This window comes from Deltaproteobacteria bacterium (assembly GCA_016177765.1).
In the GTDB taxonomy this organism is placed as follows: domain Bacteria; phylum UBA10199; class UBA10199; order JACPAL01; family JACOUP01; genus JACOUP01.
The window spans coordinates 916612-1030444 of the sequence record JACOUP010000008.1 but is presented as its reverse complement, the minus strand read 5'-3'; the positions used below and the strand labels follow the sequence as shown (position 1 = coordinate 1030444).

General features: G+C 53.2%; 112 protein-coding genes, 2 tRNA genes, 1 other RNA gene and 1 riboswitch (2 of these 116 running past the window's edge). Of the genes, 29 read left to right on the top strand and 86 right to left on the bottom strand.

The window, feature by feature from the left end; translation table 11 throughout:
* The 13 genes from sdhA to HYS22_07425 all read right to left on the bottom strand — a co-directional run.
* Window positions 1–933, bottom strand: the 5' portion of a protein-coding gene (gene sdhA / locus HYS22_07485) for a succinate dehydrogenase flavoprotein subunit (protein ID MBI1909994.1). The gene continues 816 nt to the left of window position 1, outside the view; the window shows 933 of its 1749 coding nt (coding positions 1–933); the start codon lies at window positions 931–933; its stop codon lies beyond the left edge, outside the window.
* A complete protein-coding gene (locus tag HYS22_07480) occupies window positions 934–1536 on the bottom strand; it encodes a succinate dehydrogenase (GenBank protein ID MBI1909993.1) in 603 nt (200 codons plus the stop codon). It lies immediately after the preceding gene.
* A gap of 71 nt (window positions 1537–1607) precedes the next feature.
* Window positions 1608–2552 carry a malate dehydrogenase gene (mdh, locus tag HYS22_07475; protein ID MBI1909992.1) on the bottom strand — a complete coding sequence of 315 codons (945 nt, stop codon included), beginning with the start codon at window positions 2550–2552 and terminating at the stop codon, window positions 1608–1610.
* A gap of 11 nt (window positions 2553–2563) precedes the next feature.
* Complete coding sequence (gene icd, locus HYS22_07470) at window positions 2564–3856, bottom strand: NADP-dependent isocitrate dehydrogenase (protein MBI1909991.1); 1293 nt, start codon at window positions 3854–3856, stop codon at window positions 2564–2566.
* 105 nt (window positions 3857–3961) lie between these two features.
* The gene (locus tag HYS22_07465) at window positions 3962–5101 is read right to left on the bottom strand and encodes a citrate synthase (protein MBI1909990.1); all 1140 of its coding nucleotides are present in this window, start codon (window positions 5099–5101) and stop codon (window positions 3962–3964) included.
* 39 nt (window positions 5102–5140) lie between these two features.
* Complete coding sequence (locus HYS22_07460; protein MBI1909989.1) at window positions 5141–6868, bottom strand: hypothetical protein; 1728 nt, start codon at window positions 6866–6868, stop codon at window positions 5141–5143.
* Between the two features lie 45 nt (window positions 6869–6913).
* Window positions 6914–7852, bottom strand: a complete 939-nt coding sequence (locus HYS22_07455; GenBank protein ID MBI1909988.1) for a diacylglycerol kinase family lipid kinase — start codon at window positions 7850–7852, stop codon at window positions 6914–6916.
* Window positions 7836–8882, bottom strand: a complete 1047-nt coding sequence (locus HYS22_07450) for a (Fe-S)-binding protein (GenBank protein ID MBI1909987.1) — start codon at window positions 8880–8882, stop codon at window positions 7836–7838. Before HYS22_07450 ends, HYS22_07455 begins: the two co-directional genes overlap by 17 nt.
* A complete protein-coding gene (locus HYS22_07445; GenBank protein MBI1909986.1) occupies window positions 8879–9244 on the bottom strand; it encodes an FAD-binding oxidoreductase in 366 nt (121 codons plus the stop codon). The genes HYS22_07450 and HYS22_07445 overlap by 4 nt, the downstream gene beginning before the upstream one ends.
* Window positions 9241–10848, bottom strand: a complete 1608-nt coding sequence (locus HYS22_07440; GenBank protein ID MBI1909985.1) for an FAD-binding oxidoreductase — start codon at window positions 10846–10848, stop codon at window positions 9241–9243. The genes HYS22_07445 and HYS22_07440 overlap by 4 nt, the downstream gene beginning before the upstream one ends.
* A gap of 3 nt (window positions 10849–10851) precedes the next feature.
* Window positions 10852–11277 carry a 4Fe-4S dicluster domain-containing protein gene (locus HYS22_07435; GenBank protein ID MBI1909984.1) on the bottom strand — a complete coding sequence of 142 codons (426 nt, stop codon included), beginning with the start codon at window positions 11275–11277 and terminating at the stop codon, window positions 10852–10854.
* Window positions 11274–12563, bottom strand: a complete 1290-nt coding sequence (glpB, locus tag HYS22_07430; GenBank protein ID MBI1909983.1) for an anaerobic glycerol-3-phosphate dehydrogenase subunit B — start codon at window positions 12561–12563, stop codon at window positions 11274–11276. Before glpB ends, HYS22_07435 begins: the two co-directional genes overlap by 4 nt.
* The gene (locus tag HYS22_07425; GenBank protein ID MBI1909982.1) at window positions 12560–14215 is read right to left on the bottom strand and encodes a glycerol-3-phosphate dehydrogenase/oxidase; all 1656 of its coding nucleotides are present in this window, start codon (window positions 14213–14215) and stop codon (window positions 12560–12562) included. The genes glpB and HYS22_07425 overlap by 4 nt, the downstream gene beginning before the upstream one ends.
* Window positions 14216–14304: 89 nt before the next feature.
* Here HYS22_07425 and HYS22_07420 point away from each other — a divergent pair, with 89 nt between their 5' ends.
* Window positions 14305–15339: a deoxyhypusine synthase family protein gene (locus tag HYS22_07420; protein ID MBI1909981.1), complete on the top strand. Its 1035-nt coding sequence runs from the start codon at window positions 14305–14307 to the stop codon at window positions 15337–15339.
* Between the two features lie 9 nt (window positions 15340–15348).
* Window positions 15349–15720 carry a fluoride efflux transporter CrcB gene (gene crcB / locus HYS22_07415; GenBank protein ID MBI1909980.1) on the top strand — a complete coding sequence of 124 codons (372 nt, stop codon included), beginning with the start codon at window positions 15349–15351 and terminating at the stop codon, window positions 15718–15720.
* A 17-nt stretch (window positions 15721–15737) separates the two neighbouring features.
* Here the strand turns inward: crcB and HYS22_07410 are convergent, their stop codons facing one another.
* Together HYS22_07410 and HYS22_07405 are read right to left on the bottom strand one after the other, a co-directional pair.
* Window positions 15738–16736: a hypothetical protein gene (locus tag HYS22_07410; protein MBI1909979.1), complete on the bottom strand. Its 999-nt coding sequence runs from the start codon at window positions 16734–16736 to the stop codon at window positions 15738–15740.
* A gap of 285 nt (window positions 16737–17021) precedes the next feature.
* Complete coding sequence (locus HYS22_07405; GenBank protein ID MBI1909978.1) at window positions 17022–17237, bottom strand: hypothetical protein; 216 nt, start codon at window positions 17235–17237, stop codon at window positions 17022–17024.
* Window positions 17238–17734: 497 nt separating this feature from the next.
* On the opposite strand from HYS22_07405, the gene HYS22_07400 reads away from it, so the two are divergent.
* On the top strand, window positions 17735–18613 hold the full coding sequence (locus HYS22_07400) for a hypothetical protein (protein MBI1909977.1): 879 nt from the start codon (window positions 17735–17737) through the stop codon (window positions 18611–18613).
* A 456-nt stretch (window positions 18614–19069) separates the two neighbouring features.
* Here HYS22_07400 and HYS22_07395 read toward each other — a convergent pair whose 3' ends face one another.
* The 5 genes from HYS22_07395 to HYS22_07375 all read right to left on the bottom strand — a co-directional run bounded on the left by HYS22_07395 (window position 19070) and on the right by HYS22_07375 (window position 26592).
* Window positions 19070–20725, bottom strand: a complete 1656-nt coding sequence (locus HYS22_07395; GenBank protein MBI1909976.1) for an AAA family ATPase — start codon at window positions 20723–20725, stop codon at window positions 19070–19072.
* Window positions 20726–20959: 234 nt separating this feature from the next.
* A complete protein-coding gene (locus tag HYS22_07390; protein MBI1909975.1) occupies window positions 20960–22024 on the bottom strand; it encodes a DUF1016 domain-containing protein in 1065 nt (354 codons plus the stop codon).
* Window positions 22025–22259: 235 nt separating this feature from the next.
* Window positions 22260–23423: a Fic family protein gene (locus tag HYS22_07385; protein ID MBI1909974.1), complete on the bottom strand. Its 1164-nt coding sequence runs from the start codon at window positions 23421–23423 to the stop codon at window positions 22260–22262.
* A 128-nt stretch (window positions 23424–23551) separates the two neighbouring features.
* Window positions 23552–25330: an aspartate--tRNA ligase gene (gene aspS, locus HYS22_07380; protein ID MBI1909973.1), complete on the bottom strand. Its 1779-nt coding sequence runs from the start codon at window positions 25328–25330 to the stop codon at window positions 23552–23554.
* The gene (locus tag HYS22_07375; GenBank protein MBI1909972.1) at window positions 25327–26592 is read right to left on the bottom strand and encodes a histidine--tRNA ligase; all 1266 of its coding nucleotides are present in this window, start codon (window positions 26590–26592) and stop codon (window positions 25327–25329) included. Before HYS22_07375 ends, aspS begins: the two co-directional genes overlap by 4 nt.
* A gap of 128 nt (window positions 26593–26720) precedes the next feature.
* Between HYS22_07375 and HYS22_07370 the strand changes: the two genes are divergently transcribed.
* Complete coding sequence (locus tag HYS22_07370; protein MBI1909971.1) at window positions 26721–27767, top strand: hypothetical protein; 1047 nt, start codon at window positions 26721–26723, stop codon at window positions 27765–27767.
* Window positions 27768–27780: 13 nt separating this feature from the next.
* Window positions 27781–28491: a hypothetical protein gene (locus HYS22_07365; protein ID MBI1909970.1), complete on the top strand. Its 711-nt coding sequence runs from the start codon at window positions 27781–27783 to the stop codon at window positions 28489–28491.
* 50 nt (window positions 28492–28541) lie between these two features.
* Here the strand turns inward: HYS22_07365 and HYS22_07360 are convergent, their stop codons facing one another.
* The 8 genes from HYS22_07360 to HYS22_07325 all read right to left on the bottom strand — a co-directional run bounded on the left by HYS22_07360 (window position 28542) and on the right by HYS22_07325 (window position 34431).
* The gene (locus HYS22_07360) at window positions 28542–29552 is read right to left on the bottom strand and encodes a tetratricopeptide repeat protein (GenBank protein MBI1909969.1); all 1011 of its coding nucleotides are present in this window, start codon (window positions 29550–29552) and stop codon (window positions 28542–28544) included.
* Window positions 29549–29998 (bottom strand): type II 3-dehydroquinate dehydratase, encoded by a 450-nt coding sequence (gene aroQ / locus HYS22_07355; GenBank protein ID MBI1909968.1) that lies wholly within the window; start codon window positions 29996–29998, stop codon window positions 29549–29551. The genes HYS22_07360 and aroQ overlap by 4 nt, the downstream gene beginning before the upstream one ends.
* Window positions 29999–30526, bottom strand: a complete 528-nt coding sequence (locus HYS22_07350; protein ID MBI1909967.1) for a tetratricopeptide repeat protein — start codon at window positions 30524–30526, stop codon at window positions 29999–30001. It lies immediately after the preceding gene.
* Window positions 30523–31578: a 3-dehydroquinate synthase gene (gene aroB / locus HYS22_07345; GenBank protein ID MBI1909966.1), complete on the bottom strand. Its 1056-nt coding sequence runs from the start codon at window positions 31576–31578 to the stop codon at window positions 30523–30525. Before aroB ends, HYS22_07350 begins: the two co-directional genes overlap by 4 nt.
* Entirely contained in the window at window positions 31575–32102 is a 528-nt protein-coding gene (locus tag HYS22_07340) for a shikimate kinase (protein MBI1909965.1), read from the bottom strand. Before HYS22_07340 ends, aroB begins: the two co-directional genes overlap by 4 nt.
* Window positions 32102–33277 carry a chorismate synthase gene (gene aroC, locus HYS22_07335; protein MBI1909964.1) on the bottom strand — a complete coding sequence of 392 codons (1176 nt, stop codon included), beginning with the start codon at window positions 33275–33277 and terminating at the stop codon, window positions 32102–32104. The genes HYS22_07340 and aroC overlap by 1 nt, the downstream gene beginning before the upstream one ends.
* 27 nt (window positions 33278–33304) lie before the next feature.
* Window positions 33305–33511 carry a helix-turn-helix transcriptional regulator gene (locus tag HYS22_07330; protein ID MBI1909963.1) on the bottom strand — a complete coding sequence of 69 codons (207 nt, stop codon included), beginning with the start codon at window positions 33509–33511 and terminating at the stop codon, window positions 33305–33307.
* A gap of 125 nt (window positions 33512–33636) precedes the next feature.
* A complete protein-coding gene (locus tag HYS22_07325) occupies window positions 33637–34431 on the bottom strand; it encodes a prepilin peptidase (GenBank protein ID MBI1909962.1) in 795 nt (264 codons plus the stop codon).
* Between the two features lie 85 nt (window positions 34432–34516).
* On the opposite strand from HYS22_07325, the gene HYS22_07320 reads away from it, so the two are divergent.
* From HYS22_07320 to HYS22_07295, 6 genes are read left to right on the top strand one after another with little or no spacing between them, the layout of a single operon-like run.
* Entirely contained in the window at window positions 34517–34828 is a 312-nt protein-coding gene (locus HYS22_07320) for a zf-TFIIB domain-containing protein (GenBank protein MBI1909961.1), read from the top strand.
* A complete protein-coding gene (gene gatC / locus HYS22_07315) occupies window positions 34825–35124 on the top strand; it encodes an Asp-tRNA(Asn)/Glu-tRNA(Gln) amidotransferase subunit GatC (protein MBI1909960.1) in 300 nt (99 codons plus the stop codon). The genes HYS22_07320 and gatC overlap by 4 nt, the downstream gene beginning before the upstream one ends.
* Window positions 35125–35132: 8 nt before the next feature.
* Window positions 35133–36638: an Asp-tRNA(Asn)/Glu-tRNA(Gln) amidotransferase subunit GatA gene (gatA, locus tag HYS22_07310; GenBank protein ID MBI1909959.1), complete on the top strand. Its 1506-nt coding sequence runs from the start codon at window positions 35133–35135 to the stop codon at window positions 36636–36638.
* Window positions 36635–38077, top strand: coding sequence for an Asp-tRNA(Asn)/Glu-tRNA(Gln) amidotransferase subunit GatB (gatB, locus tag HYS22_07305; protein ID MBI1909958.1), 1443 nt, complete (start codon window positions 36635–36637; stop codon window positions 38075–38077). The genes gatA and gatB overlap by 4 nt, the downstream gene beginning before the upstream one ends.
* Complete coding sequence (gene mtnA / locus HYS22_07300; protein MBI1909957.1) at window positions 38074–39108, top strand: S-methyl-5-thioribose-1-phosphate isomerase; 1035 nt, start codon at window positions 38074–38076, stop codon at window positions 39106–39108. The genes gatB and mtnA overlap by 4 nt, the downstream gene beginning before the upstream one ends.
* The gene (locus HYS22_07295; GenBank protein MBI1909956.1) at window positions 39080–39997 is read left to right on the top strand and encodes a branched-chain amino acid transaminase; all 918 of its coding nucleotides are present in this window, start codon (window positions 39080–39082) and stop codon (window positions 39995–39997) included. Before mtnA ends, HYS22_07295 begins: the two co-directional genes overlap by 29 nt.
* Here the strand turns inward: HYS22_07295 and HYS22_07290 are convergent.
* From HYS22_07290 to uvrC, 3 genes are all read right to left on the bottom strand, one after another.
* Entirely contained in the window at window positions 39994–40260 is a 267-nt protein-coding gene (locus tag HYS22_07290) for a hypothetical protein (protein MBI1909955.1), read from the bottom strand. The genes HYS22_07295 and HYS22_07290 overlap by 4 nt on opposite strands.
* A gap of 179 nt (window positions 40261–40439) precedes the next feature.
* The gene (locus HYS22_07285) at window positions 40440–41150 is read right to left on the bottom strand and encodes a 1-acyl-sn-glycerol-3-phosphate acyltransferase (GenBank protein ID MBI1909954.1); all 711 of its coding nucleotides are present in this window, start codon (window positions 41148–41150) and stop codon (window positions 40440–40442) included.
* Entirely contained in the window at window positions 41147–42733 is a 1587-nt protein-coding gene (gene uvrC / locus HYS22_07280; protein ID MBI1909953.1) for an excinuclease ABC subunit C, read from the bottom strand. The genes HYS22_07285 and uvrC overlap by 4 nt, the downstream gene beginning before the upstream one ends.
* A 176-nt stretch (window positions 42734–42909) precedes the next feature.
* Here uvrC and HYS22_07275 point away from each other — a divergent pair, with 176 nt between their 5' ends.
* The gene (locus tag HYS22_07275) at window positions 42910–44112 is read left to right on the top strand and encodes a hypothetical protein (GenBank protein MBI1909952.1); all 1203 of its coding nucleotides are present in this window, start codon (window positions 42910–42912) and stop codon (window positions 44110–44112) included.
* 3 nt (window positions 44113–44115) lie between these two features.
* Here HYS22_07275 and uvrB read toward each other — a convergent pair whose 3' ends face one another.
* The 5 genes from uvrB to HYS22_07250 all read right to left on the bottom strand — a co-directional run bounded on the left by uvrB (window position 44116) and on the right by HYS22_07250 (window position 49316).
* Window positions 44116–46134, bottom strand: a complete 2019-nt coding sequence (gene uvrB / locus HYS22_07270; protein MBI1909951.1) for an excinuclease ABC subunit UvrB — start codon at window positions 46132–46134, stop codon at window positions 44116–44118.
* 2 nt (window positions 46135–46136) lie between these two features.
* Window positions 46137–47579: a cysteine--tRNA ligase gene (locus tag HYS22_07265; protein ID MBI1909950.1), complete on the bottom strand. Its 1443-nt coding sequence runs from the start codon at window positions 47577–47579 to the stop codon at window positions 46137–46139.
* A 2-nt stretch (window positions 47580–47581) separates the two neighbouring features.
* A complete protein-coding gene (locus HYS22_07260) occupies window positions 47582–48055 on the bottom strand; it encodes a 2-C-methyl-D-erythritol 2,4-cyclodiphosphate synthase (GenBank protein MBI1909949.1) in 474 nt (157 codons plus the stop codon).
* A complete protein-coding gene (gene ispD, locus HYS22_07255) occupies window positions 48033–48743 on the bottom strand; it encodes a 2-C-methyl-D-erythritol 4-phosphate cytidylyltransferase (GenBank protein MBI1909948.1) in 711 nt (236 codons plus the stop codon). Before ispD ends, HYS22_07260 begins: the two co-directional genes overlap by 23 nt.
* A gap of 90 nt (window positions 48744–48833) precedes the next feature.
* Entirely contained in the window at window positions 48834–49316 is a 483-nt protein-coding gene (locus HYS22_07250) for a CarD family transcriptional regulator (protein ID MBI1909947.1), read from the bottom strand.
* Between the two features lie 184 nt (window positions 49317–49500).
* Here HYS22_07250 and HYS22_07245 point away from each other — a divergent pair.
* Window positions 49501–49573: transfer RNA gene (locus HYS22_07245), tRNA-Phe, on the top strand.
* Between the two features lie 191 nt (window positions 49574–49764).
* On the opposite strand, the gene HYS22_07240 is transcribed toward HYS22_07245, so the two are convergent.
* Entirely contained in the window at window positions 49765–50094 is a 330-nt protein-coding gene (locus HYS22_07240) for a hypothetical protein (GenBank protein ID MBI1909946.1), read from the bottom strand.
* 1 nt (window position 50095) lies between these two features.
* Window positions 50096–50425, bottom strand: coding sequence for a hypothetical protein (locus HYS22_07235; protein MBI1909945.1), 330 nt, complete (start codon window positions 50423–50425; stop codon window positions 50096–50098).
* A gap of 245 nt (window positions 50426–50670) precedes the next feature.
* On the opposite strand from HYS22_07235, the gene HYS22_07230 reads away from it, so the two are divergent.
* The 6 genes from HYS22_07230 to fsa all read left to right on the top strand — a co-directional run bounded on the left by HYS22_07230 (window position 50671) and on the right by fsa (window position 55428).
* Window positions 50671–51291 (top strand): RlmE family RNA methyltransferase, encoded by a 621-nt coding sequence (locus HYS22_07230; GenBank protein MBI1909944.1) that lies wholly within the window; start codon window positions 50671–50673, stop codon window positions 51289–51291.
* A gap of 193 nt (window positions 51292–51484) precedes the next feature.
* A complete protein-coding gene (locus HYS22_07225) occupies window positions 51485–52357 on the top strand; it encodes a 4-hydroxy-tetrahydrodipicolinate synthase (GenBank protein ID MBI1909943.1) in 873 nt (290 codons plus the stop codon).
* A complete protein-coding gene (locus HYS22_07220; GenBank protein ID MBI1909942.1) occupies window positions 52354–53109 on the top strand; it encodes a 4-hydroxy-tetrahydrodipicolinate reductase in 756 nt (251 codons plus the stop codon). The genes HYS22_07225 and HYS22_07220 overlap by 4 nt, the downstream gene beginning before the upstream one ends.
* A complete protein-coding gene (locus HYS22_07215; protein ID MBI1909941.1) occupies window positions 53106–54272 on the top strand; it encodes an LL-diaminopimelate aminotransferase in 1167 nt (388 codons plus the stop codon). Before HYS22_07220 ends, HYS22_07215 begins: the two co-directional genes overlap by 4 nt.
* Window positions 54269–54787 carry a 2-amino-4-hydroxy-6-hydroxymethyldihydropteridine diphosphokinase gene (folK, locus tag HYS22_07210; GenBank protein MBI1909940.1) on the top strand — a complete coding sequence of 173 codons (519 nt, stop codon included), beginning with the start codon at window positions 54269–54271 and terminating at the stop codon, window positions 54785–54787. Before HYS22_07215 ends, folK begins: the two co-directional genes overlap by 4 nt.
* Window positions 54784–55428, top strand: a complete 645-nt coding sequence (fsa, locus tag HYS22_07205) for a fructose-6-phosphate aldolase (protein ID MBI1909939.1) — start codon at window positions 54784–54786, stop codon at window positions 55426–55428. Before folK ends, fsa begins: the two co-directional genes overlap by 4 nt.
* Before the next feature lie 10 nt (window positions 55429–55438).
* Here fsa and HYS22_07200 read toward each other — a convergent pair whose 3' ends face one another.
* Genes HYS22_07200 through dnaX form a run of 9 tightly spaced genes read right to left on the bottom strand, consistent with a single transcriptional unit; the run spans window position 55439 to window position 64511 of the window.
* The gene (locus tag HYS22_07200) at window positions 55439–56023 is read right to left on the bottom strand and encodes a gliding-motility protein MglA (GenBank protein ID MBI1909938.1); all 585 of its coding nucleotides are present in this window, start codon (window positions 56021–56023) and stop codon (window positions 55439–55441) included.
* A gap of 44 nt (window positions 56024–56067) precedes the next feature.
* The gene (gene lipA, locus HYS22_07195) at window positions 56068–56994 is read right to left on the bottom strand and encodes a lipoyl synthase (protein ID MBI1909937.1); all 927 of its coding nucleotides are present in this window, start codon (window positions 56992–56994) and stop codon (window positions 56068–56070) included.
* Complete coding sequence (gene lipB / locus HYS22_07190; protein ID MBI1909936.1) at window positions 56933–57646, bottom strand: lipoyl(octanoyl) transferase LipB; 714 nt, start codon at window positions 57644–57646, stop codon at window positions 56933–56935. Before lipB ends, lipA begins: the two co-directional genes overlap by 62 nt.
* Complete coding sequence (gene lpdA, locus HYS22_07185) at window positions 57630–59033, bottom strand: dihydrolipoyl dehydrogenase (protein ID MBI1909935.1); 1404 nt, start codon at window positions 59031–59033, stop codon at window positions 57630–57632. Before lpdA ends, lipB begins: the two co-directional genes overlap by 17 nt.
* The gene (locus HYS22_07180; protein ID MBI1909934.1) at window positions 59017–60285 is read right to left on the bottom strand and encodes a 2-oxo acid dehydrogenase subunit E2; all 1269 of its coding nucleotides are present in this window, start codon (window positions 60283–60285) and stop codon (window positions 59017–59019) included. Before HYS22_07180 ends, lpdA begins: the two co-directional genes overlap by 17 nt.
* A 26-nt stretch (window positions 60286–60311) precedes the next feature.
* The gene (locus HYS22_07175) at window positions 60312–61298 is read right to left on the bottom strand and encodes a pyruvate dehydrogenase complex E1 component subunit beta (protein ID MBI1909933.1); all 987 of its coding nucleotides are present in this window, start codon (window positions 61296–61298) and stop codon (window positions 60312–60314) included.
* The gene (pdhA, locus tag HYS22_07170) at window positions 61291–62259 is read right to left on the bottom strand and encodes a pyruvate dehydrogenase (acetyl-transferring) E1 component subunit alpha (GenBank protein ID MBI1909932.1); all 969 of its coding nucleotides are present in this window, start codon (window positions 62257–62259) and stop codon (window positions 61291–61293) included. Before pdhA ends, HYS22_07175 begins: the two co-directional genes overlap by 8 nt.
* A 46-nt stretch (window positions 62260–62305) precedes the next feature.
* A complete protein-coding gene (gene recR / locus HYS22_07165) occupies window positions 62306–62941 on the bottom strand; it encodes a recombination protein RecR (protein ID MBI1909931.1) in 636 nt (211 codons plus the stop codon).
* Complete coding sequence (gene dnaX, locus HYS22_07160) at window positions 62931–64511, bottom strand: DNA polymerase III subunit gamma/tau (protein ID MBI1909930.1); 1581 nt, start codon at window positions 64509–64511, stop codon at window positions 62931–62933. The genes recR and dnaX overlap by 11 nt, the downstream gene beginning before the upstream one ends.
* Before the next feature lie 77 nt (window positions 64512–64588).
* Here dnaX and HYS22_07155 point away from each other — a divergent pair, with 77 nt between their 5' ends.
* Window positions 64589–65380, top strand: a complete 792-nt coding sequence (locus HYS22_07155; protein ID MBI1909929.1) for a 3'-5' exonuclease — start codon at window positions 64589–64591, stop codon at window positions 65378–65380.
* Here the strand turns inward: HYS22_07155 and HYS22_07150 are convergent.
* The 10 genes from HYS22_07150 to nuoL form a co-directional block, all read right to left on the bottom strand.
* Window positions 65377–66117 (bottom strand): phosphopantothenate/pantothenate synthetase, encoded by a 741-nt coding sequence (locus tag HYS22_07150; GenBank protein MBI1909928.1) that lies wholly within the window; start codon window positions 66115–66117, stop codon window positions 65377–65379. The two genes, HYS22_07155 and HYS22_07150, sit on opposite strands and share 4 nt — an antisense overlap.
* Window positions 66114–66947, bottom strand: a complete 834-nt coding sequence (locus HYS22_07145; GenBank protein ID MBI1909927.1) for a hypothetical protein — start codon at window positions 66945–66947, stop codon at window positions 66114–66116. Before HYS22_07145 ends, HYS22_07150 begins: the two co-directional genes overlap by 4 nt.
* Window positions 66944–67786 (bottom strand): 3-methyl-2-oxobutanoate hydroxymethyltransferase, encoded by an 843-nt coding sequence (gene panB / locus HYS22_07140; GenBank protein ID MBI1909926.1) that lies wholly within the window; start codon window positions 67784–67786, stop codon window positions 66944–66946. Before panB ends, HYS22_07145 begins: the two co-directional genes overlap by 4 nt.
* A 27-nt stretch (window positions 67787–67813) precedes the next feature.
* The gene (locus tag HYS22_07135; protein MBI1909925.1) at window positions 67814–68461 is read right to left on the bottom strand and encodes a deoxynucleoside kinase; all 648 of its coding nucleotides are present in this window, start codon (window positions 68459–68461) and stop codon (window positions 67814–67816) included.
* 12 nt (window positions 68462–68473) lie between these two features.
* Entirely contained in the window at window positions 68474–69259 is a 786-nt protein-coding gene (rsmA, locus tag HYS22_07130; GenBank protein ID MBI1909924.1) for a ribosomal RNA small subunit methyltransferase A, read from the bottom strand.
* 32 nt (window positions 69260–69291) lie between these two features.
* A complete protein-coding gene (tsaD, locus tag HYS22_07125; protein MBI1909923.1) occupies window positions 69292–70311 on the bottom strand; it encodes a tRNA (adenosine(37)-N6)-threonylcarbamoyltransferase complex transferase subunit TsaD in 1020 nt (339 codons plus the stop codon).
* Between the two features lie 150 nt (window positions 70312–70461).
* Complete coding sequence (locus HYS22_07120) at window positions 70462–70830, bottom strand: NADH-quinone oxidoreductase subunit A (protein MBI1909922.1); 369 nt, start codon at window positions 70828–70830, stop codon at window positions 70462–70464.
* 3 nt (window positions 70831–70833) lie between these two features.
* Window positions 70834–72315 carry an NADH-quinone oxidoreductase subunit N gene (locus HYS22_07115; GenBank protein ID MBI1909921.1) on the bottom strand — a complete coding sequence of 494 codons (1482 nt, stop codon included), beginning with the start codon at window positions 72313–72315 and terminating at the stop codon, window positions 70834–70836.
* Between the two features lie 2 nt (window positions 72316–72317).
* The gene (locus HYS22_07110; protein MBI1909920.1) at window positions 72318–73829 is read right to left on the bottom strand and encodes an NADH-quinone oxidoreductase subunit M; all 1512 of its coding nucleotides are present in this window, start codon (window positions 73827–73829) and stop codon (window positions 72318–72320) included.
* A 22-nt stretch (window positions 73830–73851) separates the two neighbouring features.
* Window positions 73852–75909, bottom strand: a complete 2058-nt coding sequence (gene nuoL / locus HYS22_07105; GenBank protein ID MBI1909919.1) for an NADH-quinone oxidoreductase subunit L — start codon at window positions 75907–75909, stop codon at window positions 73852–73854.
* A gap of 144 nt (window positions 75910–76053) precedes the next feature.
* Here nuoL and HYS22_07100 point away from each other — a divergent pair, with 144 nt between their 5' ends.
* Complete coding sequence (locus HYS22_07100) at window positions 76054–78135, top strand: hypothetical protein (GenBank protein MBI1909918.1); 2082 nt, start codon at window positions 76054–76056, stop codon at window positions 78133–78135.
* 37 nt (window positions 78136–78172) lie between these two features.
* Here the strand turns inward: HYS22_07100 and HYS22_07095 are convergent, their stop codons facing one another.
* The 22 genes from HYS22_07095 to HYS22_06990 all read right to left on the bottom strand — a co-directional run bounded on the left by HYS22_07095 (window position 78173) and on the right by HYS22_06990 (window position 94560).
* Window positions 78173–78541, bottom strand: a complete 369-nt coding sequence (locus tag HYS22_07095) for a tetratricopeptide repeat protein (protein MBI1909917.1) — start codon at window positions 78539–78541, stop codon at window positions 78173–78175.
* Between the two features lie 82 nt (window positions 78542–78623).
* Complete coding sequence (locus HYS22_07090) at window positions 78624–79469, bottom strand: hypothetical protein (protein MBI1909916.1); 846 nt, start codon at window positions 79467–79469, stop codon at window positions 78624–78626.
* A 48-nt stretch (window positions 79470–79517) separates the two neighbouring features.
* Window positions 79518–80369, bottom strand: coding sequence for a hypothetical protein (locus tag HYS22_07085; GenBank protein MBI1909915.1), 852 nt, complete (start codon window positions 80367–80369; stop codon window positions 79518–79520).
* A 14-nt stretch (window positions 80370–80383) separates the two neighbouring features.
* Window positions 80384–80689, bottom strand: coding sequence for an NADH-quinone oxidoreductase subunit NuoK (gene nuoK / locus HYS22_07080; GenBank protein MBI1909914.1), 306 nt, complete (start codon window positions 80687–80689; stop codon window positions 80384–80386).
* Window positions 80690–81184: an NADH-quinone oxidoreductase subunit J gene (locus HYS22_07075; GenBank protein MBI1909913.1), complete on the bottom strand. Its 495-nt coding sequence runs from the start codon at window positions 81182–81184 to the stop codon at window positions 80690–80692.
* A complete protein-coding gene (locus HYS22_07070) occupies window positions 81181–81675 on the bottom strand; it encodes an NADH-quinone oxidoreductase subunit I (GenBank protein MBI1909912.1) in 495 nt (164 codons plus the stop codon). The genes HYS22_07075 and HYS22_07070 overlap by 4 nt, the downstream gene beginning before the upstream one ends.
* A complete protein-coding gene (gene nuoH / locus HYS22_07065) occupies window positions 81672–82880 on the bottom strand; it encodes an NADH-quinone oxidoreductase subunit NuoH (GenBank protein ID MBI1909911.1) in 1209 nt (402 codons plus the stop codon). Before nuoH ends, HYS22_07070 begins: the two co-directional genes overlap by 4 nt.
* A complete protein-coding gene (locus HYS22_07060; protein ID MBI1909910.1) occupies window positions 82880–83998 on the bottom strand; it encodes an NADH-quinone oxidoreductase subunit D in 1119 nt (372 codons plus the stop codon). Before HYS22_07060 ends, nuoH begins: the two co-directional genes overlap by 1 nt.
* A complete protein-coding gene (locus tag HYS22_07055; GenBank protein MBI1909909.1) occupies window positions 83995–84456 on the bottom strand; it encodes an NADH-quinone oxidoreductase subunit C in 462 nt (153 codons plus the stop codon). The genes HYS22_07060 and HYS22_07055 overlap by 4 nt, the downstream gene beginning before the upstream one ends.
* A gap of 67 nt (window positions 84457–84523) precedes the next feature.
* Complete coding sequence (locus tag HYS22_07050; protein MBI1909908.1) at window positions 84524–85021, bottom strand: NADH-quinone oxidoreductase subunit B; 498 nt, start codon at window positions 85019–85021, stop codon at window positions 84524–84526.
* Complete coding sequence (locus tag HYS22_07045; protein MBI1909907.1) at window positions 85021–85431, bottom strand: NADH-quinone oxidoreductase subunit A; 411 nt, start codon at window positions 85429–85431, stop codon at window positions 85021–85023. Before HYS22_07045 ends, HYS22_07050 begins: the two co-directional genes overlap by 1 nt.
* A gap of 40 nt (window positions 85432–85471) precedes the next feature.
* Complete coding sequence (locus tag HYS22_07040) at window positions 85472–85927, bottom strand: DUF1285 domain-containing protein (GenBank protein ID MBI1909906.1); 456 nt, start codon at window positions 85925–85927, stop codon at window positions 85472–85474.
* The gene (locus tag HYS22_07035; GenBank protein MBI1909905.1) at window positions 85914–86900 is read right to left on the bottom strand and encodes a D-2-hydroxyacid dehydrogenase; all 987 of its coding nucleotides are present in this window, start codon (window positions 86898–86900) and stop codon (window positions 85914–85916) included. Before HYS22_07035 ends, HYS22_07040 begins: the two co-directional genes overlap by 14 nt.
* Window positions 86897–87487, bottom strand: coding sequence for a MarC family protein (locus tag HYS22_07030; GenBank protein ID MBI1909904.1), 591 nt, complete (start codon window positions 87485–87487; stop codon window positions 86897–86899). The genes HYS22_07035 and HYS22_07030 overlap by 4 nt, the downstream gene beginning before the upstream one ends.
* Before the next feature lie 65 nt (window positions 87488–87552).
* Entirely contained in the window at window positions 87553–88125 is a 573-nt protein-coding gene (locus HYS22_07025) for a NifU N-terminal domain-containing protein (protein MBI1909903.1), read from the bottom strand.
* Window positions 88126–88164: 39 nt separating this feature from the next.
* Window positions 88165–89151, bottom strand: a complete 987-nt coding sequence (locus tag HYS22_07020; GenBank protein MBI1909902.1) for a hypothetical protein — start codon at window positions 89149–89151, stop codon at window positions 88165–88167.
* A 36-nt stretch (window positions 89152–89187) separates the two neighbouring features.
* Window positions 89188–91506 (bottom strand): hypothetical protein, encoded by a 2319-nt coding sequence (locus tag HYS22_07015; GenBank protein MBI1909901.1) that lies wholly within the window; start codon window positions 91504–91506, stop codon window positions 89188–89190.
* Window positions 91507–91538: 32 nt separating this feature from the next.
* Window positions 91539–92699, bottom strand: a complete 1161-nt coding sequence (locus HYS22_07010; protein MBI1909900.1) for a thiolase family protein — start codon at window positions 92697–92699, stop codon at window positions 91539–91541.
* Between the two features lie 24 nt (window positions 92700–92723).
* Window positions 92724–93061: RNase P RNA component class A (gene rnpB / locus HYS22_07005), an RNA gene on the bottom strand.
* 15 nt (window positions 93062–93076) lie between these two features.
* Window positions 93077–93493, bottom strand: coding sequence for a ribonuclease HI family protein (locus HYS22_07000; protein ID MBI1909899.1), 417 nt, complete (start codon window positions 93491–93493; stop codon window positions 93077–93079).
* Window positions 93483–93794, bottom strand: coding sequence for a hypothetical protein (locus HYS22_06995; GenBank protein ID MBI1909898.1), 312 nt, complete (start codon window positions 93792–93794; stop codon window positions 93483–93485). Before HYS22_06995 ends, HYS22_07000 begins: the two co-directional genes overlap by 11 nt.
* A gap of 34 nt (window positions 93795–93828) precedes the next feature.
* Window positions 93829–94560, bottom strand: coding sequence for a hypothetical protein (locus tag HYS22_06990; protein ID MBI1909897.1), 732 nt, complete (start codon window positions 94558–94560; stop codon window positions 93829–93831).
* 60 nt (window positions 94561–94620) lie between these two features.
* On the opposite strand from HYS22_06990, the gene HYS22_06985 reads away from it, so the two are divergent.
* Window positions 94621–94692: transfer RNA gene (locus HYS22_06985), tRNA-Ile, on the top strand.
* Window positions 94693–94694: 2 nt separating this feature from the next.
* Here the strand turns inward: HYS22_06985 and rpoD are convergent.
* From rpoD to HYS22_06965, 4 genes are read right to left on the bottom strand one after another with little or no spacing between them, the layout of a single operon-like run.
* A complete protein-coding gene (gene rpoD, locus HYS22_06980; protein ID MBI1909896.1) occupies window positions 94695–96515 on the bottom strand; it encodes an RNA polymerase sigma factor RpoD in 1821 nt (606 codons plus the stop codon).
* Window positions 96509–98347, bottom strand: a complete 1839-nt coding sequence (locus HYS22_06975; GenBank protein ID MBI1909895.1) for a DNA primase — start codon at window positions 98345–98347, stop codon at window positions 96509–96511. Before HYS22_06975 ends, rpoD begins: the two co-directional genes overlap by 7 nt.
* 28 nt (window positions 98348–98375) lie before the next feature.
* Complete coding sequence (locus tag HYS22_06970; GenBank protein ID MBI1909894.1) at window positions 98376–98822, bottom strand: GatB/YqeY domain-containing protein; 447 nt, start codon at window positions 98820–98822, stop codon at window positions 98376–98378.
* 1 nt (window position 98823) lies between these two features.
* The gene (locus HYS22_06965; GenBank protein MBI1909893.1) at window positions 98824–99024 is read right to left on the bottom strand and encodes a 30S ribosomal protein S21; all 201 of its coding nucleotides are present in this window, start codon (window positions 99022–99024) and stop codon (window positions 98824–98826) included.
* 122 nt (window positions 99025–99146) lie between these two features.
* A riboswitch (cobalamin riboswitch) is annotated at window positions 99147–99345 on the top strand.
* A gap of 36 nt (window positions 99346–99381) precedes the next feature.
* On the opposite strand from HYS22_06965, the gene HYS22_06960 reads away from it, so the two are divergent.
* From HYS22_06960 to HYS22_06935, 6 genes are all read left to right on the top strand, one after another.
* Complete coding sequence (locus HYS22_06960) at window positions 99382–100695, top strand: hypothetical protein (GenBank protein ID MBI1909892.1); 1314 nt, start codon at window positions 99382–99384, stop codon at window positions 100693–100695.
* A gap of 29 nt (window positions 100696–100724) precedes the next feature.
* The gene (locus tag HYS22_06955) at window positions 100725–102695 is read left to right on the top strand and encodes a TonB-dependent receptor (protein ID MBI1909891.1); all 1971 of its coding nucleotides are present in this window, start codon (window positions 100725–100727) and stop codon (window positions 102693–102695) included.
* A gap of 77 nt (window positions 102696–102772) precedes the next feature.
* A complete protein-coding gene (locus tag HYS22_06950; protein ID MBI1909890.1) occupies window positions 102773–103933 on the top strand; it encodes a hypothetical protein in 1161 nt (386 codons plus the stop codon).
* On the top strand, window positions 103930–104991 hold the full coding sequence (locus HYS22_06945; protein ID MBI1909889.1) for an Ig-like domain-containing protein: 1062 nt from the start codon (window positions 103930–103932) through the stop codon (window positions 104989–104991). Before HYS22_06950 ends, HYS22_06945 begins: the two co-directional genes overlap by 4 nt.
* Window positions 104992–105046: 55 nt before the next feature.
* Window positions 105047–105574, top strand: coding sequence for a hypothetical protein (locus tag HYS22_06940; GenBank protein MBI1909888.1), 528 nt, complete (start codon window positions 105047–105049; stop codon window positions 105572–105574).
* Between the two features lie 9 nt (window positions 105575–105583).
* Window positions 105584–106087: an energy transducer TonB gene (locus HYS22_06935; GenBank protein ID MBI1909887.1), complete on the top strand. Its 504-nt coding sequence runs from the start codon at window positions 105584–105586 to the stop codon at window positions 106085–106087.
* A gap of 22 nt (window positions 106088–106109) precedes the next feature.
* Here the strand turns inward: HYS22_06935 and HYS22_06930 are convergent, their stop codons facing one another.
* Both HYS22_06930 and HYS22_06925 read right to left on the bottom strand, forming a co-directional pair.
* Window positions 106110–106598, bottom strand: coding sequence for a tetratricopeptide repeat protein (locus HYS22_06930; GenBank protein MBI1909886.1), 489 nt, complete (start codon window positions 106596–106598; stop codon window positions 106110–106112).
* 35 nt (window positions 106599–106633) lie between these two features.
* A complete protein-coding gene (locus HYS22_06925; GenBank protein ID MBI1909885.1) occupies window positions 106634–108907 on the bottom strand; it encodes a PBP1A family penicillin-binding protein in 2274 nt (757 codons plus the stop codon).
* A 211-nt stretch (window positions 108908–109118) separates the two neighbouring features.
* On the opposite strand from HYS22_06925, the gene HYS22_06920 reads away from it, so the two are divergent.
* On the top strand, window positions 109119–110741 hold the full coding sequence (locus HYS22_06920) for a hypothetical protein (GenBank protein ID MBI1909884.1): 1623 nt from the start codon (window positions 109119–109121) through the stop codon (window positions 110739–110741).
* 14 nt (window positions 110742–110755) lie between these two features.
* Here HYS22_06920 and HYS22_06915 read toward each other — a convergent pair whose 3' ends face one another.
* A protein-coding gene (locus tag HYS22_06915) for a hypothetical protein (protein ID MBI1909883.1) crosses the window boundary here: on the bottom strand, window positions 110756–113833 show its 3' portion. Its footprint extends 3003 nt past the window's final position; 3078 of the gene's 6081 nt are visible here — the last part of the coding sequence; its start codon lies off the right edge, out of view — the gene reads right to left on this strand; its stop codon occupies window positions 110756–110758.

Sequence of the window (113833 nt, the reverse complement as noted above, 5' to 3'; positions counted from 1 at the left end):
CGGCTGGCCATCGATCCCGAGCTTGAGTTCGTAGACCACCTTAAAGATCGCCCGGGTCGCCACATCGCGCGGGACAAGGTTGCCATACTTCGGATACCATTCTTCCAAAAAGTACCATGGTTCGGGTGAACCACCCTTTCCTTCCTTGTAAACCCAGACCCGTCCCCCCTCACCGCGGACCGATTCAGAAATCAAACGAAGTTTGTCTTCGCCCGGAACGGCGGTCGGGTGAACCTGGATAAACTCCCCATTGCCGTAAAAGGCCCCCTGCTGGTACGCCATCGAGGTTGCCGTCCCGGTGCAAACCATCGAATTGGTGCTCTTCCCGTAGATGAGACCGACCCCGCCGGTCGCCAGAATAACCGCATCCGCCCTGAAACTCTCTGTTGCCATCGTGGCGATGTTGATCGCCGTGATCCCGCGACAGGCCGGCTCGTTATCCAAAACGAGGGAAAGCATCTCCCACCCTTCGTACTTTCGGACCTTTCCCTCCGATTCAAAACGGCGGACCTGTTCATCCAGGGCATACATCATCTGTTGGCCTGTCGTCGCCCCGGCAAAGGCGGTCCGGTTGTAGAGAGTCCCGCCAAACCGGCGGAAGTCGATCAGCCCCTCCGGCGTCCGGTTGAACATAACCCCCATCCGGTCCAACATAAAAACAATCCCGGGACCCGCTTCACACATGTTTTTGACAGGAGTCTGGTTGGCCAGAAAGTCGCCGCCATAGATCGTGTCATCAAAATGCTGCGCCGGGGAATCCCCTTCCCCCTTCGTATTCACGGCGGCATTGATCCCCCCTTGGGCGCAAACCGAATGGGAACGACGAACCGGGACAATGGAAAAGAGATCGACCGTCGCCCCGGCCTCACAGGCCTTGATCGTTGCCGAGAGACCGGCCAAACCGCCGCCGACAATAATTATTTTTGGTGCCATTTAAACGAACCTCAATAAAATTGCGAATCCTAACGCCGTCATCAGGACAAAACCAAACATCGAGACAGCGGAAGAAACCTTCTGAGCCTTCGGGCCGACGGTAATCCCCCAGGTCACGAGGAAACTCCAGACCCCGTTGCAAAAATGAAAGGTGACCGACGTGATCCCGATCGCATAAAACCAGAACCAGAACGGCTGGTGAAGCGTGTCGCTCATCTTCTGAAAGGTCATCTCCTCGTGGGCGAGCCAGGTGGCAATCCGGGTGGTGTAACTGTGGGTCGCAATGAAAACAACGGCGATCACCCCGGTTGCCCGCTGCAGAAAGAACATCCAGTTACGGAAATAGTTGTAGGAAGTGACATTGTTTCGCCCTCGGTAAACAATCGCCAGCCCCAGGACAATGTGCAAAAAAATCGGGAGGTAAATCGTGGAAAGTTCAATCAGCTCCACCATCGGCAGACTGGTCAGAAATTCCGAATGTTCATTGTACGCCTGCGCGGAAATAAAGACGTAAGAATTGGAAAAGAAATGTTGGAGCAAAAAAGCGCCGATCGGAAAAATCCCGAGGAGCGAGTGAATCCTTTTGACGACAAAATCAGACATAAAAGTTGACCCTTCGACTTGGCTCAGGATGTCCATGATTCACGGACATGGTGAGCTTAGTCGAACCATCCCTACAGTTTCACCTCAGCGACCAATTTCTTAACATGCTCCACACTTTCCGCAAACAATTTTTTCTCTGCTTCATTCATCTTTACTTCCAAAATTTTCTCGATACCTCCGGCACCGATCACCACCGGCACCCCCATGAAATACCCCTTCACCCCATACTCTCCTTCAAGCAGGGCGGCGCAAGCCAAAACCCTTTTTTGATCCTTCAGGTAAGATTCCGCCATTGCAATCGCCGCGGCGGCTGGTGAAAAGAAGGCACTCCCAGTTTTGAGGAGATTCACAATCTCCCCACCCGCCATTCGTGTCCGTTGGACAATCGCCTCAATTTTTTCTTTTGAAAGCAGGTCGGTCAAAGGGATACCCCCCACCGAACAGTAACGGGGCATCGGAACCATGTCATCCCCATGCCCCCCCAGGACCAGGGCAGTCACATCCTGCACGGAGACCCCCAGTTCCATCGCCACAAAGGCACGAAAACGGGAAGAATCCAAGACCCCCGCCATGCCGATGACCCTGTTCTTGGGGAAACCGGTGATCTTGTGGGTTGCATAGACCATCACATCAAGCGGGTTGGAGACCACAATCACAAAGGGTGGTTCACCCGACGCATTAGGGCAATATTTTTTTACGTTCTGGGCGACGTCACGGATAATCTCGACATTTTTAGCAAGGAGATCGTCACGGGACATCCCCGGTTTTCTCGGCATCCCTGAAGTCACGATCACCAGATCGGCCCCGGCGGTATCGGCAAAATTGTTGGTCCCCTTGACGATGAGATCGGAATTGTGGAGTGGCCGGGATTCCATCAGGTCCAACGCCTTCCCTTGAGGCATCCCAGGGACGACATCGTAGAGAACAATATCCCCCAGTTCCTTTTGGAGGGCCAGTTCCGCCAAGATCCCGCCGATTTGACCGGCCCCGATCAATGCTATTTTTTTGCGCGCCATAGATCCTCTCCTTACATATTTTTAATAATCTCTTTTCCGAACTCCGAGCACTTCAACTCCTTCGCCCCTTCCATCAGCCGGGCAAAATCATAGGTCACCGTCTTGTTCGCAATCGTCTTTTCCAACCCCTGAACAATCAGGGCCGCCGCCTCTTTCCACCCCAGATAGTCGAGCATCATCACGCCGGAGAGGATCACCGAACCGGGATTCACCTTGTCCTGCCCGGCGTACTTCGGCGCCGTCCCGTGGGTCGCCTCAAAGATCGCCCGACCGGTCATAAAGTTGATGTTGCCGCCCGGGGCGATCCCGATCCCTCCAACCTGGGCCGCCAAGGCATCCGAAATATAATCCCCATTCAGATTAAGCGTCGCAATCACGTCGTATTCGGCCGCCCGGGTGAGGATCTGCTGGAGAAAATTGTCCGCGATGGCGTCCTTAATAAGGAGTTTTGGAAATCCCCCTGTATCCCCCTTTGACAAAGGGGGACTGGGGGATTTTTGTTGTTCCTCCCAGGTAACGACCCGATCCCTAAACTCCCTCACCGCCAGTTCATACCCCCACTTCTGAAACGCCCCCTCGGTAAACTTCATGATGTTTCCCTTGTGGACGAGGGTTAAGCTTTTCCGTTTTCGTTCCAGGGCGTAACGGATCGCCGCCCGAACCAGCCGTTCGGTCCCTTCCCGGGAGACCGGCTTGATGCCAATCCCCGAGGTCTCCGGGAACCGGATCTTCGTGACTCCCATCTGGCCCTGCAAGAACCCGATCACTTTTTTGGCCTCGGGAGACTCCGCCTCCCATTCGATCCCGGCGTAGATATCTTCGGTATTTTCCCGAAAAATCACCATATCGATCAGCTCCGGCTGTTTGACCGGAGAGGGGGTCCCTTTGAAATACCGGACCGGGCGGAGACAGACGTAGAGATCCAACTGCTGACGGAGCGTCACATTGAGGCTCCGAATCCCCTTCCCGACCGGCGTGGTGAGCGGACCCTTGATCGCCACCAAATACTCCCTGATTTTTTCGATGGTTTCATCCGGCAAGAGGTTCGGGGGACAATCAGGGCCGTAAACCTTTTTCGCCTTTTCACCGGCAAACAGTTCAAACCAGGCGATTTTTCTTTTCCCCCCGTACGCCCTGGCGACCGCCGCATCAAAAACGGCGACGGAGGCGCGCCAGATATCAGGGCCGGTCCCATCCCCTTCGATAAAAGGGATGATCGGTTCGGAGGGAACCTCCAGACGACCGTCGGAACGGAGGGTTATTGCATTTCCTTCTGTGGGCCGTGTCAGTCGAAAGGATCCCATGAGGTCGAGCCCTTTTACGGGGGGTGACACCTCGTGTCAAGGGGTGGTTCACCCAAGGGTGATTCACCCAATGGGTGCTTCAACTGTTTAAGATCAGGCCAGGAACTATCTATTGTCAATCGGAACGTACTTCAAATTCCGGGGACCGGTGTACTTGGCAAGCGGACGGATCAGCCGGTTGTTCCGGTATTGTTCCAGAATATGGGCGGTCCAGCCGGAGGCGCGGGACATCCCGAAGATCGCGGTGAAGAGATCGACCGGGATCCCCATGGTTTGATAGAGCGAGGCGGAGTAAAAATCGACGTTGGCATTAAGCCCCTTCAGTTCACCCATGATCTTCTGGATCTCCACGCTGATCTCATACCACTTGGTATGACCGGAGGCCTTGCCCAGCGCCTCGGACATCTTCATCAGATGGACCGCCCGGGGATCGATCGTCTTGTAGACCCGGTGGCCAAAACCAAAAATCCGCCGTTTTTCCGCCAACTCCTCCTCAATAAAACCTTTGGCGTTAGAAACAGACCCGATCTGACGAAGCATCTTGATCACCTCTTCATTCGCCCCGCCATGCAATGGTCCCTTTAAGGTGGCAATCGCCGCGGTGGTTGCTGAATAGATATCGGTCAGCGTGCCGGCCGCGACACGGGCGGCAAAGGTGGAGGCGTTAAAACTGTGTTCCGCATGGAGGACCAACGCCACATCCATCGCCTTGGCCGCCTCCGGCAGAGGCTCCTTGCCGAAAAGCTGGTAGAGAAACCGGGTCGCCAGATTCTGCCCCTTCTTCGGAGGAACAAAATGCTCCCCCTTGCGGAACCGGTCAAAGGCGGCGATCAGTGTCGGGATCTTGGCGACAATCCTGAGCGCTTTATTTTCGTTGGCCGCCGGGGATCGTTCCCCCGCCTCCGGGTCAAAGTGGGCCAGCATCGAAACAAAGGTCCGGAGCATCCCCATCGCGGAGAGACGTGGCGCGATTTTTTCTAGAAAACCAATAATCTCGTGCGGGATCTCGGAATTTTCCTCCAGATCCAGCATCAATCTCTGCAACTCTTGCCGTGTCGGGAGACGGAGGTGCCAGAGGAGAAAGGCGACTTCTTCAAAGGTCGATTTTTCCGCCAGCTCATGGATGTTGTAACCGGCGTAGATCAGCTCCCCTTTTTCGCCGTCGATGTCGCAGATCTGGCTGGGGGCGGCGATGATCCCTTCAAGACCCAGTTTGATGTCAGGAGATTCCGGAGTTTTAAGCATAACCGTTTTTTCAAGAAACAGGCGGGACTCTAGAGTTTGTTAACGGAGGATGTCAACGAAAACTTCTGGGCGTAAAACTTCTGGGCGTAAAACTTCTGGGCGGCGTTCTGCGCCACGCGACAGTTCAACATCGAAAATCGGCCGTTCCAAAAGGAGGGCGGGACGAACCGCCTGACTGACCCCGGCCCGGGCCGATTGAACCTCAAACCCGGAGGCGACCAAAACCTGTGCAACGTCGGTCGCCAGCGCATAACCGGCAGGATCGGCAACCCCTTCAAACGCCCCGGCCAACCGGGCGCCGGCCAGTTGATACCGTTCCAAAAGACCGCCTCTCTCAAGAGTGGCCAACAACCCCGCCCGTGACGAGGGACCGGCAACGCCAAATAAACCCTCCAGCCACTGCCTCTGCGCCGGATCCGGAAGGGAGTCGACAAACCCTCTCCATCGTTCTGGTGCATAGACAAGATCTGATTCATCCGGACCGATGGAAGCAGAAGCGCTTGCCCCCGGACCGTTGACTGGCGGAGTCCCTCTCCCTCCGGAAGAAACTGGGGCGGCCGGCGTCCCTGAACCACTCCCCCGACCGGGATCAGGTAATCTTCCCCTGGCCTCCAGGGCCCTGGCCAAGACGGCTCTGAGCTGGTCCAGTTCATCACCACTCCCCCTCATCCCTCCCACAGCCAATATCAGGATCCTGAGATAGACAATCCAGCCGTCCAGATGATCCTGATAGGCCCGATAGGCCCGTTGAATCTCATCAAAGTCGACCACTCCTTGACTATTGGCAATCCTCCGCTCATCCGCAGTCACCGCCGTCTCAAAATCCTGGACAAGCTGTCTTAAGGCAGAGAGCCTTTCCCCCTCAAGAACCAACCTCTCCGTCCCCTCCAGGACGGTGAGACTGAGGCGTTCCTGCAGATAGGCCAGCCAACGACGGTTGGCATAGATCGTCTCCTCAACCCCCCGTGGTCCACCAATCCTTGAGGGATTGGCCCGGTATTCCCCGGGACAGGAAACAGCAACACTGTAGACCAGGCGGGCCAGGAGGATGGAAGAATCTCCCCTTCTTTGTTCCCCCCTGAGACTACGGAGGAACAGCCTTAGGTTTTTCAAATAGGGCAGGTCATTGCCAGCCTCCGCCACGGCGTCGTACGCCGTCAGCTGGGCGGTCACAACCCGTAACCTTTCCTCGGTCTCGGCCAGACGGCCGCGGAGATAATGAAACTCCGGCGAGGTTGAAGGAAAGGTCACCGAGCGGGCCCGGAGCTCAAAGGCGTACTGATCCAACGCCACACGAAGGGCATCGGTACTCTCCGAGAGATCAAAACGGAGGATCCCGATCCCGGGACGCCGCGCAGTCTCACGGGCGACAGTCTCGTGGCTCATTAGTTCCAGGACGATCAACCCCTTGGCACTCCGGAGGAGGGGGGAAGAGACCGGCTCATCCGCTTCCGTAAGGTTGTCCAAGACCCCTCGGAAAACCTCAACATCCAGCTCAAATTTTCTTCCCTCGGAGAGATCCGGTGAGGGACTGGGTTCTGCCGCCGTGGTGGTTTGGACCGGAGCTGTTCCGACCACTGTTTGTGATCTCGCGGCCCTCACGAGGCGGTAGAGCCATCCCAAACCCCAAGGGGGTCTCTTATAAGGAGGGATATAGGCATCCTCTATTGAAGCCCCTTGGGCGCTGGTATCATCTTCCGGTCTTGTCGGTGGACGGTTTTGGGCCAAGGCGGCAGAAACGACAAGGCTGATCGGGGGGAGGGCCATACCGCCGCCATCATCGGCCAGCCCACGACTGGGTTGCTAGTATTTTTAAGCCTTGACCGCCAGCCCCTTCGGGACGATTTCGAAGGCGGCCGGGAGGAGGCCCGGTTGCTCCCCGTCGACATCGAGCAGGACCTTCTCCTCGGAGGCGACATGGACCTTTTTCGCCTTGCGGTAGATGATTTTTGAGGAGCGGGAACGGTCAATCGTTCCGGCATACAACCGGGGCAGGGCCAGGACAAAATCCAGGAGGTGAAAATCGGCCACGATCAGGATGTCCAGGAGGCCGTCATCAATTTCGGCCTTGGGGGCGACCTTCAGCCCGCCGCCAAACGACTGACCGTTCGCCACGATCACCGCGCAGGCTCTGCGTGGCTCCAGTTTCTCCCCATCAATGGTGATGGTAACCTTCTTGTTTCGATAGAGTAAAAAACTCTCCAGACTGCTTCCGAGGTAGGCGATCGTCCCCCCCAAAAAACCGGGGAACTGCCCCAACCGCTGGAGGACATCCCCCACAATCCCGCAATCGGCGATATTGACAAAATACCGCTCTCGCCGCCTCCCATCCGGCGCCAGATAGGCGATCTTTCCCAGATCAATCATCCGCGTCTCCTTTCCATAAAGGAGTCGCAACTGTTCCTCCCACTTTTGGGATCTCCCCAGTGCGCGGATCAGGTCACTCCCTCGGCCGAGGGAGAGGATGCCGAGACAGGCCCCGGTTTTTATCAGGGTTCCCTGATGGAAAAAACCGTTGACCACTTCATGGATCGTCCCATCTCCACCGACCGCCACTACCATTTCAAAATTATTGCGCAACGCCTCGGTCGCTAGCTCTGTGGCATGCCCGGTTGCCTCCGTGAAGACCTCCTCAAAACCGTCAAATCCACCCGTCCGCAGGGTCTCCCGGATGCGAGGCCATCTCCGGTCCGCCTTGCCGCCGCCGGCCTTCGGGTTGATGATAAAAAATGTCTTAAGGTTTTTGGACAAGGTTTCCTTCGATCACCCGGATTAAATTTTTAACATGGATTTCTTTGGAATGACAACCCTTCAACTGAAGTTCGCAGGTCGGTGAATCGGTCACCAGCGTGCGGGCACCGGCGGCGGCGGATTCCGTCAGAATAGCCTCCGCCATCGCCCGTGAAACCTTGGGCGATGTGACCGGAAACAGTCCCCCGGCACCACAGCAGTGTTTCCCGTTCAAAAAACAGCCGTCGTGAAGGAAAATTTTTTTATCCTCTACCACGGAGAATCCTTCCGGTAAAAGCGGCGCCAGGAACTCGGACCGGTGCAAGATTTTCTTCTTGATCGGAAAACCGGCCTCCCGGTAGAGGGTCGTCAGGGTGGTAAAGCAAACCGGATCGGCGGTCACGATGGTATCATACTCGGCCAAGGCGTGGCTCATGATCTCGGCAATCTCCCGAAAACCATCCCTGTCCCCCGCCGCATACAACGGGTAACCACAGCACTGAATCTCCCCCGGATAAAGGGGAACGGGAAAATGATTCAATCGTCCGACCACGTTCAAAAAACTTTTGATGTTTTCCGGAAAAAACTCTGTCTCGGTGCAACCGGGGAAATAAACAACCGGGTCTCCCTTTTCAGCCATCTCCTCCTGTCCGAAAGTTCTCTGCAACTTTGTCAGAAGATCGATCCCATAGGGATTGCTCCGTTTCCTGAAGTGGAGAGAGGTCTCTTTCGCCCCCGCCGGGACGATCCCCGCGGCAAAGGCCCTTTCACGAAAGTGGTTCAGGGCCGCCGGCACCGGGTTGCCCAAGGCGCACGCCTCGGTACAGGCACCGCAATGGGTGCACTGATAAGCAAGCGCCGCTGTCTTTTGATCAAAAGGGATCTCCCCCTTGCGGGTGAGATTCATGACGCTCATCAACCCCCATGGCGTCACCGTCTCGTTTCCTTCAACGGCCGCCACCGGGCAGGCGTAATGACAGAGTTTGGGGCAATAGGTACAGTTCTCGAGGGCCTTTGTGATCGCCGGAGGGGTGAGGGTCTGTTCCGTCATCGCGGGAAAACCTTTAAAGTGGCCTCAACAATCCGTCCCCATTGACCGTGGGAACCGATAAAAATGTTCTTAAAAAGCGGTCCCGCCGCCGAAGCGGGACTCCTTTTCGTCTCATACCGGACCCCTTCTTGAGCGGTCAGCACGGCCACAGCGGTGCAAAGGTGCCAGAGCGACCCATACCGTTTTTCATCACGGTTCGGCAGATTTTTCTCCAGCGCCTCCTGAACGGTCACCTCATTGGCAGGAGCCGAGAAATAACCGGAGGTGTACCCCTTTTTGTTCAACGCCTTTTCGAGGGCGCGAAAAGAAAAACCGGTCTTGACCGTCACCAACCCGGAGAGGGTATCCAAGGTTTCAATCACCCAAGCCCCAGCTTTCCGGGATTCAGGATCCCCTGAGGGTCCAGTTTCTTTTTAATCTTCCGAAAAAGATTCATCAGAGACCCCAGTTCCTCTTCCATATATTTTGCCTTAAGAAGGCCGATCCCGTGGTGGTGGCTGATCGTCCCCCCCTGGGCCAGCGTTGTCTTCATGGCCCGATCCCAAACTTCATCGTAGAGGGCAACCTCTTCTTCCCGCCCGGCCGCGCCGACAATGGTAAAATAGATCGAGGCCCCATCATGATAGGCGTGAGAGAAATGCGCCAGCACAAGCACTTTTTCCCCCAATGCCTCCCGCACCGACTCATAAAGTGGCAAGAGACGATCCCAGGTCGCCGCAACCTCAATGGTGTCGGCAAACGCCCCGTCCTGAAAGATCCCGATCTGCTTAAAGGAAACACTGTAACGGTGTTTTCGCCAGTGTTCCCCCGGCCGACGCCCCAGATCCACCCCTCCCGACCGTTTCAGAAGCGGCAGGGCCTTTTTTTCTTCCTTCTCGGCTATTCCTCTTTCCCCCTCAAAACCGGTGATGAGCAAGACCTGCTCCGGGATCAGGGACAAAAATTTCTGGAAGAGCGCCGGGTGTTTTAAAATCTGGCTGATCCCTTTTTTCTTGAGTCCGCCTTCCAGAGTAGAAATAATCCTGGAAAGTGTTTCTTTTAAAACCCCCCGGTTTTTCCCCTCCGAGTCGTACCCCCATTTCAAGAGAAGGCTATCCAAAGGGTCATACAGACGGAGGACGGAGGGACGGAGCCCCATCTGCATCAGGCCACGCATCCCTTCGAGGGCGCTCGCCACATTCTTGAACCGGAAACCGCGGTACAGGGCGATCTCTGGCAACGGATGGATCTTGAGGAGCGCCTTCGTCACGATCCCCAACGTCCCTTCGGCACCGAGAAAGAGCGGTGTGAGATCCGAAGAAGGGGGTAAATCTAGCAACCGCGACGGGTCCTGTCTCGGGTTCCGCCCAGCCGTGCTCACCCGTTCCGCTCGGCCGGGCGCCCGACCCTCACCACCCGTCGTAATAATTTGCCCATCCGCCAAGACGACCTCAAGCCCACAAACCATATCTTCAATTTTCCCGTACTTGGAGGAGAACTGCCCGGCCGACCGGCAGGCGATGAAACCACCGAGGGTGGAGATCCCGATCGAGGCGGGAAAATGACCGAGCGAGTACCCCCGCTCGTTCAGTCCCCTTTCGAGATGTTCCCCCAAGATTCCACTCTCCGCCAGACAGAGATTATTTTCGGTGTCGACTGCCAGCAGGTGGTTCAACCGCTTGAGATCCACAACAATCCCCCCCTTGACCGGAACGGCACCACCCGAAACACCCGAACCGCCGCCGAACGGAACGATCGGGGTGCCTGAGGCGCCTGCCAGTTTGACGATTTCTGACACCTCGGTAGCAGAAGCCGGCCAGACAACAGAGTCCGGTTGGTTTTCCCCCTTGCCGGCGCGCCAGAGGAGGAGCCCGCGCGCCATCATGTCCCGGCTATAGAGCCGTTTATTGGCAGGGTCGGTCGCCAGATACGAAGGGGTAACAATTTTTTCGAGCGACCGGAGCAATGCGGTTGAAGAAGCCATCATTTTTTAAGTCAGCAGCGCCTGCTTCTTGCTTTCGATAAAATTAAAAATCTCTTTGAGCGGGACCTTCGTCGGGCAAACCTCCTCGCAATGGCGACAGTCTTGGCAGACCGCCTTGTTGAATGTCATAAAGGCAAAGTCCGGCATCCCGCGCGAAAGGGCCATCGCCAAATACGAGGGAGTCGTTGACTCAAGAGTCGTTGACTCAAGAGTCAGCGGACAACCGCTGTCGCAAAGGCCGCAACCGAGGCAGTGGGAGAAACGGTTGAGTTTTTCCTTATCCTCTCTGGAAAGGGTCACGATCCCATCGGCCTGATAGTTTTTTAAAAATTGCTCCAGCCGCGGCGATTTCCGAAAGGTCAGCCGCTTCCCGATCCTTTGGAGGAGCTGAAAACCGATCTTGAAAAAGGCGTAGAGGGTCTTGAGGCTCATTGGTAAGCTCTCCTACCAGCCGCCATCCCGGTCGCAATCGCGACACCGGCGCTCGTCCCGCCGGTGGTGGTGTCGTACCCGCCGAGGAGGGAACCGGCCGCATAAAGGTTGTCAACCCCCCCCTGGGGTCGAAAGTCGCTGTCGCAACGGAGCCCGACGGAAAAAACCGGTTGCGGGTCCAAAAATTTTTCATTCGTCAGACGCCCGATAAAGGTCTTTCGAACCGGTTCCCCCTTGCAAAAAAGAGGGAGGTCAAAAATCGTTTCGCGAAACTCCTCTTCCCGCTCAATCCCCCCTCCGATAAATTTTCCGGTGGCGAGGACAAACCGGTCCCCGTCAACTTTGATCTCAGGGCCCTGCTCCGGCTGTACCTTCAAGAATCGAATTTTCTGCTTCTCCTCCAAAAATCCGGTCACCCTTCCTGACTGAATCGTCGCACCAAGACTCGCAACCATTTCATTCAATGCGAGTCCAAGGCGAAACCCGGGGACTGAAACCGGAACCGCCGCCAGTTCAAAACAGGGAAGGCCGATCTCCTGCTCCATCTCGCGAAGTAGTTCAGCGCTTCTTTTCAAACCGATGAACGGCGGCAAGGCGAGATGCGTGAAACCCTTTCCTTTACAGAGCTTGGCCAAAGAGGCGGCGACCAGCCGATGGTTCTCTTCCATAAAACGAGCGATCTCAAAAGACCCGAGGTTCCTCCCCTCCACCCCGGGGAGTTCAACCCTCCCGGCCGACACCTCCTTTATATAGGGAACTTTCTGAAACCGGAGGGAGGCCTGCAACCCCTTTTGAACGAGGGACGGCGAAAAGGGACTCCCTTGAAAACCGGCAATCATCAGGTGCGCCTCACGAAGAGAGAGGAGATCCCCCGCCGCCATCGTCTTCTGGCAATAGTTGGTGGTTTTCAATGTCCCGAGCGGGGTCAGCAACAGTTGCGTCCGGCCCCCATCCCCCACCATCTCCAGCGGAAGTTCTTTTTGAAATAACCGGACCTCTTCCAGTAGCCGCTGGCTCCCTTCGTCAAACTCTCCGAACAATCGGTACGGATGCTCTCCATCATGGTGAAAGATTTTCTTGAGAATCTCAGCGGTCGTTTCCATTTCGTCCCACCGGCCGTCCGGTTGGGAAAGAAACGGGGCGGCCAAATCCCACGCCCCGGAGGAAAGAGAGGTCGCCCCGGGCCTTCCGGGGATCAGAACAACCTCTGCCCCCGATTTTCTCGCGGCAACCACTGCCGCCGCCCCAGCCAACCCTGAACCGATGATGACAACCCGTTGACTCATTGATCGCCACCCCACTCGGACACCCGAAGCACCCCCTTATAAATCGTCTGATTGATCTCTTCCTGCGCCAACTGCGTCCCTTTTAAAATCACACGACGTCCCCTCCAACCCTGTTCCAGGGTCTCTTTTAACTCATCCACCACCTGGGTCATGGTCAGTGATCTCTCCTCCCTCAGGCAGGAAACTGCCGGTACGAGACAGAGCGCCCCCTGGCAGGGCCCCTGGCCGAGACGGGTCCGACGGCAAATGTCGGAGAGTGTGAACGCCCACTCCTCTTGAACAACATGCCTGACCTCCATTTTCATGACCGGCTCGCAGGGACATAAAATCTGGGCCCCTTCAGGGTCTGGCTTTGCCTTTTCCAAAATCTCTTCTGCCTTTTGACCCTGACGGTAAACCAACCGACGGGCGGCATAAGGATCGAGCTTGAATTTTTGGGCCAGCGCGTGCGGGTCTGGCAGTGATTCACCGCCGGGCAACGGGACCAGATGAGTCTGGCAGACCGCAATTACCTTTAATTTTTTGCAGACGAGATCGGTCGCCTCCTCCGCCATCTCCCGGTAAGAGGAAAGTTTTCCCCCCGCCATCGAAAGAAAACCGGAAACCCTTTCATTTTTTTCATGATCAAAAACCTCATGCTCGCGGGAGAGATTGTCTTCGTAGCGGTCGTCTTGATACAAGGTGGGGCGCACGCCGCGCCAGGTGGAAAGGATCCTCGCCTTGCGGATCTCCGGATAAACCGTTTCAATCGCCTGAAGAAGGTATTCGATCTCATCTTCCGTCACCGGGATATTATCCAGATCCCCGTAATAGTCGTCGTCGGTCGTTCCCAGGAGGGTCGTGTTCTCATGCGGGTTGATAAAAATCTGCCGGCCATCGATGCACTTGGCGACAATCGCCATGTTGGTCAGCCGTCGGTCAAAAATCAGATGGATCCCCTTGGCGGGACGAAGTTTGACCGACACTCCCGCCATGCCAGCCAGCCTTGGGGCCCAGGGACCGGTCGCATTGAAAACAATCTTGCCGTAATATTCTTTTTCTTCCCCCGTCACGAACTGTTTGGCCAAAACGCCAACGATACTCTTTCCCTCCTTGAGGAGCGACAAAACCTCCGTGTGGTTGAAGACCACCGCCCCGTTTTCCTTGGCAGCGAGCGCGTTGGCGACGCAAAGCCGGTGGGTGTCGATGCCCCATTCATCAAAGGTGATCGCCCCGATCACGTCGGGATCGAGCGACGGTTCCAGTTGTTTCACCTCTTCGGTAGAAAGGCGTGTGTGGATCTTCCCTCCCTTGAGCGGGGAGTAGTGATCGTAGAGCTCAAAAAAAGTCTCGACCAGTTCCAACCGGATCTTCGCCACCAGAGAAGGGTCGTCCTTTTTTAAAACCGGGACCAGAAAAGGGATCCGAAAGACCAGATGAGGGGCGATTTTCAAAATGTGGCCGGCATCATGACAAGCCATCTTGGTGATGCCGACTTCGTGCATCAGGTAGCGCGGGCCGCCATGAATCATCCCGGAGGAGGCGCCGGTGGTCCCGGAGGCAAAATCATTTTTTTCGAGAAGCAGAACCTTAAGCCCGCGAAGCGCTGCGTCCCGTGCAATTCCGGTCCCGTTACAACCGCCACCGATCACAATCAGATCAAAAGAATCCATCCACCGACGACCCTAACGGATTTGATCAAACGCGTCAACATAGGCGTGGTTACGGATAATCTTGACTAAAATCTGATTTTCCATTAAAAATGAACTGCGTGGAGCGTGCCCGGGTCCTAGACAAACAAAGTTTCCCCCTTCCCGATTCTCGGGACTACCAGGCGGTCAGGGCGTTCATCAAAAATCATTTCCGCCATTTCAATGCGGCGGTTGTCGTTGATGCGGCCGAGGCCTACGAAGACTTTTGCAAAAAAGGGGGGAAGATGTTCATGACGCTCGCTGGCGCCATGAGCACCGGTGAGATCGGCGTGACATTGGCCGAGATGATCCGCCGGGACAAGGTCCAGGCGATCTGCTGTACCGGCGCCAATCTGGAAGAGGATATTTTCAACCTCGTCGCGCACGAACATTACGAACGGGTCCCGCACTACCGCCACCTCACCGCCGAGGAGGAAGTGAAACTCCGCGACCGCGGGATGAACCGGGTGACCGATACCTGCATCCCGGAAGAAGAGGCGATGCGCCGGATCGAACGGGAGCTGTTGCACTTCTGGCAAAAGGCGGACAAGGAAAAAAAGAGTTGGTTCCCCCACGAATACCTCTACCAACTCCTCGAGAGCGGCACCCTCGCCAAGAGTTACCAGATCGACCCGCGCGATTCCTGGATGATCGCCGCCTGCGAAAAGAAGCTGCCGATTTTTGTGCCGGGCTGGGAGGACTCCACCCTGGGGAATGTCTTTGTGGCGAACGTGATCAAAAAGAAACTGTCCGATTTCGGTCTTGTCAAATCCGGTCTGCACCTGATGGCCTGCCTCGTCGACTGGTACAAAGAAAACAGCACCCGTGCCTCCATCGGTTTTTTCCAGATCGGCGGCGGGATCGCGGGGGATTTTCCGATCTGCGTGGTGCCGCTGATCAATCAGGATTTGAAGCAGAAGGCCAAATACTGGGGTTATTTCTGCCAGATCTCGGACTCCACCACCTCCTACGGCTCTTACTCCGGCGCCGTCCCGAACGAAAAGATCACCTGGGGCAAACTGGATGGTTCCACCCCCCGTTTTGTGATCGAATCGGACGCCTCGATCGTCGCCCCGCTGATGTTTGCGTACCTCCTCGGAGGATAACCTCACGGCATGAAACATCTGCTGACTATCGGGATCGGCGGCGGCCTCGGTGCCGTCGCGCGGTATAAACTCGGCGGCCTGGTGTTGCACCATACCTCTGATTGGAAATTCCCGGCCGGGACCCTGCTGGTCAACATTGTCGGTTGTCTCGCCGCCGGCCTGCTCGCCGGTCTTGTGGAAAAGCAGGATCTCTTCGGCCCGGAGACCCGGATTTTTCTCTTTACCGGCCTCTTGGGCGGCTTCACGACATTCTCCGCCTTTGGTCTGGAAACAATCTATCTGTTCCAAAGGCACGAACTCTTCCTCGCCTCGCTGAATATTGTCTTGAGTGTTCTCTGCGGCCTGCTCGCTATCGGGCTGGGGCTGAAGATGATGAGTTAACCAGTACAAAGTAAGAACTAATTGCCTGCTATCAAGCAGACACAGTAATTGGCCCCCAATTGAGCGGCGGCCTCACAAGAACTACAACTCGCGCAGGGAAAGGTCACACCATTGACGATGTAATAAGCCCCGGTACAATTATTCTTGGAATCATAAATGGTACAGGCCGAGAGCGTTGTCCCCCCACAGACCGAGTTGACCGACTGACAAGTCCCTCCTGAATATCCCGACTGACTCCCCGAGGCACTGCAACTGGTGCTGACCGTCCCCCCGGAAGGGACAGTTTTACCACCACTGCTTCCCCCACTTCCAGTATTAGCCCCTCCGGGGGCATCGGCTCCAACAATGTTTGTTGTTGTCTCCACGGGGTCCCCCACAAGATCGGTACTGGCCAAGACCGGATTTTCAGGATCCGTCGTGTCATCAATAGGGTCTGTACAATTACCGGAGGCATCCTGGCCCACAACCGGTTGGACTTGTAAATCAAGAGTGTCCGTTGTGGTGGTCTCTGCCGGTTCAGTTTTATACCCTACCGAATTAATAACAGACCCAACCAACTTGCCATCGCCCACAGTCCCACGAGTGCAAGCCATGCTGGCACATTTAGCCTTCGGGGGGCAACTAAAGCAAAGCCCCGGGGTGCATCCGGTGGGGTCATCAAAGGTCCAATTAAAGGGAGATGATTCCAAAGTATCGGTGAGTGACGCGAAGGTAATCGTTGTTGTCGTGGTGGTGGTGATGGTCTTCCCATTAATCCTCGTAAATCGAGGGGTGCGGGATGGGTTACTCGTTGAGGTGGAGGTCGGCGCCACAGCGCTTTTAATGATCACGATGGGGACATTCTTGCCATCCGGACCAATGATATAGATATTTTCCAAATAGCAGGAGATATCCCCCTTGGCACAGGTTGGGGTTGGGGTTGAGGTTGAGGGAGTGTTTGTGTCAGGGGTACTCACCATACAGGAAAGAAAAAGAGAACTGACACCCACCATGAATAACTTCAGAAAAGTTTTCACAAGAGCTCCTGTTTTGAGGTTTGAAGGTATGCCGCGGAGGGGCCCTTGTCAACAACCAGCTACCCTTTCTGTACCTTGAACATCCAGACGGCGAGTCCGAGAGAGATCAGGAACCCGACCCCATTGGCGCCGATCGGGACCTCATGCGCCCCCACCATCTACCCCTTCAATGCTGTTTTTGGCATCTGGGCCTCCTTTACAAGTTGCGCTGGTTATACCAAAAGAGGAGGGAAAAGAAATTCTGCATCCGTAGCTCAAAGAGCGAAGGGGGGACACGGTACTTAATTAGGAGTTAGGTGTTGTGTCCCCGGAATTCCTAAATCCAATCGCAGTCCCGCTACTGCGTTCTTGCTTTTCGGTGCCACCGTATACGAGAAATTTTTTGACTTCTATTTTTTGAGTCGGGACTCCTGAGAAATAATTCAATCCTTTCCAGAAATCTGAGACAATGGTTTGTCCGGATTTGATCTCAATGGCGGTGAGACCCGGTGGTGTTTCCATGATGATGTCCACCTCGTTGTCATTGGAATCCCTGAAGAAATACAGGTTGCTCGCTGAATCTGGGTTAAAATCTGGCGTTTAATCATTGTTATTCAACAGGTTATGCATATTTATGTAAATTGAAATAAAATAATGCGAATTGCATAAGTTGAATTCTGATAGATTCGGAGAGAACTTGGGTTATGCACAGGGGATTTCCAATGCTTCTTGTTATTTTTCAATGATTTCTAGGCGTGCCTGGCACCGGTTGTTCTCACTTTCGCAGTTATACCAGTTATGTTCATCGAAGAGGAGGGAAAAGACAATTCAGTGAAAATCTTACGACTTTTTAGGGTGTTAGGAGTGTACCTGGTACGGTTTTCCCTGGTACGGTTTTCGGTTTTTCTTCTCTTGCCTTCAAAACCCCTTCTGAAGTATTCCAACAGGAGTGTTGCGCTTAAAGGTTGAATTCACAGGTACGAATTTATTAGTATTAAGCAATAAATGGAGGTTGTTTTATGAGAAAAATTTCTTTCTCCCTGCTTGTTTCTTTTTGGATTTTAATCTTTATCCCCGGCTGTGTGGAGTTTCTGACAGGAGCCGGCAGTAGGGTTAGTATTATAAGGTCTGAAGCCATACGTCCATTTTGTCAGGCTCTGCAGCGGGCTAGGTTAAATGATAGTGCTAATGAGGTAAGAAATGCTGGTGCTAAAGTTGGAGCTAATTATGTAGCTATCGAGGGAAAACCTAGCCTTGAAGAAGTTGATGTTGTGATGGTCAACTGTCCTGCGCTTGTTCAAATGACAGATGATGAAGTCAAAAGTAAATGTGAAGCAAAAGGTTCTAATGCCTGCATAGAACTGGCCTACAGATCGGGCAATGATGATAAACTATTACTAAAAAACCTTCAAAAAGCTTGTTCTTTAAAGAATGATGCCGCTTGCCAATTGGTTGTACAAGCAAAGGAGAATATTCAAATGGCAAAAAATAAAGAACAACATGAGCGGCGCTTAGCTAAAGCGGTAATTAATTGTGATAAAGGAAACAGTAAAGATTGTTTGATTGTTGCTGCCGCATATAACCAGACCGGAGATTACGATGTTGCGATTAGAATGGCTGAGCGAGCATGCTCTCTTGGCAATAAGGGGGGTTGTTTAATGCAATCTAATTTTATAAATCAACAACAGCAAAGACAGCAATTCTTACTACAAGCAATAATGATACAAAATCAGAATGCAGCGGCTGTACAGTCACAACTTTTACAGCAACAACAACTAATAAATGCATCAGTTACACAAATGCAGAACCAAGTTTTACAAAACACCGTTGTCCCTCAAACCACGAAGTGCAAGGGGCTCATTCACGAATCCGGCAGATTTAGTGCAACGTGTAATTGAAGAAAAGGGAATAGCTGTACCGGGTACACATCTAACTTAAAGTTTCATTTGTTTAGAAAAAACTGTACCGGGCACACCCCCAAACCACTGAAATATCTTCATAATATTACCCCCCGCACACCTTGCATGGCACCCCGCCCCGTTTGTAAGCCTCGGATCGGTGAATAATAACGCAATTTTTCGTGCACTTCTTTCCCCACGTACACGTTAGCTTATGCACTTTGAAATTGCTGAGATTAAAATAAACCTCTGTTTCGGCTAATCCGCTGACCGCTGTACCAAGAGTGATTAAAAGAAATAACGGAAGAAGAAAAGATCGAACTCTAGACTTGAAGTGCCCCCTCATCCTGAGTGGACTTCTAACGTAGCCTGGAAATAATGTCTATCTTGTTCTTCTAGGGAGTTTCTAGCAAAAATTAGGGTGTTGAGTATGTACCCGGTACCATTTTTGGGTATTCATCCCAAGGAAATATCCAAATATTCCAGCACCTTTTTTGCAAAGTTTTTAAACTCTTGATTTAGAGCCGTATCCGCTCTGATAGCCCCTGGAGCCAATTCAGCAAACCTGACCTTTGGCTCAACCTCCGGTGCCCATGATTCAAGCGTACCTTTGGGGACGATAAAAATTCCCTTCTGAGACAGCGCATCAATAACTAAACCAAATGTTGCTTTATTTTGGGTAGCCCAATCACTGGTGATGCCTGCTTTGTCCCTGTAGCCGACGACTTCCTTAATTGCTCTGTTCCTTATTGATTGATCGCCAGCATTCTTGATTTCATCTTTTTGATTTAGCAGACTCTCTATTTTTGATATAGGATCATCACTACCACCCAAGAGAGAATAGACTTCTTGTACTAATTTTGTTTCAAACAGAATTGCGTCAAAGTCGTAAATGAAGGCTGACTTTAAGCCCACTTTAGAGGCCATGCTCGCCATATGTTTCGTGCCACCTTTGCCACCGCAGGCGACAAAGCCAAGATCTTTGTCCGAGGTTTCATCAAAAGCTTCCATCATATTTTGATAAAAAGACCGATCCGAGGCACCCTCCACAACAATGCATCGCTGATAAAATAATCCCTGTAAAAATTGGTCTTGATTTCTCATGGCATTGGCATCAGCCATCCAGTTCAATTCACAAACTTTAACATTTCCATTGGCTCCGGCTTTGCGTTCAATACGGAACACACTTGTTTTAGTATTAGCATCCAGGATTCCCTGCAGAACCATCGGGTCGTGCGTTACAACAAACACCTGCTTCTTTTGATTTTTTGCAAGACTCACCAATTGTTTCCCCAGCCATCTCTTTTGCGATGGATAAAGATGCATCTCTGGTTCGTCTATCATGATGACCTGATTTACGGGCTCGAGAAGACTGGTAAGCAATCGGATCATGCTTCTTATGCCATGCCCTGTCTCTGACAGGACGGTGAATTTTTTATCCTTCCAGCTTTGAATCTTTTCGTACTCATCCTGAAGATTATTTGCGCTTGAACTAAAGGCAGGAGGATTCTCATCAGACAAACCCAAATACAACTTATTCCCGGTATGATCGAGCAGGGTAAAGTTAAATTTGAAAATCTCCTGTATCGTTCCGTCAATTTCTTTAAGAAGATTTCTGTTACGATGAAGGACATTAATAGGGTCCTGAGGCAGTTGGTCATAACCTACTTTGCCAACCTGATCTGGCAAGCTAAGACGGGCTTCGCAACTTGCGAAGGCAATAAAAGGCCTCCTGTATTTCATTTCATTTAATAGGGACTGATTATTTTGAGACTCCATTTGTTTGACTTCGCTTGGTGAAAACCTCAAATTATTTTCTATATCAACAGTGCCGTCTATTTTCTTCACAGCATGGGAATGATAGAAAAGATTCGTTCCTTCGTATTGTTTTGACAGCGATGACTTGAGAAGTTGCATGTCAGTTGCAATATCTTTCGTTGAATAATTAGGTTCCTGAATCCAAAAGTATTTATTTCTTTGAACGCCCGCTGACTTAGAGAACAGCTCCATAAGAAAGGTAGTCTTGCCGACTCCATTTCCGCCAACGAAGACATTAAAGTCACCGAATGGGATCTCTTCACCAGTTAACAATTTTGCTTTTGAAATTTGCATATCTATGAATTTATTTTTTCCAAATTAGAAACTCTGTACCAAAAACTCTGGAAAACTCTGTACCGGGTACCCCCCCAAACCACTGATCTTCTAGCCAAATCCACTACTCCCCTCTCCCTAACCCTCTCCCTCTCCCTCCCACAGGGACTCCCTTCGGTCGCAAGGGGCGAGGGGATCAAAGTTATAACCCTCTTTGAGGGCAGGATCATACTGAATTGAAACGGCTCCACACATTTAATCTCCCTTGAGCAATTTTTGCTTCTGCTCAATTAGGGTTCGTTCATGCTCCAATTCTTCAATCCACTCCTGCTCAGTTGGGAGGTACAATTTATATTTGGATGCGAAGATCTGTTTACTATCCTGAAGCACTGAATATTTTGCCACGGCCTCATTTTTCTTGGAGCAAAGAATCAATCCGATCGTCGGGTTGTCTTGCTCCCCGCGGCAATGCTGTTCGAACATACGCACATAGCTGTCCATTTGGCCGATATCCTGGTGGGCGAGCTTTCCGATTTTCAAATCGATGAGAACAAAACATTTGAGGATGTAATTGTAGAAAACCAAATCCACATAGAAATTTTCATCTTCAAATCGCATGCGCTTTTGCCTAGCCACGAAGGAAAAACCTTTGCCAAGCTCCAGTAAAAAATTTTGTAAGTTATCGATGATGGCTTTCTCCAATTCCGCTTCACGAAGGCCGGGGTAATCTTTCAGATTAAGGAATTCCAACACGTAGGGATCACGAATGAATTGTTCGGGTTCTACTTGTGCTAATTTTCCTGATGCTTCTTTGCAAACCGATTTTTTGTTTTTGCTAGCTAGAAGACGCTCGTAGTAAAGAGCATTAATCTGGCGCTCCAATTGACGTGTAGACCAATGCCCCTCGGAGGCTTCATTCACATACCATGCACGCGCCTGTTTATTTTCTACCCGAAGCAACAAACGATAATGCGTCCAGCTCAATTCTGAACGCAGTGCGTTCAGAATTGGGAATCCTTCGTAGAAAGAGCGCATGTACCACAGGTTGCGTTCATCAAATCCTTGGCCGAACTCTTGAGTTAAGCGCTTGGCAAGTGATCCGATGAGAAAGGAGCCGTAATCCGCCCGTTTTTTTCCATGCTGTTCTTCTTCGAGAATTAGCCGGCCTACATTCCAATAAGCCTCAACCATAATGAGATTGACGGCCCTGTATGCCTTGCCCCTTGCGTCGTGAATTACACCCCGCACTTGGGAGTAAAATCCCTGTCGGAGTATCTGGGCATCTTTTTTAACGGTTAAAGTTGTATTCTTTTTTCTCATATTCTCAAAAATGAACGCACTGCGTTCAGTATCCTATTTTGGCTTGATCAAGCACACCATCTCCTTCACTCCCCCTCCCCTACTTCTTCTTCACCTGAAAAAACCCTACCGGGTACACCCCCAACCCACTGATCTTCTGGCCAAATCCACTACTCCCCCTCACCCCGACCCTCTCCCTAAATGGAGAGGGAACAGGGATAAACTTATTTCTTCTTCACCTGTATCCCCAGCTCGTCTAACTTCCCACCTCTGTTCCTTCATTCAGGATCTTCAAATACTGATGATACGAAAATAACCGGTCCCTTTGTTTGCCCGTAATTTCGCCCAGGATTTTCATTTCCTGTAAATAAGCGAGAGCCTTGTTCGCGGTTGCGGGGGAAAGTTTCAGGGCCTCGGCAACCCGATTGGGGGAACAGAGGGGCGAGACTTGAAAATAATGATGCACCCGGAGTATGGAGCCCGCCACACGCCTTTTGCCCAAAAGCCGTTGCCGGTCTTTTTCGTAGAGGGACAACAAACTCTTTGCTGTCTTGACCGCACCATCCGCTGTTTCACGAACCCCTTCAAAGAAAAAAGCAAGCCAAGCTTCCCAATCCCCGTCAACACGAACTTTTTGTAGCAAGTCGTAATAAACAGACCGGTGTTTTTTGAAATAAAGGCTCAAATAAAGAAGTGGCTGGTGAAGGGCCCCCTGCCAACACATAAGCAGGGTGATCAACAGGCGTCCGACACGACCGTTGCCATCCAGGAAAGGATGGATGGTTTCAAACTGCACATGGGCCAAGGCCGCTTTTTCGAGAACGGGGATTTTTTCATCATAAAGAAATTTTTCAAAAGAACCAAGGCAATCAGAAAGCGCGTGGTGTGGTGGAGGAACATAAACGGCGTTGCCAGGTCTTGTGCCGCCAATCCAGTTTTGAGAAGTCCGAAAGGCTCCCGGTTGTTTTGCGTGCCCACGACCTTTGGAGAGAAGGATCTCGTGAATTTCACGAATCAATCTCAAACAGAGAGGGAAATCCCCACGCAACCGTTTAAGGCCGTGTTCCATGGCTGAAACGTAATTTGATACCTCAACGACATCACTGTTCTCAGGAAGCCCCGGAGATTCGGCATTTTCAAATGCCAAAAGATCCGACAGAGAAGATTGAGTCCCTTCGATTTGGGAAGAGAGAACCGCTTCCTTTCGAACATAGCTGTATAAAAACAATGAAGGCTCGGGCAAAAAGGAGGTCATGCTGTCGAGACGACCCAACGCGATGGCCGCTTCTTCCTGCTTTTGCACCAGCTCGGCGGACCAAACAATGGGTGGATCCGGGGGCAAAGGGTTCGGGACAAAGGCACGAACATTCTCACCGGCAACTGTCGTAACAACATGATTTCCAGTGTTTTTTCTCTTCATGGCACTATTTTGGAAACTAAAATAAGGACCCTTATTGTTTTACATAATGGCATATTTCTAAAATAACGCAATCTTTTAGTGAACCTGAGACTATAGCGATTATGGTTCGACTTCGCTCACCATGTCCCCTACTTCTTCTTCACCTGAATCCCCAACTCGTCCAGTTGTTTAGTGGCGACGGTGGAGGGGGCTTCGCACATCAGGTCGGTCCCTTTTTGGGTCTTGGGGAAGGCGATCACGTCCCGGATGGAGTCGGCCCCGGAGAGGAGCATCAGGATCCGGTCGAGGCCAAAGGCGATCCCGCCGTGCGGCGGGGCGCCGTACTCCAACGCCTCGAGCAGAAAACCAAATTTTTCACGCGCCTCTTCCGCACCGATTTTCAAGAGATCAAAGACCTGGCTCTGCACCTCACGGGAATGGATCCGGATCGACCCGCCACCGATCTCGTTGCCGTTCAGCACCAGATCGTACGCCTCCGCCCTGCAACGTTCGGGCGTTGTTTTCAGAAGAGGGATGTCTTCAGCCTTCGGGGCAGTGAACGGGTGATGGACCGCCACCAACCGTTTCTCCTCTTCGCTGTATTCAAACATCGGGAAATCAGTGACCCAAACGAACCCGTAAGAGGCCGGGTCGTAGAGCTTCAGTTTGGCGGCCAGGTTTTTGCGCAGGTTGCCGAGCGCCGCGTTGACCACCTTTGGCTGATCCGCCACAAAAAGAAGAATATCCCCCGCCTGCAGGTTCAGCTCCGCCTTGAGAGAGGTTTTTTCCGCATCGGAGAAAAACTTGACGATCGGCGACTGCCACTCGTTCGGCAGGATCTTGATCCAGGCCAGCCCCTTCGCCCCGTAAATCGCCACAAACGCGGTCAGGTCATCCAACTCTTTCCGGGAAAGCTCAACGCCGGAGAGTTTGAGTGCCTTCACCATCCCTCCCTTGGCAACGACATCGGCAAAAACTTTAAAGCCAGAACCTTTAAAAATACGGGTGATCTCTTGTAACTCCAGGCCGTAACGGAGGTCCGGCGTATCGACCCCGTACTTTTCAATCGCCTCCTGATAACTGATCCGCTGGAACGGCACCGTTAACTTTTGCCCCAGCGCCAGTTGCCAAAGCTCAGCAATCAACCCTTCCATGATCGGAAAAAGATCCTCCGGGGTGATGAAACTCATCTCAATATCGACTTGCGTAAACTCCGGCTGACGGTCGGCCCGCAAATCTTCATCCCGAAAGCAACGGACGATCTGAAAGTACCGGTCAAACCCGGAGACCATCAACAACTGTTTAAAAAGTTGCGGCGATTGCGGCAGGGCGTAAAATTTGCCGGGCGAGAGCCGGGCCGGGACCAGGTAATCGCGCGCCCCTTCCGGCGTGCTCCGGGTCAAGACCGGCGTCTCGACTTCAATAAATCCATTTTTTGAAAGATGCGCCCGGACCGCCTGCAACGCCTTGTGGCGGAGGAGGATATTTTTCTGCAGAGAAGGGCGGCGGAGGTCCAGGTAACGGTATTTGAGGCGGATATCCTCCCCCGCGTCGCACAGGTCGGCGATCTCAAACGGCGGCGTCTTGGACCGATTGAACAGTTCAAAGGAAGAGACCTTGATCTCCACCTCGCCGGTCACCAGTTTTTTATTTTCCATCCCGGCCGGTCTTTTCTCCACCCTCCCCTTCACCGCCAACACATATTCGCTCCGGAGGTGTCCCCCCAACTCATGCACCTTTGGGTCTGTCTCCGGGTTAAAAACAATCTGCGTGACCCCGGCCCGGTCCCGCAGGTCGACAAAGATCAGCCCCCCATGGTCGCGACGGTTGGCAACCCACCCCATCAAGACCACTTCCTTGCCAATATCCTGACCGGTCAGTTCACCGCAGGAATCGGTCCGTTTGAATTTTTTCAAGAAATCGCTCACGCCTTGAAACTCTCTTTCGAAATTTTCGCGAGCGGGACCTCTTTTTGCGCCCCGCCGGCCATCTCTTTGACCAGAACCACAGATTTTTTAAGTTCGTCCTCCCCCAAAATCAGGGTGTGACTGGCGCCGATCCGGTCGGCCCGCCGCATGGCGGATTTCAGGCTTTTGCCTTCATAATCCATCCCAACCACCAACCCCTGGTCCCGCAGTTTTTGGGCCAGCTTGAACCCTTCCCGGAGTCCCTTCTCCCCCAACGGGGCGATAAAAACGGAGTGGGGCCTTGGGGCCCCGGCCGTTTGAACTTCACCCCTCTTCTTGATCACAAGTTCCATCAGACGTTCCATCCCGATCGCAAAACCGAACCCGGCGATATTCGGTCCGCCGAGCAGGTGGACCAGGCCGTCGTAGCGGCCACCGCCGGCGATGGCGTTCTGGGCCCCCAGTTCGGTGGTGGTGAACTCAAAAGTGGTGCGGAGGTAGTAGTCCAGGCCGCGCACGATCCTTGCATTGATTCTGTACGAAGTCCCCAACGCCCCGAGTCCTTCCAGAACATGATCAAACTGTTGTTCGCAGGCGTCGCAGAGGTGGTCCTGGATCGACGGCGCCTCGGCTGTGATCCTGAGGCATCCCTCATTCTTGCAATCGAGCGCCCGGAGCGGGTTTTGCTTGGTCCGCCGGTGGCACTCTTCGCAGAGGGACGACTCCACCTTTTTTAAAAACTCGGTGAAGACTGCCAAAAATTTGGGGCGGCAGAGGGGGCAACCGAGGGAGTTCAGTTCCAGCATCACCCCTTCAAGGCCGAGCTTTTTGAAAAAGAGATCGGCCATATGGATCACCTCGGCATCCACCAGCGGGCTGGTCAGGCCAAAGACCTCAACACCGATCTGGTGAAATTGCCGGTAGCGCCCCTGTTGCGGTTGTTCATAGCGGAACATCGGACCGAAGTAGAAAAAACGGGAGGTCGGCTCGGAGACCGCCAGCCCCTTTTCAATAAAAGCCCGGACCACACCAGCGGTCCCTTCCGGGCGGAGGGCGATCCATTTCCCTTTCTTGTCCTGAAAATCGTACATCTCCTTCTCAACAACGGCGGTCGCCTCCCCAAGGGTCCTGGCAAAGAGCGCCTTGTCCTCCACCAGAGGGGTTCGAATCTCTTCATAGGCATAGCGGCCAAAGAGTTCGCGGGCGACCGATTCGACCTCCACCCAAAGGGCGGATTCCGGCGGGAAGAGGTCTTTCATCCCTTTGATCGCGTGGCTAGTCATGAACTTGGAGATTTAACCGAATGGGCCGGCCCAAGTCAATCCATTAAGTCCGCTTCGGACAAGGTCCGCCGCGGATGAAGATCTTCTTGAAGAAAAGGATGAAACTATGCTAGATTTCCGCCTGAAAGATGAAAAGATTCGTTTTTCTCATCCCAACGCTGTTTTTCCTCTTAGCCTGCGGCGCGTTTGACAGCCCGGACCCCACAGCCACCGAGGTGGTCCCGACCCGCGAAAGGGATTCTGAAGATCAGTTGTCGCTGGCCCTGGGAGGGGTCGGCCCCGGAATGGACGAGGTCTCTGTCAAGGGGGATACCGGGGGACAGCCGGTTGACTTTGATACCGGCGATAAAGAGCTGTTTGAATTTCAACCGCTCGAGGGTTTCAATTCCTTCACCGATGGCGGTGGGGCGCGGGTGATCCCCAAGAAGGTCGGTCTGGGTCAGATCTGGTATACCTTGGCTGGAAAACAGGCGTTGATCACCGAGGTTACCACACCGCCGCAGGTCTTGATCCAGATCCTGATCGGCGAGGCGAGAGGACAGCTGGCCGGTGAGGCCAAGACAGGAACCGATGGTAAAAAGGTGGATCCCTCCAGCGTGAGCCCGTCAGCGGATGGTGTTTCGGCGGTGATCCGGAACCGGATCGCCCTGATCGAAGAAAAAGGGTCTCCGGGGCTTTTTGTCGCCGATAAAACCCGTTACTACTCCTCCCCCCCCACCTCCCACTATGAAGCGGTGATTGAGGCCTCTTCCAAAGGGGGGTATCAGTTCTCTCCGGTCAATCCGGACGACCCGACGCATGAAAAATATCTCGCCGCCGCCTCCCGGGAAAAGGTTGTCGGTCTGGAGGAAAATATGGATACCGCCTATGACCAGGCGGTCCTGACCGCCGCAGATGCCTTTAACGAGGCGATGGAGGACCCGACGGGCGGCGCGTTTGCCTTCTACTCCCCCACCGCAGAACAGTACGAAAACCTGCGGCAGGCCCTTGAATCGGAAACCAAAACATTCCCTGCCAACGCCGGGACCTCGGATGCCCAATTTCCCGCTTTTTCACCGATCCAGGTCCTGATCCTGAAAAATGTTTCACCGCAACAATTTGACAACATCACCCCCTCTTTTGTATTTGTTCGGCAGAGGGAGAAAACCGAACCGGCCGTTACCAACGACCTATGAAAGTGAGAACCTTATGAAAAAGATTTTAGCCTTGCTCGTAATCCTCTGGAGTCCGGCCGCCTTGGGTGAAGCCCCCTTGGCCTTTTCGCCCGGCTTTATCAAGGATATGACCGATTCCCAAGCCAAGAGTGTCCTCGACGGCAATCCCTTTACCGAAAAGGATCTCGCCCGGTGCTGGGACCGGTTTGATGAAGAGGTCTTGCAGGCGTTGAGCGGTCCGAATGGCGCTTCTGCCGAAAAACTAAACCAACAGTTTGTCTGGGAAAAAATTATCAAGGTGGAAAAAAATAAAACAGAAGAAGAACCGATCGAATTGGGGGCGGTGGAGGCCAAGTTCTATTCCCTGCAGACCACCCCTCCCGTTTGGCTCGTCACCTACTACTACGGTTACGGGATCACCCCCGCCTCCACCTTCCGGATTTTCAAAAAAGAAGCCGGTTCATTCAAAGCGGTCTACAGTTTTGAGAATGACAAGACCTTGCCGGACCAATCGAAACTCCAATGGACCGCCCTTCAGATCCAGACCTTGACCGACGGGAAGGGAACGACACAGTTTAACAGCTTTCATCTCCCCCCCCAATCCGGCGGCAAGTTAAACCGCCTTCAGGTCGATTGGGAGTGGGACGGGAACCGCCTGAAAGGACTCCGCCGACGCAACGCCGACTGGCATCAGGAAAAGGGGCAAACCCTCCCCGGTCCCGGGAAGTATGTGCGGATTCGGTAACCACGGACATGGTGAGCGAAGTCGAACCATGTCCATTTCATCCGGGCGCGTTACTTCTTCTTCCCCCTCTTCTCCATCTCCTCTAACTGCTTGAGGTCGACCATCTGGGTCCCTTCGAGGTCGGCGCGGTAGCTCGCCTGAAGGATCGGGTGGGAAAAACCGGCCTCTTCGCGGGCCTGATCCATCTCCTTGAGGTATTCCTCATCATCGGCAAATTCACGAAGCATCCGGGCGTATACCTGCGCCGCCCGTTCTTCATCCTTCAAGTCCACACAATTTTTATACAGGTCCTTGAACCGCCGGCGGGCCGCCTCCATCTGCCCCATCTCCACCAACGTCTCCGCCCACAGCTGTTGCAACACAAGGTCCTTCTTGACCTCTTCGGGAACCGCCTCCAGCCGCTTGATCACTTTTGAGAAATCCTTTTTCTCAAAATATATCTTTAAAAGGGCACGGAGCATCGTGATGTTGTTCGGACGGTAAAAGAGGACCTTTTCATAGACTTCCACAAGCCCCTGAAGATTGTTCGTTCGCTTGTAAAGATCTGACGCCCTCTCGTATTCCTTGACCGAGGCCTCCTCTTCCCCTTCACTCTGGTACAGCTCCGCCAAACGGACACGGCTGGTGGCACTCGAGGGATCAATCGCCACAATCTTTTTTCGGATCGCCAACGCCTCCTTGGACATCCCTTTGCTGTCGTAAAATCCGGCAACGATCAGGTATTGGTTGATCGCATCCTGCTCAAGACCAACCAACCGGTAGAGATTCCCCAGTTTTTCATTCACCTCAATCAAGGTCGGGTTTAATTTGAGAACCGTCTTGTAGACCGCCATCGCCTTGAGGTGGAAATTCTCCTTTTCATAGGCGTCGGCTACTTCGCGATAACCTTTGATCGCCCGGACGAGATCTTTTTTCCGGGCATAGAGATCCCCGATCTTCAGTTTAACACGGAGATCGGCCGGTTCTTCAGCAACGATCTTCTGGTATTCCTTGATCGCCTTGTCCAGTTTGTTTTCCTTGATATACTTTTCTGCTTCACTGAGGATTTTTTCTTTATTCATTCCTTTTTCCCCTTGGCGAGGAGGGAGAGGACCCCGCGGAATCCCAAGAGATAGCTCTCCGGCCCAAATCCAAAAACAACCCCGGCCGCATGAGGGGAAATATACGATTTCTTCCGAAACTCTTCCCGGGCATGAATGTTGGAGAGGTGTACCTCCACCACAGGGATCGAAATGGCCGCTACCGCATCGGCAATCGCCACGCTCGTGTGGGTAAAAGCGGCCGGGTTGATCACCACCGCGTCATACTGTTTTTGGGCCGCCTGCAGTTGATCCACAATCTCCCCTTCTCTGTTTGACTGAAAAAAAGAAACGGAGACCTTTTCTTCCTGGGCCAACTTTTCGAGTGAGCGGTTAATCGCTACAAGGGTTGACGTCCCGTAGATTTCTTTTTCCCGTTGCCCCAACAGATTCAAATTGGGCCCATGAATGACCAAAATCTTTTTCATTTACCCCTCGTTCCTCCCCCACTTTTCCAGCAGGCGGTTTTCGACACGGGATTTCATCTGCCGGGCCCGTTCGTCCCCCGGTTCCCGTTCCAAAATCGTCTTGCAGATCTCAAGAGCGGTCTTGAGCTCTCCCTGCGCGGCATAAACCTCCGCCATCGTTACGGTCTGCCAGGGTTTCTCAACTTTTTCTCCATCCCTTCTCACTTTGGTCCCGGCTGCCTTCTGGAGGAGTTCCCGCGCCTCTTCATGCGTTGGCATTGTTTCCAAAATCCCCCCGGCCAATCCAATCGCTTCTTCGCTCTTTCCACACTCCCGGCAGATCAGGGCCAAAACCATCCGTCCAGTCACTGATTCAGGGTGAAATTCAAGCCCCTTTCGGCAGATCTCTTCGGCCTCTTCCAAAAATCCTTCCTTCCGGTAAAAATCAGCCAGTGGGGCAAAGGCGATCGACTGTTGATTGGAGCACCAGGTCTTCCAATAACGGACAAAATTTGGGTCCTGGAGGAGTTGATGAGGCGGTTCTTTCACAAGAGTTCCTCGGGGGTTACTGGTGTCACGACGGCTTCTCCAATCTTTTTCATAAAGACAAACCGGATCTTTCCACTCCTCATCTTTTTGTCAAGGAGGATCGGCGCCAAGAGGCGCCGCCTTTTTAGCAAAAATGGCTTGGAGAGCAGGCCATAGATTCCCAGAAGCTTCTGGAGGCGCGTCACCGTCTCCATCGTGCAAAAACCACGGGCGGCCGAGAGTTCCGCGGCAATGAGCATCCCCCGGGCGACCGCTTCCCCATGGAGCCACTGTCCATAACCGGTCATCTTTTCAATGGAATGACCAAAGGTGTGGCCGAAATTTAAAAGCATCCGGAGGCCGGTCGTCTCCCGTTCATCCTTGGCCACGATCTCCGCCTTGGCCCGGCCGGAACGAGTGATAAGAAACACCAGCGCCTCCGGGTCATGGGCCAAAATCTTCCCGACATTTTTTTCCAGAAAGTCAAAGAGGCCGGGATCCCCAATGACCCCATACTTGATCACCTCCGCCAGACCGGAACGGAAGTGGCGGTCGGGGAGGGTCTTGAGAAAAGTTGGGTCGGAAAGGACGAACCGCGGCTGGTAAAAGGCACCGACCAGATTCTTTCCCTGAAAATTGACACCACTCTTCCCCCCAATCGCCGCATCCACCTGGGCAATCAGGCTGGTCGGAACCTGGGCATAGGCAATCCCCCGAAGGTAGGTCGCCGCCACAAAACCGCCGACATCCCCCACCACCCCCCCTCCCAGCGTGAGGAGAAAACCGGATCGGTCGATCTTTTTCTGGAGCAAGGCGGTGTAAACTTTTTGAACCGTCGAAAGGGTTTTGAACCGCTCCCCATCAGGAATTTCTACCTTTTCAATTTTCCTGCCAAAATTTTTTAAAAAAGATCTCCCATAGAGGCGGGCGAGTTTAGGGTGGGTCAGGAGGACAATGCCGCTTGCCCCAGCAAGGATCGATCGGACCCGGTCCGGCAAATTTTCGGCAAGGCCGGCACCGACCAGGATCGGGTAACTTCTTTCACCCAAGTTGACTTGAATCTCTTCCATCACCTTCCCGCCAGTTGACAAACCAGTTCCTGCACCGTCTCTTCCAGAGTCGCGCCGCTGGTGTCTACCGTAAGAGAAGCCTCCTTATAGAAAGGCTCCCGCTCCCTCATTAATTTTAAAATCGTCTCTTTTTTATCCCCTTTTCCCAAAAGCGGCCGGCTCTCCTTCCCACCCTGAACTCGCTGAAGGATCACCTCCGGTCTCGCTGTGAGGGTGACCACCAGGCCGCTCTCTTTCATCAGACGTCTATTTTCAGGATCGATCACCACCCCCCCTCCTGTCGCCACCACCACCGATTTTTCCTTGAGGGTCGCTTGGAGTGCCTTCTTTTCCTGTTCCCGAAAAAACCCTTCTCCTTTTTTCTCAAAAATCTCCGCCACCTTCATCCCGCAACCCTTCTCAATCGCCTGATCAAGATCGGCAAAGCTGTACCCCAACCGTTTTGCCAACGCCGAACCGACGGAACTTTTACCAGTCCCCATGAAGCCGGTGATGACAATCCTGGAAGGATACGATCCTGAAGCCATTAAAACTCTCTGACCTGCTTTTGGTATCCCTCAAAATTCCTTTGCAACTCCTTGAGGGAATCCCCCCCAAATTTTTCGAGAAAGGCCTCGGCCAGCGTGAAGGCGACCACATTCTCGCCAATGACCCCCGCCGCCGGAACGGCGGTAATATCGGTCCGTTCGACCGCCGCCTGGTAAGGCTCTTTGGTCATGATATCCACCGATTCCAGAGGTCTGTAGAGGGTTGATAACGGTTTCATGACGGCACGCAGGACCAGATTCTCCCCGTTGGTTATCCCCCCTTCCAGGCCGCCAGCGTTGTTCGTTTTGCGAAAGAACCGGCGATTCTTTTTGTCATAAAAAATCTCGTCATGGACCTCTGACCCAAAATGACCGGCTGTCCCAAACCCCATCCCGATCTCCACTCCCTTGATCGCCTGAATACTCATCAAGGCTTGAGCCAGACGACCATCCAGTTTCCGATCCCACTGAACATGGCTTCCCAGGCCGACCGGGAGTCCTGCCACAATGATCTCAAAGACCCCACCCAGTGAATCACCACGCGCCTTGGCCTTATCAATCTTACCGATCATCTCCTTTTCCGCCTTTGGGTCGACACAACGGAGCTCGCTCGCCTCCGATCGTTTGGCAATCTCTTTGGGGGAGAGATCGGTCGAGACGTCCACCCCCCCGTCAACCCCCCCAAGATTTACAAGGTGCCCGACAATTTCTATCTCAAAGGCCGCCAGGAGTTTACGGGTGATGGCACCGGCCGCCACACGAGCCGCCGTTTCCCGGGCGGAGGCCCTCTCCAGGATATTCCGGAGGTCGTGGTGATCATACTTGATCCCGCCGGCCAGATCGGCATGCCCCGGCCGAGGGTGATGCACCACCTTCGCCTGCCCCAAATCATCCTGGGCGACATCCATGATCTTCTCCCAGTTGGCCCAATCTTTATTATTGATCTTGAGGGCGATCGGGGAACCGAGCGTCTTCCCGCCGCGAACGCCGGCTAAAATCTCGGCCTTGTCCTGTTCGATCTTCATCCGTCCGCCGCGACCGTACCCCATCTGGCGTCGGGCGAGCTGAAGGTTGATCTCTTCTTCTTTGATCGGGAGTCCGGAAGGGAGCCCTTCCACAATGACCACCAAGGCCTGGCCATGAGACTCACCGGCTGTTAAAAATCGAAGCGGCATAACGACGGGGTCAAGCCTACCCCAGAACTAATCATCAGGGAAGACTTTATCTTTATCGGAGAGTTTATAACCGAGGGCCAAGATAATCTTTCTTTTGGTATCCATCCGGCAATCCATCCCTTTTTCAACACGATCGATCGTCAGGGCGGAGATTCCAGCCTTCCGGGCAAGCTCTGCCTTGCTCATCAACTGAGCCTCTCGAAGGTTTCTAACATGATTATTCTTTGATCCCATAACCTAGCCACTGTAGCTCAAAAAGCGGTTAAAGTACACAAGAAAATACAAAAATATCAGGTTAATTGTATATATTTAATTATATTTATTAACTTACAAGTTTAATTATATTAAATTATACTTAATTAACCGATCCGGAGGGAGTGGAGATACCAGTCAATCAGCTCCCTCCCATAATAGAGCTGGAGGAGCCCGGCAAAGGAGAGAAAGGGGCCGTAAGGGATCTGGTACTTCATCCCCTTCCGGTAAAAGAGGATCAGGATCAAGGCGGCAACAAAACCAAGCAAGGCCCCGACCGGGAGGATGAAAAGGATGTTCTGCCACCCCAAAAAGGCCCCTAGCACTGCCGCCAACTTCACATCCCCTCCCCCCAGCCCCTCTTGCCCCCTTAATTTTTCGTAAAAATACCCGACGAGGAAGAGGAAACCGCCTCCGATGGAAAGGCCAAGGAGTGATTCCTTCAACGCCCCAAGATACGTCCCCTGCGCCAGAAAAAGACTGACCCCGACGCCGATCGGGATCCCCGGGAGTGAAATAATATCCGGGATGATCCGGTGCTCCAGATCAATAAACGAGATAACAATCAGGGGAGAGACAAGCAGGAAAAAATAGAGAAAAAAGGAAGGGGTGAGCCCAAACCGTTCGTAGGTGAGTAGGGCCAGGCCGACAGTGAGGAGCTCGACAAATGGGTATCTCCAGGAAATAGGGCGTCGGCAGAAGGCGCAACGCCCCTTTAAGGCGAGATACGAAACAATCGGGATGTTGTGGTAAAATTTCAAGAACCGGCCGCAATCGGGGCAATGGGAACGGGGGGTGACAATCGACTGGCCCCTCGGGATCCGGTAGATACAGACGTTCAAAAAACTCCCCAAGACCGCGGCAAAGAGGGTAATCAAGACAATCCAAAAAAATTCCACCATCACTGTTCGATAGCATGAATGTCTGTAAAAATCACTTCCTTTTCCCCCTTGCGGCCCTCTCAACGGTTATGTTAGGAAGACCCGTATGACGGTCGCCAAGCCATCCCAAACCGAGGAGGAATATTTTGCCCGGCTGGAGGCGGAAAAACTTAAAAAACAGGCCGCGAAAAAGAAAGAGGCGCTCTCCCAGGCAGAACAGGAAAAACTGAAAAAACTCCACTGGATGCGTTGCCCCAAATGCGGCATGGAACTCCACAGTATGGTCTACAAGGGGATCGTTATCGACAAATGTTTTCACTGCCATGGGATCTTCCTCGATGATGGCGAATTAGAAAAAATTGCCGGGGGCGAAGGAGGGTTCGTCAATGCCGTCCTTGGCCTCTTCAAGACATCATGAAACTGACCGCTGACGACGTCCAAAAAATAGCCACCCTCGCCCGACTCGAGATCAAAGAAGAGGAAATCGCCCGGACGGCAGAACAACTCTCCAACATCCTTTCACACGTGCAACAACTCAACACCCTCAAAACCGATTCGATCGAACCGACCGCGCATGCCGTATTAGTGCCAACCCCTTTTCGGGGTGACGAGGTCGTGATCGATACCGCCAAGGGTGATTCACCCAAAGAGCTGGCCCTGGCCAATGCCCCTGACCGTGAAGGGAATCTCTTTAAGGTCATCAAGGTCCTCTAGAAAATCTAATGACCCTCCATTCCCTAACACTCCATGAAATTCACGAAAAATTAAGAAAAAGAGAGGTCTCTTCTGTTGAACTGACCCAGGCGGTTTTAAAACAGATCGCCAAGACTGAAGATAAGATCCATGCTTTTATCACCCTGACCGAAGAACTCGCCCTTGCGCAGGCCAAACAGGCGGATGACCTGATTCAAAAGAATAAGGGTGCTTCACCCAATAATTTTGCCCCGCTGACCGGGATCCCGATCGCCCTCAAAGATATTTTTTTGATGAAGGGGACACGGACCACCTGCGGCTCCAGGATTTTGTCGAACTATGTCGCCCCGTACACCGCCACCTCCGTCGACAATTTATTGAAAGATCATGCGGTCATCATCGGCAAACTAAACATGGATGAATTTGCAATGGGTTCTTCCAACGAAACCTCCCACTTCGGGATCTGTCACAACCCGTGGGACCTGAAGAGAATCCCGGGCGGTTCTTCCGGCGGTTCCGCCGCGGCGGTTGCTGCCGGCGACTGTTTTGGGGCGACCGGAACCGATACCGGCGGTTCGATCCGACTCCCTGCCGCCTTTTGTAATCTTGTCGGGATCAAACCGACCTACGGACGGGTCAGCCGTTATGGCGTTATTGCCTTTGCCTCCTCGCTCGATCAGGTCGGGCCATTGGCGAAAGATGTGACCGACTGTGCGATCCTCCTCAAGGCGCTGGCCGGTCATGACCCGCGGGATTCAACGTCGCTGAATCTCCCGGTGCCGGATTATACCGCCTCCCTCACGAAAGATGTCCGGGGGATGACAATCGGGATCCCCAAAGAATATTTTGTGGAGGGACTCGATCCGGAGATTGAAAAGGCGGTCCGGACGGCGATTGATCATTACCAAAAACTGGGGGCCAAAATTATCAAGGTCTCTCTGCCCCATACTACTTGCGCCGTCCCGACTTATTACATCCTCGCCCCCGCAGAGGCCTCTTCGAACCTCGCCCGTTATGACGGGATCCGGTATGGGTTCCGGCACCCCGAGGCCCGTACATTGCTGGAGCTTTATACAAAAAGCCGTACTGAAGGCTTCGGCCCGGAGGTCAAGCGGCGGATCATGCTCGGGACCTACGTCCTCTCCGCCGGCTACTACGACGCCTACTACCTGAAGGCGCAAAAGGCGAGGACGCTGATCCGGAACGATTTTGAAGAGGCGTTCAAGCAGTGCGACCTCCTCCTCACCCCGGTCGCCCCGACCGCCGCCTGGAAGATCGGTGAAAAAACCGACGACCCGCTCAAGATGTACCTCTCCGATATCTTTACGATCAATGTGAACCTTGCCGGTCTTCCGGCGATGAGCCTCCCTTGCGGCTTCACCAAAGGGGGCTTGGGTGAATCACCCTTGGGTGAACCACCCCTGCCGATCGGGATGCAGTTGATCGGCAATCATTTTAAGGAGGAAACTATTTTTCGGGCCGCCTTTGCCTACGAGCAGGCCAACGAATGGCACCAAAGGAGACCGGCACTATGAGTTATGAAACAGTCATCGGCCTTGAGGTGCATGCCCAGCTGTTGACGGCGACTAAGATTTTTTGTGCCTGCTCGACCCGATTCGGCGCCGCCCCGAATGAAAACAGTTGTCCGGTCTGTCTGGGACAGCCGGGCGCCTTGCCGGTCTTGAATAAGAAGGTGGTCGACTATGCGATACGGGCCGGACTGGCAATCGGCTGTACCATTGCCAAAAAAAGCATCTTCGCCCGTAAAAACTATTTCTACCCCGACCTCCCGAAGGGGTATCAAATCTCGCAGTATGAACTGCCGATCTGCACCGGTGGTGCCATCAGCATCACCGTCAACGGAGAGAAAAAAACGATCCGTCTGACACGAATCCATATGGAAGAGGATGCCGGGAAACTCCTGCATGAACACCCGACGACCCGGTCCAAGGAGGCCTCGTGGGTGGATCTGAACCGGGCCGGTGTCCCGCTGATAGAGATTGTCTCGGAACCGGACCTCCGGTCGGCGGAGGAGGCGGTCGCCTACCTGAAAACACTCCGGTCGATCCTGATGTACCTCGATATCTGTGACGGCAACATGGAGGAAGGATCGCTCCGTTGTGACGCCAATATCTCGCTCAAACCCTCGGGTGCTGAAAAATTGGGGACTAAGGTTGAGATTAAAAATATGAATTCGTTCCGTCATATTGAAAAGGCGATCGCCTATGAGGTCCAAAGGCAGGAGGAGGCGCTCCAGGAAGGGGGAAAAATTGTGCAAGAGACAAGGCTCTGGAACCCGGAAAAAGAGGTGACGGTGCCGATGCGAAGCAAGGAAGAGGCGCACGATTACCGTTATTTCCCGGATCCGGATCTTTTGCCGTTATTGATTGAAGACAGTTGGGTCACCGCCATGCACCAGCACTTACCGGAACTGCCGACCGCCAAAAGGGATCGTTTTATTTCAGAGCACCAACTCTCCCCAGTCGATGCCGAGACGCTGACAAGTTCAAGAGACCTCGCCAACTATTATGAGGCCTGTGTCAAAGTTTACCCTGATGCTAAAAAAGTTTCGAATTGGATCCTCACAGAACTACTGAGGGAACTCAATAATTCAGGGAGATCGATAAAGCAGTGTCCAATCAAACCTGAACGATTGGCTGGACTTCTCCAATTAATCGACCAGGGAACGATCAGCGGCAAGATCGCCAAGACCGTTTTTCTGGAGATGTACAAAACAGGAGAGCCCGCCGACAAGATTGTCTCCCGACAAGGGCTGACTCAGGTCAGTGATACCGGTGCCCTTGAAAAAATGATTGAAACCATCATCGCCGCCAACCCGAAGGAAACGGAACGGTATCGGGCCGGCAACGAAAAACTGATTGCCTTTTTCGTCGGGCAGGTGATGAAAGAGACTCAAGGGAAGGCAAACCCGCAATTGATTAACGAAATTTTAAGGAAGAAATTAAAACCATGAACTTTAAAACGATCGAATGGAAAAAAGACCGCCTCCTCCTGATTGACCAACGGAAGCTCCCGGTGGAAGAGGCCTACGTCGAGTGTGCCGATTACAAGCAGGTCGCTGATGCGATCCGCAACATGGTCGTCCGCGGGGCTCCGGCGATCGGGGTGACCGCCGCCTTTGGAGTGGTCCTGGGGGCCCAAGGAATCGGGGCCAGGAACTTCAGCGATTTTTACCACCGGTTGGAATCAGTCTGCCAGACCTTGCAGGAAACCCGTCCCACTGCGGTCAATCTTTCCTGGGCCTTGAACCGGATGAAAGAGGTCTGTCGTCGTCATGAGGGAGCTGCCGTTCCCGAAATAAGAGAAAAACTGGAACAGGAGGCGGTCAAAATTTACGACGAAGATATCCAGACCAACAAGAAAATGGGACAGAATGGGTCGGTCCTCATTGAAAACGGGATGACCATCCTGACTCATTGCAACGCCGGTGCCTTGGCCACAGCCGGTTATGGAACGGCGTTGGGGGTCTTTTATGCCGCTCAGGAACAGGGGAAAAAGTTTGAGGTCGTGGCGCCAGAAACCCGTCCGTTTCTTCAGGGGGCCCGACTCACCGCCTGGGAATTGGTTAAAAACAGGATCCCGGTCACACTGATCACCGACAACATGATTGGGGCCTTGATGAAGCAAAAAAAATTCCAGCTGGTGGTCGTCGGCGCTGATCGGATCGCCGCCAATGGGGATGTTGCCAACAAGATCGGGACCTACACCTCGGCGTTTCTCGCCCGTGGGCACGATGTCCCATTCTACGTAGCGGCGCCGACATCAACCATTGATAAAAAAACTGCCGCCGGGGGCGAGATCCCGATTGAGGAAAGATCCCCCGCCGAGGTGGCAAATTTTTATAGACAACTCATCGCACCGGAAGGTATTAAGATCCGGAACCCGGCTTTTGACGTCACCCCGCACGAACTGGTCAGCGGCATCATCACGGAGAGAGGAATTTTGAAGGAGCCTTATGCAAAAAGCATCCAAAATCTGGCTTGATGGCAAGATGATCAACTGGGACGAAGCGAACGTCCATGTTTTGACACACACCCTTCATTACGGGCTTGGTGTCTTTGAGGGAATCCGTTGTTACCAGTGCGACAACGGTTCTTCAGCCATTTTTCGTCTCAAGGAACATATCGACCGGCTCTACAACTCGGCCCACATCCTTCAGATGAAGATCCCGTTCGAAAAAGGGATAGTTCTCAAGGCCTGCAAGGAGATTTTTCGTGTCAACGAACTCAAGCATGGCTACCTCCGCCCGATCGCCTTCATTGGTGACGGGGAGATGGGGTTGTATGTCATGAACAATCCGATCCGTGTGGCGATTGCCGCCTGGCCTTGGGGAACCTACCTGGGGGAAGAAGGGGTCAAAAATGGGATCCGTGCCAAGGTTTCTTCCTATACCCGGCATCATGTCAACAGCATCATGAACAAGGCTAAAAGCTGCGGGACTTACATCAACTCCATCCTGGCTAAACGAGAGGCGATCAAGGCCGGCTACGAAGAGGCGATCCTTCTCGACAGCGAAGGGTATGTCGCCGAGGCCTCCGGTGAAAATATCTTTGTGGTGAAAGAGGGCACTGTCAAGACAACCCCCTCCGGGGCCTCTGTCCTGGACGGGATCACCGCCAACAGTGTGGTAACTATTCTCAAAGATAAAAAGATTGAGGTGGCTTCACAAAAATTTACCCGGGATGAGCTGTATCTGGCCGATGAGATCTTTATGACCGGCACTGCCGCCGAGATTACACCGGTCAGGGAAGTGGATGATCGGATGGTTGGCACCGGCAAACCGGGCCCAATCACCCAAGAGGTGCAGAAGACCTTTCATGCCATCGTGAAGGGAAAGGATGAAAAATACCGCCGCTGGTTAGATGTTATTTAGTTCAGATTCTCTCTGCGAATAATCAGATGAAATACAAACTCCGTGGTTTGGGGATTAATCCGGTAATTTCTCACAACCTCTTCATGTGGCAGGTTGACACTGATCCGCCAGGCCTTTAATTTTTCAGGGATCGATTGCCGTCTTAAGAAAACGCCGCCACAGGAGAGGACCGCCGGCTTTTCCATCAGGTTGACCGCCTCCCGGATCGGCGCCGCCAACCCCTCCAAGAGTTCCCCCACCCTGGATTCATCCGCTGTCTTCACAGGCAACCTCCTCAATAATAAGAGGTAGCAACCGGTGTGCCAAAGAAAGAGAGACGGGGGGAATGGCACCTCAACCCTATGAAAAACCTGTTTTTATTTGTCTTCGAAGGGCAGAAAATAGCGTCAAAACAACCGACAAGGCTGGGTGAATTTCAACTTTTTTGACAGGGGGAGTGCCATTAAATTGACGTCGATTTTTGATAGGTTCCCAGGATCTGCCGATGCGTCTTTGCAGAGAGTTCTTCAATCGTCTCAAAGGGTGGATCAATCGGGGGGCCAATAGTGAGACGAATCGTACCGGGGCGGACCTTCCATTCCCCTTTTTTCATCCTTTCCCCTGAACCGCAGAGGGTAACCGGCAAGACCGGGCAACCGGATTCCTTCGCCATCCGGAACGCCCCCAACTTGAAGGGGCCAATGGAGCCATCCCTGGAACGGGTCCCCTCCGGAAAGACCGCCATCGGGATCCCCTTGCGGAGTTGTTCCACCGCCAACGCCACCGCCTGCCGATCACGCTCCTTGTCTTTCCGTGTCACCAGGACATGTTGGGAGGCCCACAAGACCAAACCGACGAACGGCACCTTGAAATAACCCGGCTTTGAAAGCCAGGCCATCGGCAAAGGAATCATCCCGTTGATCGCAAAGCTGTCGAACATCCCTTGATGGTTGGAGCAGACCACATACGTTTTTTTTGGGTCGACATGTTCCAACCCCTCAACCTGGACATGAACCCGGACGAGAAAGAGAATCCACCGGCAGAATAAAATATTGGAATAACGCACCCACGGACGACGGGGAAAGAGGGAATGAAGGATCGCCGTATAAAAACTGTGGAGCGTGATGGAAAGGCTGGCGATGACCCATTGAAAGATCGCAAGGATGGCGCTCATCGGCGAACCCCCAGGAAGGCCTTTCCCCGAAGTTTTTTATGGTAGGTGATCGCAAAACGATGCGCCTCATCCCGGATCTGCATCAGGAGGTGAAGTATTGAGGAATGGGGTTTGAGGAGAATCGGATTCTTCCGCCCCGGCAGGAAGACTTTGTCTTGTTTTTCTCCCTCTTTTTTCTTGGCAAGCCCAATGACATCAATCCCAGTGATCCCTAACTCCTCCAAGGCCTTCAGCGCCATCCCCAACTGCCCCTTCCCTCCATCCACGACGATCAGATCCGGTAATTGCCACCTTGATTTTCCAGCCTCGGTCATCCGACTTCGCATAAGCCGCCTCTTGAGGACCTCATACATCATCTCAAAGTCATTCGGCCCAAAAACTGTTTTGATCTTGAACCGTTTATAATGTTCCTTTGCCGGAATCCCATCGAGAAATGTCACCAGGGATCCCGTCGCCATCGCCCCTTGAGTGTTGGAGATGTCGTAGCATTCCATAACAGCGGGGATCTTTTTCAGAGAAAGCTGTTGTTGAAGCTGAAGCAGGAGATCGGCTGACTCTCCCTTTTCCCGAAAGTGCCGTTTAAATCCCTCCATCGCATTTTTCTCGGCCAATCGAAGGAGTTCTTTTTTTTCTCCCCTCTTTGCACGGGTCACAATCTCCTGGGGGAGGTAACGGTCCTCACCATAATACTGCAGAAGAAAAGAGGCGATCATCTCTTCTCCGTTTGCCGGTGATTGAAAATGATAGAGACGGGTCCCCTGAACCCGTCCCGCACGGACCATCAGGACGCAGAAGGTGAACTGCTCTCCCTCTCTATAATAAGAGACGAAGTCTTGATTGGCCGCTCGGTAGCGGATCATGCTCTGTTTCTCCAGCGTCTCCTTCATCGATTGGATCAGGTCCCGGAGACGGGCCGCCTTTTCAAAATCGAGCTTTTCTGAGGCCTCGTTCCTCTCTATTTTTAATTTTTGCAGAAGGTCTTTTTTTCGTCCTTCCAAAAAAAGTCTGACATTCTCCACAAGCTGGCGATACGGTTCTTCCTGGATAAACCCGACACAAGGGGCCAGGCACCGTTTGATCTGGTACTGCAGGCAGGGACGCGACCTGTTTTTTAGTTCATGATCCGAACAGGTGCGAAGCTGAAAATATTTTTCGATAAAATCGACTGTCTCCCGACAGGCAGAGGCACTGGAATAAGGGCCGAAGTAGGGCCCCTCCTCTTCCTTGATCTGCCGGGTGACGTAAATCCTGGGGAATTCGTCTTTGACCGAGAGCCTGACGCTCACATAGTTTTTATCATCCCGGAGTTGGATATTATATTTCGGTTTGTGTTTCTTGATGAGCGTGTTTTCAAGGAGGAGCGCCTCTTTTTCAGTACCGGTCACAATCGTCTCAATAACAACCACCCTCTTCATCAAGAATTGGATTTGGGTGCGGGAGGTCGCCTCTTTTGAGAAATAACTCTTCAGACGATCGCGCAGGTTTTTTGCCTTCCCCACATAGAGGACCTCCCCGGCCTGATTTTTCATCAGGTAGACACCGGGGGTGACAGGGAAAGAAGAGACCTTCTCAGCCAGAGCCATGAGCCGAGATTATTACAAGAGCTCGACGGTTACCCGCAACTAGAATCGTCAATAATTTGACCTTAACCGGTATGATTTAACCCCCTATCTGCCTCAATTCCCTAACAAAACCAAACCTCACCAATAGGCATGACTCTTGCACGGTCATTTAGGAAAAGACCAAAAGGAGACCGTCCATGCCAAGAAACCTGTTCCTGTTCCTGTCCCTTGTTTTCGTCCTGGGTTGTAGCGGGAGTGACAGCGGTTCGGTCAAGGGGGGTGATAAATGGAGCGCCCCGGACGAGCCCCCTTCGGAACAGCTCTTTAAGGGATGGAATCTCAAATCAAAGATAGAAGAAACTGATTGTTCCAAAGGTTTTATGATCGAAAATATGGCTGACGGGTATCTTGGTATTGAGAAAAAAGAGGATGGAAAGTGTCGGGTCATTGATTCTACTGGAAAAGATATTACCGAGCGGGGCGGCACGGTCACCTGCGGGGGGAATGTCGTCATCATAGAACAGAAGGCCGACAGTCTCGATAACAGCCCCTCTCCGGATTGCAAAGTCGGTATGACCTCCAAGGGGCGGCTTGAAGTTTCTGAAGATTGCAAGATGACGGGAAGTTTCGAAGGGAGCTTCATCGTTGAAGGGTGCGAGGAACTGACCCAGGCCGGTATTGATTACCTGAAGGATTGCAAGATGAACGGAACTTTAGAAGGCAGTTGCGGCAGTGCGACAGATGTCCCTTCTGATGTCCCTTCTAAGGTCAATGCGAAACCTCTCCCACCCCCCAATGGAGACGACTATCTGCCCGATTGCAAAGACCTGCCTGCCGACCTGACTCCGGAGATGAAGGCTCAGATCACTTGCAAGGCGGAGGATGGCACTATCGTCGGTCCTGGCGGTATTCCTACCCCTCTGCCACCGCCTCCTCCACCACCCCCCCCTCCAGCACCAGCTTTCAGCCCGATTTATATCAACGCGGGAGGAGCAGCCATTGCCAATAGTGTTTGGGGTGCGGACAACTTCTCTCAAGGAGGAAGCACCTACACCTACAGCGGTACCAATGCCACCTGTAACGCCCTGCCCAATCAATTCAAAACAGAAAGGTACGGCACTTTTAACTATACCTTCTCAGTCCCCAACGGAACCTACACGGTGGATCTTGCCTTCACTGAACTTGTCAAGACGGCGATTGGCCAGAGAAAATTTAACGTGGATATTCAGTCTACACGCAAATTGACTAATTTTGATATCTACAGCTCAACCGGTGGTCGGTGTAGGACAAGCGTGAAACGATTTAGTGGGATCATTGTCACTAACGGCACACTCTTCATCTCATTCACTCCGGGCAGTGCCGACAATCCGAAGGTTTCGGCGATATCGATACTACAGTAGGGGTTAAACCTTCACCCCGACCGCCAGTTCCGTTTGCTGGAGCCCTCTGATCTGGTCCCGGAGCTCAGCCGCCCGTTCAAAGTCCATCTGGCCCGCCGCCTTTTTCATCTCTTTTTTGAGATTTTCAATCATCTTGGGGATTTCATATAAAGGGATCCCCTTGAGTTCAGGCGCATCCATGCCACCCTTAGGTACCGTAAAATAATCTTTTTCGTAAACAGAGTGTAAGGCATCAGAGATCGTCTTCTTTATTGTCTGCGGCGTAATCCCCTCCTTCTTGTTGTACGCCTCCTGGATCTTCCGGCGCCGTTTGGTTTCATTCATCGCCTTCGCCATCGACTGGGTCACGGTATCGGCATAAAGGATGACTTCCCCATTCACGTTACGGGCGGTGCGGCCAAAGGTCTGAATCAGTGATCGCTCGGAGCGTAAAAAACCTTCCTTGTCCGCATCCAGGATCGCCACCAGCGAGACCTCCGGCAGGTCCAACCCTTCGCGCAAAAGATTGATCCCAACCAGAACATCAAAGGTCCCCAGTCGGAGGTCACGGATGATCTCCACCCTCTCGAGGGTCTCCACATCCGAATGGAGGTAACGAACCTTGACCCCCTGCTCCCGGTAAAACTGGCTCAAGTCTTCCGCCATCCGCTTGGTCAACGTCGTCACCAGGACCCGCTCCCCTACGGCAACCCTTTTTTTAATCTCTTTTAACAGGTCATCCACCTGGCCCGCCACCGGCCGGACGGAAACCTTGGGATCAATCAATCCGGTCGGACGGATCACCTGCTCCACCACTACCCCTTCAGACTCTCTCAATTCATACTCCGCCGGTGTTGCCGAAACATAAACAACCTGAGGCGCGAGCCGCTGAAACTCCTCAAACCGGAGCGGCCGGTTGTCCATCGCGGAGGGAAGGCGGAAACCATAATCAACAAGTGTGCCCTTGCGGCTCCGGTCGCCGTTGTACATCCCGTTTAACTGCGGGACGGTGATATGACTCTCATCGATAAAGAGGAGATAATCCTTGGGGAAGTAATCGAGCAGTGTCGGCGGCGGTTCGCCCGGGTTGCGCCCGGTAATAGGACGGGAATAATTTTCAATCCCCTTGCAGAAACCGATCTCCTCCATCATCTCCAGATCAAAACAGGTCCTCTGTTCAATCCGCTGGGCCTCCACCAAACGGTTCTCTTTTCTGAAATATTGAATCCTCTCCTGCAACTCGTCACGGATGGAATGCATCGCCCTCTTCATTTGGCCCTCCGGCGTGACGTAATGGGAGGCCGGGTAAATGGCAATTTTCTCCAGCTCTTTTAATTTAGACCCGCGAAGCGGGTCGATCTCAAATATTTTTTCAACCGTATCCCCAAAATATTCGAGGCGGATCACCCGTTCCGCTTCATGGGCCGGAAAAATCTCAACAACATCCCCACGAACTCGAAACGTCCCGCGATAAAAATCGACGTCATTCCGCTCATACTGGATCTTGATCAGTCCTTTGAGGACCTCATTTCGCGGAAACTCTTGCCCCTTTTCCAAAAAGACAAGCAGACCATGATAGGCGGCCGGATCCCCCAAGCCATAGATGCAGGAGACTGAGGCGACAATGATCACATCGTTTCTCTCCAGAAGGGAACGGGTCGCAGAATGACGGAGTTTGTCGATCTCCTCATTGATCGAAGAATCTTTCTCAATGTAGAGGTCCCGTTGGGGGACATACGCCTCCGGCTGGTAGTAGTCATAGTAGCTGACAAAATACTCGACCGCATTTTCAGGAAAGAGTTCCTTGAATTCTGCATAGAGCTGGGCCGCCAAAGTTTTATTGGGGGCAATGACAAGGGCCGGCTTGTTGATTTTGGCAATAAGATTGGCAACGGTGAATGTTTTGCCGGAACCGGTCACGCCAAGAAGGGTCTGGTGTTTCACCCCCTTCAGGAGTCCGTCACAGAGTTCATCAATCGCCTTCGGTTGATCCCCCTTCGGCTGGAAGGGGCTGGCTAATTTAAATTTCTGAAAGGGCGGCATGATTACTGTTTCACATGCCACTCCGTGGAACTGTCTGGATTGTCTTTAAGGATGATCCCCTTCTGCTCCAGCTCCTGACGGATCCTGTCCGCCTCGGCAAAATTCTTTGCCGATCGAGCCTTCTTCCGGTCTTCAATCAATTTCTCGACAAAAGAGGCATCGAGACCGGATTGACTGATATGCCTCCCTTTTTTTGCGGCCAAATACTGTGCAGGCTCTTTATCAAGAACCCCCAGCACAGCACTCACTTGCGCAATCTCACTCAAAACCGACTTTTTGAATGCTGAAGAAACCTGTTTTTTCTGTTTTTCCAGCTTATCAAGGGACTTGTTGAGCCGGCGGACCCAGTCAAAAAGGTCTCCCAGAAATTGAGTGGCGTTGAAATCGTCATCCATCGCCTTTTCAAATTTTGGCAGGAGATGAAATTCCTTCTCGTCACCCCCCAAATGGCCTTCGGAAAATTTCTTGAACCGGTCGATTGTTGCATAAAAGCGGTCCAAGGCCTCCTCGGCCTCCCTCATGTTCTGTTCGCTGTAGTCGATCGGACTCCGGTAATGGGCCGAGAGGAGAAAATAACGGACCGCTTCGCTGCTGTAATGTTCAAGAACGTCACGGAGCTTCCGGAAATGGCCGGTCGACTTGCTCATCTTTTCCTCGTGGATGTTCACAAAACCATTATGGAGCCAATATCGGACGAACGGCTTGCCGGTCGCTCCTTCCGACTGGGCGATCTCATTTTCGTGGTGAGGGAAAATAAGATCCCGCCCTCCCCCGTGGATATCCAGGCTCTCCCCCAAAAACTTGAGGCTCATGGCAGAGCACTCAATATGCCAGCCCGGCCTCCCTGGCCCCCAAGGACTCTCCCAGGAAGGCTCGCCCGGCTTGCTTTTTTTCCAAAGGGCAAAATCGAGCGGGTTCTTTTTCTTTTCCATCACCTCAACACGCGCCCCCGCCTCCAACTCCTCAATCTTTTTATGGGACAACTTTCCATATCCCTTAAAGCGGGAGACACTGTAAAAAACATCCCCCTCCGCTTCATAGGCAATCCCTTTTTCAACCAATTTTTGAATCAACTGAATCATCTCGGGGATATGTTCGGTTGCCTTCGGTTCCTGTGTGGGGGTTTTCAGATTGAGCCGGCCCATATCCCGCCGAAAGGCGTCAATATAAGTGGCGGCCACCTGGTGCCAGGGGATTTTCAGCTCCCGGCTTCTCTGAATGATCTTGTCATCAATATCGGTAAAATTCCGGACAAAGGTGACCTGGTACCCCTTGGAAAGAAGCACCCGATAGATCAGGTCAAACACTACCGCCGCCCGGGCATGGCCGATGTGGCAGTCGTCATAGACCGTCACACCACAGACATACATCTTCACCTCAGGGGGAGAAACCGGGTTAAATTCTTCTTTGTGTTGGGTCAGGTTGTTATAAACTTTGAGAGGCATCGTTATCGTTTTTTGAGAAGGACAACCGCCTGGGCGGCAATCCCCTCCCCTCGACCCAGTGCCCCAAGCCGCTCGTTTCTCTTCCCCTTTACATTGACCTGGTTTCTGGCAATTTTCAAGAGTCTGGCAACATTGGCCGCCATTGTTTCCTTGTACGGCCCCAGTTTCGGTTTTTCAAGGATAAGGGTGCTGTCGACATTCAGAACGACATAGCCGGCAGTCTCTACCTTTTTTAAAATTTCCTGGAGAAAAAACGAAGAATCTTTTCCCTTTAATGCTGGATCGGAGTCCGGAAAATGATCCCCGATATCTCCAGACCCCAAGGCTCCAAGCAAGGCATCGCTCACCGCGTGGTACAAGGCATCGGCGTCCGAGTGGCCATCGAGCCCCTTTTCAAAAGGGATTTCAACCCCTCCCAAGATCAGTTTTCTCCCCGGAACAAGGGGGTGGATGTCATAACCGATGCCGACGCGCATAAACGATCCCTTCTGCCAGCAACAAATCCTCCGGCCTTGTGATTTTTATGTTGAAAGGGGACCCTTCGACGACTGAAACCGGGTGACCATTCCTTTCCACCAACATCGCCTCGTCCGTCCCCAAAAAAGAATCCCTTTCGGCCCTGGCAATCGCCTGACTCAGGAGATCGTAACGGAAGGCCTGAGGGGTTTGGACAGACCAAAGCCGGTCCCGATCGACCGTCCTGATCACTTCTCTCCGCTCGCTCACCTCTTTGAGGGTCTCCTGAACCGGCAAGGCCAGGAGGGCGGCCCCGTTTTCTTTTGCCACAGTGATTAAGGCCTCCACCATTTTGGGGGTAACAAAGGGGCGAACCGCGTCATGAACAAGAACAATTTCGCAAGGGGGGATCGCCCTCAATCCCTTGATCACCGAGTCCTGCCTTTCCTGGCCTCCCGCCACAATCCATTGGAGCTTTTTGCCCCACGGGTGGTTCACCCAAGGGTGGTTCACCCAAGGGTGATTCACCCGCACCCCTTCCCCTAGTTCTTGTTCGGTTGTTGCTAAACGATCGGCCGCCACAACAAGGCAGATGGCATCAATAGCGGAGACTTGAGATAAGGCCTCCAATGTCCAGTGAAGGATCGGCTTTCCTTCCAAAAGGAGGAACTGTTTGGGTGGAGCACCCTTGGGTTGGGTCATCCCCATCCGAAGCCCGGAGCCGGCGGCCGGTATGATGGCAATTGTTTTCAAAGTGCCGGGGAAACTAGCGAACTTCAGGAGGGAAGGCAATAAGGATTAATTCTTAAAAATCTTCTGGATCTCTTTTAAAACGTCCGCTTCCTCTTTCTCCTGGGCAATCGCCAGTTCCTTGATCAGGAGGCTTCTTGCGGTATCCAGCATCTTTCTCTCCCCAAAGGAGAGTTCCTTTTCAAACTTGAGCATGGAAAGATCCCGGAGGACCTCGGCAATCTCATAGACTGAACCGGTCTTGATCTTGTCCATATACTCCCGGTACCGGCGGTTCCAGGTCTGATTGTCAACGGTGACATCCCGTTCCTTCAGGATGGCATACACCTCATCCACCTCATCCTCGCTGATCACCTCGCGCAGGCCCACCGACTTGACATTGGTGGTTGGCACCATGATGGTCATTCCATTGTCGAGGATCTTGAGAATGTAAAAGGTCTGGCGGTTGCCGGAGATCTCCCTCGTCTCTATCGACTGGACCTCACCAACCCCATGAGCCGGATAAACCGCCTTGTCCCCCGGCTTGAACATCTTCTGTAGCGCCATCTGTCGTCTCCCTTAATCTTTTAAAGACCCGTTCCAAAAAGGCCGCTTGGTATAACATAACTTCCGTTTTCCGTCAAATTCTATTGCACTCACCCTATTTCCCCTCTTCCATCATTGACAGCCCCCGATGACTTATACTATCCAACATCTTTATTTATTTGCTGTTTTTGGGGAGATAGCTCAGTCGGTAGAGCGGCAGACTGAAAATCTGCGCGTCGGGGGTTCGATTCCCTCTCTCCCCACACCTTGCACTTTCCGATTGGAACTGTCATATTTTAGCCAAATAAAAAGGGGGATCGTCTGATCCCCCCGTTTTAGATTGTCTCAAAAGGGCAACGCCCCTTCTGGACCTATTCTCGGTAGAAAGTTGAATTTGTTGCTTTAAAAGTGCTGGTCACTCTATTTTTTTTAAGATTTCTGGGTATGGTGGGAACTAGATCTCTTCATCTGGCCCTCGGGTCGTGCCAGAGTAAGGATTAAACTGGGTGTAGAACTGCTTGTGGGGCTTCAGGTGGTCTTCCAACGCCTTACCGGTCAGTCCCTTCGCTTTTCCCTCCTCCTCGGCACCCAGGAGACCTAAAGAGGAACCCAAGAAGAAAAAATGTTTGGCATTTTCACGCCTCTGTTCGTGCTCAATCCAAAAGATGGCATCCTCGATCAGGCCATTTAAGTACTCCTGCCGGGCTGGTTCCATATACTGGAACTCCGTCCCTTTAAGGAAGGCAAGACTGGGATATTTTTCAATGTATTGTTCAAAGGCCATATTAGCCGACCCCCAAGTCTGTAAGAAGCGCTTGCATGGTAATAACGTCAGCCCCTCTTAAATCAGGATTTTCACGCCCGGGACCATCGGCAAGTCTTAAAAAGGCAACCTCTCGCGGGTCTCTCGGTGTCGAAAGGCGGGCTGTCGCTGTCCGCGGGACACCGCTTGAGGTAATCTCTGCATAGCGGGTAAGAACAGCCGCCTCGATTCTGGCGATGCCTGGGGCATCCCCCCTGGCCACAGCAACCCTATGGGCTCGTTCCAACTGGGCGGCTAAAGCCGGGTCCTGTTCTCGAATACTTTGAAGTGCCTGTGGGAATGTGACCGCCATAAGTTATCTCCTCCCCTCTATACTTGCAAACCGTTTGCCAACCATCCCTATAATTATAACTATATGAAATTACTATATAATTTATTGATTCGCCTTATCAAAGCCCTCATAAACTGATGTCTTGGAACCCCAATTTGGCCCAGATTCAAGTGGATGGATTGTTTCTTCATTCGCCTCTATTATCGTCAGGGGGAGGAAAAAGTTGCCCTATACTTTTTACTGATAATTTCCTATAGGGTGCCCCTATGGCGTACCAGAGGAAGGATCGTTGGTATCAAAAGGCCAAAGAGAAGGGGTTTAAATCGCGAGCCGCCTTCAAACTGATGGAGATCAATAAGAAGTACCGTCTCTTGAAACCAGGGATGCAGGTCATTGATCTCGGGTGTGCCCCTGGCGGGTGGCTCCAGGTTGCCTCCCGTGAGATAGGCCTCTTGGGTAAGATCATCGGTATCGATCTTGAAGCGATTGAGGGGATTGAGGAAAAGAATATCTCTTTTGTGAAGGGGGATATCAACAACCCACTTGTCCAGCAACGGACCCTGGCAGCATTAGGGCGTAAGGTGGACCTGATCCTCTCCGATATGGCCCCTCATACCACCGGGATCAAGTTTCAGGACCAGTACAACTCCTACCAGCTGGCCCAAAAGGCCTTTCAGTGTTGCCCCCTGTTTTTGAGGGAACAGGGCAGTTTTGTGGTCAAAATCTTCCCCGGAGAGGAACTGGAACCCTATAAAAGGGATTTGAAACCGTTTTTTGACAAGATCCAAACCTTTATCCCGGAAGCGACCCGGAAAACCTCGACTGAGATTTATCTGATTGCCACCGGTTTCAGGGGTCCCCAAAAAAGCGAGGCCCCGGTCACCTAAGGCAACCAGGGCTCTCGATCAATGTTGGAAGAAGGAGTGGGGGATCGCGTGGGGTCAAGGTTTTCTCCTTCTTCCATCCTTGAACCCCAATCTCGTTTCATGCCTATTATCGCCGTTGGGGGCGCAAAGTTGCTAAGATTCTCCTTGGAATCACCCCTTGCAGTTTTAGCCCAAATCTCCTACAGACCAAAGCATGTTTAAAGGCTCCATGGTGGCCTTGGTCACCCCATTTAAAGACGGAAAGATTGACGAAAAATCGCTGCGCGACCTCGTCGAATGGCATATTTCTGCCGGTACCGACGTGCTCGTCCCCTGCGGAACGACCGGCGAATCGGCAACCCTCTCCCACGAAGAGCATGACCGGGTGATCCGTATCGTTGTGGAACAGGCCAAAAAGAGGGTAAAGGTCTTGGCCGGGGCCGGTTCCAACGCCACCGAAGAGGCGATCCGACTCACCCGTGAAGCCAAGAAGTCGGGCGCCGATGGGGCCTTGAGTATCACCCCTTACTACAACAAACCAACCCAGGAGGGGCTCTACCGGCACTTCAAGGCGATCGCCACCGCCGCCGGTCTCCCCCTTGTTCTTTACAACGTCCCGAGCCGGACCGGCGTCAACATGCTCCCGGAAACGGTCTCCCGATGCGCCAAAATTGATAACATCGTTGGGATCAAAGAGGCCTCCGGCAACCTCGTCCAGGTTTTAGAGATTTTGCGGCAATGCGGTGATAATTTTGACGTCATTTCGGGAGAAGACGCCCTCAATTTCCCGATTATGGCCTGCGGCGGGACCGGCTCTATCTCGGTCACCGCCAATGTTGTTCCTCAAGAAATGGCGGTCCTGTGTGACAGTTTTTTTGCAGGTGATCGTGAGAAGGCCAGATTTTTACATGAAAAATTACTGCCTCTTCATGAAGCGATGTTTTTTGAGACCAACCCGATCCCTGTCAAGACCGCCTTGGGCCTCATGGGAAAATGTTCCCCTGAAATGCGACTCCCGCTCTGCCCGATGGGGGAGGCCAACCTTGAGAAACTCAAAAAGGTCCTGAAGGAGCATAAGATTTTATGATCCGGTTGATTGTTTGTGGCGCGGCCGGCCGGATGGGGCGGCAGATCATCACTAACCTTTGCCAAGACCCCGATCTCAAACTGGTCGGCGCCATCGAATCCCCCAGCAATGAAGCCCTTGGCAAGGATGCCTGTCTGCTCGCCGGCTGTTGTTCCTGCGGTGTGATGATTACCGACTCGCTCCAGGAACTGGCGGGCAAAGGGGAGGCGATCATCAGCTTTTCCACCCCCTCAGGAAGTCTTGAACATTTGCAGGCGGCGGCACGGGCCAAGAAACCGATTGTGATTGGAACTACCGGTTTTTCCGAAGACGTCAGAGGAGAAATTAAAAAACTGTCCCGAACCATCCCGATTGTCTTGGCTCCGAATATGTCCACCGGTGTCAATACGCTATGGAAGATCGTCGAAGAAGCGGCCCGTGTCTTTGGAAAGGGATTTTCCGTTCAGATGAAGGAAGTCCATCATGTCCACAAAAAAGATGCCCCTTCAGGAACCGCCCTTCGCACCGCTGAAGTGATCGCCACAGCCTCCGGAAGAGAGCTGTCGGACATCCCTATCGAATCAGTTCGCGAGGGAGAGGTGGTCGGGGATCATACCATTCTTTTTTCCGGACCGGGCGAATCGCTAGAAATTACCCATCACGCCTCTTCACGGGAAACCTTTTCAATAGGGGCCCTCCGTGCCGCCAAATGGCTCATTGGCAAAAAACCGGGCCTCTACGACATGCAGCAAGTCCTTGGCCTGAAACCATGAAGATAGAACTCACCGATCGAATCAGAAACCTGCCTCCCTACCTCTTTGCCGAAGTCGATCGTCTGAAGGCCGAGCAGATCAAAAAGGGGGTTAACGTGATTGACCTCGGAGTCGGCGACCCGGATCGCCCAACTCCTGAATTTATCGTCAAAGAGTTGCAGAAACGGGCCGAAGACCCTGCCAACCACCAGTATCCCTCTTACAGCGGGATGAATCAGTTTCGGGAAGTGGCCTCCCGATGGATGAAGAAGCGCTTCGGTGTCACTCTTGACCCCGAGACACAGGTTGTCTCCTTGATCGGTTCTAAAGAGGGGATCGCCAACATCCCTTACGCCTTCGTCAACCCCGGAGATTATGTCTTGATCCCTTCACCGGGGTATCCTCCTTACACCAGCGGGACCCTTTTTAGCGGGGGCCAGCCTTATTTTCTACCCTTAAAAAGAGAAAACGGTTTTCTGCCTGATCTTGCGGAGATCCCCGAAGATATTGCCGTCAAAAGCAGGCTTCTCCATATCAATTATCCCAATAACCCGACGGCGGCGGCGGCCACCAAAGAATTTTACAAAGAGGTGGTTGCCTTCGCACAGAAATACCAGATCATTGTCTGTAGTGATGCCGCTTATGCGGAAATCTATTTTGACGGCAAGAAACCGGTGAGTTTTCTCGAGATACCCGGTGCCATGGAGGTCGGGATCGAATTTCAGTCCCTCTCCAAGACATTTAACATGACTGGATGGCGGATCGGCTGGGCTTGCGGCCACCCCGAAATTGTCGCCGGCTTAGGAAAGGTGAAGACCAACGTCGATTCGGGTGTCTTTCACCCGATCCAGTTTGCCGGTATGGTCGCGTTGGAAAAGGGAGAAGCGGCGGCGGCTGAGATTCGCAAGCTCTACAAGGCAAGGCACACCCTTTTTATCAGCGGCCTGAAGAAGATCGGTTTTGATGTCGCCAGCGCGGCGGCCACTTTCTACGTCTGGGTCGCCATCCCTGGTGGGTATAACTCCAAGAGCTTTGCCATGAAACTCCTGGAGGAGAATGGGATTGTCTGTACCCCCGGAAACGGTTTTGGAGAGCACGGCGAAGGGTTTGTCCGTTTTTCCCTTACCAAAGAGGAAGACCGTCTCCAAGAGGCGTTGGACCGTCTCAAAAAACTCAAAGTCTGATGTCGGAGATTGCTTTTATTGGTATCGGTTCCAACCTTGGTGACAGGCTCAAGAATTGTCGCCAGGCCATTGATCAGTTTTCTCTCTTGCCGAAAACAAGGGTCGTCCAGGAATCTCCATTCTATGAAACAGAACCGGTGGTCCTCCCCCATCAAAAGGGACGACAAGAGTGGTTTATCAACAGTGTGATTCAAATCAAAACCGATCTTGAACCTGAGGCCCTTTTAAAAAGGCTTCAAACGATTGAAAAAAATATGGGGAGAGAAAGCAAATCAGATTGGGCCCCCCGGACGATTGACCTCGACCTCCTTTTTTTCGACACCCTCATCTTGGCAACGCCAAACCTGACCCTGCCCCATCCGGAGATCGTCAAAAGGCGCTTTGTCCTGCAACCGCTCTTCGACATCGCCCCCGATTGGGAACACCCCCTCCTCAAGAAACCGATCCGGACCCTTTTAAAAGAGCTTGAAGACCGATCCCAAGTTAAGGTATGGCTAGTGAACAATCACTCATGAAAATATTTATCGATTCTGCCGATGTCAAAGAGATCCGCGAGGCCCAGGCGATGGGGGTGATTGATGGGGTCACCACCAACCCGACCCTCGCCGCCAAGACGGGGCGAAATTATAATGAAACCCTAAAAGAGATCTGCTCGATTGTGAACGGGCCGGTCAGTGCTGAAACCGTGAGTCTCGATAAGGACGGAATGATGAAGGAGGCACAGGCCTTCCGGAAGATCCACAAAAATATTGTGATCAAGATTGTGATGACGACGGAAGGGCTCAAGGCGGTCAAGCAGTGCGCCGCGGAGGGGATACCAACCAACGTGACCCTCGTCTTTTCGGCCAACCAGGCGTTGCTCGCCGCCAAGGCGGGGGCCACTTTTGTCTCCCCTTTTGTCGGGCGTTTGGATGACATCTCCCAGTACGGGATGGAACTGATCCGGCAGATCCGGCAGATCTACAACAACTTCGGCTTTAAAACCGAGATCCTGACCGCCAGTGTCCGTCACCCGGTCCATGTGCTTGAAGCGGCGCTAATGGGCTCGGATGTCGTCACCTGCCCCTTTCCCGTCATCACCCGGCTCGCCAAACACCCGTTGACCGATATCGGGATTCAGAAATTTCTCGACGATTGGAAGAAAATCCCAAAGTAAAAGTGGGCGATTACCCCTTTTTCTGGAGTTCCTTGAGGACCTGTTTGGCTACCATCTGCATCGCCTCCATGACCCCTTCTCCCTGGGTAGCGACTGATTCAAAATCCGGAAGCTTGGAACTGTTTAAGATCTCACGCAGTTGCGCCACCGGCGCCGCATTGGAAAGGTCCCTTTTGTTATACTGAAAAACGAGGGGGGGGATTGAACCCGCCTCTTGTTCACGAAGACTATCCTTGAGGTTGCGGAAACTCTCAATATTCGCCTCCATCTTTTCCACCTGTGAATCTACCACAAAGATAACCCCATCCACCCCCTTCAAGATAATCTTCCGGCTATTGGCATAAAGGATCTGGCCCGGAACGCTATAAAGGTGGAGACGAACTTGATAATCTTTAACCTTGCCTAAAGAGAGAGGAAGGAAATCAAAATAGATGGTCCGGTCCTGTTCCTCTGTCAGTGAAACGATTCTGCCATTTTTATTTTTGGAGACCTTTTCGAATACTTTGCGGAGGGTTGTAGATTTGCCAGAAAAGGCGGGGCCGTAATAGACAATCTTGCAGTTGATCTCCTTCTCTTTGGGATTGATAAAAGACATCGGGAAGGATGGTAACATGCCCCATTGAAGAGCGTCAATTTGTTTTACACAAACCCGGCGGCCTGCCGGTCGGCACGGTAAGAACTCCGAACAAGAGGGCCGGACTCGACATGGGCAAAGCCGATCTCCTCCCCGATCTCCCGGTACCGAGCAAACTGTTCGGGGCTGATATAATCAACCACCGGGTGGTGTTGTCGTGAGGGACGAAGGTATTGCCCGAGGGTCAGAATCTGACAGTCAACTTTTTGTAAATCCTCCATCGCCTCAATAACCTGTTCCCTGCTCTCCCCCAAGCCCAGCATCAGACCGCTCTTGGTCATCATCCCAAATTCTTGCCTCGCGATCCGAAGGGTCTTTAGGGACCAGTCATACCGGCTCTGAGGCCTGATTTTTCCCTGAAGCCCCCGAACTGTTTCCAGATTATGGGCCAGGAGATCCGGGGCCGCTTCGCAAACAGTTTTGAGGCAATCTCCCCTGGCATGGAAATCAGGAATTAAAACTTCGATCTTCAGGACCGGGCAGGCCTCTCTCACTTTTTGGATGGTCGTCGCCCAATGCGAGGCCCCTTCGTCCGGGAGATCATCCCGATCCACGGAGGTAATCACCGCATAGCGGAGGCCCAGTTTGGAGAGCATCCCCGCCACCTCCTCAGGTTCACGAGGATCCAAAGGACCGGGTTTTCCGGCAGGGACATCACAAAACCGACAGGCCCGTGTGCAAGTATTCCCCATGATCATGATCGTGAGTGTCCCATTGTTCCAACATTCCCCGATATTGGGGCAGGAGGCTGATTCGCACACCGTATGAAGACGATGCTCCCGGGCAAGAAGCTTCAAACGGTGGTATTCTTCCCCCTGAGGCATCTTCACCTTCAGCCATTCCGGATGCCTCGTGTAGGGTGAACCACCCTTAGATTTGAGCGACTCGTTGGGGTGAATCACCCCCGCTACCTGTTTCCTTTGATACCTCATGAATCATCCCCTCAAAAAGTTCCTGCCAGTAACCGGTAATTTTTGATTCTACTTCTGTTGTCGAGAGATCCACCCCCTCTTTTTGGAGGGAAGTGATTTCACAACCGACGAGACCACACGGATCGATCATCTGAAAACCGGTCAGGTCATTGTTGACGTTCAAGGCAAACCCGTGTCGCGTCACCCCATGATGCAGACGTAATCCGAGAGAAGCGATTTTCCTCCCGCGCGTCCAGACACCGATGATCCTGTCACGAGAATAGGCGACGACTCCAAAATCAGCAAGAACGCGAATTAACATTTCCTGTAATCGACAGACAAATGTGGAGATCGACAAACCGTGAAGGGCCAGTTTGACAATCGGGTAACCAACGACTTGTCCGGGATTGTGAAAGGTAATTTTCCCTCCACGATCGGTCTCCCTAAAGACGATCCCCTGACCTTCCAGAAATTCCCTGGGGACCTTGAGAAACTGCCATCCTCCAGAGAGACCAACGGTCATGACCGGTTGGTGTTCTAACAGGAGGAGGGTATCTGGAATTTTGTCAACGCACCGGAGTTGGTGGAGCTCCATTTGCTTTGCCAGTGCCTCATCGTAAGAGATAGGGCCCGGGCAAAGCGTCACCACCGGTTTTTCAGATATGGATCGCACACCCATAGGCATTGGCCGCCGCCTCCATGACCGCCTCCGAGAGTGTCGGATGGCTGTGGATTGACTGATAAAGGGATTCACCGGTCGCTTCAAGATTCATGGCAGTCGTCACCTCGGCCACCAATTCTGTAACACCAGCGCCCACGAGATGAACCCCAAGGATCTCGCCATACTTGTCATCAACGATCACTTTGACAAAGCCAAATGTCTCTCCGCTGGAGAGGGCACGTCCCGAGGCCTGAAAGGGGAAACGCCCGACACGGATCTTGTCCGTTCTTTCCCGTGCCTGTTTCTCGGTTAACCCCACATGGGCCACCTGCGGTTCGCAATAAACGCAAGAGGGGATCCGGTCATAATTGATCGGGCGCGGTTTGGGTGAATCACCCTTCTTGCCGGCAATCCCTTCGACAGCGGCGAGCCCCTCGGCGCTCGCCACATGGGCCAAGAGCGGCGGGCCGATCAGATCACCGATCGCGTAGATCCCATCTTTCGCTGTTTGAAACCGCTCATTTACTTTAACAAAGCCGGTTTTGGGATCTCCCTGGATGACCTTGCCCAAACGATCCCCGTTCCCCTGCATCCCAACGGCCAACAATAAAAGATCGGCCGATGTCTCTCCCTGTTGGTCCCCCGAACGGTAAACAATTTTCACACCATGACTGTTTTTTTCAACTTTTTCCACCCGTGCACTGGTATGAATACCCCATCCTTCCTTCTTGAACTGCTTTTCAAGCGCCTCGGAGACCTCCTGGTCTTCAAAGGGAAGGATGTTGGAGGCTACCTCAAAAAGAGAAATGGCCGCGCCAAGGCTGGCATAAAAATAGGCCATCTCTACACCGATCGCCCCCGCCCCGATAATCGCCAGATTTTTCGGGCACTGCGAAAGCTGGATCGCCTCACGATAAGTAATGATTTTCTCCCCGTCTGGTTCGATCCCCGGTAAACTTCGAGGGCGCGCCCCAGTGGCCAGCAAGATATTCTTGGCCTGCAGTTCTTTGGCGCTATTGCAAGAGGTAATACCCACTTCACCCGGCGCCAAAATTACGGCCTCTCCTTCGTAGAGATCAATCTTATTTTTTTTGAAGAGAAACTGGACCCCTTTTTCCAAACGCCCCGCGACCTGCCGGCTCCTCTTGATGACTTGGGTAAAATCAAACCCGACCGAGCTGGCCTTGAGACCATAATCCTCCGCCCTCTGCATCTTGGCAAAAAGATGGGCCGATTCCAGAAGCGATTTAGTCGGGATACAACCCCAGTTCAGACAAACCCCACCCACCTTTTCCCGTTCGACCACGGCCACTTTAAGACCCAACTGGGAGGCACGAATCGCCGCGACGTAACCCCCGGGACCGGTACCAATAACAATAAGATCATAGTTTTGAGTCATAAGGATTCTCCAATATTTCCTTCAATGTTTGCAAAAACCTCGCCCCCACCGCCCCATCAACAACTCGATGGTCACAAGAAAGTGTCATTGAAATTTCTCTTCCAATAGAAATTTTTTCTTTCTTAATGACCGGAATTTCACGTGTTTTACCAACGGCCAGCATCGCGGCGGCGGGGGGAACGATCACAGCGGTAAACCGCGTAATGCCAAACATCCCCAAGTTGCTAATGGCAAAAGTCGCTCCTTTGTATTCCTCTTCTTTCAATTTTTTCTCACGGGCTCTCTGGGCCAACTGTTCCAATTCAGCAGAAATCTCTTTCAGTGTTTTTTCCTCACAATTGCGGATAACCGGCGTGACGAGTCCTCCTTCTGCGATATCAACCGCCACGCCGATATCGGCATGGGGGCAGGTAAGGAGATGATCCCCCATGAGTGCATCACTCTGAAAGACCGTGTTGACAAGGGGGTGTTTTTTGAGGGCGATGGCCGCCGCCTTGATCAAAAGGGCGGTGATCGTCACGCCTGTTTTCTTTTTCTTGAGTTTTTGTCTAAAAACCTCCATCGGGGCAGCATCAATATCGATATTCAGGTAATAATGGGGAACGCCCGGTTTGGAGGACTGCATCGTCCGGACGATCGCCTTCCGCATCATCGAGAGCTTGACTGGTTCTCCTTTTTGAAAGGGTTTGGGGATTTCCTGTACGGGCGGTTCGCGAACCGCCCCTACCATTTTTTCAACATCCTGCCGGATAATCCGACCACCGGGCCCGCTCCCGACAACCGTTGTTAAATCAACTCCCTTTTCTTCAGCAAGCCTTCGAGCCAGTGGTGAAGCCTTGATCCAACCTTTTTTATCGGTAGGGACCGGTTCCGGTCTTGGGGGGATCACAACACCTTGGGGTTTTCTCTGACTCTCTTCTCCTTTTCTAATCCCTTCTGTCTTCTCAATCTTTTTTATTTTTTCCTTCTTTTCTATCTTCCCCCTCTTTTCTTCTTCTACCATTTTTAAAAACTCGCCGATATCCTCTCCCCCCTCATCCGCCACAATCGCCATCGCCCCGCCGACCGGGAGGGTTTCCCCTTCGGCAGCAAGCCTTTTCACCAAAACGCCCCCTTCATAACATTCAAACTCCATCGTCGCCTTGTCGGTCTCCACCTCGGCGATCAGATCCCCCGGCTCAATCTTATCCCCTTCCTTCCTGAGCCATTTCAGGAGTTCCCCTTCCTGCATGGTATCCGACAGTCGCGGCATTCTTAAAATATACGCCATAATCTTTCCTACCCTTTCATATACAGAACATCCCGGACGGCATCAATCACCCGATGAGCATCCGGAATCACCTGATGCTCCAGCGGTTTGCTATAGGGCATCGGGACATCCAGTCCTGTCACCCTTCGGATTGGGGCATCCAGTTCGTCAAAAATATGATTGTAAATAACATCCGCCACCTGGGCCCCCACGCCGTAAAAATGCCACCCCTCTTCTACAATCACACAACGGTGTGTTTTTCGAACCGATTGAACAATCAATTCTTCATCGAGCGGCCGGATTGTTCTTAGATCAAGAACCTCGGCAGAGATCCCAAACTCTTCCAATCGTTTGGCCGCTGTCAGGGCGACATAAACCATCTTGGAGTGAGCGATAATCGTCACGTCACTTCCTTCTCTCTTGATATCCCCCACACCGATCGGAATCAGGTATTCCCCTTCGGGAACATCTCCAACCGAACCATAGAGAATCTCCCCCTCAATAAAAATGACCGGATTATCATCCCGAATCGCCGACTTCAGGAGCCCTTTGGCATCCCTCGATGTCGAGGGCATCACTACTTTAAGACCAGGAACCGAGGCAAAAGTGGACTCAAAACATTGCGAATGTTGTGCCGCCAACTGGTGGGCCGCCCCGCCGGGGCCTCGAATAACGCAAGGGACCTTCACCTGCCCGCCTGACATATAACGCATCTTCGCGGCGCCGTTGACAATCTGATCAAGTGCCAAAAGGGCGAAATTAAAGGTCATCATCTCAACCACAGGTCGAAGCCCCCCCATGGCGGCACCGATCCCAAGGCCGGCAAAGCCGGCCTCTGTAATCGGCGTATCGATCACCCGCTTTTCACCAAACTTCTTGAGGAGCCCCTGACTCACCTTGTACGCCCCGTCATACTGGCCAACCTCCTCACCGATCAGGACCACCGCAGGATCCCTCTCCATCTCCTCCACCAGCGCCTCGTTCAAGGCTTCTCTGTAAGTTATTTTCTTAAGCATACACATCCGCAAAAATATCTTCGTAGCTTGGGAATTCAGACTCCATCGCAAACCGGACCGCCTCATCCAACACACCCTTGACCCCTTTTTCCATTTCCTTAAAATCTTCCTCTGTCACTGATTTTTCAACCAGAAGTTGATCTCTGATCTTCCTCAAAGGATCTCTCTCTTTTTGTTCCTCCAATTCCTCCTTGGTCCGGTAATGGGCCGGGTCACTCATCGAATGCCCTTTGAAACGGTAAGTGACCGCTTCCAAAAGTGTCGGGGTATTCTCCTGGCGAGCCCTCTCTACCGCCTTCTTCGTCGCCTGGTAGACCGCCTCCACATCCATCCCGTCAACCTGTTCGTGCGGCATGGCGTAACCGGAGGCCTTCTTGGCAATATCATAAATCTTGGTCGTCCGTTCGATGGCGGTCCCCATCCCATAGCGGTTATTCTCACAAATAAAGACGACCGGGAGCTCCCACATGGCGGCAAGATTCAATGTTTCATGAAAAACCCCCTGATTGGTCGCCCCATCTCCGAAAAAACAGAGAGAAACACGACCGTTCCCCAGATACTTCGAGGCGAACGCAGTCCCGGCCGCCAAGGGACAATGGCCAGCCACGATCGCATGCCCCCCCAAGAACCCTTTCTCGACATCAAACAGGTGCATCGACCCCCCCTTCCCCTGGGAACAACCACTCTTTTTTCCAAAAAGTTCAGCCATCACCCGCTTGGGGTCAGTCCCCTTAAGGATCGGATGGGGGTGTTCGCGATAAGAGGCAAAAACATAATCCTGGGGATTCAGGGTTCCTATCGCCCCTGTCGCCACCGCCTCCTGACCGATGTAGAGATGACAGAAACCGGTTACATACCCTTCCCCGTACATCTGGGCCACTTTTTCTTCAAAACGACGGATCAGGAGCATCTGTCTATAAAAGAAGAGAGTCCTTTTTTGAAAATCTTCCGGAGCCTTCATATTTTTATGGTTGATCAACTTTTAGTGAGTCCATTTTTGAAATGCTTTAGCTGTAAGCCTGGCGTGAGGTCAAGGCTCGGGCCAATGTCATCGGATCGGTGAATTCGAGGTCTCCCCCTACGGGGACCCCCGAAGCAATCCGGGTAATCGCCACGGGATAGTTTTTGAGCAAATCCTTAAGATAAAGAGCGGTCGCCTCCCCTTCCATGTTGGAATTGGTCGCTAAAATAAGCTCTTTCACGGCTTCCCCCTTAACCCTCTTCATCAAGGAATCAATCTTTAGTTGCTCCGGTCCAACCCCCTCCAGCGGGGCAATCACCCCGTGCAAGATATGATAGGTCCCTCGATAGGTCCCTGCCTTCTCCAACGCGATCAGATCGGCCGGTTCTTCCACCACACAAACAACGGCCTGGTCTCTCTCCGGATTCCGACACAAGTAACAGAGCTTTTCTTCCGCAAAATTTTGACAGCGCTCACAAAAATGAACCTTTTCCCGAACGGAGAGAATGGCATTGGCGATCTCACGCGATAGTTCACCGGGGGAACGCAAAATAAAAAAAGCAAGCCGAGTGGCCGTCCGCTCACCAACCCCGGGAAGACGTACGAGCGCACGGATCAGTTGATCAATCGGATTCTTTGACGGATTTCTCGGAACTTCTTTGATCACCGGTTTAGGAATCATTCGGGATCACCTTGGTTCTACTGCCTGAAAAAATGGAGATCGCCTCGGGTAAAAGAGGGTCTTTTATCAAGACCGGCGGTGGTTTCTTCTCGGCGGTCATCTGGAAGGAAAAACCGACCTCCTGAAGGAAAAATTGGCGCCCCATTTTTTTGAGCGGCTCCAGCCAGGCCGGATCCTGGAGCATTTCACCATAGACCGATCCCTTGGGAAAATTGATCTCAATACGGGGTAATGCAAAATGACCCACCATCCCGTGCGACAGGATCGCGCCAATCTGCGGTTTGGCCCTCCGGACAAAGGCCAAAAAGGAGGGCCAGTCCTTGCCACCAGACTCAACCTGTTTTCTGGACATCTCAACCTCTCCCATCCTGGGGGGCGTCATCACAAGGGGGGTCACAGATCCCCCCTGGGTGTCACACCCTTCCATCTGTTCTAATTTTCTCAAAATTTCATCCAGGGATTGAAGGGGGATACTATCGGTCATCCGGACAAGGGCTACTTCAAAATGGGCCTTCGGGATCGGAGAACGCTGGAGGTCCTGATAATTTTTAAGGGCCAGATCGAAGAGTCTTTCAAAATCGGTACGCCCTCCCAGCGCCACCATTTCTTTCAGAAACTGTTGTTCCTCTTCCGTTTTTTCAGACAAGACCTCAAGATCACCCGCCACCTTGTAGAGGAGGAGGTCCCGAAAAGACTCCAGCAGGTTGAGGGCTAATCTCCGGAGATCACCACCCGCCTTGTAGATGGCATCAACAATCCGGAGAGACTCTTGGGGTTCCCCTTTTAAAATCGATCTTGTCAGTTCAGCAAGTCGTGTCACCGGGGTCAGTCCCAGAAGCCCCTCCACAAACGAACTGGTAATTTTTCCATCCCCCATCGCCACCGCCTGATCCAGGAGACTCAAGCCGTCTCTCAGGCTACCGGCCGCCTCGCGAGCCATCTGCTGGAGGGCCGAAGTATCGACTGTAATCTTTTCTTGCAAACAGACATGCGCTAGCCGATCAGCGATCTCCTTGGAACCGAGCCGTCTAAAATCAAACCTCAGGATTCGTGAAAGTATGGTCAACGGCAACTTGTCCGCTTCGGTGGTGGCGAAAATGAAAAGGACATGGGGTGGCGGTTCTTCAAGCGTCTTCAGAAGGGCATTGAAAGCGGCGTTGGAGAGCATATGGACTTCATCGATGATGTAGATCTTGTACCGACCGCCGGCGGCCATGTAGCGGACACCGTCACGGAGTTCTCGCACATCATCGACCGAGGTGTTGGAGGCCCCATCAATCTCCAGGACGTCCAGGGACCGCCCCTCCGTGATCTCCACACAAGCGGTACACTGGTTGCATGGTTTGAGGGTAGGGCCTGACTGGCAATTGAGCGATTTGGCAAAAAGACGGGCGAGTGACGTTTTTCCAATTCCCCGCGGCCCCGCAAAAAGATAGGCATGATGGAGTTTTTTGAGACGGATGGCGTTCCGGAGCGTCGTGGTAACCGGCTCCTGACCAACCACCTCTTCAAAGGTCTGGGGACGATACCGTCTGGCGAGGGCCAAGTAAGGGTGGTTCACCCAAGGCATCGTTTCCTATTGGCAGAAGGAGGGGGGTAAAGTCAACTGTTTACACACCCCCTTCTTGAATGGTACGGCCTAAGGTCATGGAGGGTAAATTCAAATACCTGGTCTATGATATCGAAACGGCGATCGACAAACCGCTATTGAATAAGGTCCTTTATTCCGGTGAAGGGCTGGATGACAATGCCGCCTATCAGAAACAGCTTGCGGAGTTGGCGGAAGAGGATCGGGATTTTGTCAACCCCTCTTTTCATAAACCGATCTCCATGGCCGCTATTGCCGTCGCCGATGATTTGCAGATCACCAAGATCGGCCTGCTCGGCGGGGAAAAAAGGACAGCCTCTTCCATCGTCCACGACTTCTGGGAGATCTATAACACCAAACAACCCCACCTTGTTGATTTCAATGGAAAAGGATTTGACCTTCGCATCCTTGAACTCTGGGCCTTTCGTCTGGGAATTACTATTCACAAGAAACATTTTGATAAATACGGGGTCCGCTACAAATTTTCTGACGAATCTCATTTGGACCTCCATGAATTTCTGACAAACCACGGAGCGATCCGTTTTAAAGGAGGGCTCAATCTCTTTTCCAAACTCCTGGGAAAACCAGGAAAGACAACCACCAAAGGGGTGATGGTCCAGGAACTTTATGAAAAGGGAGAATTTTTCAGGATCGACGATTACTGCCTGGCCGATACGATGGACACCTACTTTGTTTTTCTAAGAACCCGCGTCATGGTCGGCGAACTTTCGCTCTCACAGGAAAAAGAACTGGTCCAGGCGGCCAGAGAAAAATTGGAAGCCAAGGCAAAAAAAGAAGGGTACTTCAAAGAGTATCTCGAATTTTTTGGAGAGTGGGTTCCTGAAAATTAGAACTGTCCCCTCAATTTCTTTTCGGCCGCCGTTAGATGAATCTTATTGTTGTAGCGAGCCCGGGAAATTCTCAAACTCTTCACTGGTTTTCTGCTCAGCCGGGCCATCGCCTGATCGAGCTTCGGAAAACAACGGGTCAGTTCATCAACAATCGTTACGGTGGCTGACCGGGCCGTTCGGGACAACGGATTCAAGTCAACGGTAACCACCTTTTTGCCGATTCTGCGAAGCGCTTGGCAACGATCACCATCTTCCAACGGGACAAAAACGACATCCGCCTTGGCAATCCCTTCAAGGTTCATTTTGCGGCGCGGATGACCAAGCCCCTTTAGGATTTTGTATGACCCACAGTGACTTCCAAGGACTTTTGCGGCCCCACACTGTTTGAGATACCGGATGAGGAGGTGTTCTCTTTTAGGATCATAATGAAAAATATTCACCTCAAGCGGGATTTTCCAGCGGTTTGAAAAACGGGCCAACTCCGGACCGATCAGCGCGGCAACGTTGCCATTGACGGAAATGACCGGACACCTGGCAGTGAGCAGATAAATGGCAGAGGCTTGAATGGCTTGCCATGCGAAAGGATGGGTCTTCTCACCCAAGAGATAATCGAACGCCTCCCCCCGGCCATGGGCGATCAAACCGGCCCGAGAGGTGATCCCCCGTTGCACTCCAGAAACGATCTTTTCGCGAAGCCGGAGAGAACGGGCCCGGGGATGGGACGAGGGGATCTTCACAACAGCCGAGCCCCTTGCTGGTCAATGTTCGTTTTCCAGACCTGTTTCCCATTGTCATCGGGGATCGTGCTGACAAGGGAATTGCCGATCATAATCATGAAACCGGCCCCCCCCTGCTCCCTAATTTTTCGGACCGCCTTGGCCACCTCCGGTGTCAACAAACCGGACTCCTGCGAAAATCCCCATGATACTTCACACAGATCGAACCAGGAAATCTGGGGAAGCCTCTGTTCCATCAACAGGATCGCCTTTTGCCCTGCCTGATTCACCTTCGCAAGAGCCTCTGGGGATTGCAAAATAGCCCTTGTCTCTATGGCCCCATACACCGAACAATAAAAATCAGGAACCTCCACTGGTAAACTGATCCGCTTCGGGTCTTCTGTGTGACGATACACAACCCCCCCCTCTATCTGGGCCGCCACATCCCCAACACCGGTTTTGTGTTCCACTTCGGCCAAGAAAGAGACAGTTTCAAGATCCTTTTCTGTCCTTTTCAGCCCGAAAAAAGCGTTGACGGCAAGGGCACTGCTCAGGGCAGAGGCGGCACTGAGGCCAAAACCGGCCCCGAGGGGCAGAGGAGTTTCCAAAGAAAGATGAATCGGAGAAGGGGAAAGTTGTTGAACGACAGTGGTTACGGTCGGAATCTCTATCGGATTCCCGTTGAGAAAGGTTTTGTTCGTTTTTTCTTCCCTAAGCGAGGCGGTCACCCCTTCACGAATATTAATGGATAAACCGGTGGAATGGGGAAGCCCCGTTACTTTGTCTCTTGTTATTTGAAAATAGGCGGTGATACTGCCAGGGGAAAAGGCCAGTGGTTTGGACTTCATCATCTCTTCGAACGGGCAATCTTTAAAGGAGGTTCGCGGTGCGTCGTTTGGGCCTCTGATGGGAACGACCCTGTCTGGACTTCGTGGATGTATTCCTGAACCGCATTCGTAATGATCGGATGAAGATCGGCGTAGACCTTGACGTGCCTCAAGCGAAGATCTGGGATTAATCCGAGCATGTCGTGGATCACCAGAACCTGCCCGTCACAGTGCGGTCCGGCGGCGATCCCGATCGTCGGGATTTGAAGCGACTCGGTGATCTCCTGTGCCGTCTCCGCCGTCACACACTCGAGAACAAGGCTAAAACAACCGGCCTCTTCAAGGACACGGGCCGTCTCCAAAAGTTCTCTCGCCTCCGGAAGATTTTTTCCCTTCATCTTGTACCCACCCAGGGCATGGATCGACTGCGGCTGAAGACCGATATGCCCCATGACTGGAATCCCGACACCGGTCAAGGCCTTGACCGTCGGCACAATCTCCATCCCCCCTTCCAGTTTCACCGCAATCGCCAGCGTTTCCTTCAAGACTCGGCCGCAATTCAAAAGTGCCTGCTCCCCTGAAACCTGATAACTCATAAATGGCATGTCGGTCACAATCATCGCCCGTTTCACCCCGCGGCCGACAGATTGGGTGTGATACAGAGACTGCTCAAAGGTCACCGGAAGCGTATTGTCATGCCCCTGAACCACCCGTCCGAGGGAATCACCCACCAAAATAATATCAACCCCTGCTTGATCAAGAATCTGGGCAAAGGTGGCATCATAAGCGGTCAGCATGGCGATCTTCCGCCGCTCCACCTTCATCTTTCGCAGTTTGGGAATAGTGACTTTCTCAGATAACATAAGTGTCTCCATTGTCGAAGGATCCCCTCACCGGCTCCCGCCAAGGGCGACAAAATTCTTCTGCCCCCGCTTCGTGGAAAGGATCTCCTTGACCAGGTTCTGGTAATCAACTTCATTTTTGACAAAATCGATTTTGGTGCAGTTCACGACAAGAAGCGGTGTTTCAGTATAGGAAAAAAAGTACTGGTTGTATGCCTCCGCCAGCTCCTCCAGATAAGGGGTGTCAATCGACTTTTCAAAGGGGATCGCCCTCTTTTTGATATTCTTGATCAGAACCCCCACCTCCGACTGCAAATAGACGACAAGGTCCGGCCTTGGGAGTGAACCGTCCAGAAGCCGGTAGATCTTCTCATAGAGCAGTTGTTCGTCACGGGAGAGATTGACCGTGGCAAAGATCCGGTCCTTCGAAAAGAGATAATCGCAAACGGTAATCTGATTGAAGAGATCCTGCTGGGCCAACTCTTTTTGTTGCTGGTAACGGGAGAGCAGGAAATAGATCTGGGTCTTCAGGGCGTTCCGCGCCCGGTCTTTGTAGAACTCCGGCAAGAACGGGTTCTCATACGCCTCCTCCAGGATGAGGCGCGCCTTGAAGGTCTCGGCCAGCTTCCGGGCAAGACTTGATTTGCCAACACCGATCGGCCCTTCAACCGCAATGTACCGAGGTTCGTGAGGCATGGGGTATCTTTATTATAAAGTATTGGCCAATGCCACAAATTTTTCCAGGGTGAGGGCCTCGGCCCTCACCAATGGAGAAATACCTGCTGATTCAAGCCCTTTCTGTATCTGCTCAGGAGAGAATCCCGATAAATGCCCCTTAAGGCTGTTGGCGATCATCTTCCGTCGGCTCGCAAAAGAGGCCCGAACAACCTCCCTGAAAAGGGGGAAATTTTTGACCGGGACCCTCAAATCAGGAAGGATTTTAAACTGAACAACGGCCGACTCCACCTTGGGGCGGGGATAAAAAGCGGCTCGAGAAACCTTCAGCACTATTTTGACATCGGCATGGATCTGGCTGAAGATTGAAAGAAGGCCGTAATCTTTGCAGTTCGGTCGGGCGACAATCCGTTCCGCCACCTCCTTCTGGAGCATCAAGGTTAATGCGGAAAAGAGCCTCTTGTGATCAAACAGGCGAAAGATAATCTCTGTGGCGATATTATAGGGAAGGTTTGCAATAACTTTTTTCCGGTGTTTCGCCTCACCTGTTTTCCCTAACAATTGTAAAATATCCCCCTCAACAATCTTCACATTTTGAAAACCGGCGAATCTCTCGCAAAGCGACGGCACCAACTCTCTATCCTTCTCAATCGCCACTACTGAGGCCCCCGTTTTGGCCAACGCCTCCGTCAAGATGCCGCGGCCTGCTCCGATCTCCAGTATCGAATCACCGGAGCCAACATCGGCCAGACGGACAATTTTTGCGGCAAGGCTTGGGTTGGTCAGAAAATGTTGGCCCAAATATTTCTTGGCTTGCATCTTATCATGGTTCGACAAGCTCACCATCCGCCTCAGGCGGACCCTGAGTTCATCGAAGGGTTGCCCGCATCCTGATTCGCGACGGCATTAAGACTCCAGGGGGAGGTTTGACCTTTTTTCAAATACTGATAACCGACAGCCGCAATCATGGCGGCATTATCGGTACATAACAGGGGTGAAGGGAAAAAGGCCTGTGGGAGTTTCTCTCTCAGGCGACTGTTGCAGGCAACCCCGCCCGAGACAACGATTGTTTTGACCCCCTTTTCCTCGGCGGCAAGAACGGTCTTTCTGACCAGATCATCCACTACCGTTTCCTGGAACGAGGCACAAATATTTTCAAGTAGGGGCGAGGTCACCTCGCCCCTACAGCTTTGCCGGACATAATTTAAAACCGCAGTTTTCAACCCGCTAAAACTGAAGTCAAACGGATGTCCGGAAATCTTCCCTTGAGGAAATTTGATCGCCTTCGGGTTCCCGTCTCTCGCCAGTTTATCAATCAAAGGTCCTCCTGGATAACCGAGTCCTAAGATCTTGGCGACCTTGTCAAACGCCTCACCGGCGGCATCATCCCGCGTCCCTCCTATCAGTTCATACCGGCTGAACAGGGAAACATGGTAAATCAGGGTATGCCCTCCGGAAACAAGAAGGGCCAGATAAGGGTACGTCACTTTGGGGTGCTCCAGAAGAGCCGCCTGAAGATGCCCCTCGAGATGGCTGACCCCCACGAACGGGATTCCTTGGGCAAAAGCGATCCCCTTGGCCACCTGCAAGCCAACCAAGAGCGAACCGACCAGACCGGGCATTACCGTCACCGCAATCGCTTCAATCTCAGCGAGCGTCACCTTCGCCTGATCTAACGCCTCCTGGATGACCGGCAGGATCACCTCCATATGCCGGCGGCTGGCCAGTTCCGGAACAATCCCCCCATATTTTTGGTGAACCTCCTGTTGCGAGGCAATGATATTGGATAAAATTTTGAGGGAAGAACCGTTCCCATGAACAACGGCCGCCGCCGTCTCGTCACACGAGGTTTCGATACCTAAAATAATCATAGGTGTGTTAATAAAGTAATTTTTTCAGGATGTTGAGAAAGGTCCCAGATACAAGGCGCCCGCAAAGGCACGACTGAGGCGTACTTAAATGTACGTCGAAGGAGGGCCTGCAGCGGGCAACGCAGTAGATGGGCCTTTGTCAACATCCTGTTATTCCCAATCCAGCGCCCGCCGGCCATAGATATAGACAAGCCCCACTGCGAGGATAAAGAGGAAGATCAGCATCTCCAGAAAAATGAAAAGTCCCTCCCCACGGGCGATAAAATCCTTGAAGAGAACCGCCCACGGGTAGAGAAAGACCACCTCCACATCAAAAAGGATGAAGAGCATCGCCACAAGATAAAATTTAACCGAAAAATGGCTCCGGAGATTTTCGACTGAATCGACCCCACATTCGTAGGGGAGATGCTTTTCGCGCGTGAACTTTTTTTTGCCGATCAGGTGTGAAACAAGGAGAAACGCCGCCACAAACAGGGCGCCAAAGGTAAAGAGAAGCAGAATCTTGCCGTATTCTTCCATAAATTAAAACAACATAACGGCTGACTCCCTCACAATCCGGACCAACGGGTCCCAAAAAAGCCCCATCGCCAAGGTCAGAGCGGCCAGTCCCGAAACGAGAACGGGATGGGATAACCCGCTAAAACGAAAAGGATTCTGGTCCGGCGGGTCAACGAAGAACATCACCTTCACCACACGGATGTAGTAATAGAGAGAAACGACACTGTTCAAGACCCCGACAATCGCCAGTCCAAACATCTTCGCCTTGATAACGGCGGTAAAAAGATAAAGCTTGCCGGCAAAACCGGCGAAAGGCGGAAGCCCGGTTAAGGAAAATAGAAAAACTGCCATCATCACGGCAAGGTAGGCCCCCTGCCCTCCCCGGCGGCCGATCCCGTTGTACCCCTCCAGATCCTCAACCCCCCTCTGGTTCAAGATCATGATCACGACCAGAAAGGCCCCGAGGTTCATCACAAAATAGACGATGAGGTAAAAGAAAACCGCCTGGATCGCCTCCTGGTTCAGCGCCGCAAACCCCATCAGCAGGTAACCGGCATGGGCGATGGAGGAATAGGCCAAAAGCCTTTTCAGATTTGTCTGATAGAGGGCCGCAAAGTTTCCGAAGGTCATGGTGACGATGGCCAGGAGGGTGATCAGTTCCGGCCAGCCGGCCAGTTTCAGGTCACCAAATTGGTCCGGTGACTTGATAGCAAGCGCCGTCAGGAAAAAACGGATTAGCGCCGCGAACCCGGCCGCCTTGGGACCGACAGAAAAGAAAGCCGCCACCGGCGTCGGGGCCCCTTCATAGACATCCGGCGCCCACATATGAAACGGGAAGGCCGCAATCTTGTAGCCGAATCCGGCGAGTGAAAGAACCAGCCCGACGAAGAGGACCGATTTGTCCGTGGCATGGGTAGAAAAATAGACAAACATCTCGGACATGCTGAGCGTCCCGGAAAGGCCATAGAGGAGGGAAAAACCGTACGCCATGATCCCGGAAGCAACCCCGCCATAGATCACATACTTGAGTGCGGCCTCCGAGGAGCGCCGGATCCCCTTCAGGAAACCGGAGAGGATATAAGAGGAAATGCTGACCATCTCCAGCGAAAGATAAAGCATCAAAAGGTTTGTCGAGGTGGCCAGCAACATCATCCCCAACGTCAGGGTCAAAAGAAGGATGCAGTAACTGGGGATATCCACCCGCTCCATCTCCCGGGAACCGGAGGAAAAGAAGATGATCACGATTGCCGAAAGGCTAAACAAGACCTTGAAAAAGGTCCCCGCCGCATCAAAGGCCACCATACCGGTAAAAAGCGAAGCGGCCGGCATCGATCTTGAGACATAAGCAGCCCCCAAAGCGGCCAGAAGACCGATCAGCGAAAGACCGAAAAAGAGCGGGGCCTTTTTTTGTTTCGTGGTAAAAAAGTCGGCGATAAAAAGGACGAGGACTGTTGCCGAAAGGATTGATTCGGGTAAAAATAACCTGAGGTTCTGCAAGAGTGCCATCTTTATAGCCCCGCCACCCAGGAAGAAGGAAGATAAGACTGCATCCCCTGACTCAAGGCCGAGAGTGAGGCCCCCACCAGGTCCAAGGCCGGCTTCGGGTAAACACCCAAAACCACCACAAGGATCACCAACGGGACCAGCGTCAGCATCTCACGACCGGAAATATCCGGCATCCCTTTGTATTTTTCATTGACCGGACCGAGAAAAACTTTCTGGAAGGTCCAGAGCATGTAACCGGCGGTCAAGACCACGCCAGAGGCGGAGAGGATCGTATAGAATCTCCAGACCTTGAAACCTCCCAGGAATGAAAGCGCCTCGGAGATAAAACCGGAAAGTCCGGGGAGACCCATCGCCGCAAAAAAGGCAATCGCCGTCATCACCGCATATTGCGGCTGGGTGGTCGCAAGCCCCCCAAATTTATTCAGATCCCGATGATGGGCCCGGTCGTAAACCACACCAACCAGCAAGAAGAGCTGGGCGGTGATCGTCCCATGGTTGAACATCTGCAGGACCGCCCCGTTGATCCCCTCCGGCGTGAACGAACTCATCCCCAACAGACAAAAACCCATGTGAGAGATCGACGAATAGGCGATCAATTTCTTGAAATCGGTCTGTGCCATCGCACAGAGGGCCCCGTAAATGATGTTGATGACCCCGATCACCGCCATCATCTGTGCAAAATAAACGGTCGCCTCCGGCAAAAGGGTATAGTTGATCCGCAGGATCCCATAAATGCCCATCTTTAAAAGGACGCCGGCCAGGATGACGGAGATGGCTGTCGGCGCCTCCACGTGGGCATCCGGAAGCCAGGTGTGGAACGGAAAGGCCGGGATTTTGACCGCGAAACAGATGAAGAGCCCCAGCCAGCAAACCAGCCGGAAATTGGGATGGGTGAGCGGCCCCAGATGACCCGCCTGATTGGCGAGCGTCACCAGGTTAAAGGAGTTCCCGTCACTGTAAAAGTAGAAGGCGATCATCACGAGCAACATCAGGACACTGCCGAGCAGGGTATAGAGGAAGAACTTGATCGCCGCATACTCACGCCGCGGACCGCCCCAAATCCCGATCAGGAAGTACATCGGCAAAAGCATCACCTCCCAGAAGACGTAGAACAGGAACCAGTCGAGGGCGCAGAAGACCCCCATCATTCCGGCATCAAGCAGGAGGAAAAGGGCGAAGTAGCCGCGGACCGATTTTTGGATCCCCCAGGAGGCGATGATACAGATCGTGGAAATCAGCGCCGTCAACAAAACCATCGACACCGAAATGCCGTCGATCCCCATATAATATTGAATATGAAAGGCGGGGATCCAGCTGTAGGGCCCCTCTACAAACTGAAAAGAGGCGGCGGACCGGTCAAAGAGAGCAAAGATCTTGAATGCGATGAAGAGCGGCGGCAGTGTCGCCGCAAGCGCGACCCAGCGAGCCCAGTTGGGTTTCTCTTTGGGGAGAAACGGGATGATCAACGCCCCCACAAGAGGGATAAAGGTCATCAAGGATAATGCGTGTTGCATGAGTTTTAGCCTCCTCTATCGACTACAAAAATTTATAAACAATCACCACCACAACACCACCCAAGGCCATATAAAGGTAATTCTGGATCTGGCCGGTTTGGATCCGGCGGAGATTTCGGCCGGCGACGAGCGTCGCTTCCGACAAGAGATTGACCAGACCATCCACAAGGTACTTATCCAAGAGGCCGGAGATCCAGGAGAAGATCCGCGTCACCAGTCCGGAGAGGTTGACAATCCCATCAATGACTTTTTGATCAAAGAGGTCTAACGCCCGATTGAGCCGGAGGAGGTTCTGCACCACAACCCTGTCATAGAACTCATCCACAAAATATTTGTTCGCCACCAACCGGTAGAGAGTGGCAAAGCGGGCGGCAAACCTTTCAGGGATATCGCGGCGCGAGGTATAAAAAAGATACCCGAGGTAAGAACCACCGACCGCAATGAATAACGAAAACCCCATCAGGAGATATTCGGCTACCGGGATAGCATGATGTTCTCCCTCTTCAGCAAGATGAAAAACCGGAGAAAGCCACCTTTCAATGAGATTCGGCAGATGAAAGAAATGCCCCAGGGAGGCTGGAACCCCCAAGAGCCCACCCAAAATAGAGAGAACCGCCAGGATCACTAACGGAACCGTCATCGAGGCGGGCGATTCATGGGGATGATGGTGCTTATCTTCAATCCCTTCTTCATGAATGGGTTCATGCAATTTACCTAGAAACGTCATTCCAACGAGCCGGAACATATAGATGGCGGTGCCGATGGCGGCAACCACTCCGAGCCCCCATTGCAGGTAATGCCCGGAGGCAAAGGTCCTCCAAAGGATCTCGTCCTTGGAGAAGAATCCGGCAAACGGAAAGATCCCGGCAATCGCGAGCGTCGCCAAGAGAAAGGTCTTGTAGGTCACCGGCATGAATTTTTTGAGCCCGCCCATTTTTCGCATATCCTGCTCGCCACTCATCCCGTGAATGACCGAACCGGACCCCAAGAAGAGACAGGCCTTAAAGAAGGCGTGGGTAACCAAATGAAAAATTCCTGCGGCGTAAGCCGCCACCCCCATCGCCCCAAACATGAAACCAAGTTGGGAGACGGTGGAATAGGCCAGGACTTTTTTGATATCATTTTGCGCGAAACCGATCGTCGCGGCAAAAAGCGCCGTGGCAAAACCGACGGTCGTCACCACAGTGAGGGCGACCGGAGAGAGCGAATAGAGAAAATGGAGCCGGGCAATCATGTAGACACCGGCGGTAACCATCGTGGCAGCATGGATTAGGGCGGAGACCGGCGTTGGTCCGGCCATCGCATCCGGAAGCCAGGTATAAAGGGGGATCTGGGCCGACTTCCCGGTCGCCCCAATAAATAGAAAGAGACAGATGAGTGTCACCACCGAAATACCACCCCAGGTCTGTCCCACCAGGAGCGGGGCCTGATCCCGGATCTCGGTAAATGTCACCGTCGGGTGACCGAGCTGAAAAAGGGTCCAGAACAAGAGGAGGAGACCGATCAAGAAACCCCAGTCCCCGATCCGGTTGACGATAAACGCCTTCATCCCGGCGACGGCATTCGGCTTGCTTTCATACCAGAAACCGATCAACAGATAAGAACAGAGCCCGACCCCTTCCCAACCGATAAACATCATGAAGAGGTTTGATCCCATGACAAGGAGCAACATCGCAAAACAAAAAAGGTTCAAGTAGGCAAAGAAGCGGGGGTAATCTTTATCATGCCCCATGTAGCCGGTCGCATAGATATGGATAATAAACCCGACACCGGTGACCACGAGCATCATGGTCAAGGTGAGCGGATCGATCAGGAAGGCAACATCGGTATGCAACGCCCCGACATCGATCCAGGGCCAGAGGGTGATGGTCAGTTCCCGCGCCTCCGGGGCGAGAGAGAGAAAATGGGCGAAGGTCCCGAGAGAAATCAAAAAAGAAAGGGCAATCGTGGCGCAGGCGACCCCATTCACGAAGCCCCGGGCGGGACGCCAACCGCGAAAACTGACAAACCCGTTTACCGCCGCCCCGATCAACGGGAGGAGAGGGACAAACGGAATGTAACTGATGAATTTCTCAAACATTTTGAGCCGGAAAAGTTGGCGCAAGAACTATGATAACTGACCCAAAAGGTCAAGGGGTTAGAGGGGGTTGGTGAAACAAAAATAAAGCTTCCCTAAGCCGTTTGCCGGGCGTAGAATGAAGGCAGTTTTCTGGAAGGGGGAAATATGATGAAAACAAGGGTCTCTCTCTTTGTGGGTGGTCTTTCTCTGATGACAGCCCTCTTTTTGATGCCGATCGCCTTCTGGGGCGCGGGGATCTGGGGGTGTGGTAGTAGCAGTGATGACGGAACCGGGGGGACCGGAACGGCCGATGTCTCTTCTCTCGCCTCCCTCCCAAGCGTGGATCTTTCTTCCTATGATAAAAGTACCGGGACGAGCAGTACCTCTTCCCTATCCGCCCTGGAAATGGTCCTCTCCTCAAAACCAAAGAGTTTTGGCGAGAACGCCCGGGGTGTTGGAAAACCGTCCCGGGCCGGTTGCGAGGTCCATTCCATCAAGGATGAAACCTTCCGGATGAGCCAGATGGCCCAGATGCCTCGTTGTTTCCTGGAAGGGATGGAAACGGCCGGGTTGATCACGATCCCGACTGATGGAAGCTTGGCCATTTACAAGATTGGCCCCCCTGAAGAGAAGGCGCCGGGAGGGGCCCCCGAAAAGGGGAAATTCTGCGGCGATATCCCGGCCTGTATGAGCAACGCCAAGGCCGCCTGTGAAAAAGGGGAAGAAGGACCTAAAGGAAAAGCGATCACCGTCCGGATCGGGAAAACCAGCTCTGATACCCTCCAGATCGATCTCTGCCAGGCTGGTAAACTGGTCGATGAATCCCTCTATCAGGCCAGCGGTTCCAAATACACGTTGAACGCCACCCATAGCGATACCTTCGGCGGCGAGGAGAACAAGGGAAACATCACCATGACGGTCGACGTGGGAACGAGCGGCAAGGTCACCAATGGCACGGTGGACCTGGGAACGGATGGCACGGCAGACGCGACCCTCAAGGGGCAGGGAGGTTTCGGTACGATGACGAGCCACTTTATCGCCTCGGCCGCGGATGGGAGCAATACGGTGAGCGGCGCCTTCACGAGCAGTTTTAAGGATGAGTGTACCGGTAAATCCAATGCGATGACAGGAAGGATTCACGGCCAATTCACCACGAAGGGGACCGCCAAATTTAGAGGGACGGGGAACCCGCCCCCGATGCCATTCAAGGATATGATCCCTTTTGATGTCCCCGCAGATAAAAAGGGACAGTTTGCCCAACAGATCGGGGCCGAGCTGGGGATAGCCTTGGGGGCCACCGATATCGAAACTGTCTTCTTTTGCATGAGCCCTGCCTTTGACCCGGCCAATCCCACCAAGGCCAAGGGGGTTCCCCCGATGATCCCCCTCCCTTCCACAGGGACCTGTCCCGAAATAACACATACCGGGACCGAATCGTTTGAGAGTAAAACCACGGAAAAGGAGGGGAGTTTCAAGAAACAGAAGGTCCAGGTCTTCACAACGATCCCGGACAGCGAGTCTCCCTTTTTCGATGCCGTCAAAGATTTCGATCTGACGACCCTCGATCCCAACATAGAGGCCATCGCCTTCAGCCGGAACTGGGATTGTTCCGGCAGTGCCACAGAGGTTGATTTCAGCAAGGCCGACCCTTCAAAAATGAAGGAGGCGATGCAGTCCTGTTTCGCCCTGGAGGAAGAGGCCCGGGCGAGGAATGGCCTCAAGGGACGACGGTGCGAGCAGGGAGATATGAAAAACGAGCTCGACAACAAGGCCCAAAAGGGAGGGGGAGGGACAGACTTTGGCACGTACGGAGGGGAGGGGACCTTGCAACAGAGCGACCCCTCTACCAACTGCGCCGTTGGGACAGCCCCGGACAAACTGTTTATCAAACCACTCGACACAGCCGCCAACAGCTACTGTCTACCGATCGATCAGAAATGTGATCCCTTCACTGTTTCCGTGGCGGGAGCGATTCCCGCCGCAACTGGTCTCTCGATCACCCTCCCCGGGGGATCCACGGCGACCGCTCTTAACTACCAGACAGCGAACCCACCACCGGGGTTCGCTGTGACTCTCAGAAACGCCGCAGGTGCGAGCTGTAACGCCACCTTCGCCTTAAGCAAACCCCAATTCACCGGCGGGGGGACGCCCACTCAAAAACAATTTCCTGAGGCTTGTCAGAAGAGGGGCCTAACCGATGAGGCCTCCTGCCGGGCCTATTGCGGGCAACCAAATTCCGGATGTTAAGTTAAAGTGGAAGAGTAGGGGCGAGGTGACCTCGCCCCTACTCTTTTTGGGGTAGTCGCTCGAATAACTGCTGGATCTCCGCGTCGCCTCGGCCGCTCTGGACAATCTCCTCAAGCAGACGACGGGCGGCTTCGAACTGCTCCGCCCCTATATAGGCCTTGGCCAACTTCTTCTTGGCATCAAGACTCTCGGGGGCGACTTTTACTATCTTTTCATAGACAGGGATCAATCGGCCATAATAATTTTTTTTGTAAGAGGATTCCGCCTGTTGCTGAAGGTAGCCTTCATATTCTCCCTGGGAGGGGATTTCAGAAAGCGGCCTGGGGGGTGCCAGCAAAAACTTCCAGGACAACAGGGCAATAATCCCTGTGACAACAACGATGGGGACCCAGAAACGCCAACGCATGAATGGTGAGGGTGCGATAACCAACCTAAAAGGTCAAGGGGTTAGAGGGTCTTTACTTATCATGCCCCTTGTTTTCTCGCGCTCAGGGTGCGTAGAGGCGGGAGACGATCAGCTGGGCGATATGATCAAAAGGGGTACAACGAAAATCACTAAGATTGATCGTCATTGTTTGCTGTCTGCCTAACAAGCGGTAGGTCACTGTATACCGATAATCTTCTTTATAACAGTTCCAAATGAGTGGATCATAAACAGTCCCTTCTATCGCCACCACTTGAGGGATCATCTGATCCGCTCTCACACGCATAAAGCCAGCTTGAACCTTTATCAATCCCCTCACCTGTGAAGCATTCAGATTGATGTAGGCCTGAACCAGCTCCGTCAATCGATCCATCCCATAGAGTTCAATTATCTCACTGATAGGTCCAGGCCGCGAAGGACGAATCTCATTGAAACGGGTCCATTCGTCGGCGGTAATTACCCCATCCGGGTCCGCTGCATTCCCGTTGGCCAGAAGGTCGGCAATCGCCATTTTCCTCTCCGAAGGTTGCACCGAAGACGAATCGTAATAAAAGACCGCAGGTCCTTGATTCAGAAGGACCTCGGCGACCGCTCCGGCCCCTTCATAAACAAAATCGAAATCACCATCCCGATCGGCATCAAACCAGCCAAACCGGTCAATCTCCGTAGCATAAAAAGAGGGAGAGGCGATTTGATTGCCAAACTCGAGGTGCCAGAAGCCGTTCCCTTCATGGACAAGACCATAAAAGGATTCACCATCAACAGTACGGTGGTCACTAAAATTGGGATTCCCGATTGGAGTATAAGGTTCATTGGGAAGGCTGTAGGACCCATCCAAACGATTCAGAAGAGCAAGATCTACCGTTTCATCGGCTATCGATTGCGGTGCCCCAAAATAGATGTCCGACATGTAAGCTCCTTTTGCCGGTCATTATCGGGGAGGGTTGGGAAGAGTTGCTTATAAAAAGTGATGCCAGAGGGCGAGAAACAGCCCTTGACCTCGTTCGGTCCCCTTGGTGTTCAGGTCGACGACCGTTCCGAATTGGAGGAAAAGGTTCTCCTTGATTTTAACATTGCCGGCAGGTCCGACATAAATCCGTCTGGCTGTCCCCAAGGAGTTGCCGGCGGCATCTTCGCTGCCAACCAGATGTCCCAGATGCAAGCCAAAATTAAGACCGAGGTTCGTCCGCTCCCCTATTTTTCGCCCGACGACACCATTCGCCACAGAGAGGGCGAGACCACCCCGTTCATCGGTCCGATAGTCTTTAAATCCCCATCCGACTGAAACAGGAACAATGGAGACCGACCATTTTCCCCATTGAAGAAACATCTCCTGATACCAACTGACGGAAAAAGAATTCCCCCCGATCCGGATCCCCTCTCTTTGGGTCGCCGTTGGGAGACCGACCACCAGGCCGTTATCAAACCAGACGTTGGCACGATCCCCCTCCACCAGATGCCAGAAATGAGAGGCGAGGAGACTAACCGTGCCGAGCCCTCCCCCCGATTTTGACCCCTCCCACCGGTACCCTAACGGGGCATGGATCAAAAAGAGGAGCTGGTCTTTCCGGTCAGCCCCGGTAAACCCTTCGGAAAAATATTCCAGTTCCAGCGCCGTTTCGGCGTCATGCGCATTAATTCCATTCTGGTTAAAATAGCTGGCAAAGTACTTGGCACACAGCCCCCCATAAGGGCCGGGCGCCCCGTTCCCCAAAAACTCCGGATTAAATCCGGTCTGGGCCCAGGCACACGGGACCAAAGAGCCTAGAAAAAAGAACAGACCAAATAAAAGGATAATGGATCGCCGCATGGGGATTTTTTTGACTACCCTTTCAGCAAGGTTGTCTGCGTGGTATCGATGTCCCGGTATTGTTGAAAAATGGCGACGACGATCGCCAGGGCGACTGCCGCCTCGGCCGCCGCGAGGATGATGATGAAGATCGCAAAGAGAGAGCCGGCCAGATCATTCCCGTTGAAATGCGCAAAGACGACAAAATTCAGGGCGGCGGCGTTAAGGATCAGTTCAACACCGATCAGCAAGCCAACCGCACTCTTCCGGGTAATCACGTTATAAAGACCGAGGCAGAAGAGGATCGCCGTTATCGTCAGGTAATGTTGGAGTATCGGCATCTATCGAACCTCCCTTCGCACCAAGACAACCGCCCCCAACAATGCGGCCAACAGTGCGATCGAAATCACTTCAAACGGAAGAAGATAACCGGTGAGCAAGGCGTTCCCGATCGGCACAACCATCGAATCAAATTTTTCCCCGTCCTGCACCACCCAGCCGGCAGAACCGGACAGGTTTAAAAGATAAATCAGGAGTGTGCCGCAGAGGACCGCCCCGATTATTTTATTGATCGATTGATTGCTCACCGTCACATCCTCAATTTTGTTTGTCAGCATCACGGCAAAGAGGACAAGGACAAGGATGCCGCCGACATAAATCAGAACTTGAGTCACGGCCACAAAATCGGAAGAGAGCATGAGGTAAAAGGCGGCGACGCCAAAAAAACTCCCCATCAGGGCAAAGCCGGAATGGACGATGTTCCGCGAAAAACTGACCACCGCGGCACCGACCACCACAAAAAAGGCAAAGGCCCCAAAGAGGACAAGGCCGATCATACGCTCACCCCTTCCGTCGTCGCCTCTTCCTTATCTTTCTTCGGAGCCTTGTACGGGACGATCGTCGTCCCTTCGGGGACGAAGCGGAAAACCAGTTCATCAAGACTCTCCGTCGCCTTTTCAAATTCGCGGGTAAAATGGATCGCCCCGGTCGGGCAGGGCTCGGTGCAGAGGCCGCAATACATGCATTTGGCCTCATCGATATCAAACTTTGTCAGGACCCGTTGTTTCGTCGCCTCATCTTTCTGGGTTTCGATCAGGATACAGTCGATCGGGCAATCGGTCATACAGGCGAGACAGGCGGTGCAGATCTCCATATCCACCTTGAGAAATCCACGGAACCGTTCCGGCAAGGTTTCCTTCAATGGTTTGGGGATCCGGTCGGGGTATTGGATCGTGACCGGCTTTCGGAAGAGATGGGAAAAGGTGACACTCATCCCCTCAAAAATGGAGGTGACCGAATCACTGATATTTTTAAAATATTGCGTCATAGTAATGGCCTAAAATCCAGCGCCACGTTTGAATAACGAAGTTGGTAGTAGACCCGCCAGAAAAAGTAGAGGAGTGTGACAAGGGCCAGACTTAATAAAAAATACCGGGTAAACAGAGAGCCCTGCGGCAGAAGGACCATCCAGACCGCAGTCCCCAGCACACAGACAAAACCGATCGGGGTCAAGTACTTCCAGCAAAGGGCCATCAGTTGATCGACACGAACCCGCGGCAGGGTCCAGCGGATCCAGATGATCACAAAAACAACCGCCAGTGATTTGGCGACAAAGGTGATCAGTTCAAAAAGGGGAGGGAGCCACGGGTTAATCCCAAGGGCCCAGTGTCTCAAGACTTGAGGAATCTGCCACCCCCCCATAAACAAGGTCACGGCGATCGCCGCAATCAGATAAAGATTGGCCCATTCGGCAAAAAAGAAAAAGAGGAAGCGCATTCCGGAATATTCCGTATTGTAGCCGGAGACAATTTCGGACTCAGCCTCCGGAATATCAAACGGCGTCCGGTTCCCTTCGGCGAGGGACGAAATAAAAAGGATGAAGAAAGCGATCATCGAAAACGGGTTGTTGAACAAAAACCAGTTCCAGGGGGCGGCCCCTTGGGCCTTGATGATCTCTTGCATCGAAAGGGAACCGGCCAGAAGGACAACCGTTAAAATCCCCAAACCGGAAGGGATTTCGTAAGAAACAATCTGCGCCGCCGAACGCATCCCCCCCAGAAGGGAATATTTATTGTTCGAGGCCCAACCGCACATCAGGATCCCAACAACAACAAGCGAGGTCACTGCGAGGATATAAAAGATCCCGACGTTCAAATCGGCAATGATGAGCGCACTTGAAAACGGGATCGAGACAAAGGCAGAGAACATCCCGGTAAAGACAAGATACGGGGCCATCCGAAAGAGCGGGCCATCCGCCTTGGCCGGGATCAGGTCTTCCTTGAGGATCGATTTGAGCCCGTCAGCCAGCCATTGAAGAAAACCGACCGGGCCAACACGGTTCGGCCCGATCCGGTCCATCATCCGGGCGGCAATCCGCCGTTCCACCCAGGAGGTAATCCCGGCAAATGGCGCAACAAAGAGGAGCAAAAGGACCAGGCCAAAAAGAATCTGGATGCCAACATAGACAAATTCTGCGGGGATTGTTTGAAGCAAGGCATATTTGGCGATCAGAAGGTTGGCCAGGTTTTGCATTATCGGTCAATCTCCGGCGCGACCACATCCAGGCTCGCAATCAACGCAATCAGGTCGGCAATCATCATCCCATGAGAAACCTTGTCAATGATGCTCATCGCGGTGAAGGAACTGGTGCGGAACCTCACCCGGTACGGCTTGTCCGAACCGTCGGAGACGAGGTAGACCCCCATATCCCCCCGCGTACTCTCCAGGCGGACATAGATCTCTCCCTTGGGGGGACGAACCTTCTTCGGAACCTTCACCATAAAATCCCCCGCCGGCATTTTCTCGAAACATTGCCGGACCAGACGGCAGGACTGAAGGATCTCTTTGACACGAACCATGTACCGGTCAAAACAGTCCCCCAAGAGGCCCGCCTCCCCTGTCCCGACCGGGACCTCAAACTCCAATTCAGGGTAAACAGAGTACGGTTCATCCCGGCGCAGGTCCCAGTTGACACCAGAGCCACGCAGGTTCGGCCCGACTAGATTATAATTGATCGCCTCTTCGCGTGAGATGACCCCAATCCCTCCCAATCGTTTGAGAAAAATCTTGTTTCCCGTCACCAACCGGTCAAATTCATTGAGCGACCTCTCCACACGGTCCAAAACGGGGAGCGTCTTTTCCACAAAACCGTCAGGGAGGTCGTAGATCACACCGCCGATCCGGGCGTAGTTGTAGGTCAACCGCTGGCCGCAGAGGGATTCCATCAAATCATTGATCGCCTCCCGTTCCCTCAAGGTGTGCAAGAACGGGGTGTAGGCCCCGACATCCATCGCCAGAGAACCGATCGCGAGGAGATGGGAGATAATCCGATTCAATTCCTGGGCAATGACCCTTAAGTACTCTGCCCGCTTCGTCGGCTGGATCCCGGCCAGTTTCTCGACCGCCATCGCATAAGCCACATTGCAATTCATCGCGGCCAAGTAATCGACACGATCGGTCCAGGGCATGAAGCCGTTGTAGGTAACCCCTTCGGAGATTTTTTCGATGGAACGATGCAGGTAACCGACATCCGGGATCGCCACATCCATCACCTCACCATCGGTCTTGACGATAAACCGGATCACCCCATGGGTACTCGGGTGCTGCGGTCCCATGTTTAAGGTCATTTCCTGTGTCTTCAGTTCAGTCATTGCAATAACGATGGCCTCGTTGTCGTGATCCCGTGGTAATCTTCCTCTTCCTTATAATCCTTTCTCAAAGGATGCCCAACCCAATCGTCGGGAAGCATGATCCGCCGGAGGTCGCTATGCCCCTCAAAATTTATTCCCAAAAGGTCGTAGACCTCCCGCTCCAGCCAATTGGCCACCTTCCAAACGGATTCCACTGTTGGGACCTGTGGTTTTTCCACCGGCAGTTTTACCTTAATCTCAAGGTGATGCCGGTGCCGGTAGGAAAAAAGGTGGTAAATAACTTCTAAATGGTCTTTCCAGTCCACCCCGGTCAAATCGGAGAGACAATCGAAATAAAAGATGTCGGAAATTTTCAAAAGCTCGCAGACCGGAACAATCTTTTCCGCCGGGACAACAAGGAAAGAGTCCCCTCCCAATTCTCCCGGAGCGGCCGGAAGTCTGGCGTTGACTAACTCCATGGCGACACCGGGGAACTGCAATTGCAACTCTCTGAAGATATCCTCAATGTTCATGGGTTCCTTTATTTTAAGCCGCTACCGGTTGATGACGGACCAAAAATTTCTCCCGCCTGATTTTCTCCTGGAGCCGGATCAACCCTTCCGTCAACGCCTCCGGACGGGGAGGGCAACCGGGGATGTAAATGTCAACCGGGATAATCTTATCCACCCCTTTCACAACTGAATAAGCGGGCTGGAACAGTCCCCCGCAGTTGGCACAGCTCCCCATGGAAATAACGTACTTCGGTTCCGGCATCTGTTCATAGAGAAGTTTCGTCCGGAGCGCCATCTTGTAGGTCAGTGTCCCGGCGACAATAATCAGGTCCGACTGGCGCGGCGTCGCCCGAAAGACCGAACCAAACCGTTCAAGGTCGGTCTTTGGCCCCCCGGTCTGCATCATCTCGATCGCACAGCAGGCGAGTCCAAACAGGAGATACCAAAGCGACGAGGCACGCCCCCAGTTCAGCAGGTCATCGACTTTGGTGGTAATCACATTAGCCGGCAGTTGGTTTTTGAGTGTCAACATTATCCACTTTCCTTGGGTGAATCACCCTTTCCTATTTTCTTCACCCACTCCAGATCCCCCTTGATCCAGACATAGGCGAGGCCAAAGAGGAGGATCAAGGAGAAGATCAGGATCTCCACAAGGGCGGTCAGCCCCTTCCCTTCGGCCACCCACTGTTTGAAGACAACACCGACAGGGAACATGAAGGCGATCTCCACATCAAAGATAATAAAGAGCAGGGCAATAATGTAAAAACGGATATTAAAATTAACCCAGGCCGAACCGACCGGTTCCTCACCGCACTCATAGGAACTCTGCTTCATGGTGGACGGGACCGAGGGACGGATAAGGCTCCCGATCAGGAGACTCGCCAACACAAACCCGACCGCGAGCAGGATAAAGACCAAGACATTCCCAAACTGGAATAACATAAGCGGGTATTTTTACACCGGCCAAAACCGTTCTGTCAAGCTATCGGATCACTTGTTTTTGCCCTTTGACCTCCAGAAAAAAACTGCCGTTTTTTTTGTCTTGTCTGATCTCCCGGGCCAATTCAAGATAACTCTTCCGGTTAAACCGGGCGGTCATGGTCCCGCCCCGAACACGGCAATAAAAAACATTTTTGGGGCCGACAAAGAGGGTTGAAGGATCCAATTTTTCTGAAACCGATCCTTGAAAAAAGAGGGTGATGGCTTCAATCATTTTTTTCTTTTTTAGAATCTCTACTTCTTGAATTACTAAAGCGGTATCGGCCGCCTTAAAGTAACAGGTCTCCCCCTGACAGAAGGCGACAAAACGGCCATCGTTTGTTGGTTTGATATTTTTGAAAAAGAGGCTGAGGACGGCCGGTTCATCCACCAGCGCCCCCTCGTGCCAGACCCCCCCTTCTTCATCGATGGAGTAATGATAGATTCTAGGAAACGACATTCTTGGGTCGTCCTCGAAGAAACGCCTCCGCGTTCTCCACCGCAATCGTGAACATCCTTTCATTCGATTCCCACGTCAGCCAGGCGATATGGGGAGAAAGAAAACTGTTCGGCGCCTTCAAAAGCGGGTCTTTGGGGTCCGGTGGCTCCTTTTCATAGACATCGATGATCGCCCCGGCAATCCGCCGCCGCTGGAGTACGGAAAGAAGCGCCTTTTTTTCAACAATGGCCCCGCGGGCAAAGTTGATCAGGATCGCGTTTTTCTTCATGAGGGAAAATTCTTTGGCCCCGATCAGGCCGCGTGTCTCGTCATTCAGGGCAACATGGAGGGAGATGACGTCGCCCTCTTTCAGGAGTTTCTTGAAAGGGAGATAACGAACCCCTTTTTTCTCCCAGTTTTTTTTGCGGTGCCGATTCCAGTAAACAATCTTCATCTTGAAAACTTTTGCAATCTCCGCCACCCTCTGGCCGATCTGGCCCAGTCCAATAATGCCAAGGGTTCTTCCCTCCAATTCACTCCCCATAAACATCATCTTTTCCCAGAAACGACCCGGGAGGGAGTGCTCGCTTGGGCGAAGTGATTTTTCAGCGGCGATGGAGCGGCGCAGGAATGTGATCAACTGCCCGAAGAGAAATTCGGCCACCGTGTTGGTGGAATAGGAGGGGACATTCGTCACGGTAATCCCCTCTTCTTTCGCCGCCCGGATATCCACCATATTAAAACCGGTGGCGACCACACCAACGTACCGGAGCGAAGAGGAAGCCATTAAAATTTCCCGTGTCAGGGAGGTCCACCCGAGAAAAACCGCATCGGCCCCCTGCAGGTGACGGATGACTTTTTGGGGATCCTGTTCAATAGTTCGGTAAAAGAGAACGTTTCGAGCGAGTCTCCGGAGCCTTTTTGTCAGGGAAGGGCTGACCGCGGAAAACTCGTTCCAGCAATCAATCAGAACGAGCTTGTTGAATCCCGTCATAGAGTCTGCACAATTTCCAGAACGCCACGCCGGATCAGCATTACCGCAATGGCCGCAAGAACAATCGCCCCAATCTTGGCAAAGGCCTTGGAACCCCCTTTTCCCAAAATCTTTCCCAGCCAATCGGCCCGATAGAAGGAAACCGCCTGCAAGAGAATACAGAGGAGACAGGAAAAGAGGGTCAGAAAGAGTCCGTAAAGATTAACGAGCAGAAGGGAAACGGTCAGAATGGCAGGCCCCGCGATCAGCGGCGTCCCAAGAGGAACAACGCCAGCGGTCTCCGGCGAACGTGACAGAGATTCATCTTCCACCAGGGTCTTGATCGAAATAACAAGGAGCAAAAGTCCGCCGGCCGCAGTAAAATCGGCAATCGTGATCCCCAACATACGCAGAACCCAATTCCCGATAAAAACGAACCCCACGATGATCACAGCCGCTGTAATCATCGATTGTCGCACGATCCGGTGTTTTCCCGATTTATCGAAATTTTCCGTCAGGGTCAAAAAAATAGGCACATTTTCAATAATCCCCATCGCCACAAAGAGCGGGATGAAGGTCAGCCAGAAATTGTGAAAAAGATCAGCCATGGGGCCAACCTAGTGGGGAGCCTATGGATTGTCAACCCTTCGACTCTCCGCCTGGGGCGGATCGCTCAGGGCAGGCTCCTTCGGACGGCAATGAGCGGGCTTACTTTGTGTCTGAGAAGCTGGGTCATCTCTTTTAAAGTCTGGTCTGCCTTTTCCTCCGGCCCTTCGTAACGAACCATCAAGACCTTATACCGGAGCTGGAGGACTTCCAATAAAATCCCTTTTTCTTGAAGTGAAGTGATCCGTTCTTGAAGAACTTCTTTAATTCGAAAAAGACGCTCCTCCGGTTTCATCATCTCAAAACTGACGGCATTCTCCCGTTCTTTTTCTTTCACCCTCTTTTCTTCCAGGGCGGACGATCCTACCGATCCGACCCGCGTGTTGATGATATTGCAGGCGGGGGCGACAATCAACTTCCAGGGGGTTCCGGGACTTTTGACCAGGATGAATTCTTTCCCAAAATAGGTTACCGCCTGAAGGCCGATAATATCAAAGAGCGGTGCGGCGTAAGGATCGGAGTTGGCTTCCTCCCGACTATAGAAGGACTGGGGCTCAGAAACGGGAAGTTCCTCATTGAGAACCAGCCGGATCCGGTTTGGGTCCTCAGCCTCCTCAATAATCTTCAAAATCCTGGCCATGTCCGGTTCTTCCCCTAACAGTGGGAAGGAGTCAAGGGATCATGGAGAGACCAGACGGATCTTCACACGGGGGATATCGGCGGGAAGTTCATCTTTTGAGGCCAGGCAGGCGTTGTAGGAATATCCCCCCTGGATAACCGGTCCCCTCAGATTGATCTCGATCCAGACCGGCCTTCCCTGCCATTCCCGGTTTGTCAGTTGTTCTCTTAAGACACCCTCAAATGCTGGAACAACAAGAGAGTCTTCAAGGTAGCGACTGAAAGGGATTGTCTTGGGATACTCCTTTGTGGTGTAGATCGCCTCGGTATGCAAAGTGATCTCCAGAGATCGTGCCCCGGGCCGTGTTTGAAATTTAGCGATGGAAGCTTGGACAGCCTTTGCCAGACAATCATCCGGGAAACCGCCAGCGAAATGGATTTCTTGATCGGCGGCTTCAAGATCAACATGATGCCAACCTCCTCCGGATTCGATAACATAAGGGGCATAAGGCTGTAAAAGGTAATAATCGAACAGTTCGGTACCGGTGCGGGGAGGAGGGGCATAAACATACACATAAGGAACCCCTTCCCGCCTCATCTGATTGACCAGAGCACCAACGGAATCCCGTATCGCCATCGAGGTATCAAACTGTCTCTGGGCATGGACAACAAACAAGGCACGGCCTCCACCAATATGAATTCTGGAAAAGTCTTCGTGGATAGAGACAAGATGGGGAAAGAAGCGAGGAGAGTCTGAGAAAGTCTGCCGGACCAGCGTATCCAGTGAATCACCCTCTTCCAAGACGTCGCGGGCCCCGGAGGCTTGGGCATAATGATAGGCCGCCACGTAAAACCTCTGCTTGAAGTGAAAGAGAGGATCCTCGGGACGGGGGAGATCTTTCGAATCAATATATCGGTCCTCAAGGATCGCCTCTAACGCCTCTTTTTGGGGATCTTCTTGAGAAAGCCAATCCAAGGCCTTTTGTAAAAAGGTAAAGGCCTCCCGCGAAACCTGAATCCTCTCCGGAATAGAAGGGGCAGCTCCCACAATGGGGGCATCGGCACCGGAACCAAGAAAGTTGCCTCAATTTCGGAGCGGTTTGCCGGTCATCAGCATTGTTTGCATCCGGGCCTGGGACTTTTCGGTGCCAATCAGAGAAAGAAACGCCTCTCGTTCAAGATCTAAAAGATGCTGTTCGGAGACACGGGTCAGATTGGCCTGATCCCCGGCAGTCAGGATCCGGGCCAGTTTACCGGCGATAAAGCCATCATGCTCCGTAATCAGTCCCTGATTGCGAAACCCTTGAATCGCTGACAGGACCGCCATCTCCCCACCACGCCCCGGAACAAGGATATCTTCACGCGGTTTGCCAGGCTGGTACCCTTTTGCCATCTCCAGAACATCCGCTTTCGCATCCGCCGTGAGTCTCTCACGGGAAAGAGAGATCTGGTCCTCCGAGGTGAGGTAACCGAGACTGACCGCCTCCTTGGCCGATGTTGAAACCTTGGCAAAGGCGATCGTCTCAAACGCCTTTTGCACCTTTGGAAACGGTCCATGGGCCGCTTTTTTCTCGCACCGTAAAACCATCTCCTTGCAACCACCACCGGCCGGGATCAGACCAACGCCGACCTCGACAAGCCCGATGTAGAGTTCTGCATGCGCCCGGACCCGAACCCCACCGAGAGCGACCTCACAACCCCCTCCCAATGTCAGTCCAAACGGAGCCACCACCACCGGTTTTTTGGCATACTTCATCCGCAGATTCACATTCTGAAAATCGCAGACTACCTTTTCAATCCCCGCCCAGTTTTTGTTTTGTGCCTCCATGAACATCAGGAGGAGATTGGCACCAACCGAAAAGTTCACCGCCTCGTTGGTCACCACAAGCCCGATACCGCTCTTTTCCACCGTATCCAGACCGAAATTGAGCATCCCGATGATATCATCATCGATCGCGTTCATCTTGGAGTGAAACTCGACACAAAAAACCCCGTCTCCGATGTCGATCAATGAGGCCGAGGCCCCCGCCTTGACTACCCTCTTCTGCTCCTTAAGCGATGAAAGGAGGACAACCCCCACCCGTTCCGGGACAGGCTTGTAAGAAAGTGACGCTGCATCAAAGTAAAGATTCCCGCTCCCTTCCTTTTTGTAGAATCGTCCCTCCCCCTTTTGTAGAACCTGCTCGATAATCTTGGGGACCGGAAGTCCTTCTTTTTTGATCCGTTCAGCGGTTGCGGCGACCCCCAAAAGGTCCCAGGTCTCAAACGGGCCGAGCTCCCAGTTGAAACCCCATTTCATCGCGTTATCAATGTTCCCGATGTCATCGGCAATCTCCGGAATCCGGTTGGCGGCGTAAATCAGAACATCCCGTGTCGAGCGCCAGGCCAGTTGCCCCGCGCGATCTTCACTCCCGACAAGGGTTTTAAATTTTTCATCCAGCTCCTCAATATTTTTGATCGCCCCCAACGAATCGTACCGGACTTTTTCCTGCGGCCGATATTCCAGTGTTTGAAGATCGAGAGACAAAATTTCTGAAGAACCGTCCTGTTTTTTCACCTTTTTATAAAACCCCTGCCCCGTTTTTTCCCCCAAAAGCCTTTTTTCAACCATTTTCTCGATCACCGCCGGCATTTTGAAGACTTCCCTCTTCTCATCCGAAACACAATTTTCATAGGTATGCCGGCCGACATGGACGAGGGTATCCAATCCAACCATATCGGTCGTTCGAAACATGGCGCTTTTGGGGCGACCGACCGCCGAACCTAAAATTTTATCCACCTCTTCCACCTTGTAATTGTTCTGCAAAACTTCGTTCAAGGCGGCAAACCAGCCATAGACACCGATCCGGTTGGCGACAAAATTGGGGGTGTCTTTGGCGATCACCACCCCTTTTCCTAAAATATCCTCCAAAAAGCGGCGGATTGTTTTGGCGGTCTCCGGATCGGTCTCCGGTGCGGTTACCAGTTCAACGAGCTTCATGTAACGAACCGGATTAAAAAAATGGGTGATCACAAAATTTTTCTTGAACTCCTTGCCCCTTCCCTCGCTCATCGCCTTCAGGGAAAGGCCGGAGGTGTTCGAACTCACTATTGTCCCGGGCCGCATGGTTTTTTCGATACGGCCGAAAACCTCTTTTTTGATCTCCAGTTTTTCAACAACCACCTCGATGATCCAGTCGCATTCGGAAAGTTTTTGCCAATCATCCTCAAAATTGCCGGGAGTAACCTGCTTCAGGTCTGATTTTGAATAGATAAGGGAAGGCTTTGAGACTGCCAACAGTTCAAGCCCCTTCAGGGCCAGTTTGTTGCGGGATTCGCCAGGGGCCAAATCTTTGGGAACAATGTCGAGCAGGAGAGAAGGGATCCCGGCGCCAGCCAGATGCCCGGCGATGCCGGAACCCATGATTCCAGAACCAAGGACCGCTACTTTTTTGATCACAACAACCTCTCAATCACCGTCGCAGCCCCTTGACCCCCACCGATGCACATCGTCTCCAAACCGATCGTCTTGTTAAAAGTGATGAGGTCATTGATCAACGTCGCCATGATCCGGGCGCCGGAGCATCCCAGCGGGTGCCCCAAGGCGATCGCCCCCCCATGCGGGTTTACCTTGTTGAAATCGGCATTGAGTTCGCGAAGGACCGCGAGCGACTGGGCCGCAAACGCCTCATTGATCTCAATGATCTCAATATCGGAGAGTTTCATCCCGGCCCGCTTTAAAACTTTTTGCACCGCCGGGACCGGCCCCATTCCCATGTAAGCCGGGTCACAACCAGCCATCGCCATCGCCCGAATCCTGGCAAGGGGCTTGAGCCCCTTTTTTTTGGCCAACTCGCCATTCATGATAACGACTGCGGCGGCGCCATCGGTCAACGGCGAAGAATTGCCGGCGGTAACGGAACCTCCTTCCAGAAAGGCGGCTTTAAGGCTCGCCAATTTTTCAAGCGCCGTATCCTCACGCGGGTTTTCGTCACGATCCAGAATAACTTTTTTTCCATCCGGCAGAACAATCTCCACCGGAATCATCTCGTTTTTAAATTTGCCTTCCTTGTGGGCCTTGACCGCCTTCTGGTGGGAGGCGATGGCAAAACGGTCCTGATCTTCCCGGGAGATCTGGTATTTTTTGGCGACATTTTCGGCCGTCATCCCCATCGAGATATAGGCCTGCGGCGCCCCTTCCTTCATCAGTTTTTCATTGAGACTTGGATTAAACCCCCCCATCGGGACATGGCTCATGGATTCGATCCCCCCCGCCACAAAAACCTCCCCGTTACCGGTCATGATATTGAGTGCGGCAAGGTTGATCGCTTGCAAACCGGAGGCGCAAAACCGGTTGAGGGTCAACGCCGCCGCTCCGAATGGAATGCCGGCCAGAAGGCTGATATTGCGGGCCACATTCATCCCCTGCTCCCCCTCCGGCATCGCACAACCGAAGATGACATCTTCAATTTCGTCTGTCTTGATTTGCGGGACCCGATGGAGCGCCTCTTTCACCACGAGGGCCCCCAGGTCATCGATACGCAGGTTGGTGAGAAGCCCCTTGCCTGCCCTTCCCATCGGACTCCGGACGGCTGAGACAATAACGGCGTCATTCATAATTTCCCCCTTTGATAAAAAGAAAAAAGGAGTGGGTCTGTAAGCCGGATCCTGTCCCCCGCCTTGAGGCGGGGCGATCATCATTTCTCTTAGGACCCCCATTACTGAGGGCCTCTAGCAGCCGACCCATCCCTCCGTCCCACTTTTGGCGGGAACTCAACCGGACTCGTTGAAAGGAGAGACCTATTTGGCCTTGCACCGGGTGGGGTTTACCGCGTTTCACCCTTCCGCCATAAGCGGAAGACTCGTCTCTGTGGCACTTTCCGTCGGATTGCTCCGCCAGGCCGTTAGCCTGCACCCTGCCCTTGGTGTCCGGACTTTCCTCCCCCGCTTATCGCGGGAGCGATGATCCGACCCACTCCTAATTTTAAAAGAGCTTACCTTTCGTCAATCGCCTGATTCGCCAACCGGTCGGCCTCAAAGTTCTGTTCCCGGTCGATATGGCCGATAGTATAATGCGGGATCTTTTTCAAGAGTGCAAGCGCCTCCTCAAACAGCGGTTTCAGGTTGGGGTGCTTCACCCGATACTGCCCCTCGATCTGCCGGACCATCAACTGCGAATCGGCAAAGATACAAACCTCCCGGGCCTTCAGTTCCACTAACCGCCGGAGTCCGGCAAGGAGCGCCTGATACTCAGCCACATTATTGGTTGTCTCCCCCAGATACAGCGCGATCTCCGCCACAACGTCCCCGTCGGGACGGCAGATATAGGCCCCGGCCCCGGCCGGACCAGGGTTACCACGAGCCGCACCATCGGTATAAAGCTGATAGGAATCGGAATTTCTACCCTTTATCAAGGAAGCCAAAGGTTTTTAAAACGATCCTCTCCTCGCGCGGGGTGAGGCAGGAGAGGAGACGTTCCGCCTCGGGTGAGAGGTAACCGTTCGATTTGGAATCAAAGGGGAGATTCTTCTCTTTTTCGGAAGCCGCCTCCCGACGGAGGGCCTGCCCAATCTCCCTCAAGGCCCGGCGGAGATCGCCGATTTCCACGGAATCGCCAAGGATTTTTCCTGTTTCCTCAAACGGCTCTGTATCCGCGATAAAATTTAACAGCTCCGCAACAACTTCTTTGGGAAGGGCATTTATTTTCATCATTTCCTCCGTTTTGCCGCTAATGATACCAATTCCTTCAAACCCCTGCAAGACCTTCCTTCTCCTTAATAGAGAGGATCCGGTGACAACTAGGGCAAGTATAAATAGCCTGTTGTCTCAAGATCTGGTTAAAGAGCTGGGGAGGAACATGCATATGACACCCCAGACAGGTCCCTCCCTCAACAAGGGCCAAAGGGTCGCTCCTGATCTTCCGAACCTTCTCATACTGGACTATCAGTGACGGCCCAATCCCATCCAGCAAACCGTTCCGGACCATGGAGAGTTCCCCCAATTTTCGGCCTAGCTCCTCCTCCTCCTGGACCAAGGCCTGATACTTATCCCGATGAGAGGCCTCTGAAGACCGGTATTGTTCTTCAAGCACGCTTACCTCTTTGGTCAATTCCTCGATCTGTCCCATCAGTTTCAGGAGGTGATCTTCCATCTCCTTGTTTTCTTTCTTCCCTTGGGACACCTCTTTGAGAGCCGCCTGGTATTCTTTGTTAGTTTTGATCTCATTGACCCTCGTCTCCCTTTTTTTCAAGGATTCCTGGGAAACCCGGAGATCCATCTCTTTGTCCCTTCTCTCCTTTTCAACAGAGACCAGGATCCCCTTTTTCTCTTCCAGATTCTTCTGGAGGAGAATCCATCCTGATTCTATCTCTTCCCGCAAACCAGGGAGTAGCGCTTGGCGCTCTTGAAACTGCCGGCATTCCTGGTCAAAGCGGCTTAATTTGAAAATTCTGTCTAACTGCTCTCGTAGTCCAGCCAAGGGTCCTCCTGAAATCACCGTTGCGAAAACAAAAGAGCTCTCCTATAATCCAGCTTTTGCGGGCCTGTAGCTCAATGGTAGAGCCCCCGGCTCATAACCGGGCCGTTGTAGGTTCGAGTCCTACCGGGCCCATACTAGTCCACAAAACTCCGCAACCGCTTGCTCCGTGACGGATGCCGCAGTTTCCGAAGCGCCTTGGCTTCAATCTGACGGATTCGTTCACGGGTTACCGAAAAATTCTTGCCCACCTCTTCCAGGGTGTGATCCGATCTCTCCCCGATACCAAATCGCATCCGAAGGACCTTCTCTTCACGTGGCGTCAGCGTGGCAAGAACCCTCTGCGTCTGTTCCGAAAGGTTCAGATTGACCACCGCCTCCCCCGGCGTCGGGATCGTCTTGTCCTCAATAAAATCACCCAAATGACTATCCTCCTCCTCGCCAATCGGGGTCTCCAGTGAAATCGGTTCTTTGGCAATCCTTAAAACCTTGCGCACCTTTTCCAGAGGGAGTTCCATCTTTTCGGCAATCTCTTCCGGCGTCGGCTCCCGGCCGAACTCCTGAACCAGATAACGGGAGGTTCGGACCAGCTTGTTGATCGTTTCGATCATATGGACGGGAATCCGGATCGTCCGGGCCTGGTCGGCAATCGCCCGGGTAATCGCCTGACGGATCCACCAAGTCGCATAGGTGGAAAATTTATACCCCCGTTTGTACTCAAACTTATCAACCGCCTTCATGAGCCCGATATTTCCCTCCTGGATCAGGTCCAAAAACTGCAAGCCTCGATTAGTATATTTCTTGGCAATGCTAACCACCAGGCGAAGATTGGCCTCAACCAGTTCACTCTTGGCCCCTTCGGCAAAATTTTCCGCTTTGCGGATATCCTTGTAGGCCTTCCGGATCTCTTCGACCGGCGCCCCGAATTCTCTAGCCACCTCACTGATCCTCCGCTCAGCCTGACGGATCATCTCGGCAATCTGCAAAATCTCCTCTCGTTCCATCTTGAGCGAGGCCGCAATTTTTCTTTCCATATACCGGCTTCGTTTGAAATCCTTGAAGAGTTTTTTCATCTCTTCCGGTTCCACCTGGAGCTTCCGCCGGCCACTGGACAGAACTCTTTCCTGCTCCTCAATCTGGCTGATAAAACCGTCCAGTCTTTCAATCAACTGGTCGATCGTCCTCTTGTTGAGACGCATTTCCTTGATCGCCTCAAGAATTCCTTCCCGGACGCCTCGTGCCTGCTCCTCGGCTTTCTTTCTGTTTTCTTCGCGGAGTCTGAGGTTGCCCGCCTTCGATTGAAACCCTTTCAATTCCTTGGCTGAATTGCGTACCTTGCTCATCAGCTTGAGGACCTTCAGGCGGTATTCTGATTCATCCAGCCCTTCTCCTTCTTCAATGTCATCAAAATCTTTAACAATCTCCGCCACGCGGATTTTGTTCTTGCCCAGATGATCCCCCATCTCCACAAACCGCTGCATCCCGAATCGGGTGCCGAGAAGGATTCGAATAACTTCATCCTCCCCCTGTTCGATCCTCTTGGCGATCTCGACTTCCCCCTCACGTGTCAGGAGCGGAACAGCCCCCATTTTGCGAAGGTAGAGTCGAACCGGATCGGTCGACTTTCCACCGGTGTCATCGACCACCACTTCCACATCCACGACTGGCGTTTCTTCTTCCTCTTCCTCAGAGGAAGCCGCCCCTTTTTCTTCGGTGCTCGCAGAGGCACCACCAGCCGCCACCGGTTTTTTCTTTAAAAGTTTGGCCCCTTCCTCGTCATCGACGATTTCAATATCCATTTCGTCGAACATCGAAAGAACGCCGTCAATCTGTTCGGGCGAAACGAGATCATCCGGCAGGGCGTCATTGACCTCCTCATAGGTCAGGAACCCCCGTTCTTTGCCAAGATGGATTAGTTGTTGAACTTCCTTGATCTCTTTCTTTTCTGTTGTCACCACGAGGCCCTCGTCCTTTCTTCACCTATCAAAACTTTGTCCTGAAGCAATTTATTTTTTAAAAGAATCAGTTCCGTCAGTCTTTTCTCATCCTTTTTATCCTCGGCCAACCGGATCTCCTGTGTCAAAATCTGGAGCTCCTTCTGAAAGCGGCGCCGGTGGACCTGTCTTTCGCAATCCTTCAAGGCCGGAACAATCTCTTCTTCCAAAAGCGGGCTCTCCATCGCGAGTGAAACCGCCAACTGCCTTAATTCGTCCTCCTCCAGCTCGTCCAGAAGAGTGGTGACCTTCACGGACAAATCACCTTCTTCGGCCAGAGCGATCTTCCGGACCCTCTGCCAAAGTTCCTGGAGCAGACGGTTCGAGAAATCAGACTCCTCAATCCCCGTAAAGACAGAAGCAGGAACCGGAGTTTCAGAAAGCACCAGTTGCAGGATCATCCTCTCGAGGGGAGGCAAGTTTCCCACCGCCAGTGGTTCCCCCGACCCAACGGCCCCACTAACATCGGTCGCTCGGGGGGCAAAAGTTGCTCCCTTTTTTTGGAACCGGTCGATCTCCTTATAAAGGAGGGATTCCTCCAGATGGAGAAACGATGCAAGCTTCTGAATATAAAGGTTTTTTTCAATTTCTCCGGTCAGCAAGGAAAGATTCGGCAAAAGGGTCTGGACCGCTTGGGATTTCCCCTGCGGCGATCGCTCCAAAGAGCGGGTTACTTTTTCCATAAAATATTCAAAGAGGGGAACCGCCTTCTCCAGCCGCTTGGCAAAGGCCTCCTGTCCTTCCTTCCGGAGGAGGCTGTCCGGGTCCTCTTTCGGCGGCAGGGCAATTGTCTTGGCCGGAAGCCCCAGTTTGAGAAGAATAGGTAACGCCCGTTCCCTCGCCTTCTCCCCCGCCTCGTCCCCATCAAAGAGGAGGAGAAAGTTTTCCGAGAATCGCGAGAGATACCGGACTTGGGCCTCCGTCAACGCGGTCCCGAGTGGGGCCACGACATTTTCAAAACCATGCTGGAAGAGACAGATCTGGTCCAGATACCCCTCCACCAGGATGATCGAATCCCTGACACGAATCGCCGATTTGGCCAGATTGAGGCCGAAGAGTGATTCCCCTTTATTATAAAGAGGCGAGTCGACAGAGTTGATATACTTGGCCTGATCCGGATCGTTGGAAAGGGTCCTCCCCCCAAAGCCGATGACACGGCCACTCGGGGCGATGATTGGAAAAATCAGACGATCCCTGAAAAAATCATAAGAGCGCCCCTCACTCCGGCGAACCAGCCCCAGTTTTTCCGCCATCCCCAGATTCACTTTTTGTGATTCCAGAGTGGAAAAGAGCCCCTGAAAGAGGGGGAGTGCCAGTCCCAAACCGAATTTTTTGATCGTTTCAGGGGAAATCCCGCGAGCTTCAAGATAGGCACGCCCTTTTTTCCCCACCTCCGGGTGTTGGAGATTCTGGTAATAGTACCGGGCCGCGAGACGGTTGAGTTTGGCCAGTTCCTCTTTTTCTTCGGCGGGAGGCCCTCTTCGAGAATCCTGACTCTTGGGTGAACCACCCTTGGGTGGACCACCCTTCACCAAACGGACCCCGACCCGGGCCGCCAGCTTTTCCACCGCCTCCAGGAAGCTTAAGCCTTCAAACTTCATCAGGAAGTTGATGATATTCCCTCCTTCGCCGCACCCGAAACAGTGATAGATCTGCTTTGGGGAACTCACCATGAAGGAGGGGGTCTTCTCCCCATGAAAGGGACAGAGCCCTTTCCAGTTGCCCCCCGATTTTTTTAAAGGGATCGATTCACCAACGAGGGCCACAATATCGGCCCGTGATTTAATCTCTTGCAATTGCTCTTCGGAGACTAACCCCAAAGACTCACCCCGCTAGTAATTTTCGAACCGTATCGCTCAGCAACTGCCCATCCACCTGACCGGCCAATTCTTCACGGAGCGCCTTCATCACCCGGCCCATATCCTTGACATCTTTGGCGCCCAGCTCGGCTATCTTTTTTTTCACCCGCCCTTCAACCTCTTCCGCAGGTAACGACGGGGGTAAAAACGCAAGGAGGATCCCCAACTCGCGCGTCTCTTTATCCACCAGGTCCTGCCGCCCCCCCTTGCTAAATTCAGCAATCGACTCCCTCCTCTGCTTTACAAGGGTTGCCACCACCTGAACCGCCTCGGGTTCGGTGAGCTCCCCCCTTTTATCAATTTCCTTGTTTTTGATGGCAGCAACCGCCATCCGGATGGTATCCAGCCGGACCTGATCGCGCGCCTTCAGTGATTCCTTCAGCGCTTCCCCCAAGGCCCCTTTGATTCCCACTTTAGAAAACCTCTCTTCGGATGCCCTTCTTGAGTGCCCTCTTCCGGGCGGCAATCTTTTTCTTTTTCTTCTTGACCGACGGCTTTTCGTAATGTTCCCGTTTCCGAAGCTCGGAGAGGATCCCGGCCTTCTCACAGGATTTTTTGAAACGCCGAACGGCGGACTCGAAAGACTCCCCTTCTTTTAATTTGATAAATGTCACCGGTCTTTCCCCTTTAAAGCCTGCGGAAGCTATGGAATTTGTTCTATAATGTCAAATGGAAAAAACCTGCCCATTTTTCTTATGTATCCTCTGAGAAGCTTGACAACCTTTCCTCCTTCTTGGTAGGGCGCTTCTTGCAGGTTGTTCTTTTCCAGCGCAAGGGGTGGAGGGAAGCCGGTGAAAGTCCGGCACGGTCCCGCCACTGTAAGGGGTTTGTAGAGTCACGGCGTCAGTCACTGTCCGCCTCCGGCGGATGGGAAGGCAAGCCGGCGCTCGGGGGAGCCCCAAGTCAGGAAACCTTACCTTTTGCATTCACTAACCTTTTTATTAGCTCTCCGCGGAGAGAGGGAGGATCAGATGTCCGAAGGACTCAAAGCAACAGTCGTGTGTGGTGCCGGCGGTGTCATCGGGGGTATTCTCGGTGCAGGTGCCGGGACCGTTGTTTGGCCCGGTGTTGGTACCGGTGCAGGTGCCTGGAAAGGAGCCGTCGGGGGGTGTGCGATTGCCCTTATGGCGGCCGGGTGTACCAATGACGAAGGATCCGTCGATGTCGTTGTCGATGGTCCTCACGGGACCGACGGGGGTCCAACCGAAGGAAAAGATGCTGGACCAGGCACGCCGGTTTCCAAAAAGCCGTACGCTGCCGTTCTGGAGGCCGATTTCACAAACCCGGCCGGGACGCTCCGGCTTCTGGAGTTGGGAGGTCTGGGTGAATCACCCTTTGTCTATCAGGATTCCCCCACCTTTCCGACACACAGTGATGCGGTTATCAGAAGCTCGGTGGCTGGTGGGCTTCCGCTCTGCGTGGTCAATCGTCTGGGGCGAGACACTGTCCAGTGCGTGGATCTCCAAACCGGTCAATCCACAGAATACCCGATGGGAGAAGGGACCAACCCGCAGGATGTTCTGATTTTTTCCGGCGAAAAGGCCTATGTCTCCCTTTATAACCCAACCGAACCGGGTGACCTGCTTGTCATGAACCCCCGTTCCGGTGAGATCACGACAAGAATTGATCTTTCCTCTTATGCCGAAAACGGTTCTCCCGCCGAGGCGGCGGCGATGGTTTATGTCGAAAGACGGGGGAGAGGCTTTGCCGTTGTTGCCTTGCAAGACTTGAACGGTTTTACCGCCGATAAAAACGGCAAACTGGTCTGGATCGACACCACAACCGACAGGGTCGACCAGGTGACCCCGCTGACGGGGGCCAATCCTTTCACCCTGGCCGCCACAGCGGATCAGGTCCTGGTTGGAAATGCCGGAACCTTTAATCCGGACGATTCTCTCGGCGGGGTCGAGGCGGTCTCGATCGCCTCCGGGATCTCTCAAGGGATCGCCATTGACGACCGTGACCTGGGGGGAGCACCGGGGGATATTGAGACCTCCTCTAATTCCGGTTTTGTCACCGCCAGTTTCATTGATCCGGTCACCAGTGCCTATCGTTCGCGCATCTTTCGTTTTCCTCTCAACCCGATCGGCGGCGCCACCGCCGTTTATGAAAGCGCCGGCTCCATTCAGGATACCGAATGGGTGGAGAGGGTCTCCGGGTTGCTTGTGGGAGACCGCGATCCGGGATTTCCCGGCGTTCTCCTGATCGGTCCGAATGGGGCTGTCCTCCACGACAAGCTAGCCGGAGGACTGCCACCCGCCTCCATCGCCACCTATGAACAGTGAAAACGGGTGCGTTTTTAATCGGAGTCCTGATGACGACACTCGTCACTCCCTTGGGTGAATCACCCTTGGAGGGTCGTGAATTAGGGGATCTTGGGGAGATCCAGGTCACGGACAAACAACGGGAAGGCCGCCTCGACGGGGCGGCCTTCTCCAATGTCCTAACCTCCCGCGATCTAGAAGGAAGGACCCTCACCCTGCCGGAGGTTCTCAGCGAAGAAGTCGGCCTGCAGGTCCGGCGTTATGGCGGGCTCGATGATTTTGCCACCCTCTCGATCCGCGGCTCCACTTCAGAGCAGGTGCAAATTTACCTGGACGGGGTCCCGATCAATGCGGCGCAAGGGGGAGCGGTGAACATCGCAAGCATCCCCCTTTCACAAATTGAAAAAATTGAAATCTACCGCGGTCAGACCCCCAGTTTTTATGAAACCTCGGCGATCGGCGGAGTCGTCGCCATCACCACCAAACGGTTTCATCAGAAGCCACAATGGGCCTTCGACAGTTCTTACGGATCCTGGAACAGTGCGGGTGCAGGCGTTTTTGGGGCGATCCCTGTTGGCTCCTGGGGTAGTTCGGCCGGGTATCATTTTCAGCACAGTGATGGCGACTTTCAATTTCTGGATGATAACGGAACCCCCTTCAATGCCTCGGATGACCAGACCCGCTCCCGAAAAAACAACAGCTTCAACCGTCATTCCTTTCTGACCCACTGGAACGGTAGTTTGGGTCACGGTTGGCATCTCCAGATTCACGAAAATTTTTTCCGGGAAGACAGGGGGGTCCCGGGTCTCGGCACCCTCACCTCGGAAACCGCTAGTCTCGCCACGACGAGGTCGCTGACGCAATTGGAATTAACCCAAGAAAACCTCTTTGATTCCCCCCTGGGTGGCACACCCCTGGCCCTCTCTTTCATCCCTTCCTTCGGTTACACCAAGAGCCAATTTTCCGATCCCCAGGGGGAGATCGGTCTCGGCCGGCAGGATAACGACGATGACAGTTTTCTCTACGGTCTGAAAACCAGGGCAATGATTCCACTCGGCAATCATCACAAGGCGATGAACACCCTCTCTTATCAAGGGGAACAGTTCCTCCCGGAAAACAGGCAGAGCACCCCCGGTTCTGACGCTTCCAGCCGGAGGGATAGTATCGGGTTGGTTGTCGAGGATGAAATCCGGCTTTTGAATGGACAACTGACGCTTCTTCCCTCCTTCCGGATGGAAAATATTTTCAATAACGAAAATAATCTCCACCTCCTCGGCGGAAAACTGGGGGTCAAACTGTCGCTGGGTGCTTCACCCTTGGGTGAACCACCCTCGGGTGGCACACCCTTTTCCTCAGGTCTTGCCTTCAAGGCCAATGGCGGCCGTTCTTACCGCGCCCCCAGTTTTTCGGAATTGTTCGGGGACCGCGGTTTTTTTGTCGGCAACCCGGACCTCCAGCCTGAAAAATCGGTCAACTTCGACCTTGGCCTCTTGTGGACAAAAGAAAGATGGCACTTTGAGATCTCCTATTTTCAAAACGAGATCCGCGATCTGATCCAGATGTTGCAAACATCCCAATACACCGTCCAGGCCCAAAATCTGGGAAGGGCCAGGATTCAGGGGATGGAGTTGGTCGCTCAAATAAAACCGATCCGGCCGCTGACCCTCACTCTCAATTATACCTATGAACAGGCCAAGGATGTCAGCGGGAATCCAGCCACCCAGGACCTCCTCCTGCCGGGGAGACCGATCCATGAATTATCGGCAAAGACTGATTATCAATGGCACTGGGCCCGTTTTTTTTCTGACCTGAATTTTATCGATGCCAACTTCCTGGATACGCAAAATATCCGTAAGGTAAACCACCGGATATTTTGGAATGTCGGAACAGAGGCCCGTTTTCTTAAATATTTTTCAGCGGCGTTCGAGGTGAAAAACGTCTTGAACGACCAGACGGTTGATATTGTTGGATTTCCCCTCCCGGGAAGGGGATTTTTTGGAAAATTGGAGATGAAAAATTGATGGTTCGACGGGCTCACCATGTCCATCAATCCCCCCCTCTTAGTGTAAGAGGGGGCCGGGGGGCGTTAGTTCTTATTTTGTTTTTCCTTTCCTCCATCGCTGGTTGCGGGTCAGTCACCGAAGAGACAGGTCCCGCCCCCACGCCGAGCGACTCTCCCAACCCGATTTTTTCGGCCGACGTCAACAACCCGCAGGGGAACACCGCCTTTGTCCTGGGATCCGATTTCCAAACGATCGGGACCTATGCAACACTCACACTCGAAGAGACTCCCCAGGTGAGTCCAAATCTGGGAACCACCCACACGGATGCGGTCGTCCGCTCTTTTAACAACCTCCTTTATATCGTCAACCGGAAGGGACAGGATAATATTCAGGTGGTCGACCCAAAACAGGGGTACAAAACAATTTCTCAATTTTCGGTCGGCCGCGGGACGGATCCGCACGACATTCTGGTCCTCAATCCAACCACCGCCTACATCACCCTCTACGAACCGGAGGCGAACAATTCAACGTTCACCGTCGACGACCTTCTGGTTGTCAACCCACAAACGGGAATAATCACTCAAACGATCGACCTCACCCCTTACGCCGACTCCGATGGAGAACCGCTCGCCCGGGCCGACCGTATTTTGTGGATCAATGGGAAACTGTTTGTCTCTATTCAAGACCTCGCCGAGGATTTTAAGGTGACAACGGAAGGGAAAATTCTTGTGATCAATCCTACAACCGGTAAAGTGGAAAAGGTAATCCGTCTTTCCGGTCGCAATCCTTTCGACATAAAATACTCCCCCTCTCGTAAAAAGATTTTTGTCTCCCTTGCCGATTTTTTCAACAATACAAGTCCTTATGGGGGGATCGAGGTTGTGGATACACAATCCTTGAATTCACGCGGCATCCTGATATCAGACAACCAGCTCGGCGGGGCACCGGCCGATATCGAATTAAACACAAAAGTGGGGTATGTCGTTGTCGGGAGTTATCGTGACGGCAATCGCTTTGAAACAAGTGTTGTCCGGTTTGATCCGGATGCCGGACCCGCCGCACCCTTCAAGACAGTTTATCAAAGTGCCGCTTACATCCCGGATATCGCCCTTTTGGGCGATCTCCTGATTGTGGGAGACAGCGATCCGGCGAACGGGGGGGTTTTCCTCCTGGATGCCGAAACCGAGGCTCCGGTGGCGGGACCGATTTCAGTCGGTCCACCGCCGGTCGCCATCACCTTTTTTAACCGCCCATGAAAAAAAACCTTTGTCACCTCCTGATTCTTTTTTTCACCGCCTGCGGCAATGGCGCAACGGAACCGTCTCTTTTTGATCCCGGTCCCTGGAAGAGTTTGGAGACGATTACAATCCAACCCTCGGCAGTGACCCTGGAGGAGGAAAAGGCGTATCCGCTGACCGCTGAGCTTCGGTTTAGCGGTGACCAGGTTGTCCCCAAGGTCCAAAAACAGTTCACCAACCCTCTCAATACTTTTAAAGAAAAAATTCTCTGGATCTCTTCCGATCCAGCCATTGTCGAGGTGGGAGAGACCGGTGTGATCCATGCCCTTCAAACAGGAACCGCTGAAGTAACTGCCTGGGTAGAAGGGAAAGAAGAGATCCGGGGAAAAACCGGAATCACGATTCTCCCCCAATCGGTTTCCGTTTCCGGATCAGCCTCTCTCCCGAATACAGTGCCGATCAATAACTGCCTGCCACCGGAGGAACCGCCGGACGAGACGGCCCCTTTTGCCGATCGTCTGGTTTCCTACAGCATCGGCCGGAAAGGGGGATTCCATGAGGAACTCCTGCCGGAGATCGTCCTCGGCCCTCCACACGGTGCCGGCAATGCCCCAGGCGGTTTTGATGTCTTCTCTCTCGGTCTTGGCGGCGAAATCATTTTAGAATTTACCGATTTTGTTCCGGTGGACGGCCCCGGCCCCGATTTTGTCGTTTTTGAAAATTCATTTTCCGGTTTTTTTGAACCGGCTCAGGTTTTCGCCTCGGCCGACGGGAACGACTGGCACCCTTTCCCCTGTTCTCCCACCTTTCCTGATTTTAAAGGATGCGCCGGCGGTCAACCGGTCTACGCCAATCCGGACAGAAACAACATCAGCCCGACCGACCCGACGGTGGCCGGTGGGGATGCCTATGATCTTGCCGATATCGGCCTCTGCCAGGCCCGTTTCATCCGGATCGTCGATATTAACGGCTGTGCCTTTTACAACGACCCGGCCCATTGTAGCGACAGCGTCTCTTCGGGAGTTTTGGGGTTTGATCTGGATGCGGTGGCGGTGGTGAATGGCATTAAAAAATAGCATTGCGATTTTAACCGTATCCCAGTAGAGGGTAAGCTTCGAGTCAGGAGGTTTTATGAAGATGAACCGATTTCTTGTCCTGGTAGGAATGGTTTTTGCCGTTGCCTTGACGCGACTCATCCCCCATCCAGCCAATTTTGCGCCGATTGTGGCGGTCGCCCTTTTTGGCGGCGCCTGTTTTGACAAAAAGAGAACAGCCCTCCTGGTCACTTTTGGGGCGCTCCTTCTCAGTGATCTCCTGATCGGTTTCTACCCGGATCTCCCCGTCGTCTACCTGGCCTATCTTCTTGTCTTGGGGCTTGGTTTCCGGCTGAAAGACCAAAGAAAGTGGCTCCCGGTAGCCGGATCGACTCTGGCCAGTTCCATTTTATTTTTCATCGTTACCAATTTTGGGGTCTGGGCCTTTCAACCGATCTACCCCAAGACGGTAGCCGGGCTCACCGCCTGTTACATCGCCGCCATCCCGTTCTTTCCGAATACCCTCGTCGGGGATGCCCTTTATGTCACGCTCCTCTTTGGTGGTTTTGCCCTCGCTGAGCGAAAATTCAATATTTTGAAAGAACCTCTGTCGGTTGCTTCTTAAGGCTTGCCCGTGAAAAGCCGGCTTTTCTTGGCACTTTCCGTCGGTCTTCATCTGTTGATACTCTCTCTCTGGGGGCTCTCGCAACTTTTCTCTCCTCTTTCCCCTGCAAAAGGAGGAGTGGAGATTATCACCATCGCCTCTACTGACAGTTCTGAGGTCTCAGGGGGATCACGGAGGGGGCGAGGACTGTCTGACGCAGCCAGGTTACCTGAACGGTTGCCGCCGGGAGCAGGGGAAGAAAATGGAGCTGACCTGGTCCTTGCTGAGATTCGAAAAAAAATCGAACAGACCAAACGCTACCCGGCCCAAGCCAGGCAACTGGGCCAGGAAGGGGTTACTTCGGTGAGCTTTTCCATCGATCGTTCCGGAAAAGTGAGCCTCCTCTCCCTTGAAAAATCATCATCATACCGGCTGTTGGATGAAGAAGCGTTGGAGACGATCCGCCGCGCCGCCCCATTTCCCCCCTACGAGAAACCGATCAGGCTCGCAATCCGTTTCTCCCTGGCTCCCTGAGAAAAGAATCGCTTGAAACCGGCTAAAGAGGAGGAATACCGCTCTGGACCTGCTGGCGCAGGGAATGGATCGCCGGCAACCAGTCTTTCCTGCCGGAAAGCAACCCCTCGGCCCGATCCAGAATCTCCAGAATCTCCTCGTTATCCCCGGAAAGGTATTTGGACCAGGCCAGATAATAATAGGCCGGCCCGTTAGAGGGATCCAGATTGATCGCCTCATGGAAGAGATTCATCGCCCCAGGGTACTCCTGGGCCTCCAGTTTTTCTTTTCCCTGGAGCAGAAAGTCATTGGAGGCGTTCCTTTCCGGTCGAGAGGGCTCCGGGACGGGTGGCGGCGCTTGAATGACCGGAGCGGGAACCACTTTTGGCGGGGTCGGCCGGACCGGCCTCTTTTTGACGGCCGGAGGACAGGCGGTCAGGAAAAAACAGAGGAGAATAAGGAAATATCTTAGACCCTTCGACAAGCTCAGGGTGTCCCTTTCTGCTTGGACATGGTGAGCCTGTCGAACCATGAATTGACCATGCAAGATAAATCCTGCACTGTCAATCACTGGTGGGTCGAGCATTTCTCGGTCGGTTCTGTCCCCTGGATAAACGGTTCCTCGGAGCCTTGAGGGCAATGAGAGGTAACCAGCCCTCCTGTCGCCGGGTCGATCGTCACCCAAGAGATCTTCTCCGGAACGGGAAAATCACTGGTGTCATTCCGGGAGACCTCTTTCATGAAACTGACCCAGATCGGCAGGGCCGCTTGGGCGCCGGTCAGACCGGTCGGCGTGTTGTCATCATAGCCAACCCAGACCAGCGCCAGAATCTTCGGTGTAAACCCGACAAACCAGGCATCCCGTGTTTCTGAGGTCGTCCCGGTCTTGCCACCCGCACTTCCTGAAAATCCCAAAGAGCGGGCGGAGGCGGCGGTTCCCCGCGTCAGAACCCCTTGCAGGAGACTTGTTACCAGATAGACCGATTCAGGGGAAAAGGCCCGTCTGATTTTTAGTTCCTTCTTCTCCAACACCTCTCCCTCACGGGTGACGAGATGGCGAACCGCCAGGATCTGCGACCGCACCCCTCCATTGGGGAAAAGGGTATAGGCCCCCGCCAGTTCCAGGGGGGTCACCTCAAAGGAACCGAGCGCCAGGGAAGGGTACGGTTTGATCGGGCTCTCGATCCCGGCCAGCTCTGCGGTATCCACCACCCGATCCAGACCGACCTCCATCGCGAGCCGGGCTGTTGCCACGTTATAACTTTTTTCGAGTGCTTCTCTTAAAGGAATGATCCCATGATTCTTCCCATCATAGTTGTCAGGCCTCCAGGGCCCTTCGGGGGTCGGGGCGGTCAGGGGGTTGTCATCCAAAAGACTGGCGAGGGTAAAGCTTTTGTCCCCCCGTCCCGGATCCAGTGCCGTCAGGTAGACAAACGGCTTGAAGGCAGAACCGGGTTGCCGGAGCGCCTGCAAGGGGCGATTGAACTGGCTTTCGGCAAAATCCCGTCCCCCGACATAGGCCCGGAGGTAACCGGTCTGCGGCGTGACCGCCACCAAAAGCGCCTCCAGTTTTTTCCCAGCCTCCCTCTGTTTCCTGATTTCAGGGAGTCGGTTCTCAACAGAGGCCAGTCCCTGGGCCACAGCCTTCTCTGCACTTTTTTGAAAATCAGGATCGAGTGTCGTAAAGATCCGGTGTCCCTCCGCCGTCAATTTTTCCAGCGGGAAGTTTTCTCTCAGCTGGGCCTGTACGAGATCAATAAAATAGGGGGCCCTGGCAATCTCTTTGCGGACTTCGGGGAGGATTATTTTTTCCTTCAACGCCTCCCGGTACTCCCCCTTGGCAATCATCCCCTTCTCAGAAAGGGTCTTCAGGACCAGATTCCGTCTTTGGATCGCCTTTTTGATATTTCTAAAGGGGGAATACTCCCCCGGAGAGCGGATCAATCCCGCCAAAAGGGCCGCCTCTGAAAGATCAATTTGACTGATTTTTTTTGAAAAATAGAGTCGCGCCCCCTCCCCGACACCGGCCACCGAGGCGGCCCCCCTCTGCCCCAGATAGATCTCGTTCAGATAGGCCTCAAGGATCTCCTCCTTGGAATAACGCCGCTCCAGGAGGAGGGCCATCAGCATCTCGTTAAATTTTCGGACAAAACTCTTCTTGCCGGTCAAAAAATAGTTTTTCACCAGTTGTTGCGTCAGTGTGCTCCCCCCCTGAACCAGCCGTCCATGGATCAGGTCCACCACAAAGGCCCGAAGGATCGCAATCGGGTCGATCCCGTGATGCTGGTAAAATCGCTCATCCTCGATCGCAATAATAGCCTCGATGAGCGAGCGCGGGACTTCACTTAACTTCACCAATGTCCGGTCCTCCGTCTTTTCGTCGAAGACCGAGGCGACCAGTTCCGGTTCCAGGCGAAGGGCGGTAACCGGCTCTTGGGTATCCAGCCTGACAATGTTGGAGAGCTCCCCCCGGCCCCACTGCAGATAAACGGGGAACCCCTTAAAATCTTCCGTCGGGTAGGAAAAGTCGTGGAGAAAGATCAGGAGGCCTTGAGGGGCGCGGTTGTACTCACCGGGGGCGCCGATCTTGGTGCCGGGGACCCTCTTGTAATCGAGTCGGAGGAGTTTTTGCTCCAACCTCTCCGGCGCGATTGCCTGACCGGGGAAGAGGTACGAGGCGTCCGAATAGACCCGTGAAGGGAGGTTCCAACGGTGGTGTTCAAACTTGGTCGTGATCTGGTCGTTCAGATAAAAGAGATAGATCCCGAAAACCGCCGCAAAGAACCCGGTAAAAAAGAGGATCTTGAAGAGACGACGGAAAAAGGTCCGGAGGGGTGCCATGTCAGGAAATTGACATATCTTTGGCAATTTCTCAATCTGAGAAAATACCCCTCTCCAGGCCTATAAAAAAATTAATAATTTCAATATGTTATAAATCTATCGCCTGGACCTTTTGGCATAAAACCTGCATACTCTCCTTAATAGGGGGCCCCAGGGTGACACCTTGAGAGGGGTCAACGGACGAAAATAGGTCAAGAGGTCTGGAGATTTTATGACGGTTTTTGGGACAAGAAATCAGCGCACCCGAACAATCCTTTTGATCGGTCTCCTCTCCATTTTTTTCTCCACCCTCGGGTGTGATTCTAAAAAAGAGGAAGAGGAGGGAGGCCCTCCGCCTCCCCCCAAAAGGGACGATGTCAAACAGGAGGCGACGGGGAATGGCGCTGACCCGGGGGAGGCTCCACCGGCCCCTGGTGGTGACCTGCCGGCGGCCAATGCTGGAAACCCACAGGCACCGAAAGGGATCTGGACCGATGCCATCCCTCTGGATCAAGCCTCCTCCCAAGGAGCTGACTACACCGATATCGCCTCTGACTCTGCCGGAAACGGCATTGCCGTCTGGCGGGAAAAGAGGACCGTGCCGGCAAGGGGCCTCCAATTTCAGGTCGTCGCCAACCGTTATACCGTCGGCTCCGGCTGGAGCGGCCCGGAGGTCATTGCTAATCCCGCTTTAGGCGATATCCCTGAACCAGGTCCAAAGATCGCGATGGATGCCAACGGCAATGCCTTCGTCGTCTGGAGTGAAAAGAGTGGCACTCAGTTTCACATCAGGGGGAGGCGGTATCTGAAATCCTCCGGGAGATGGGAACCTGCTTTCACTATCAACCAAAATGTCCCGTCGGATGACCGATGGGTTGATCTAAATGCCACCTACCCGAAGATCTCCATGGAACCTTCCGGGAACAGAGCGGTTGTCGTCTGGAATATGGAAGGGTTAAACAAGTGTCCTCGTGGGCAGGTGGATTGCCGGACGCGAACGTCCTACGGCCTTCGCGCCCGTGTTTTTAAAGAAAGGGGCTGGGAGGATACCCAATTCGTCTCCCCCACTTCCATGGACCCTATTCGCGATGCCTCCATCGTCGTCCATGACGGCAAGGCACTGGTGATCTGGAGCCAATCCAACCCGAACGCCCGTCCGGGAGACCGAGACAATGACCCCGATAAAATTAGGAGGCTCTGGTATTCTTCTTATCACGGGACCCGTTGGGGCCTGGGGGAACCGGAGATGATAGATACTACCAATGCCGAATCCCCGAAGATCGTCATGGACAGCCAGTGGAGCGGACTGGTGACCTGGCAGGAAAAAGATCTGGCGACAGGCAAGCATACCCTCAAGGCGAGGCGTTTTTCAGGATTCGGAGGTGGATTTGCCGGGATTCGACAGTTGAGCGAACCAGCAGTAGACGTTCTCCGATCAGACACAGTCATGATTCTCTCTCCTGTCTCCCAATTCATGATCCTCTGGACCCAAAAAAGCGGCGCCGACGGTATCTCACAAGTCATGAACAGTACCTGTCCCTTCGGTGCACTCTGCACCGGTCCTGTCAGTTTCCCCTACCGTCCAGCCAATGCCCGGTCTCCAATGATGACCGTTGACCAGGGGGGCAATCTCTTAGCGGTCTGGCATGAAGTCCTGGAGGGGGGTGCCGGTTCCAATATTATCTCCCGCCGTTATGAGGCAACCAACGGCTGGGGGGAGGTCATCCCGCTGACCGATAACCCGGCGCAAAGACCGGTCTGGCCAAAGATAGCTACCGATACAGAGGGACATACCATTCTGATCTGGGAACAAAGGGTCGGGGACCATCGGATCTGGGCCCGACGGTTTGAATAATCATAAATTTTGTTTTATCCGTTAAATCCACGAAGCGCCCGAGCCAGTTGGGCGGCAGAGACGCCGAGAGGACTGCTTTCCAGAAGCTGTTTGGCAAGAGCCTCCAGCCGATGATTGGCCGCCCCGACAGCGGCCGGTTCCGGATTTTCACCCAAGGCGTCGACTTCCCGCTTTGCCTCTTTCCAAAAGGCGGCAATCTTTTTCAAAAATGGCGTCAGTTCTGCCATCGTTTTGAGATAGAGGGGATCCGCCTCCGCAAGGGTCTGACGCAAATCGGGTCTCAAATTCGCAAGCGGGAAAGGACCTGCCGATTCCGGCCGTGCCGGGTCGCGGTTAAACAGCTCATACCCCGGCGCCATCAGGTCATAGACCTCACTCCACACGGAAGGGTGATCCACCCAAGGGTGATCCACCCGAGGGTGACTCATCCGAGGGGTCCAAGAGGCCTCTCCCCCGGTAACAACCGGTCCTGCCTCCACCGTCCAGGTCTCCTGGTCATCCTCGACATGAATCCCCTCGCGCCGTTCCACCTCCGCCTTGAGGGGGTCAAAAACCTCGGGACCCTGGAGGATCGCCATGTTTTCTCTTAAGTCCCGATAAATCGGCAAATCCCCGAAAACGGCAAGATTCGGGAGGTAAAAACGCCGGACCGCCTGGACGATCTCCTTGGCCGGAAGCATGGTCAGGAGTCTCCGAAATGACTCCAGGCCATAGTGGGAGAGGTAGTCACGAAATGCAAAACCGAGGCCGACAAGGGCCATCGGGTAGTAGGTTTCACTCGCCGCGTTGGCGGTGATGGCACGAATCGGGATCTGGCCCGGATCTGTGGCGGCCATCTGGACAAGTTCCACCCACCCCTGCCGGGTCCTGGCCAGGCCTCGTGGCCGGATCTTTTCATCCAACACCCGGCTAATTAAAAGATTTAAAGGGACCGTCTCCGGCTGGACCGTTTCGAAATAACGCCCCTCTTCCAGAAGATGGCTGAAGTTTTTAAATTCCTCCGGGGTGACGGCCCCAAACTCATTCACCCTCTCCCCCTCACCGGGGTCTCCCAGATAATCTTGTAATTGCAGTTCGAAGGTGCGTGCCTGGTTCGGCGTCATCACCTGGATCATCACTTCATGCCCCCGCGTTTGCATCGTGATGAGACGAACGTTGGGAGGAAAAATGTTGAGTAAACTATGCACCCCCCAGTAAGGAGAGCGGAGGGAAGTGGCCTGCCGTGGGTCGCCATCTTCGGCCTCCACCCAGACCGGTTCACCGCCGAAGGGGTCCGGCATCCCGTTTTGCCTCTGGAGCGCCTCCCCCGATCCCATTTTTAAAATAATATCGGTGCCATGGATTTCATTAAATCGGGCCACCGCCCCGGCCGCCTCCAGGAAAAGGCGAAGGGCGACAGGCCAGCTCGTCACACGGCTCAAGTCGGAGCCGGCAATAAAGACCTCGTTCACCCTTTGTCTGAACCGGGCCGGTCCCAGTTCTCCCCACAGTTGTTCCAGTGTTTCCGGTATCCGTTCCACCGACGGACGATCCTCAAAGAGCGGGACCACGGTCAGGTGATCGAGGGGTGGTTCCCCATCGACAAAGTCGACAATACGCCTCAGGTCTTCGGCCCCCTGGGTGTTGCAAAGAATGACCTTCGGCACCAGCGCCTTGCCGCCGGAGGTGACCAGGATACGGGCCGTTGCCAACACCCTCTGCATCTGCTCAAGACGGTCCCGCTGGGGGGGAGTCATCGCCTCCGGTCCTGTGTAAGGGATCTCCGCCGACTGATGATCAAAACGGGGGATGTAGGAAACCAGCGGGGCGAGGTCCGAATAGCGGGAAGGGTCAACATCCGTCTCTCTCAGGTGTCTCCCAATAATCTCCCCCGCCCCCCTCAACTCAGACAACCGGCTAAGAAAACGGGAGCGGAGAATCTCCTCCGGCAGGATTTCATCCAGGAGACGGGCCATCTCTGAACCAGCCTCGGGGGAGACGGAACGACGGAGTGCCTCGGCAAGACCGACCTGGACCTCCACCTCCCGAACCGCCTCGATAGAACCCTCCAGACCTTCCAGAGAAATCCTTTGCCCCACCGGCAGACCTTCGACGAGCGAGGCCTTGCGCCGGATATCCTGAATCAGAAGGGTGGCATAGGTGTGGAGGGCGAGCGAGGTCGGGCGGGCCGCCGCATCAAAGTCGATCCAGAAGGCGACCTGGTGCGGCAGTCTTCCGGCAACAGCGCTGTGGTTACGAATCAAAACCAGCTCGTAGGAGGCCCTCTCCAGGATCTCCAGGGCCTCCGTCGAGAAAGGGGAGTCTCGCTCCACGAAATTTCCAGTCGTGGCCCGAACAAGACCTTCAACCCGTCCGCGCTCCAGCGGGGTTTCCCCCCTTTGGACTTGGGCCAGATAATCGGTCAACTCTCTGGCACTGGAATCTTCCTCAACAAAGGTGGACCCCAACCTCAACCCCCGCGGGGTTAGCTCAAGACTCGACTCCTGGGCCACCCTGCCGACGAGGGAGACCACCATTCCCCTCAACGACCCGGCCACCGTTGCCGCCTCATGCCGTATCCTTCCGGCCCCATCGCGGTCCCCTTCCATCAGGTAACGCAGAAGGCGGCCATACTGGCGGAGGAGGACGACAAAATCCCGCTCGATCCGGTAGAGCTCCATCCGGCTGATCTGTGTCGGGTGGATCGTCCCCTCATAAAGGATGGCGCGGATCTTTTCCCGCACCTCCGCATCGCTCATCGGCCGGAGCGTTTCACGGTGGAGAAAATCCCCCACAAGCTCAACCAACAGGCGCTCGAGCCGCTCCAGGGTCTGGCCTAAGCGGCGGGCCATAAACTCCTTCCGCCGGGCCTGACGGGCCTCCCTCTCCGCGGGAGAAAGCCCCTCAAGCCCCAACTCGCGATCGAGAACCCCTCCTTTATTTCTCTCCTCCCAGACCTGATCGACCCAGTCGGTCACACGGGCCCGCTCTGTCCGGATCATCCGGACCGCCGCCCCGTGAACAATCGCCTGCGCCAGAAGAAACCTCTCCCGCCAACCGAGAACAACATCCCCGTTCAGCCTCTCAAAAAGGCGGAAAATATCTTCCAGATT

What these genes read in the sequence shown, in the direction of transcription:
- HYS22_07135 (MBI1909925.1), bottom strand. Translation starts at nt 68,461, where the DNA reads ATGCCTCACGAACCTCGGTACATTGCGGTTGAAGGGCCGATCGGTGTT.
- lipA (MBI1909937.1), bottom strand. Translation starts at nt 56,994, where the DNA reads ATGAGGTATCAAAGGAAACAGGTAGCGGGGGTGATTCACCCCAACGAG.
- HYS22_06960 (MBI1909892.1), top strand. Translation starts at nt 99,382, where the DNA reads ATGTCCGAAGGACTCAAAGCAACAGTCGTGTGTGGTGCCGGCGGTGTC.
- mdh (MBI1909992.1), bottom strand. Translation starts at nt 2,552, where the DNA reads ATGGCGCGCAAAAAAATAGCATTGATCGGGGCCGGTCAAATCGGCGGG.
- HYS22_07095 (MBI1909917.1), bottom strand. Translation starts at nt 78,541, where the DNA reads ATGCGTTGGCGTTTCTGGGTCCCCATCGTTGTTGTCACAGGGATTATT.
- HYS22_07425 (MBI1909982.1), bottom strand. Translation starts at nt 14,215, where the DNA reads ATGGATTCTTTTGATCTGATTGTGATCGGTGGCGGTTGTAACGGGACC.
- HYS22_07180 (MBI1909934.1), bottom strand. Translation starts at nt 60,285, where the DNA reads ATGCCGCGACTGTCGGATACCATGCAGGAAGGGGAACTCCTGAAATGG.
- rsmA (MBI1909924.1), bottom strand. Translation starts at nt 69,259, where the DNA reads ATGCAAGCCAAGAAATATTTGGGCCAACATTTTCTGACCAACCCAAGC.
- dnaX (MBI1909930.1), bottom strand. Translation starts at nt 64,511, where the DNA reads ATGCCTTGGGTGAACCACCCTTACTTGGCCCTCGCCAGACGGTATCGT.
- HYS22_07265 (MBI1909950.1), bottom strand. Translation starts at nt 47,579, where the DNA reads ATGCCTCTCAAAGTTTATAACAACCTGACCCAACACAAAGAAGAATTT.
- uvrC (MBI1909953.1), bottom strand. Translation starts at nt 42,733, where the DNA reads ATGGCTCTGGCTGAGAAGGTCTCTTCTTTCCCTGTCACCCCCGGTGTC.
- HYS22_07060 (MBI1909910.1), bottom strand. Translation starts at nt 83,998, where the DNA reads ATGACTGAACTGAAGACACAGGAAATGACCTTAAACATGGGACCGCAG.
- HYS22_06925 (MBI1909885.1), bottom strand. Translation starts at nt 108,907, where the DNA reads ATGGCACCCCTCCGGACCTTTTTCCGTCGTCTCTTCAAGATCCTCTTT.
- HYS22_07010 (MBI1909900.1), bottom strand. Translation starts at nt 92,699, where the DNA reads ATGAATGACGCCGTTATTGTCTCAGCCGTCCGGAGTCCGATGGGAAGG.
- gatC (MBI1909960.1), top strand. Translation starts at nt 34,825, where the DNA reads ATGAAACTGACCGCTGACGACGTCCAAAAAATAGCCACCCTCGCCCGA.
- HYS22_07110 (MBI1909920.1), bottom strand. Translation starts at nt 73,829, where the DNA reads ATGCAACACGCATTATCCTTGATGACCTTTATCCCTCTTGTGGGGGCG.
- HYS22_07075 (MBI1909913.1), bottom strand. Translation starts at nt 81,184, where the DNA reads ATGATCGGCCTTGTCCTCTTTGGGGCCTTTGCCTTTTTTGTGGTGGTC.
- HYS22_07100 (MBI1909918.1), top strand. Translation starts at nt 76,054, where the DNA reads ATGATGAAAACAAGGGTCTCTCTCTTTGTGGGTGGTCTTTCTCTGATG.
- HYS22_07155 (MBI1909929.1), top strand. Translation starts at nt 64,589, where the DNA reads ATGGAGGGTAAATTCAAATACCTGGTCTATGATATCGAAACGGCGATC.
- HYS22_07390 (MBI1909975.1), bottom strand. Translation starts at nt 22,024, where the DNA reads ATGAGAAAAAAGAATACAACTTTAACCGTTAAAAAAGATGCCCAGATA.
- HYS22_07250 (MBI1909947.1), bottom strand. Translation starts at nt 49,316, where the DNA reads ATGTTCAAGCCGGGGGACAAGGCGGTTTATCCGGCTCATGGGGTTGGT.
- HYS22_07025 (MBI1909903.1), bottom strand. Translation starts at nt 88,125, where the DNA reads ATGGCCAGGATTTTGAAGATTATTGAGGAGGCTGAGGACCCAAACCGG.
- HYS22_07435 (MBI1909984.1), bottom strand. Translation starts at nt 11,277, where the DNA reads ATGAGCCTCAAGACCCTCTACGCCTTTTTCAAGATCGGTTTTCAGCTC.
- HYS22_07460 (MBI1909989.1), bottom strand. Translation starts at nt 6,868, where the DNA reads ATGGCCCTCCCCCCGATCAGCCTTGTCGTTTCTGCCGCCTTGGCCCAA.
- aroQ (MBI1909968.1), bottom strand. Translation starts at nt 29,998, where the DNA reads ATGAAAAAGATTTTGGTCATTCATGGGCCCAATTTGAATCTGTTGGGG.
- HYS22_07220 (MBI1909942.1), top strand. Translation starts at nt 52,354, where the DNA reads ATGATCCGGTTGATTGTTTGTGGCGCGGCCGGCCGGATGGGGCGGCAG.
- HYS22_07450 (MBI1909987.1), bottom strand. Translation starts at nt 8,882, where the DNA reads ATGACGGAACAGACCCTCACCCCTCCGGCGATCACAAAGGCCCTCGAG.
- nuoH (MBI1909911.1), bottom strand. Translation starts at nt 82,880, where the DNA reads ATGCAAAACCTGGCCAACCTTCTGATCGCCAAATATGCCTTGCTTCAA.
- recR (MBI1909931.1), bottom strand. Translation starts at nt 62,941, where the DNA reads ATGATTCCTAAACCGGTGATCAAAGAAGTTCCGAGAAATCCGTCAAAG.
- HYS22_07240 (MBI1909946.1), bottom strand. Translation starts at nt 50,094, where the DNA reads ATGGCCTTTGAACAATACATTGAAAAATATCCCAGTCTTGCCTTCCTT.
- tsaD (MBI1909923.1), bottom strand. Translation starts at nt 70,311, where the DNA reads ATGATTATTTTAGGTATCGAAACCTCGTGTGACGAGACGGCGGCGGCC.
- HYS22_07035 (MBI1909905.1), bottom strand. Translation starts at nt 86,900, where the DNA reads ATGACGGGATTCAACAAGCTCGTTCTGATTGATTGCTGGAACGAGTTT.
- HYS22_07235 (MBI1909945.1), bottom strand. Translation starts at nt 50,425, where the DNA reads ATGGCGGTCACATTCCCACAGGCACTTCAAAGTATTCGAGAACAGGAC.
- HYS22_07145 (MBI1909927.1), bottom strand. Translation starts at nt 66,947, where the DNA reads ATGATGAAGTCCAAACCACTGGCCTTTTCCCCTGGCAGTATCACCGCC.
- HYS22_07395 (MBI1909976.1), bottom strand. Translation starts at nt 20,725, where the DNA reads ATGCAAATTTCAAAAGCAAAATTGTTAACTGGTGAAGAGATCCCATTC.
- HYS22_07400 (MBI1909977.1), top strand. Translation starts at nt 17,735, where the DNA reads ATGAGAAAAATTTCTTTCTCCCTGCTTGTTTCTTTTTGGATTTTAATC.
- glpB (MBI1909983.1), bottom strand. Translation starts at nt 12,563, where the DNA reads ATGAGTCAACGGGTTGTCATCATCGGTTCAGGGTTGGCTGGGGCGGCG.
- HYS22_07465 (MBI1909990.1), bottom strand. Translation starts at nt 5,101, where the DNA reads ATGCTTAAAACTCCGGAATCTCCTGACATCAAACTGGGTCTTGAAGGG.
- HYS22_07070 (MBI1909912.1), bottom strand. Translation starts at nt 81,675, where the DNA reads ATGACGCAATATTTTAAAAATATCAGTGATTCGGTCACCTCCATTTTT.
- uvrB (MBI1909951.1), bottom strand. Translation starts at nt 46,134, where the DNA reads ATGCCGCCCTTTCAGAAATTTAAATTAGCCAGCCCCTTCCAGCCGAAG.
- HYS22_07120 (MBI1909922.1), bottom strand. Translation starts at nt 70,830, where the DNA reads ATGGAAGAATACGGCAAGATTCTGCTTCTCTTTACCTTTGGCGCCCTG.
- HYS22_06930 (MBI1909886.1), bottom strand. Translation starts at nt 106,598, where the DNA reads ATGGTTCGACAGGCTCACCATGTCCAAGCAGAAAGGGACACCCTGAGC.
- HYS22_07325 (MBI1909962.1), bottom strand. Translation starts at nt 34,431, where the DNA reads ATGGTGGAATTTTTTTGGATTGTCTTGATTACCCTCTTTGCCGCGGTC.
- gatB (MBI1909958.1), top strand. Translation starts at nt 36,635, where the DNA reads ATGAGTTATGAAACAGTCATCGGCCTTGAGGTGCATGCCCAGCTGTTG.
- pdhA (MBI1909932.1), bottom strand. Translation starts at nt 62,259, where the DNA reads ATGAAGGCTCCGGAAGATTTTCAAAAAAGGACTCTCTTCTTTTATAGA.
- HYS22_07085 (MBI1909915.1), bottom strand. Translation starts at nt 80,369, where the DNA reads ATGCGGCGATCCATTATCCTTTTATTTGGTCTGTTCTTTTTTCTAGGC.
- HYS22_07365 (MBI1909970.1), top strand. Translation starts at nt 27,781, where the DNA reads ATGAAAAAGATTTTAGCCTTGCTCGTAATCCTCTGGAGTCCGGCCGCC.
- HYS22_07360 (MBI1909969.1), bottom strand. Translation starts at nt 29,552, where the DNA reads ATGAATAAAGAAAAAATCCTCAGTGAAGCAGAAAAGTATATCAAGGAA.
- HYS22_07375 (MBI1909972.1), bottom strand. Translation starts at nt 26,592, where the DNA reads ATGACTAGCCACGCGATCAAAGGGATGAAAGACCTCTTCCCGCCGGAA.
- HYS22_07385 (MBI1909974.1), bottom strand. Translation starts at nt 23,423, where the DNA reads ATGAAGAGAAAAAACACTGGAAATCATGTTGTTACGACAGTTGCCGGT.
- HYS22_06920 (MBI1909884.1), top strand. Translation starts at nt 109,119, where the DNA reads ATGACGGTTTTTGGGACAAGAAATCAGCGCACCCGAACAATCCTTTTG.
- fsa (MBI1909939.1), top strand. Translation starts at nt 54,784, where the DNA reads ATGAAAATATTTATCGATTCTGCCGATGTCAAAGAGATCCGCGAGGCC.
- mtnA (MBI1909957.1), top strand. Translation starts at nt 38,074, where the DNA reads ATGAACTTTAAAACGATCGAATGGAAAAAAGACCGCCTCCTCCTGATT.
- HYS22_07330 (MBI1909963.1), bottom strand. Translation starts at nt 33,511, where the DNA reads ATGGGATCAAAGAATAATCATGTTAGAAACCTTCGAGAGGCTCAGTTG.
- panB (MBI1909926.1), bottom strand. Translation starts at nt 67,786, where the DNA reads ATGTTATCTGAGAAAGTCACTATTCCCAAACTGCGAAAGATGAAGGTG.
- HYS22_06945 (MBI1909889.1), top strand. Translation starts at nt 103,930, where the DNA reads ATGAAAAAAAACCTTTGTCACCTCCTGATTCTTTTTTTCACCGCCTGC.
- HYS22_07230 (MBI1909944.1), top strand. Translation starts at nt 50,671, where the DNA reads ATGGCGTACCAGAGGAAGGATCGTTGGTATCAAAAGGCCAAAGAGAAG.
- HYS22_06995 (MBI1909898.1), bottom strand. Translation starts at nt 93,794, where the DNA reads ATGATGAAAATAAATGCCCTTCCCAAAGAAGTTGTTGCGGAGCTGTTA.
- ispD (MBI1909948.1), bottom strand. Translation starts at nt 48,743, where the DNA reads ATGGGGATGACCCAACCCAAGGGTGCTCCACCCAAACAGTTCCTCCTT.
- HYS22_07115 (MBI1909921.1), bottom strand. Translation starts at nt 72,315, where the DNA reads ATGGCACTCTTGCAGAACCTCAGGTTATTTTTACCCGAATCAATCCTT.
- HYS22_07480 (MBI1909993.1), bottom strand. Translation starts at nt 1,536, where the DNA reads ATGTCTGATTTTGTCGTCAAAAGGATTCACTCGCTCCTCGGGATTTTT.
- HYS22_07295 (MBI1909956.1), top strand. Translation starts at nt 39,080, where the DNA reads ATGCAAAAAGCATCCAAAATCTGGCTTGATGGCAAGATGATCAACTGG.
- HYS22_07215 (MBI1909941.1), top strand. Translation starts at nt 53,106, where the DNA reads ATGAAGATAGAACTCACCGATCGAATCAGAAACCTGCCTCCCTACCTC.
- HYS22_07045 (MBI1909907.1), bottom strand. Translation starts at nt 85,431, where the DNA reads ATGTTATTCCAGTTTGGGAATGTCTTGGTCTTTATCCTGCTCGCGGTC.
- icd (MBI1909991.1), bottom strand. Translation starts at nt 3,856, where the DNA reads ATGGGATCCTTTCGACTGACACGGCCCACAGAAGGAAATGCAATAACC.
- HYS22_07050 (MBI1909908.1), bottom strand. Translation starts at nt 85,021, where the DNA reads ATGTTGACACTCAAAAACCAACTGCCGGCTAATGTGATTACCACCAAA.
- nuoK (MBI1909914.1), bottom strand. Translation starts at nt 80,689, where the DNA reads ATGCCGATACTCCAACATTACCTGACGATAACGGCGATCCTCTTCTGC.
- HYS22_07055 (MBI1909909.1), bottom strand. Translation starts at nt 84,456, where the DNA reads ATGGAGTTAGTCAACGCCAGACTTCCGGCCGCTCCGGGAGAATTGGGA.
- HYS22_07320 (MBI1909961.1), top strand. Translation starts at nt 34,517, where the DNA reads ATGACGGTCGCCAAGCCATCCCAAACCGAGGAGGAATATTTTGCCCGG.
- lpdA (MBI1909935.1), bottom strand. Translation starts at nt 59,033, where the DNA reads ATGACTCAAAACTATGATCTTATTGTTATTGGTACCGGTCCCGGGGGT.
- HYS22_07260 (MBI1909949.1), bottom strand. Translation starts at nt 48,055, where the DNA reads ATGCGCGTCGGCATCGGTTATGACATCCACCCCCTTGTTCCGGGGAGA.
- HYS22_06955 (MBI1909891.1), top strand. Translation starts at nt 100,725, where the DNA reads ATGACGACACTCGTCACTCCCTTGGGTGAATCACCCTTGGAGGGTCGT.
- nuoL (MBI1909919.1), bottom strand. Translation starts at nt 75,909, where the DNA reads ATGTTTGAGAAATTCATCAGTTACATTCCGTTTGTCCCTCTCCTCCCG.
- HYS22_07440 (MBI1909985.1), bottom strand. Translation starts at nt 10,848, where the DNA reads ATGATGGCTTCTTCAACCGCATTGCTCCGGTCGCTCGAAAAAATTGTT.
- HYS22_07030 (MBI1909904.1), bottom strand. Translation starts at nt 87,487, where the DNA reads ATGGCTGATCTTTTTCACAATTTCTGGCTGACCTTCATCCCGCTCTTT.
- crcB (MBI1909980.1), top strand. Translation starts at nt 15,349, where the DNA reads ATGAAACATCTGCTGACTATCGGGATCGGCGGCGGCCTCGGTGCCGTC.
- HYS22_07015 (MBI1909901.1), bottom strand. Translation starts at nt 91,506, where the DNA reads ATGGGTTCCGGCATCGCCGGGCATCTGGCTGGCGCCGGGATCCCTTCT.
- HYS22_07040 (MBI1909906.1), bottom strand. Translation starts at nt 85,927, where the DNA reads ATGTCGTTTCCTAGAATCTATCATTACTCCATCGATGAAGAAGGGGGG.
- HYS22_07370 (MBI1909971.1), top strand. Translation starts at nt 26,721, where the DNA reads ATGAAAAGATTCGTTTTTCTCATCCCAACGCTGTTTTTCCTCTTAGCC.
- HYS22_07340 (MBI1909965.1), bottom strand. Translation starts at nt 32,102, where the DNA reads ATGGCTTCAGGATCGTATCCTTCCAGGATTGTCATCACCGGCTTCATG.
- HYS22_07090 (MBI1909916.1), bottom strand. Translation starts at nt 79,469, where the DNA reads ATGTCGGACATCTATTTTGGGGCACCGCAATCGATAGCCGATGAAACG.
- HYS22_07420 (MBI1909981.1), top strand. Translation starts at nt 14,305, where the DNA reads ATGAACTGCGTGGAGCGTGCCCGGGTCCTAGACAAACAAAGTTTCCCC.
- HYS22_07405 (MBI1909978.1), bottom strand. Translation starts at nt 17,237, where the DNA reads ATGGAAACACCACCGGGTCTCACCGCCATTGAGATCAAATCCGGACAA.
- gatA (MBI1909959.1), top strand. Translation starts at nt 35,133, where the DNA reads ATGACCCTCCATTCCCTAACACTCCATGAAATTCACGAAAAATTAAGA.
- HYS22_07175 (MBI1909933.1), bottom strand. Translation starts at nt 61,298, where the DNA reads ATGCTTAAGAAAATAACTTACAGAGAAGCCTTGAACGAGGCGCTGGTG.
- aroC (MBI1909964.1), bottom strand. Translation starts at nt 33,277, where the DNA reads ATGCCGCTTCGATTTTTAACAGCCGGTGAGTCTCATGGCCAGGCCTTG.
- HYS22_07225 (MBI1909943.1), top strand. Translation starts at nt 51,485, where the DNA reads ATGTTTAAAGGCTCCATGGTGGCCTTGGTCACCCCATTTAAAGACGGA.
- HYS22_07285 (MBI1909954.1), bottom strand. Translation starts at nt 41,150, where the DNA reads ATGAGCGCCATCCTTGCGATCTTTCAATGGGTCATCGCCAGCCTTTCC.
- HYS22_07275 (MBI1909952.1), top strand. Translation starts at nt 42,910, where the DNA reads ATGCCAAGAAACCTGTTCCTGTTCCTGTCCCTTGTTTTCGTCCTGGGT.
- HYS22_06940 (MBI1909888.1), top strand. Translation starts at nt 105,047, where the DNA reads ATGAAGATGAACCGATTTCTTGTCCTGGTAGGAATGGTTTTTGCCGTT.
- HYS22_07200 (MBI1909938.1), bottom strand. Translation starts at nt 56,023, where the DNA reads ATGTCTTTTATCAATCCCAAAGAGAAGGAGATCAACTGCAAGATTGTC.